99 protein-coding genes and 7 tRNA genes (1 of these 106 only partly in view) are annotated in these 112,272 nt (G+C 64.6%); 60 read left to right on the top strand and 46 right to left on the bottom strand.

The features are described 5' to 3' along the window. From LDJ84_RS22095 to LDJ84_RS22075, 5 genes are all read right to left on the bottom strand, one after another. Positions 1-413, bottom strand: the 5' end (the start) of a protein-coding gene (locus LDJ84_RS22095) for a virulence factor family protein (RefSeq protein ID WP_065086367.1). Its footprint begins 862 nt before the window's first position; 413 of the gene's 1,275 nt are visible here — the first part of the coding sequence; it begins with the start codon at positions 411-413; its stop codon lies beyond the left edge, outside the window. Between the two features lies 1 nt (position 414). After that, positions 415-3,048, bottom strand: coding sequence for a bifunctional lysylphosphatidylglycerol flippase/synthetase MprF (gene mprF / locus LDJ84_RS22090; protein WP_226045405.1), 2,634 nt, complete (start codon positions 3,046-3,048; stop codon positions 415-417). Between the two features lie 161 nt (positions 3,049-3,209). Continuing rightward, positions 3,210-3,286: transfer RNA gene (locus LDJ84_RS22085), tRNA-Met, on the bottom strand. Positions 3,287-3,401: 115 nt separating this feature from the next. Beyond that, a tRNA-Met gene (locus tag LDJ84_RS22080) sits at positions 3,402-3,478 on the bottom strand. Positions 3,479-3,593: 115 nt separating this feature from the next. After that, a tRNA-Met gene (locus LDJ84_RS22075) sits at positions 3,594-3,670 on the bottom strand. A gap of 279 nt (positions 3,671-3,949) precedes the next feature. On the opposite strand from LDJ84_RS22075, the gene dinB reads away from it, so the two are divergent. Continuing rightward, positions 3,950-4,948, top strand: coding sequence for a DNA polymerase IV (gene dinB, locus LDJ84_RS22070; RefSeq protein ID WP_051445702.1), 999 nt, complete (start codon positions 3,950-3,952; stop codon positions 4,946-4,948). A gap of 17 nt (positions 4,949-4,965) precedes the next feature. Here dinB and LDJ84_RS22065 read toward each other — a convergent pair whose 3' ends face one another. The 4 genes from LDJ84_RS22065 to LDJ84_RS22050 form a co-directional block, all read right to left on the bottom strand. Beyond that, positions 4,966-5,364 (bottom strand): META domain-containing protein, encoded by a 399-nt coding sequence (locus LDJ84_RS22065; protein ID WP_226045404.1) that lies wholly within the window; start codon positions 5,362-5,364, stop codon positions 4,966-4,968. After that, positions 5,361-5,801, bottom strand: a complete 441-nt coding sequence (locus tag LDJ84_RS22060) for a hypothetical protein (protein ID WP_024766433.1) — start codon at positions 5,799-5,801, stop codon at positions 5,361-5,363. Before LDJ84_RS22060 ends, LDJ84_RS22065 begins: the two co-directional genes overlap by 4 nt. Before the next feature lie 62 nt (positions 5,802-5,863). Next, entirely contained in the window at positions 5,864-6,853 is a 990-nt protein-coding gene (locus tag LDJ84_RS22055) for a 2-hydroxyacid dehydrogenase (RefSeq protein WP_084357495.1), read from the bottom strand. Between the two features lie 16 nt (positions 6,854-6,869). Beyond that, positions 6,870-9,641 carry a response regulator gene (locus LDJ84_RS22050; RefSeq protein WP_084357494.1) on the bottom strand — a complete coding sequence of 924 codons (2,772 nt, stop codon included), beginning with the start codon at positions 9,639-9,641 and terminating at the stop codon, positions 6,870-6,872. Between the two features lie 127 nt (positions 9,642-9,768). Between LDJ84_RS22050 and LDJ84_RS22045 the strand changes: the two genes are divergently transcribed. The 6 genes from LDJ84_RS22045 (at position 9,769) to mazG (ending at position 17,378) form a co-directional block, all read left to right on the top strand. Next, positions 9,769-10,479 (top strand): response regulator transcription factor, encoded by a 711-nt coding sequence (locus LDJ84_RS22045; RefSeq protein ID WP_024766436.1) that lies wholly within the window; start codon positions 9,769-9,771, stop codon positions 10,477-10,479. Between the two features lies 1 nt (position 10,480). Continuing rightward, complete coding sequence (locus LDJ84_RS22040; RefSeq protein WP_226045403.1) at positions 10,481-11,827, top strand: sensor histidine kinase; 1,347 nt, start codon at positions 10,481-10,483, stop codon at positions 11,825-11,827. Positions 11,828-11,929: 102 nt separating this feature from the next. Beyond that, positions 11,930-12,829 carry a cysteine synthase CysM gene (gene cysM / locus LDJ84_RS22035; protein ID WP_024766438.1) on the top strand — a complete coding sequence of 300 codons (900 nt, stop codon included), beginning with the start codon at positions 11,930-11,932 and terminating at the stop codon, positions 12,827-12,829. A gap of 1 nt (position 12,830) precedes the next feature. Then, on the top strand, positions 12,831-14,201 hold the full coding sequence (gene rlmD / locus LDJ84_RS22030) for a 23S rRNA (uracil(1939)-C(5))-methyltransferase RlmD (protein WP_024766439.1): 1,371 nt from the start codon (positions 12,831-12,833) through the stop codon (positions 14,199-14,201). A gap of 92 nt (positions 14,202-14,293) precedes the next feature. Next, a complete protein-coding gene (gene relA / locus LDJ84_RS22025; RefSeq protein WP_024766440.1) occupies positions 14,294-16,552 on the top strand; it encodes a GTP diphosphokinase in 2,259 nt (752 codons plus the stop codon). Further along, complete coding sequence (mazG, locus tag LDJ84_RS22020) at positions 16,545-17,378, top strand: nucleoside triphosphate pyrophosphohydrolase (RefSeq protein WP_024766441.1); 834 nt, start codon at positions 16,545-16,547, stop codon at positions 17,376-17,378. Before relA ends, mazG begins: the two co-directional genes overlap by 8 nt. Before the next feature lie 102 nt (positions 17,379-17,480). On the opposite strand, the gene LDJ84_RS22015 is transcribed toward mazG, so the two are convergent. Continuing rightward, entirely contained in the window at positions 17,481-18,413 is a 933-nt protein-coding gene (locus LDJ84_RS22015) for an aspartyl/asparaginyl beta-hydroxylase domain-containing protein (protein ID WP_169889869.1), read from the bottom strand. 161 nt (positions 18,414-18,574) lie between these two features. On the opposite strand from LDJ84_RS22015, the gene LDJ84_RS22010 reads away from it, so the two are divergent. After that, the gene (locus LDJ84_RS22010) at positions 18,575-19,114 is read left to right on the top strand and encodes a DUF2058 domain-containing protein (RefSeq protein ID WP_024766442.1); all 540 of its coding nucleotides are present in this window, start codon (positions 18,575-18,577) and stop codon (positions 19,112-19,114) included. An 18-nt stretch (positions 19,115-19,132) separates the two neighbouring features. On the opposite strand, the gene LDJ84_RS22005 is transcribed toward LDJ84_RS22010, so the two are convergent. Both LDJ84_RS22005 and LDJ84_RS22000 read right to left on the bottom strand, forming a co-directional pair. Beyond that, a complete protein-coding gene (locus LDJ84_RS22005) occupies positions 19,133-19,411 on the bottom strand; it encodes a Rho-binding antiterminator (protein WP_226045402.1) in 279 nt (92 codons plus the stop codon). A gap of 11 nt (positions 19,412-19,422) precedes the next feature. Continuing rightward, positions 19,423-19,644: a glutaredoxin family protein gene (locus tag LDJ84_RS22000; RefSeq protein ID WP_024766444.1), complete on the bottom strand. Its 222-nt coding sequence runs from the start codon at positions 19,642-19,644 to the stop codon at positions 19,423-19,425. A 114-nt stretch (positions 19,645-19,758) separates the two neighbouring features. Between LDJ84_RS22000 and LDJ84_RS21995 the strand changes: the two genes are divergently transcribed. Beyond that, the gene (locus LDJ84_RS21995) at positions 19,759-20,328 is read left to right on the top strand and encodes a MarR family winged helix-turn-helix transcriptional regulator (protein ID WP_024766445.1); all 570 of its coding nucleotides are present in this window, start codon (positions 19,759-19,761) and stop codon (positions 20,326-20,328) included. A gap of 72 nt (positions 20,329-20,400) precedes the next feature. Here the strand turns inward: LDJ84_RS21995 and LDJ84_RS21990 are convergent, their stop codons facing one another. The 4 genes from LDJ84_RS21990 to LDJ84_RS21975 all read right to left on the bottom strand — a co-directional run bounded on the left by LDJ84_RS21990 (position 20,401) and on the right by LDJ84_RS21975 (position 24,162). Then, positions 20,401-21,690 carry an outer membrane protein transport protein gene (locus LDJ84_RS21990; RefSeq protein ID WP_024766446.1) on the bottom strand — a complete coding sequence of 430 codons (1,290 nt, stop codon included), beginning with the start codon at positions 21,688-21,690 and terminating at the stop codon, positions 20,401-20,403. A 185-nt stretch (positions 21,691-21,875) separates the two neighbouring features. Then, entirely contained in the window at positions 21,876-22,355 is a 480-nt protein-coding gene (locus LDJ84_RS21985; protein ID WP_024766447.1) for a hypothetical protein, read from the bottom strand. Between the two features lie 182 nt (positions 22,356-22,537). Beyond that, on the bottom strand, positions 22,538-23,191 hold the full coding sequence (locus LDJ84_RS21980) for a tetratricopeptide repeat protein (RefSeq protein WP_024766448.1): 654 nt from the start codon (positions 23,189-23,191) through the stop codon (positions 22,538-22,540). A gap of 116 nt (positions 23,192-23,307) precedes the next feature. Continuing rightward, a complete protein-coding gene (locus tag LDJ84_RS21975) occupies positions 23,308-24,162 on the bottom strand; it encodes a sulfurtransferase (RefSeq protein ID WP_024766449.1) in 855 nt (284 codons plus the stop codon). Between the two features lie 80 nt (positions 24,163-24,242). On the opposite strand from LDJ84_RS21975, the gene LDJ84_RS21970 reads away from it, so the two are divergent. Continuing rightward, the gene (locus LDJ84_RS21970; protein WP_024766450.1) at positions 24,243-25,037 is read left to right on the top strand and encodes a lysophospholipid acyltransferase family protein; all 795 of its coding nucleotides are present in this window, start codon (positions 24,243-24,245) and stop codon (positions 25,035-25,037) included. A 22-nt stretch (positions 25,038-25,059) separates the two neighbouring features. Here LDJ84_RS21970 and LDJ84_RS21965 read toward each other — a convergent pair whose 3' ends face one another. Continuing rightward, entirely contained in the window at positions 25,060-26,121 is a 1,062-nt protein-coding gene (locus tag LDJ84_RS21965) for an SMP-30/gluconolactonase/LRE family protein (protein ID WP_226045401.1), read from the bottom strand. A gap of 133 nt (positions 26,122-26,254) precedes the next feature. Here LDJ84_RS21965 and rnd point away from each other — a divergent pair, with 133 nt between their 5' ends. The 3 genes from rnd (at position 26,255) to LDJ84_RS21950 (ending at position 28,903) form a co-directional block, all read left to right on the top strand. Beyond that, entirely contained in the window at positions 26,255-27,394 is a 1,140-nt protein-coding gene (rnd, locus tag LDJ84_RS21960) for a ribonuclease D (protein ID WP_037007563.1), read from the top strand. 33 nt (positions 27,395-27,427) lie between these two features. Further along, a complete protein-coding gene (locus tag LDJ84_RS21955) occupies positions 27,428-27,721 on the top strand; it encodes a YcgL domain-containing protein (protein WP_169889857.1) in 294 nt (97 codons plus the stop codon). Positions 27,722-27,970: 249 nt separating this feature from the next. After that, positions 27,971-28,903, top strand: a complete 933-nt coding sequence (locus tag LDJ84_RS21950) for a D-2-hydroxyacid dehydrogenase (protein WP_024766454.1) — start codon at positions 27,971-27,973, stop codon at positions 28,901-28,903. Between the two features lie 87 nt (positions 28,904-28,990). Here LDJ84_RS21950 and LDJ84_RS21945 read toward each other — a convergent pair whose 3' ends face one another. After that, positions 28,991-29,584, bottom strand: coding sequence for a nitroreductase family protein (locus tag LDJ84_RS21945; protein ID WP_024766455.1), 594 nt, complete (start codon positions 29,582-29,584; stop codon positions 28,991-28,993). Positions 29,585-29,842: 258 nt separating this feature from the next. Here LDJ84_RS21945 and LDJ84_RS21940 point away from each other — a divergent pair, with 258 nt between their 5' ends. After that, a complete protein-coding gene (locus LDJ84_RS21940; protein WP_024766456.1) occupies positions 29,843-30,292 on the top strand; it encodes a YcgN family cysteine cluster protein in 450 nt (149 codons plus the stop codon). A gap of 1 nt (position 30,293) precedes the next feature. Here the strand turns inward: LDJ84_RS21940 and LDJ84_RS30740 are convergent, their stop codons facing one another. Together LDJ84_RS30740 and LDJ84_RS21930 are read right to left on the bottom strand one after the other, a co-directional pair. Continuing rightward, complete coding sequence (locus tag LDJ84_RS30740; RefSeq protein WP_024766457.1) at positions 30,294-30,641, bottom strand: CPCC family cysteine-rich protein; 348 nt, start codon at positions 30,639-30,641, stop codon at positions 30,294-30,296. Next, positions 30,641-32,701 carry a S9 family peptidase gene (locus LDJ84_RS21930; protein WP_226045400.1) on the bottom strand — a complete coding sequence of 687 codons (2,061 nt, stop codon included), beginning with the start codon at positions 32,699-32,701 and terminating at the stop codon, positions 30,641-30,643. Before LDJ84_RS21930 ends, LDJ84_RS30740 begins: the two co-directional genes overlap by 1 nt. A gap of 98 nt (positions 32,702-32,799) precedes the next feature. Between LDJ84_RS21930 and LDJ84_RS21925 the strand changes: the two genes are divergently transcribed. The 4 genes from LDJ84_RS21925 to LDJ84_RS21910 all read left to right on the top strand — a co-directional run bounded on the left by LDJ84_RS21925 (position 32,800) and on the right by LDJ84_RS21910 (position 35,173). Next, a complete protein-coding gene (locus LDJ84_RS21925; protein WP_024766459.1) occupies positions 32,800-33,270 on the top strand; it encodes a hypothetical protein in 471 nt (156 codons plus the stop codon). Positions 33,271-33,334: 64 nt separating this feature from the next. Then, the gene (locus LDJ84_RS21920) at positions 33,335-33,781 is read left to right on the top strand and encodes an HIT family protein (protein ID WP_024766460.1); all 447 of its coding nucleotides are present in this window, start codon (positions 33,335-33,337) and stop codon (positions 33,779-33,781) included. A gap of 3 nt (positions 33,782-33,784) precedes the next feature. Beyond that, entirely contained in the window at positions 33,785-34,558 is a 774-nt protein-coding gene (locus LDJ84_RS21915; RefSeq protein WP_024766461.1) for a class II glutamine amidotransferase, read from the top strand. A 90-nt stretch (positions 34,559-34,648) separates the two neighbouring features. After that, positions 34,649-35,173: a DUF2937 family protein gene (locus LDJ84_RS21910; protein WP_024766462.1), complete on the top strand. Its 525-nt coding sequence runs from the start codon at positions 34,649-34,651 to the stop codon at positions 35,171-35,173. A 105-nt stretch (positions 35,174-35,278) separates the two neighbouring features. On the opposite strand, the gene LDJ84_RS21905 is transcribed toward LDJ84_RS21910, so the two are convergent. From LDJ84_RS21905 to LDJ84_RS21890, 4 genes are all read right to left on the bottom strand, one after another. Continuing rightward, positions 35,279-35,545, bottom strand: coding sequence for a DUF2790 domain-containing protein (locus LDJ84_RS21905; protein WP_024766463.1), 267 nt, complete (start codon positions 35,543-35,545; stop codon positions 35,279-35,281). Positions 35,546-35,804: 259 nt separating this feature from the next. Further along, complete coding sequence (locus tag LDJ84_RS21900) at positions 35,805-36,035, bottom strand: cbb3-type cytochrome c oxidase subunit 3 (protein WP_170858272.1); 231 nt, start codon at positions 36,033-36,035, stop codon at positions 35,805-35,807. 1 nt (position 36,036) lies between these two features. After that, a complete protein-coding gene (gene ccoN / locus LDJ84_RS21895; RefSeq protein WP_024766465.1) occupies positions 36,037-37,464 on the bottom strand; it encodes a cytochrome-c oxidase, cbb3-type subunit I in 1,428 nt (475 codons plus the stop codon). 150 nt (positions 37,465-37,614) lie between these two features. After that, positions 37,615-38,049, bottom strand: a complete 435-nt coding sequence (locus tag LDJ84_RS21890; RefSeq protein ID WP_024766466.1) for an NUDIX hydrolase — start codon at positions 38,047-38,049, stop codon at positions 37,615-37,617. A gap of 120 nt (positions 38,050-38,169) precedes the next feature. Between LDJ84_RS21890 and rluB the strand changes: the two genes are divergently transcribed. Continuing rightward, positions 38,170-39,594: a 23S rRNA pseudouridine(2605) synthase RluB gene (gene rluB / locus LDJ84_RS21885; RefSeq protein ID WP_413247434.1), complete on the top strand. Its 1,425-nt coding sequence runs from the start codon at positions 38,170-38,172 to the stop codon at positions 39,592-39,594. Between the two features lie 165 nt (positions 39,595-39,759). On the opposite strand, the gene LDJ84_RS21880 is transcribed toward rluB, so the two are convergent. The 5 genes from LDJ84_RS21880 to LDJ84_RS21860 all read right to left on the bottom strand — a co-directional run bounded on the left by LDJ84_RS21880 (position 39,760) and on the right by LDJ84_RS21860 (position 44,582). Further along, entirely contained in the window at positions 39,760-40,686 is a 927-nt protein-coding gene (locus tag LDJ84_RS21880) for a GGDEF domain-containing protein (RefSeq protein WP_024767040.1), read from the bottom strand. 267 nt (positions 40,687-40,953) lie between these two features. After that, on the bottom strand, positions 40,954-41,697 hold the full coding sequence (locus LDJ84_RS21875; protein WP_065327882.1) for a YciK family oxidoreductase: 744 nt from the start codon (positions 41,695-41,697) through the stop codon (positions 40,954-40,956). A 53-nt stretch (positions 41,698-41,750) separates the two neighbouring features. Continuing rightward, positions 41,751-42,428 carry an N-acetylmuramic acid 6-phosphate phosphatase MupP gene (gene mupP, locus LDJ84_RS21870; protein WP_024767042.1) on the bottom strand — a complete coding sequence of 226 codons (678 nt, stop codon included), beginning with the start codon at positions 42,426-42,428 and terminating at the stop codon, positions 41,751-41,753. Next, the gene (gene ubiG, locus LDJ84_RS21865; protein WP_024767043.1) at positions 42,425-43,123 is read right to left on the bottom strand and encodes a bifunctional 2-polyprenyl-6-hydroxyphenol methylase/3-demethylubiquinol 3-O-methyltransferase UbiG; all 699 of its coding nucleotides are present in this window, start codon (positions 43,121-43,123) and stop codon (positions 42,425-42,427) included. Before ubiG ends, mupP begins: the two co-directional genes overlap by 4 nt. Before the next feature lie 133 nt (positions 43,124-43,256). Beyond that, positions 43,257-44,582 carry a TRZ/ATZ family hydrolase gene (locus LDJ84_RS21860; protein WP_038803316.1) on the bottom strand — a complete coding sequence of 442 codons (1,326 nt, stop codon included), beginning with the start codon at positions 44,580-44,582 and terminating at the stop codon, positions 43,257-43,259. Between the two features lie 153 nt (positions 44,583-44,735). Between LDJ84_RS21860 and mtnA the strand changes: the two genes are divergently transcribed. The 11 genes from mtnA to rarD all read left to right on the top strand — a co-directional run bounded on the left by mtnA (position 44,736) and on the right by rarD (position 59,653). Continuing rightward, positions 44,736-45,812, top strand: a complete 1,077-nt coding sequence (gene mtnA, locus LDJ84_RS21855; protein ID WP_024767044.1) for an S-methyl-5-thioribose-1-phosphate isomerase — start codon at positions 44,736-44,738, stop codon at positions 45,810-45,812. A gap of 233 nt (positions 45,813-46,045) precedes the next feature. Continuing rightward, positions 46,046-48,835, top strand: a complete 2,790-nt coding sequence (gene gyrA / locus LDJ84_RS21850; protein WP_024767045.1) for a DNA gyrase subunit A — start codon at positions 46,046-46,048, stop codon at positions 48,833-48,835. Positions 48,836-48,849: 14 nt separating this feature from the next. Then, on the top strand, positions 48,850-49,935 hold the full coding sequence (serC, locus tag LDJ84_RS21845; protein ID WP_024767046.1) for a 3-phosphoserine/phosphohydroxythreonine transaminase: 1,086 nt from the start codon (positions 48,850-48,852) through the stop codon (positions 49,933-49,935). Further along, entirely contained in the window at positions 49,935-51,032 is a 1,098-nt protein-coding gene (gene pheA, locus LDJ84_RS21840; RefSeq protein ID WP_024767047.1) for a prephenate dehydratase, read from the top strand. The genes serC and pheA overlap by 1 nt, the downstream gene beginning before the upstream one ends. A 1-nt stretch (position 51,033) precedes the next feature. Next, positions 51,034-51,669: an adenylyl-sulfate kinase gene (cysC, locus tag LDJ84_RS21835; protein ID WP_024767048.1), complete on the top strand. Its 636-nt coding sequence runs from the start codon at positions 51,034-51,036 to the stop codon at positions 51,667-51,669. Then, positions 51,659-52,771: a histidinol-phosphate transaminase gene (gene hisC, locus LDJ84_RS21830; protein ID WP_024767049.1), complete on the top strand. Its 1,113-nt coding sequence runs from the start codon at positions 51,659-51,661 to the stop codon at positions 52,769-52,771. Before cysC ends, hisC begins: the two co-directional genes overlap by 11 nt. Next, positions 52,764-54,983, top strand: coding sequence for a bifunctional prephenate dehydrogenase/3-phosphoshikimate 1-carboxyvinyltransferase (locus LDJ84_RS21825; protein ID WP_024767050.1), 2,220 nt, complete (start codon positions 52,764-52,766; stop codon positions 54,981-54,983). Before hisC ends, LDJ84_RS21825 begins: the two co-directional genes overlap by 8 nt. After that, positions 54,983-55,672 (top strand): (d)CMP kinase, encoded by a 690-nt coding sequence (gene cmk / locus LDJ84_RS21820; protein WP_024767051.1) that lies wholly within the window; start codon positions 54,983-54,985, stop codon positions 55,670-55,672. The genes LDJ84_RS21825 and cmk overlap by 1 nt, the downstream gene beginning before the upstream one ends. Positions 55,673-56,068: 396 nt before the next feature. After that, the gene (gene rpsA, locus LDJ84_RS21815) at positions 56,069-57,751 is read left to right on the top strand and encodes a 30S ribosomal protein S1 (RefSeq protein ID WP_038803317.1); all 1,683 of its coding nucleotides are present in this window, start codon (positions 56,069-56,071) and stop codon (positions 57,749-57,751) included. Positions 57,752-57,890: 139 nt separating this feature from the next. Beyond that, on the top strand, positions 57,891-58,760 hold the full coding sequence (locus tag LDJ84_RS21810; RefSeq protein WP_024766316.1) for a carboxylate/amino acid/amine transporter: 870 nt from the start codon (positions 57,891-57,893) through the stop codon (positions 58,758-58,760). Next, the gene (gene rarD / locus LDJ84_RS21805; RefSeq protein WP_024766317.1) at positions 58,757-59,653 is read left to right on the top strand and encodes an EamA family transporter RarD; all 897 of its coding nucleotides are present in this window, start codon (positions 58,757-58,759) and stop codon (positions 59,651-59,653) included. The genes LDJ84_RS21810 and rarD overlap by 4 nt, the downstream gene beginning before the upstream one ends. 42 nt (positions 59,654-59,695) lie before the next feature. Here the strand turns inward: rarD and LDJ84_RS21800 are convergent, their stop codons facing one another. The 3 genes from LDJ84_RS21800 to LDJ84_RS21790 form a co-directional block, all read right to left on the bottom strand. After that, positions 59,696-60,253, bottom strand: coding sequence for a C40 family peptidase (locus LDJ84_RS21800; RefSeq protein ID WP_413247433.1), 558 nt, complete (start codon positions 60,251-60,253; stop codon positions 59,696-59,698). Between the two features lie 391 nt (positions 60,254-60,644). Then, on the bottom strand, positions 60,645-61,049 hold the full coding sequence (locus LDJ84_RS21795) for an NUDIX hydrolase (RefSeq protein WP_170858278.1): 405 nt from the start codon (positions 61,047-61,049) through the stop codon (positions 60,645-60,647). Continuing rightward, the gene (locus LDJ84_RS21790) at positions 61,046-61,588 is read right to left on the bottom strand and encodes a dihydrofolate reductase family protein (protein ID WP_024766320.1); all 543 of its coding nucleotides are present in this window, start codon (positions 61,586-61,588) and stop codon (positions 61,046-61,048) included. Before LDJ84_RS21790 ends, LDJ84_RS21795 begins: the two co-directional genes overlap by 4 nt. A 171-nt stretch (positions 61,589-61,759) precedes the next feature. On the opposite strand from LDJ84_RS21790, the gene LDJ84_RS21785 reads away from it, so the two are divergent. Beyond that, positions 61,760-63,097 (top strand): DEAD/DEAH box helicase, encoded by a 1,338-nt coding sequence (locus tag LDJ84_RS21785; RefSeq protein WP_226046612.1) that lies wholly within the window; start codon positions 61,760-61,762, stop codon positions 63,095-63,097. 59 nt (positions 63,098-63,156) lie between these two features. On the opposite strand, the gene LDJ84_RS21780 is transcribed toward LDJ84_RS21785, so the two are convergent. After that, the gene (locus LDJ84_RS21780; protein ID WP_024766322.1) at positions 63,157-64,821 is read right to left on the bottom strand and encodes an MFS transporter; all 1,665 of its coding nucleotides are present in this window, start codon (positions 64,819-64,821) and stop codon (positions 63,157-63,159) included. A 221-nt stretch (positions 64,822-65,042) separates the two neighbouring features. Between LDJ84_RS21780 and LDJ84_RS21775 the strand changes: the two genes are divergently transcribed. After that, positions 65,043-66,338 carry a phospholipase gene (locus LDJ84_RS21775; protein ID WP_024766323.1) on the top strand — a complete coding sequence of 432 codons (1,296 nt, stop codon included), beginning with the start codon at positions 65,043-65,045 and terminating at the stop codon, positions 66,336-66,338. A 58-nt stretch (positions 66,339-66,396) separates the two neighbouring features. Here the strand turns inward: LDJ84_RS21775 and LDJ84_RS21770 are convergent, their stop codons facing one another. Continuing rightward, on the bottom strand, positions 66,397-66,660 hold the full coding sequence (locus LDJ84_RS21770) for a DUF2790 domain-containing protein (RefSeq protein WP_024766324.1): 264 nt from the start codon (positions 66,658-66,660) through the stop codon (positions 66,397-66,399). 492 nt (positions 66,661-67,152) lie between these two features. Next, positions 67,153-69,300, bottom strand: a complete 2,148-nt coding sequence (locus tag LDJ84_RS21765) for an FUSC family protein (protein ID WP_226045399.1) — start codon at positions 69,298-69,300, stop codon at positions 67,153-67,155. 349 nt (positions 69,301-69,649) lie between these two features. Between LDJ84_RS21765 and LDJ84_RS21760 the strand changes: the two genes are divergently transcribed. The 11 genes from LDJ84_RS21760 to argR all read left to right on the top strand — a co-directional run bounded on the left by LDJ84_RS21760 (position 69,650) and on the right by argR (position 81,987). Further along, positions 69,650-70,597, top strand: coding sequence for a LysR family transcriptional regulator (locus LDJ84_RS21760; protein ID WP_024766326.1), 948 nt, complete (start codon positions 69,650-69,652; stop codon positions 70,595-70,597). Positions 70,598-70,801: 204 nt separating this feature from the next. After that, complete coding sequence (locus LDJ84_RS21755; RefSeq protein WP_024766327.1) at positions 70,802-71,833, top strand: TRAP transporter substrate-binding protein; 1,032 nt, start codon at positions 70,802-70,804, stop codon at positions 71,831-71,833. A gap of 45 nt (positions 71,834-71,878) precedes the next feature. Beyond that, the gene (locus LDJ84_RS21750) at positions 71,879-72,517 is read left to right on the top strand and encodes a TRAP transporter small permease (RefSeq protein ID WP_065327876.1); all 639 of its coding nucleotides are present in this window, start codon (positions 71,879-71,881) and stop codon (positions 72,515-72,517) included. Further along, complete coding sequence (gene dctM, locus LDJ84_RS21745; protein ID WP_038803318.1) at positions 72,514-73,794, top strand: C4-dicarboxylate TRAP transporter large permease protein DctM; 1,281 nt, start codon at positions 72,514-72,516, stop codon at positions 73,792-73,794. The genes LDJ84_RS21750 and dctM overlap by 4 nt, the downstream gene beginning before the upstream one ends. Before the next feature lie 150 nt (positions 73,795-73,944). Next, the gene (acs, locus tag LDJ84_RS21740; RefSeq protein ID WP_226045398.1) at positions 73,945-75,900 is read left to right on the top strand and encodes an acetate--CoA ligase; all 1,956 of its coding nucleotides are present in this window, start codon (positions 73,945-73,947) and stop codon (positions 75,898-75,900) included. A 572-nt stretch (positions 75,901-76,472) separates the two neighbouring features. After that, positions 76,473-77,252 carry an ABC transporter substrate-binding protein gene (locus LDJ84_RS21735; protein ID WP_024766330.1) on the top strand — a complete coding sequence of 260 codons (780 nt, stop codon included), beginning with the start codon at positions 76,473-76,475 and terminating at the stop codon, positions 77,250-77,252. Positions 77,253-77,392: 140 nt separating this feature from the next. Further along, positions 77,393-78,082 (top strand): ABC transporter permease, encoded by a 690-nt coding sequence (locus LDJ84_RS21730; protein ID WP_169889832.1) that lies wholly within the window; start codon positions 77,393-77,395, stop codon positions 78,080-78,082. Between the two features lie 280 nt (positions 78,083-78,362). Continuing rightward, entirely contained in the window at positions 78,363-79,061 is a 699-nt protein-coding gene (locus LDJ84_RS21725) for an ABC transporter permease (protein WP_037017106.1), read from the top strand. Between the two features lie 10 nt (positions 79,062-79,071). Beyond that, positions 79,072-80,184 carry a succinylglutamate desuccinylase/aspartoacylase family protein gene (locus LDJ84_RS21720; RefSeq protein WP_226045397.1) on the top strand — a complete coding sequence of 371 codons (1,113 nt, stop codon included), beginning with the start codon at positions 79,072-79,074 and terminating at the stop codon, positions 80,182-80,184. Between the two features lie 17 nt (positions 80,185-80,201). Further along, the gene (aotP, locus tag LDJ84_RS21715; RefSeq protein WP_024766334.1) at positions 80,202-80,966 is read left to right on the top strand and encodes an arginine/ornithine transport ATP-binding protein AotP; all 765 of its coding nucleotides are present in this window, start codon (positions 80,202-80,204) and stop codon (positions 80,964-80,966) included. 37 nt (positions 80,967-81,003) lie between these two features. After that, positions 81,004-81,987 carry a transcriptional regulator ArgR gene (gene argR, locus LDJ84_RS21710; protein ID WP_038803320.1) on the top strand — a complete coding sequence of 328 codons (984 nt, stop codon included), beginning with the start codon at positions 81,004-81,006 and terminating at the stop codon, positions 81,985-81,987. 93 nt (positions 81,988-82,080) lie between these two features. Here argR and LDJ84_RS21705 read toward each other — a convergent pair whose 3' ends face one another. Beyond that, positions 82,081-82,308, bottom strand: coding sequence for a hypothetical protein (locus tag LDJ84_RS21705; protein WP_226045396.1), 228 nt, complete (start codon positions 82,306-82,308; stop codon positions 82,081-82,083). Positions 82,309-82,741: 433 nt separating this feature from the next. Here LDJ84_RS21705 and LDJ84_RS21700 point away from each other — a divergent pair, with 433 nt between their 5' ends. The 14 genes from LDJ84_RS21700 to LDJ84_RS21635 all read left to right on the top strand — a co-directional run bounded on the left by LDJ84_RS21700 (position 82,742) and on the right by LDJ84_RS21635 (position 96,398). Next, positions 82,742-83,962, top strand: a complete 1,221-nt coding sequence (locus LDJ84_RS21700; RefSeq protein WP_045210109.1) for an aspartate aminotransferase family protein — start codon at positions 82,742-82,744, stop codon at positions 83,960-83,962. Between the two features lie 152 nt (positions 83,963-84,114). After that, positions 84,115-85,131 (top strand): arginine/ornithine succinyltransferase subunit alpha, encoded by a 1,017-nt coding sequence (gene aruF, locus LDJ84_RS21695; RefSeq protein ID WP_170858281.1) that lies wholly within the window; start codon positions 84,115-84,117, stop codon positions 85,129-85,131. An 11-nt stretch (positions 85,132-85,142) separates the two neighbouring features. Beyond that, positions 85,143-86,162, top strand: coding sequence for an arginine N-succinyltransferase (astA, locus tag LDJ84_RS21690; protein WP_170858282.1), 1,020 nt, complete (start codon positions 85,143-85,145; stop codon positions 86,160-86,162). 25 nt (positions 86,163-86,187) lie between these two features. After that, positions 86,188-87,654 carry a succinylglutamate-semialdehyde dehydrogenase gene (gene astD, locus LDJ84_RS21685; protein WP_139092958.1) on the top strand — a complete coding sequence of 489 codons (1,467 nt, stop codon included), beginning with the start codon at positions 86,188-86,190 and terminating at the stop codon, positions 87,652-87,654. Beyond that, positions 87,654-89,000, top strand: coding sequence for an N-succinylarginine dihydrolase (gene astB / locus LDJ84_RS21680; protein WP_226045395.1), 1,347 nt, complete (start codon positions 87,654-87,656; stop codon positions 88,998-89,000). Before astD ends, astB begins: the two co-directional genes overlap by 1 nt. A gap of 9 nt (positions 89,001-89,009) precedes the next feature. Beyond that, positions 89,010-89,291 (top strand): GTPase, encoded by a 282-nt coding sequence (locus LDJ84_RS21675; protein WP_024766339.1) that lies wholly within the window; start codon positions 89,010-89,012, stop codon positions 89,289-89,291. Between the two features lie 50 nt (positions 89,292-89,341). After that, positions 89,342-90,334, top strand: coding sequence for a succinylglutamate desuccinylase (astE, locus tag LDJ84_RS21670; protein WP_024766340.1), 993 nt, complete (start codon positions 89,342-89,344; stop codon positions 90,332-90,334). Between the two features lie 92 nt (positions 90,335-90,426). Further along, a complete protein-coding gene (gene ltaE / locus LDJ84_RS21665) occupies positions 90,427-91,431 on the top strand; it encodes a low-specificity L-threonine aldolase (protein ID WP_024766341.1) in 1,005 nt (334 codons plus the stop codon). 121 nt (positions 91,432-91,552) lie between these two features. Beyond that, positions 91,553-94,177 (top strand): alanine--tRNA ligase, encoded by a 2,625-nt coding sequence (gene alaS / locus LDJ84_RS21660; RefSeq protein ID WP_065327873.1) that lies wholly within the window; start codon positions 91,553-91,555, stop codon positions 94,175-94,177. Between the two features lie 101 nt (positions 94,178-94,278). Then, positions 94,279-95,514: an aspartate kinase gene (locus tag LDJ84_RS21655; protein ID WP_037011532.1), complete on the top strand. Its 1,236-nt coding sequence runs from the start codon at positions 94,279-94,281 to the stop codon at positions 95,512-95,514. Between the two features lie 186 nt (positions 95,515-95,700). Continuing rightward, the gene (gene csrA, locus LDJ84_RS21650) at positions 95,701-95,886 is read left to right on the top strand and encodes a carbon storage regulator CsrA (protein ID WP_003085981.1); all 186 of its coding nucleotides are present in this window, start codon (positions 95,701-95,703) and stop codon (positions 95,884-95,886) included. Between the two features lie 60 nt (positions 95,887-95,946). Next, positions 95,947-96,037: transfer RNA gene (locus LDJ84_RS21645), tRNA-Ser, on the top strand. Positions 96,038-96,146: 109 nt separating this feature from the next. Then, a tRNA-Arg gene (locus tag LDJ84_RS21640) sits at positions 96,147-96,223 on the top strand. Between the two features lie 98 nt (positions 96,224-96,321). Beyond that, positions 96,322-96,398: transfer RNA gene (locus tag LDJ84_RS21635), tRNA-Arg, on the top strand. Between the two features lie 68 nt (positions 96,399-96,466). Here the strand turns inward: LDJ84_RS21635 and bamE are convergent. After that, entirely contained in the window at positions 96,467-96,991 is a 525-nt protein-coding gene (bamE, locus tag LDJ84_RS21630; RefSeq protein WP_065327872.1) for an outer membrane protein assembly factor BamE, read from the bottom strand. A 321-nt stretch (positions 96,992-97,312) separates the two neighbouring features. On the opposite strand from bamE, the gene mgtE reads away from it, so the two are divergent. After that, positions 97,313-98,755: a magnesium transporter gene (gene mgtE / locus LDJ84_RS21625; RefSeq protein WP_038803637.1), complete on the top strand. Its 1,443-nt coding sequence runs from the start codon at positions 97,313-97,315 to the stop codon at positions 98,753-98,755. A gap of 129 nt (positions 98,756-98,884) precedes the next feature. Here the strand turns inward: mgtE and amrZ are convergent, their stop codons facing one another. Beyond that, the gene (gene amrZ / locus LDJ84_RS21620) at positions 98,885-99,217 is read right to left on the bottom strand and encodes a transcriptional regulator AmrZ (RefSeq protein WP_024764908.1); all 333 of its coding nucleotides are present in this window, start codon (positions 99,215-99,217) and stop codon (positions 98,885-98,887) included. Positions 99,218-99,730: 513 nt separating this feature from the next. On the opposite strand from amrZ, the gene phnN reads away from it, so the two are divergent. Then, positions 99,731-100,267 (top strand): phosphonate metabolism protein/1,5-bisphosphokinase (PRPP-forming) PhnN, encoded by a 537-nt coding sequence (gene phnN, locus LDJ84_RS21615; protein WP_263987022.1) that lies wholly within the window; start codon positions 99,731-99,733, stop codon positions 100,265-100,267. A 2-nt stretch (positions 100,268-100,269) separates the two neighbouring features. On the opposite strand, the gene LDJ84_RS21610 is transcribed toward phnN, so the two are convergent. After that, positions 100,270-100,746 (bottom strand): GNAT family N-acetyltransferase, encoded by a 477-nt coding sequence (locus LDJ84_RS21610; protein ID WP_054907252.1) that lies wholly within the window; start codon positions 100,744-100,746, stop codon positions 100,270-100,272. A 92-nt stretch (positions 100,747-100,838) separates the two neighbouring features. Here LDJ84_RS21610 and LDJ84_RS21605 point away from each other — a divergent pair. After that, positions 100,839-100,915, top strand: a tRNA-Arg gene (locus tag LDJ84_RS21605). A gap of 207 nt (positions 100,916-101,122) precedes the next feature. Here LDJ84_RS21605 and LDJ84_RS21600 read toward each other — a convergent pair. The 7 genes from LDJ84_RS21600 to wecB form a co-directional block, all read right to left on the bottom strand. Next, positions 101,123-102,229: an acyltransferase family protein gene (locus LDJ84_RS21600; RefSeq protein ID WP_226045394.1), complete on the bottom strand. Its 1,107-nt coding sequence runs from the start codon at positions 102,227-102,229 to the stop codon at positions 101,123-101,125. An 11-nt stretch (positions 102,230-102,240) separates the two neighbouring features. Beyond that, a complete protein-coding gene (locus LDJ84_RS21595) occupies positions 102,241-103,344 on the bottom strand; it encodes an acyltransferase family protein (protein WP_065085002.1) in 1,104 nt (367 codons plus the stop codon). A 153-nt stretch (positions 103,345-103,497) separates the two neighbouring features. Further along, positions 103,498-104,565: a sensor domain-containing diguanylate cyclase gene (locus LDJ84_RS21590; protein WP_065085001.1), complete on the bottom strand. Its 1,068-nt coding sequence runs from the start codon at positions 104,563-104,565 to the stop codon at positions 103,498-103,500. A 96-nt stretch (positions 104,566-104,661) separates the two neighbouring features. Further along, positions 104,662-105,537, bottom strand: a complete 876-nt coding sequence (locus tag LDJ84_RS21585) for a DUF4434 family protein (protein WP_226045393.1) — start codon at positions 105,535-105,537, stop codon at positions 104,662-104,664. Then, the gene (locus LDJ84_RS21580; protein ID WP_226045392.1) at positions 105,537-108,722 is read right to left on the bottom strand and encodes an NfrA family protein; all 3,186 of its coding nucleotides are present in this window, start codon (positions 108,720-108,722) and stop codon (positions 105,537-105,539) included. The genes LDJ84_RS21585 and LDJ84_RS21580 overlap by 1 nt, the downstream gene beginning before the upstream one ends. Further along, a complete protein-coding gene (gene nrfB, locus LDJ84_RS21575) occupies positions 108,719-110,893 on the bottom strand; it encodes a cyclic di-3',5'-guanylate-activated glycosyltransferase NrfB (protein WP_084357460.1) in 2,175 nt (724 codons plus the stop codon). The genes LDJ84_RS21580 and nrfB overlap by 4 nt, the downstream gene beginning before the upstream one ends. Continuing rightward, positions 110,890-112,044 (bottom strand): non-hydrolyzing UDP-N-acetylglucosamine 2-epimerase, encoded by a 1,155-nt coding sequence (gene wecB / locus LDJ84_RS21570; RefSeq protein WP_024764911.1) that lies wholly within the window; start codon positions 112,042-112,044, stop codon positions 110,890-110,892. Before wecB ends, nrfB begins: the two co-directional genes overlap by 4 nt. Positions 112,045-112,272 lie beyond the last annotated feature (228 nt).

Raw genomic sequence — 112,272 nt, 5'->3', positions numbered from 1 at the left:
TTGGCCTTGTCGTCGGTCTGCCCGGCGAGCCAGCGGAAGGCCCAGGCGCTGCCGGGGCCGATGCCGGCGACCAGGGTCGGCTGGCCGTCGAGCAGCTCACCAGCGGCCTGGATGCGAGCCTGCTGGGCCTTGCAGTCGTTCTCTGGGAAGACGAACTGCACCACACGGGCGCCGCTGTCGTGGGCCAGGGCTAGCAACTGGGCGTCGTCCAGTTTCTGGTCGGCCTGCACGGCCAGCAGCACGCGTGCATTGGGCTGCTTGCCGGGGTTGGCCAGGCTGGCGGCGCTGCCGTCGGGCAACTGGCGGTGGTCCAGGGAGGCCTGCGGGGCCGGGCGGCTCCATAGCAGCAGGCCGACGGCAATGACGATCAGCAGGAGAAGGGCGAGCAGGTGTCGCCAGCGTCGTTTCAACATATCAGCGTTTTACCAATCCACTCAGGCCGCCCGCGATGAGGGCGGCTGTGTCGGCCAGGGCCACCAGCGGATCCAGTCCGGCGGGCACGGCCAGGTAACGGGGTTCCCAGTCGGGCTGGAACTTGTCCTTGAAGCGACGCAGCCCCTGGAAGTTGTAGAACTGCTCACCCCGGCGAAAGACCAGCGCGCCGAGACGTTGGGTCAGCGGGGCGCCGCGGCGCGGCTGCAAGCCGGCCAGGGGCACCATGCCGAGGCTGAAGCGGGTATGCCCGCTCTCCTTGTAATGCAGGATCAGGCCGAGCATGAGGAACTCCATGGTCAGCTTGGGCGCATCGGGGACGACGCGCATCAGGTCGATGCTCGCCAGTTCCTTGCCGGACGTTTCCAGCAGGTTGGCGAAAGCCACGGCGCGGCCCTGGAAACGGACCACGACGATGCGGAAATAGTGCAGGTATTCAGGGGTGAAGCGGCCGAGGGAGAAGCCTTTCTCGCGGACGTTCTTGCCGCCCAGCCAGGCATCGGAGATGGCGCGCAGCTCCTCCATCGGCGCCTGGCCGGCGTCGTGGAACTCCAGGCTGAGGCCGTCGCGCTGGCCGCGGTTCCAGGTGTAGCGCAGGTCTTTCATCTCCTTGCCCTTGCTCTCCAGGTCGAAGCGGCGTAGGTCGACCCGTGCTTCTTCGCCGAGCTTGAGCGCGGTCAGGCCGATATCCATGTACAGCGGCAGGTTCTCCGCTCGCACCTGGTAGAACACCGGGCGGGCGTGGTGCAGGTCGCAAAGGTCGCGGAATTGCCAGATCAGCTCCGCGCGGGCCTGTGCCGGGCCGATCGGATCGAACAGCGCCACCAGGCTGCGGCCGCGGCGGGCATACATCAGGAAGGCGTCGTTGCCCTCATGGAACAGCAGCGCCTTGTCGCCGGACAGGGCCAGGCCGCCGTCGGGCTGGGCGGAGTTGGACAGGATGCCGGCTGCGCTGTCCAGCTCCTCGCGTGTGGGCGCGTGGATCGCCGGCGGCGCGGTGCGCAGCAGCCAGTACAGCGCCAGGGCGGCCAGCAGCAGGCAACTGCCCAGGGCGGCGCGCAGGCCGCGCGGGGCATCGGCGTCCAGGGCGAACTGCCACCAGAGCTCATGGCTGTAAGGTACGTCCTGGTAGGCGAACAGCAGCAGCCAGATGGAAGCGGCGATGACGCACGCGGCTGCGCCCAGGTACAGCGGCGAGAAGGGCAGGTCCATCAGGCGGCTGCGACGATAGAAGGCGCTGCGGAAGATCACCAGCAGGGCGGCGGTGAAGCTGAGGATCAGGGCTTCTTCCCAGTCGAAGCCTTTAAGGAGCGACAAGGCAGCGCCGGCGATCAGCAGGCCGAGGGTCAGCGCCCAGGCAGCGGAGAGGCGACGGCGCAGACCATAGGCGAGCAGCAGGCAGAGCACACCGATCAGGCTGGCGGCCAGGTGTGAGGCGTCGATCAGGCGGTGCGGGACGAGGAAGCCGACTTCGTCGAGGCGGGTATCGATGGACGGTGTAGCGCCGGAGAACAGCAGCACGATGCCGGAGATGAACACCAGCAGCGAGAGGATCTGCGCGGCAAAGCCGGAGGTGATCCGTACCGCCTGCTTGGCCACCAGGATGCGGCGTGCCTCGAGGAACAGCAGCAGCAGGCAGGCGACGATCAGCGGCAGTACGACATAGATCAGGCGATAGAGCAGCAGCGCCGCGGCGAGCGGTGCGGCACCCAGTTGCCCGGCGAAGGCGGCCAGCAGTACGGCCTCGAATACGCCGACGCCACCGGGGACGTGGCTGAGCACGCCAGCCGCCAGGGCGATCAGGTAGACCAGCAGGAAGGCGCCGAAGGGCGGGGCCTCGGGCAGCAGCAGATAGAGCACGGTGGCGGCAGCGGCAACGTCCAGCGCGGTGATCAGCAGTTGCAGCAGCGACAGCCGCAGGCCGGGCAGGCGCAGCGTGCGGCGGCCGACGCGAACCAGATGGCTGTCCGGCGAGGGTTGCTCCGGCAGGCGGCGACGTTCGATAGCCACTACCAGCAGCAGGCAGAAGGCGATGATGCCCAGCGCGAGGACAGCCACCAGCCACTGTGGCAGGTGCAGGGCCAGCGATGCGTCCGCGAGGTCGCTCAGCGCGGCCACGGCTGCCAGCACTGGCAAGGCGCAGCCCAGCGAGAGGCTGGCAAACAGGGTCATCAGCGCGACGTCGCCGGCGCCCAGTCCCAGCCGGGCATAGAGGCGATAGCGCACCGAACCGCCGGACAGCATCGACAGCCCCACGGCATTACCGATGGCAAAGGCGGAGAAGCCGCCGGTCAGCAGTGCCGGGGTGGGTAGTTTCACACCGGCGAAGCGGCTGGCCGACCATTCATAGCCGAGCAGGAAGATGAAGCCTACGACGGTGGCCGCGAACGCGCCGGCCAGCGCGGTGGTCGGCACATCGAGCAGGGCGTCGTGCAGGGAATAGGCGTCGATGTCGCGCAGCAGGTGGTAGCAGGCGATCAACGCCAGGCTGAACAGCACCAGGGTTACGCCCAGGCCGAGTGCCTGGCGGTTGGCGTTGATCCAGTCGAGCCATGCCGCTCGTGGCGTGGCTTCGTCGGGGGCAGGTGTATCGGGTGTGGCAGGGTTGGCGCTCATCGGGCACCTCTAACGATCCTGCGCGACAGAGTAGGGGCACTGTCGCGAATTCCCAAGTCCTTGGAGAGTATTTTCGTCATTCGGCTGGCGCCACCCGTACGTGGTTTTTTCTGCGCACAACGAAAAAAGCCACTCCTAAGAGTGGCTTTCTTCTTGATGTCTGGTTGCGGGAGCAGGATTTGAACCTACGACCTTCGGGTTATGAGCCCGACGAGCTACCAGACTGCTCCATCCCGCGGCGGCAATTCTACGGATATGAAGCCTCGTGTCAAACGATATTTCGTTTTCGATCAATAATTTAAATCGCGCGCAAACGAAAAAGGCCACTCCGAAGAGTGGCCTTTTCCTGTGTCTGGTTGCGGGAGCAGGATTTGAACCTACGACCTTCGGGTTATGAGCCCGACGAGCTACCAGACTGCTCCATCCCGCGCCGGCCATTCTACGTAAACGAAAGTCTCTGTCAATCGATATTTGTTCTGCGATCAAAAATTTAAATGACGCGCAAACGAAAAAGGCCACTCCGAAGAGTGGCCTTTTCCTGTATCTGGTTGCGGGAGCAGGATTTGAACCTACGACCTTCGGGTTATGAGCCCGACGAGCTACCAGACTGCTCCATCCCGCGACGCCCATTCTACGCCGATACGCCCGGGTGTCAATGAAAAAAGGGAAAAAGTGATTTTCTATCAGATATTTAGCCGCCAGGAATGGAATCGTCGCAGGGATCGACAAGGGTGATTTCCGCGGCTGTGGATAACCGGGACGGCAGGTTTTTGCATTACCATGGGCGGGTTTTCCGTCTTCTATAAAGGCGGTTTCCGTTGGTGATGCAGGCGCCTCCTTCGTGACTCGGCAGAGAAAGATCATCCACATCGATTGCGACTGCTTCTATGCCGCCATCGAGATGCGCGACGACCCCAGCCTCGCGGGCAAGCCGCTGGCCGTGGGCGGGTCGCCGGACAAGCGTGGTGTGGTCGCGACCTGCAATTACGAGGCGCGTGCCTACGGCCTGCATTCGGCCATGGCCATGCGTACCGCCGTGAAACTCTGCCCGGACCTGACCATCGTCCGCCCGCGCATGGACGTCTATCGCGAGACCTCGCGGGACATCCACGCGATCTTCCGCGACTACACCGACCAGATCGAGCCGCTGTCCCTGGACGAGGCCTACCTCGACGTCAGCGACAGCGAGCGTTGCGGCGGCAGCGCCACACGTATTGCTCGAGAGATTCGCCAGCGCGTCTGGGAGACGCTGCACATCACGGTGTCCGCCGGGGTGGCGCCGAACAAGTTCATTGCCAAGATCGCCAGCGATTGGCGCAAGCCCAACGGCCTGTTCGTGGTCACCCCCGATGAGGTCGACGGTTTCGTCGCCGAACTGCCGGTGAAGAAGCTGCATGGCGTGGGCAAGGTCACCGCCGAGAAGCTGGCGCGCTTGGGCATCCGTACCTGCGCGGACCTGCGCGACTGGTCGCGGATCCAGTTGGCCAAGGAGTTCGGAAGTTTCGGCGAGCGGCTCTGGGGACTGTCGCGTGGCATCGACGAGCGCCCGGTGCAGGTGGACAGCCGGCGGCAATCGATCAGCGTGGAGAACACTTTCGACCAGGACCTGCCGGACCTGGCAGCCTGCCAGGAAGAATTGCCGTCACTGCTGGGTGAACTGGAGCGGCGCATGACGCGCCTGGACGCCAGCTATCGGCCGGGCAAGCCGTTCATCAAGCTGAAGTTCCACGACTTCACCCAGACTACCCTGGAGCAGGCCGGCGCCGCGCGGGATCTGGAAAGCTATCGGCTGCTGCTGGGGCAGGCCTTCCAGCGCGGCAACAAGGCGGTTCGACTGATCGGCGTAGGCGTGCGCCTCGTCGATCTGCGCGGCGCCCACGAGCAATTGACGCTCTTCTAACCCTGCCCGGAAGAGCCTCAGCCTTCCGGCCACAGGCGCATGGCGCGGCCGCTGGCCGGCCACAGGCGCAGTTCGCCTTCTTCGGTGATGTCCCAGCGCTGCACCTGGCCGAGCATCTTGAGGAACTGTTGTTCCTGCTCCATCACCAGATCGGCGCAGAGCTTGCGGGTGGCGCCCGGCTGGCCGAAGGTCAACTGGTCGCCCTCGAGCTTGTAGCTGGCGAACCAGTGGTTGCAGCCGGCGCTGCCATAGGCGCGGCCGTTGCCGTCCAGGGTCAGGCTGATGTGGGTGTAGTCGATCAGCGGGCGCTCACCGACCCATTCCACGCGGTAGTTCTGCTCGGCTTCGGGCACCGGCTTGCTGGCGCAGCCGGCCAGGGCCAGCGCAGCGCAAGCGCTGGCAATCAGGGTTTTCATGCGGTCTCCTTGCTCTGGCAATCCGGACAAAGGTGGCGCTTGCCGGCCTTGGCCCATCCGAGTTCGGCGATGCGCGCTTCGGCGGCCGGCTGTTGGGCGGCCTTGCCGAGGGTGGCATCGACGGCGAATTCGAAGTCCAGTGTAGCCGCGCAACCGTCGCACTTGACCGTCCACTCGTGGATACCCAGTTCACGGAATGCCGGCCCCCTGGCCACGGCCATCCACTGCCCCGGCGGGTTGATCAGGTGGCGGACCTTTTCCACTTCCAGGGTCATGCTCAGGCTTTTGCTGCCCTTGAGGCTGACCAGCAGGGTGTCGCCGGCCTTGATCGAACCGCCGATGCCGGTGACCTGGTAGCGGCCCGGGGTCAGCGCGCGGCACTCGTTAAGGGTGAATTGCGGGTTGAGCAGGGTGTAGCGGAAATCGTGCTGAGCCATGGGTCCTCCGGGAAAGCGCGGCATTCTAGGCGGCGCAGCGCCGGGATGCGAGGGGCAACTGATCAGCCTTCGACCCGATTGACCGGCCGGCCCGCCTGCCAGGCAGCGATGTTGGACAGGGTGGTCTGGGCGATCCCGGCCAGGGCTTCACGGGTCAGGAAAGCCTGGTGCGCAGTGATGATCACGTTGGGGAAGGTCAGCAGGCGCGCCAGCACATCGTCCTGCAGCGGCTGGTCGGAGCGGTCGGCGAAGAAGATGTCGGCTTCCTCTTCATAGACGTCCAGGCCGAGGTAGCCGAGCTGGCCGCTTTTCAGTGCCTCGATCAGCGCCGGGGTGTCCACCAGCGCGCCGCGGCCGGTGTTGATCAGCATCGAGCCGCGCTTCATGCGCGCGAGGCTCTGGGCATTGATCAGGTGTTTGGTGGCCTCGTTGAGCGGGCAGTGCAGGCTGATGATGTCGGACTGCGCGAGCAGTTCGTCCAGCTCGACGAAGCGCCCGCCCAGGGCCTCGATGGCGCGATTGGGATAGGGGTCGTAGGCCAGGATGTGGCAGCCGAAACCGCTCATGATGCGGGCGAAGACCTCGCCGATCTGCCCGCTGCCGATCACGCCCACGGTGCGCCCGTGCAGGTCGAAGCCGGTCAGGCCATGCAGAGAGAAGTCGCCTTCGCGGGTACGGTTGTAGGCGCGGTGCAGGTGCCGACATAGCGCCAGGACCAATCCCACGCCATGTTCAGCCACGGCGTGGGGCGAATAGGCCGGTACGCGCACCACGGCCAGCCCCAGCGCGTGGGCAGCGGCCAGGTCGACATGGTTGTAGCCGGCCGAGCGCAGGGCGATCAGTTTCGTGCCGCCGGCGGCCAGGTGCTCCAGCACCGGGCGTGACAGGTCGTCGTTGACGAAGGGGCAGACCACCTCGAAGCCCATGGCCAGGGCGACGGTGTCCAGGCGCAGCTGGGTCTGCTGGAAGTGCAGCTCGAAGCCGTGGCCGTGGTTGGCGGCGAGGAAGCTGTCGCGGTCGTAGGTCTGGTTGCTGAACAGGATGATGCGCATCGCTTGGATTCCGTCCTCAGTGCGGCTGGCCGGCCTCTGCTTCCAGCTGGCCCTCGGTCGCTTGTGCCAGTTCGGCTATGGCCATGTCGAGTTCATCCAGCGCGGCGGGGGCGTCCGGTTCGTTCTGCTTGAGCAGGGTTTCGGCGCGCTGGCAGGCGGCGCGCAGCATCGGCACGCCGCAGTAGCGGGTGGCGCCGTGCAGGCGGTGGATGCGCTCGAGCAGGGTGTTGCGGTCGTTGCGCTCGCGGGCCTGGCGAATCACCTGGCGGTCGGCGGACAGCGAGGCGAGCAGCATGCCGAGCATGTCGGCGGCCAGTTCCGGTTTGCCGGCGGCCAGGCGCAGGCCTTCCTCCGGGTCCAGGACGCTGAGCCCGTCGAGTTTTGATTCGGAGTGGCGCGGGCGTTCGTCACGCGGCTCGCCCAGCGCCAGGCCGGTCCACTTGAGGATCACCTGGACCAACTGGCGCTCGTCGATCGGCTTGGTCAGGTAATCGTCCATGCCGCCCTGCAGCAGGGCGCGCTTCTCGTTGGCCAGCGCGTGGGCGGTGAGGGCGATGATCGGCACGGGACTGACCTCGCGGTCGGCCTCCCAGTGGCGGATCGCCTCGGTGGCCTGGCGGCCGTCCATGATCGGCATCTGCACGTCCATGAAGACCAGGTCGAAGCGCTCGCGCTGCACGGCCTCGACGGCGGCGAGGCCGCTGTCCACGGCAGTCACTTGCGCGCCCATGTCGGTCAGCAGGGTCTTCACCAGCAACAGGTTGGCCGGATTGTCATCGACGCAGAGCAGGTGCGGCGTGCGCTCGAGCCGGCCGTTGGCCGATTTGTCCTTGCGCAGGGGGCGCAGGTGCAGCAGTTCGTTCATCGCCTGTTGCAGCTTGCGCGTGCAGGCGGGTTTGCTCTGCACCTGGGCGTCGGGCAGCACGTCGTTGTAGTGCGCCTGCTCGATGGTCGGGCACAGCACCAGGCTCTTGCAGCCATGTTGTTCCAGCTCGCGGATGGACTGGCGCAGCGCCTCGGGCGGGTGTTCGGCGGCGGTCACGCCCAGCAGCGCCAGGGTGATCGGGGCCTTGTCCGACGGCCCGGCCAGCAGCGCCTTTTCCAGCGTGGCGAGGTCGGGGAACTCGGTGACTTCCAGGCCGCAGTCCTCCAACTGGTGGTGCAGCGCGGTGCGGGTCAGTTCATGGGGCTCGTACAGCGCCACGCGCAGGCCGCCGGCCATGGCGGGCGGCAGGTCGTCGCCGTCGTCGCGGGCCTTGGGCAGGTTGAGGCTGATCCAGAATTCCGAACCGTCGCCGGCGCTGCTTTCCACGCCGATCTCGCCACCCATCTGCTCGATCAGGCGCTTGGAGATCACCAGCCCCAGGCCAGTGCCGCCGGCCTGGCGCGAGAGCGAGTTGTCGGCCTGGCTGAAGGCCTGGAACAGGGCGCGCAGGTCGGCGTCGGTCAGCCCCACGCCGGTGTCCTGCACGCTGATGCGCAGTTGCGCGCGGTCGTCGCTTTCGTCCTCGAGCATGGCGCGTACGGCGATGCTGCCGTCGTGGGTGAACTTGATGGCGTTGCTCACCAGGTTGGTCAGCACCTGCTTCAGGCGCTGCGGGTCGCCCACCAGCTGCAGCGGGGTGTCGCGGTAGATCAGGCTGACCAGCTCCAGGTGCTTCTCGTGGGCGGCGGGGGCGAGGATGGTCAGGGTGTCCTGGATCAGTTCGCGCAGGTTGAACGGGATGTTCTCCAGCACCAGCTTGCCGGCCTCGATCTTCGAGAAGTCGAGGATTTCGTTGATGATCCCCAGCAGGCTTTCGGCGGACTTGTGGATGGTGCCCAGGTAGTCCTGCTGGCGCGTGGTCATCTCGCTCTTCTGCAGCAGGTTGGTGAAACCGAGGATGCCGTTGAGCGGGGTGCGGATCTCGTGGCTCATGTTGGCGAGGAACTCGGATTTGATCCGGCTCGCCTCCAGGGCTTCCTTGCGCGCCAGGTCCAGTTCGATGTTCTGGATCTCGATGGTCTCCAGGTTCTGCCGGACGTCCTCGGTGGCCTGGTCGATGTTGTGCTGCATTTCTTCCTGGGCGCTCTGCAGCGCCTCGGCCATGCGGTTGATGCCGCCGGCCAGCTCATCCAGTTCGTGGCTGCCCAATGCCGGCAGGCGGGTTTCCAGGCGGCCTTCCTTGAGCTGGGCTACGCCCTGGGCAATCTGCCCCAGCGGCGCATTGATCGCGCGGCTCATGCGCAGGGCGAGCAGGGCGGTGACGGCAAGCCCGGCGCCGATCAGCAGCAGGCTGGTGAACAGGCTGCGGTAGCCGCGCAGCAGGGTGCCGTGGTGGGACAGCTCCAGCTCGACCCAGCCCAGCAGCTTCTCGGCGTCATCGTCGGGGTCGCCGGAGAGGCTGCGGTGCTTGCCCAGCACCGGCAGGAGGAAGTGCGTGGTGTCCAGGTTGCTGGACATGCTCAGGTGCGAGCCGTCGCCGGAAGGAATGGGGGTGAGGATGCTGGGGCCGGCGTGGACCAGTTTCTCCCGGTCCGGGTTGAGGAAGGTCACGGCGCGTACGTCGGGTTGGTCCAGCGCTTCGTTGGCGATGCGTTCGAGCAGCTCTTTGTCGTGGTGGGCCATGGCCGGGGCTGACAGCGGCGCCAGTTGTTCGGCGATCAGCTGCCCACGCTCGATCAACTGGGCGTGCATGTCCGCCAGCTGCACCCAGGTGAAATAGCCGCCCAGCACCAGCGCCAGCAGGCTGGTGGGCAGCAGGGTGAGCAGCAGTACCCGACCCTTGATGCCGAGATCCTTGAACACGCGTTTCCTCCGATGCGTTTATCCCCGGCAGTGTAGCGGTTCGGACCTGGGGCGGGAGCCCTTTGCCTTGCCGAGACGACGCGGAATCGTGAATACTTCGCGCAATTGCTAATCACTCTTATTTGATATGAATGCCATCGCTTCGTCCGGCCTGCGCCTGCTGACCATCGAGGACGACCCAACCCTGGGCGCCCACCTGTCGTCCCACCTGATCGAACGCGGTTTCGACGTCACCTGGTGCCAGGACGGCGACGAAGGCCTGGCCCAGGCTCGCCGCGGCGATTACGACCTGGTGCTGATGGATATCATGCTGCCCGGCACTGGCGGCCTGGATATCCTCCGCACCCTGCGTCGCGAGCGTGCGGTGCCGGTGATCCTGATGTCGGCCCTGGGCGCCGAGCAGGACCGTATCGCCGGCTTCTCCCAGGGCGCCGACGACTACCTGCCCAAGCCCTTCAGCCTCGCCGAGCTGAGCGTGCGGGTGGATGCAGTGCTGCGCCGCGTCGCGCTGGAACGCGGCAGCCAGTCCCTCGGCAGTACGGTCACCGGCCTGCAGATGGACCCGCAGAAGGACGACGTCGGGCTGGATGGCCAGTGGGCCGGTCTGACTGGCACCGAGTACCGCCTGCTGGAGACTTTCCTGGGTAGCCAGGGCGAGACTCTCAGCAAACCCTTCCTTTATCAGCACGTACTGCACCGCGCCTTCACCGCCCACGACCGCAGCCTGGACATGCACGTCAGCCACCTGCGCCGCAAGCTTCAGGCTATAGGCTACGCGCGCCACCAGTTGCACACCGTGTGGGGCAAAGGCTACGTCTTTGCAGAGGCCGAGGACTGACATGCCCGGCCGCCACTCGCTGTTCTGGAAGCTCGCCTTTGCCCTGGTGGTGCTGTGCCTGTCGGTGATCTGGCTGTCCTGGAACTGGGGCAAGCAGATGGAGCGCGACAGTTACAACCTCTCCGAGGATGCGCGGCGTGTCCTGGGTGGCTATGCCGAAGAGGCGCAGCAGGCCTGGCGTAGCGGCGGGGCGGCGGGCGTCGACAGCTGGCTGGCGGGGATGAGGCAGCGCGAGCCGGTGTGGATGGTGGTGGTGGACGGTCGCCTGCAGTCGCTGGGCACGCAGCCGCTGCCCATGGCTGAGGTGGCGCACCTGACCTTCCAGCGCGGACTGGACTGGCCGGTAAGCTCGCGCTCGGTCAACCTGCCCTACATCGGCATCCCGTTTCCCGACGACCCGGCTGCCGGCCGCCTGGTGCTGCAGCTGCCGCAGCGCTTCCTCCCCGGTGGCCTGAGTTTCCTGCGCCAGTCCATCAGCCATGCACTGGTGCCGGCGATCCTCGCGCTGCTGCTCTGTGGGCTGATCTACCGGCATCTGGTACGCCCGCTGGGGCGTCTGCGCGAGCACGCCAATTCCTTGCAGGCGGATAACCTGGGCTCGGTCGCCGGCCCCGAACTGGTCACCCGCCGCGATGAACTGGGCGAGCTGGGCCGCGCGCTGGACCACATGGCCGAGCGCCTGCGCGGCCATGTCAGCCTGCAGCGCCAACTGTTGCGCGACCTGTCTCACGAACTGCGTACGCCACTGAGCCGCCTGCGCGTGGCAGGGGACAGTCCGATCAGCGAAACCGCGCTGCGTCAGCGCGTGGAGCGTGAGGTGGACGTGATGCAGCGACTGGTCGCCGATACGTTGGAACTGGCCTGGCTGGATACAGAGCGCCCGCGCATGGAGCTGGAAGAGATCGACCTGCGTTCGCTGTGGGATCTGCTGGTGGACGACGCGCGCTTCGAGGCTGGCTGGAGTTCGGAGCGCTTCCTTTATCAGGTGCCGGCGGACTGCCGCGTGCGCGGTCATCTGAATGGGCTGGCCCAGGCGCTGGAAAATCTGTTGCGCAATGCCATCCGCCACTCCCCGGAGGAGGGGCGTATCCGCTTGAGTGGCCGGCGCGAACCGAGCGGCTGGCACCTGTGGCTGGAGGACGATGGCCCGGGTGTGGCGGAAAGCGACCTGGAGCGTATCTTCCTGCCCTTCACCCGGCTCTCCGATGCCCGCACCGGCGAAGGTTTCGGCCTGGGCCTGAGCATCGCCCGCAGCTCGCTGCGCATGCAGGGTGGCGAACTCTGGGCGGATTGCGCCGACGCTGGTCTGCGCGTTCACCTGCGCCTGGCGGATGCGGCGGCGGCCTGAGGCGTGCCCCGGACCCTGAACACGGCTTGTTAGGAAGTTTCGTATGGCAGGGCGTCTTTTGCCGGTATCATAGGGCGCCCTGTTCCAGATCCGAGTGCCTCCATGACCGTGCAGTACCCGACTATCGCCGATTGCGTCGGCAATACCCCGCTGGTGCGCCTGCAGCGCCTGGCCGGGGAAACCTCCAACACCCTGCTGGTGAAACTCGAGGGTAACAACCCCGCGGGTTCGGTGAAGGATCGCCCGGCGCTGTCGATGATCACCCGTGCCGAACTGCGCGGCGACATCAAGCCCGGCGACACGCTGATCGAGGCCACCTCCGGCAACACCGGCATCGCCCTGGCGATGGCCGCGGCGATCAAGGGTTACCGCATGATCCTGATCATGCCCGACAACTCCACCGCCGAGCGCAAGGCCGCGATGACCGCCTACGGCGCCGAGCTGATCCTGGTGAGCAAGGAGCAGGGCATGGAAGGCGCCCGCGACCTCGCCGACCAGATGGCGCGCGAAGGGCAGGGGAAGGTGCTCGACCAGTTCGCCAACGGCGACAACCCGATCGCCCACTACCATTCCACTGGCCCGGAAATCTGGCAGCAGACTGGCGGTGAGATCACCCATTTCGTCAGCTCCATGGGCACCACCGGCACCATCATGGGCGTGTCGCGCTACCTCAAGGAGCAGAACCCCAACGTGCAGATCGTCGGCCTGCAGCCGATGGAAGGCTCGGCCATCCCCGGCATCCGCCGCTGGCCGCAGGAATACCTGCCGAAGATCTTCGACGCCACCCGCGTCGACCGCGTCGTCGACATGCAGCAAACCGAAGCCGAGGACGTGATGCGCCGCCTGGCGCGCGAAGAAGGCATTTTCTGCGGCGTGTCTTCCGGCGGTGCGGTGGCGGCCATGCTGCGTCTCTCGCGCGAACTGGAAAACGCGACCCTGGTGGCGATCATCTGCGACCGTGGCGACCGTTACCTGTCCTCGGGCGTGTTCGACGCCAACTGACATGGCCAAACAACGATCCGGCCTGCGCTTCCAGCCCAGCGGTGGCGCCCGCAGCCCCGCGGTACCCGTGGGCAAGAAGCAGCGCCTGAACATCGAGCGCCTGGCCCATGACGGCCGCGGCATTGCCCACGCCGACGGGCGCACCTGGTTCGTCGCCGGCGCCTTGCCGGGCGAAGCGGTGGAAGCCCGTGTGCTGTCGGCACGCGCGCAGATCGTCGACGCCCGCAGCGAACGCCTCTTCAGCACCGCCGCCAACCGTCGCACCGAGCCTTGCCCGGTAGCCGGCACCTGCGGCGGCTGCAGCCTGCAGCACCTGCCCCACGCCGATCAGCTGGCGCTCAAGCAGCGCACCCTGGCCGAGCAGCTGGAGCGTTTCTCCGGCCTGGTTCCGCAAGAGTGGGCCGCGCCGCTGGTCGGCCCCGAATTCGGCTACCGGCGCCGTGCTCGTCTCGCCGTGCGCTGGGACGTCAAGGCCAAGCGCCTGGACGTCGGCTTCCGCGCGGCTGCCAGCCAGGCCATCGTCGCCTTCGACGACTGCCTGGTGCTGGTGCCCGAGCTGCAGGTTCTCGCCCGCGAGTTGCCGGCGCTGCTGCGCGGCTTCGCCAAGCCGCAGTCGCTGGGCCATGTCGAGCTGTTCCACGGCACCTCCAGCGCGCTGCTGCTACGGCATATCGAACCTTTGTCCGATAGCGATCGCGCGCGACTGCTGGAATTCTGTTCGGCACGGGATGTGCAACTGTGGTTGCAGGGCGACGGCGAGCCGACACTCTGTTCCAGCGGCGCAGAAAACGGCGGGAACCGGGAGCTCGGCTTCCGGCTCGAAGCCTGGAATCTGACCCTGGCCTACCGGCCCGGCGACTTCGTGCAGGTGAACGAGCCGGTGAACGAGGCGATGGTCGCCCAGGCGCTGGACTGGCTGAAGCCCGGCAGCGACGAGCGCGTGCTGGACCTGTTCTGTGGCCTGGGCAACTTCGCCCTGCCGCTGGCGCGCCAGGTGCGCGAAGTAGTGGGCGTGGAAGGTGTGCAGACCATGGTCGAGCGTGCTGCTGCCAATGCCCATGCCAACGGGCTGGCCAACACCCGGTTCCATCAGGCGGACCTGACGAAACCGCTTGCCGAAGCCCCCTGGGCGGCGGAGGATTTCACCGCCGTGCTGCTCGATCCTCCGCGTGACGGAGCCTTCGAGCCGGCGCGGCAGATGCGTTCACTGGGCGCGGAGCGGGTACTCTATGTGTCCTGCAACCCGGCGACCCTGGCGCGCGACGCTGGCGAACTGGCCCGACAGGGCTATCGCCTGAAGCGCGCCGGCATCCTCGACATGTTCCCGCAGACGGCCCATGTCGAGGCCATGGCTTTGTTCGAGGCAGGCTAGGAAGGCCTGCGCAATCCGACCGGCTCAAGCAAGAAGAAAGGCCGGCGCAGTGAGCGGTGTGTTGTGGCGCACCGTGGGGAAGGGTAGACACGATGGTACAGGTGAGAGCGCATCAGCCGGTCAACACGGACGGCAGCATCAACCTCGAGGCCTGGCTGGACCATGTCCAGACCCTGGTCCCGGGCCTGGATCGCCAGGTCCTGCTGGAAGCCTGCGAGTTCGCTCGCGAGGTGGAAGACAGGGCTGTCAGCACGGCTGACAACTCCTGGGCGGATGGCACCTCCAGCTTCCAGACGGGACTGGAGATCGCCGAGATCCTGGCGGACCTGAAGCTCGACCAGGAGTCCCTGGTCGCCGCGGTGATCTACCGTGGCGTGCGCGAGGGCAAGGTCAAGCTCGAGGACGTGGCGCAGCGCTTCGGCCCTGTCGTCGCCAAGCTGATCGAAGGCGTGCTGCGCATGGCTGCGATCAGTACCAGCCTCAGCCCTCGGCAGTCGCTGGTGCTCGGCACCCAGGCGCAGATCGAGAACCTGCGCAAGATGCTGGTGGCCATGGTCGACGACGTCCGCGTCGCGCTGATCAAGCTGGCCGAGCGGACCTGCGCGATCCGTGCGGTGAAGAACGGCGACGAAGAGAAGCGCATGCGCGTCGCCCGAGAAGTCTTCGACATCTACGCCCCGCTGGCCCACCGCCTCGGCATCGGCCACATCAAGTGGGAGCTGGAGGATCTGTCCTTCCGCTACCTGGAACCCGACCAATACAAGCAGATCGCCAAACTGCTGCACGAGCGCCGGCTGGACCGCGAGCAGTACATCGCTACTGTTATGCAGCAGCTCAAGGATGCCCTGGCCGCCACCGGCATCAAGGCCGACCTGTCCGGACGCGCCAAGCACATCTATTCCATCTGGCGGAAGATGCAGCGCAAGGGCCTGGACTTCAGCCAGATCTATGACGTGCGCGCCGTGCGCGTGCTGGTGCCGGAAATGCGCGACTGCTACACCGCGCTGGGCATCGTGCACACCCTGTGGCGCCACATCCCCAAGGAATTCGACGACTACATCGCCAACCCCAAGGAAAACGGCTACCGCTCGCTGCACACCGCGGTGATCGGCCCCGAGGGCAAGGTGCTGGAAGTGCAGATCCGCACCCACGCGATGCACGAGGAAGCCGAACTGGGCGTCTGCGCGCACTGGCGCTACAAGGGCACCGACGTCAAGGCCAGCTCCAACCACTACGAAGAGAAGATTTCCTGGCTGCGCCAGGTGCTCGAATGGCACGAGGAACTGGGCGACATCGGCGGCCTGGCCGAGCAGTTGCGGGTGGATATCGAGCCCGACCGGGTCTACGTCTTCACTCCCGACGGCCACGCCATCGACCTGCCCAAGGGCTCCACGCCGCTGGACTTCGCCTACCGCGTGCACACCGAGGTCGGTCACAACTGCCGTGGCGCCAAGATCAACGGCCGCATCGTGCCGCTGAACTACAGCCTACAGACCGGCGAGCAGGTGGAAATCATCACCGGCAAGCAGAGTGGGCCGAGCCGCGACTGGCTGAACCAGAACCTGGGCTACGTCACCACATCGCGGGCGCGAGCCAAGATCGTCCACTGGTTCAAGCTGCAGGCGCGCGACCAGAACGTCGCCGCCGGCAAGGCCATGCTCGAGCGCGAACTCGGCCGCCTGGCTCTGCCGCCGGTGGACTTCGAAAAGCTCGCCGAGAAGGCCAACTACAAGACCGGCGAAGACCTGTTCGCCGCCCTGGGCGCCGGCGATCTGCGCCTGGCCCACGTGGTCAACTACGCGCAGCAACTGGTCGAGCCCGAGCGCGGGAACGAGCAGCTCGAACTCATCCCGCGCAAGCCGAGCAAGATCGGCCATGGCAAGCGCGGCGACATCCAGATCCAGGGCGTCGGCAACCTGCTCACGCAGATGGCCGGCTGCTGCCAGCCGCTGCCGGGCGACCCGATCGTCGGCTACATCACCCTCGGCCGCGGCGTGACCATCCACCGGCAGGACTGCGCCACCGCACTGCAACTGGCCGGGCGCGAGCCGGAGCGGATCATCCAGGTCAGCTGGGGCCCGGTGCCGGTCAGCACCTACCCGGTGGATATCGTCATCCGCGCCTACGACCGTTCCGGCCTGTTGCGCGACGTCTCGCAGATGCTGCTCAACGAGCGCATCAACGTGCTGGCGGTGAATACCCGCTCGGACAAGGAAGACAACACCGCGATCATGCGCCTGACCATCGAGATTCCAGGTCTCGATTCGCTGGGCCGCCTGCTGGCGCGCATCTCCCAGTTGCCCAACATCATCGAGGCGCGGCGTGATCGCGCGGGTGCCAAGGATGCATAAGCTCGAAGACCTGCTGTACCTCATGGCCCGCCTGCGTGACCCGCAGAACGGTTGCCCCTGGGACCTCAAGCAGAGCTATGCGACCATCGTCCCCTACACCCTCGAGGAAGCCTATGAGGTCGCTGATGCCATCGAGCGCGGCGACTTCGACCACCTGCGCGAGGAGTTGGGCGACCTGCTCTTCCAGGTCGTCTACTACGCGCAGCTGGCTCGGGAAGAGGGCCGCTTCGAGTTCGACGCAGTGGTCGACGGCATTACCACCAAGCTGATTCGCCGCCATCCCCATGTCTTCCCTGACGGCGACCTCTACGGCGAGCCGGACCCAGCGAAGCTGGAGGAAGCGGCGGTCAAGCAGCGTTGGGAAGAGTTGAAAGCCGAGGAGCGCGCCGCCAAGGCCGCGGAGCCGGTGCAGTTGTCGCTGCTGGACGATGTGCCCAACGCGCTGCCAGCGTTGAGCCGCGCTGCCAAGCTGCAGAAGCGCGCCTCCCAGGTCGGCTTCGACTGGGCCGACGCGCTGCCGGTGGTGGACAAGGTTCGCGAGGAGCTGGATGAAGTGCTCGAAGCGATGGCCGGCGGCGACACCGAAGCCCAGGCTGAGGAAGTGGGCGATCTGTTGTTCGTGGTGGTCAACCTGGCGCGCAAGCTCAAGGTCGATCCGGAAACCGCCCTGCGCGCCGCCAATGCCAAGTTCGAGCGTCGGTTCCGCTATATCGAGACGGCCTTGCGCGATCAGGGACGTACGCTGGAAGACAGCAACCTGGAAGAGATGGACGAACTGTGGGGCGCTGCCAAGCGTGACGAGAAGAATCCGCTCAGCTGTGGATAAGTGCTGCCTCCGTTGAATTGGCGCCCATGAAAAAGCCCCGCGATTGCGGGGCTTTTTATTTCTCTTCGTAGGAGCGAGCTGTTGGCGCGTGGTGTCTGCTCGTCAGCCGAACAGCCAGCGCAGGATCAGCACCAGCAGCACCACTGCCAGTACCGGGCGGCCAATACGGTAGGCCCTGGGATAGGCGCGCTTGAACACCTTCACCTTGCTGCCCACGGCGTCGCCGAGGCGAATCAGTACCGAGTAGGCCTGGTTGATCCCGCCGACGCGCTCGCCCTCGACGTTCTGCGGCGCCGTGGCGCGGCCGAGGAAGGCACTGACGCGGCGGTTGACGCGGGTCAGCAGCGGCGACTTGAGCGGTCGCTCGATGTCGCAGAAAAGGATCAGGCGCGACTCGTCCGTCTCGTTCTTCACCCAGTGAACGAAGGTCTCGTCGAACATCACGTCCTGGCCATCGCGCCAGGCGTAGGGCTGCCCGTCGACGAAGATGCGGCAGTCGTCGGAGTTCGGTGTGGCCAGGCCCAAGTGATAGCGCAGCGATCCGCCGTAGGGGTCGCGGTGCTTGTTCAGGTGGCTGCGTGGCGGCAGGCGGGTGAACATCGCACCCTTGACGTTGGGGATGCTGCTCACCAGTTCCACGGTCTTCGGGCACAGCTGCTGCGCCGAGGGCAGGGGGCCGTCGTACCAGGTCAGATAGAAGCGGGTCCAGCCCTTCTTGAAGAAGGAGCCGAAACCGGCTTCGTTGTTGTTCAGGGCGTCGCGGATGTAGCCCTCATCGAAGAGTTTCTCGGCTTCCTCGCGGATCGTCTGCCAGTTGTCGCGCAGCTTGTCGAGCTCGGGGAAGCGCTCGCGGTCCAGGTACGGCTTGGACGGTACGCTGGAGTTCAGGTACATCAGCGAGTTGTAGGGGGCGAACCACGCCGAGTGGTTCACCACCTGGCGGAGGAAGGGCAGGCGCACCTTGCCGCGCAGGTGCACGTAGAGAATGGCGATGAGGAAAATGGCCAGTATCGCGAGAACGATGAGCTTCAGCATGGAGGTAACGAGTCCGCTCCAGATGAGTGAATTCGAGCCAGGCACTTGCGCTGCGCTGGCACAGGCCCGAGGATTATACCCCCTGAGGACAGTCCCGCAGCACCCATGCGTTGGTCTGGGAGTTGTCCTGCATCAATTGGGCTGTTGGAGAGCCTTGATTCATGAGCATGTCATTGCGTGATCAGTTGCTGAAAGCCGGGCTGGTCAACGAGAAGCAGGCCAAGCAGGCCGGCAAGCAGAAGCAGAAACAGCAGCGCCTGGAGCACAAGAACCAGGTGGCCAAGGACGACAGTCAGCGTCAGGCTGCCCTGCAGGCCCAGGCCGAGAAGCAGGCTCGCGACGCCGAACTGAACCGCCAGCAGCAGGAAAAGGCCGAGAAGAAGGCCAAGGCCGCGCAGATCAAGCAACTGATCGAGGGCACGCGCCTGCCCAAGCTGGAGTCGGACGACTACTACAACTTCGTCGACAACAAGAAGGTCAAGCGCATCGCGGTCAACGACCTGATCCGCGATAAGCTCAGTCGCGGCAGCCTGGCCATCGTCAGCTACGACGGCCGCTACGAGATCGTCCCGCGTGATGCCGCACTGCGCATCCAGGAACGCGACGAGCGCCGTATCATCCTGCTCAGCGAGCCCAGCGGCGAACCGGACGAGGACGATCCGTACAAGGATTACGTGGTGCCCGACGATCTCATGTGGTGAGGTTGCGGTGGTCCGGTTTCAGGCGGGGCCCAGCTGCACCCTGCCGAACTGCGCCGTCGCCGACAGCGGCGTGATGGCGCTTAGGCGGTCCAGCCGGAGCTCCCGGCTGGCGTCGTCCACTCGTACTTCGAGATATTCCTCCAGCGGTCCGTCTTCGGTTCGCTGAGTGCGCGTGGTGAAGGCCTGGGCATCGAACGCCAGGCCGTCACGCAACTCGATACGCAGCCAGTAGCGGTAGAGGCAGGCGATTTCCAGGTAGTCATGGAGATCGCAATGCAACGGCTGGTAGTCGCTCATCTCGCCAAGCCTTATTTCAGGTCAGCCAATGCCGCGCCGAAGTTCAGGTGCAGCACCTGCCCATCGACCACCAGCGCCGGTACGGATTTCACCCCGGCGGCCTCGGCTTCGGCCACACGCGGCTGCTCGCCCAGGTGCACCACTTCGACTTCGCGGTTCAGCAGCGGCAGCAGTGCCCGCTCTGCTTCGATGCAGACAGGGCAACCGGCATGATAGTAAACGGCTTTGTTCATGTTCCTTCTCCTGATCAATTATGTATCGATTCGATACCTTTTCAGTCTGCGAGCGAGATGGGCCTTCTGTCAAACTGGTTTTTGATCGATACTATCTATCGGGAGGATTAGCCCATGACCGATACGACCCTGTACGACTACCTCGAACGCATTGCCAGCCTGATGCGCGCCTGGGCTCGTGAGCAGCCGCTGATGGCGGATCTGCAGCCGATCCAATTGAGCGCGCTCAATTACCTGGCGCGCTGCAACCGCTATTCGAATACGCCGCTGGGGGTGACGGATTTCCTCGGGCTGACCAAGGGCACGGTCTCCCAGTCGCTCAAGGCATTGGAGGCCAAGGGGCTGATCGAGAAACGCCCGGATGCCCAGGACCGCCGTAGCGTGCACCTCGAGCTGACTCGGGAGGGCAGGGGGCTGATCGATGCACTGGTGCCGCCGGATTTCCTGCGTCGCGCAGAGGAAGCGCTGGGGGAGCGTAGCGAACTGCTGGTCTCGCTGTTGCGGGAATTACTGGCAACCGTGCAGCGTCAGGAAGACGTGCCGGGCTTCGGTCTTTGCCGTACTTGCCGCTTCCACCAGAAACTGGACGGCGGTGGATTGTGCGGTCTGACCGGGGAGCGGCTGGAGAGCGGCGAGGGCGAGCAGATCTGCCGCGAGCATGCCGAGCCCGATCAAGTGGCCTGATGTCCACTGAGCCGATTCGCGGGCAAGAAAAAGCCGGGCATGAGCCCGGCTTTTCGTTACGCCGCGGCGCTATCAGAAGCGATAGGTCATCTGCGCGGTCAGGCCGTGGGCGCTGTTGTCATACTTGGCGCTGTAGGCCGGCTGCAGTTGCAGGCCTGCCAGTTCCTGGCCGTCCGGCTGGTTTACGCCGGCGGTGGATTCCCACAGGTAGGCGTAGGCGACATCGATGGTCATGTCGGCATTGGGCGAGTAACCGGCGCCCAGGGTGAAGATCTTGCGATCGCCCACCGGGATGCGCACGTTGCGGTGCTCGTTGGTGGTCGGCGACGGATCGTAGGCGAAGCCGGTACGCAGCACCCACTGGTCGTTCCACTGATAGGAGGTACCGATGGCGGCCGACCAGGTGTCGTGCCAGCTCAGGTCTTCGCCGATGGTGTCGAAGGAAGAGATCGGGGCGCCGGTGTTCTGCACTTCGATGGACTTCAGACGGCTCCAGCGCGTCCAGGTGGTGCCACCGTAGACAGTCCAACGGTCATCCAGCTTCTGGGTGAGGGACAGGTCCAGGGACTCGGGCAGGGTGATGTCCAGGCTGGCATCCATGCGCGAATCGAACAGGCCGGCCGGCGAGTTGGAGACGGTGGTGTGGCCCTTGAGCTCGTACTTCACCTTGGAGTGGTAGGTGGCGCCGATGGAGGTGCTCTCGGTCGGGGTGACCAGTACGCCGACGTTGAAGCCGGCGGCGGTGTCGTCGCCCTTGATGCTGATCTTGGTGTCGTCGCCGTTACCGCCCAGGGCGCCGTTCAGCGCGCCGGTGTTCAGGTAGTTTTCCAGCTTGCCGTCGATGCGGTTGATGGTCGGGCCGAAGCCGACGGATACCACGTCGTTGAACTTGTAGCTGATGGTCGGCTGGACGGTGATGACCTGGACCTTGCTGTAGGAACCGTGGGAGCGGCCCTGGAAGCCACTTTCGTAGTCGTTGATGATGCCGTACGGCACATAGATGCCGAGGCCGACGCTGACCTTGTCATCCAGCGGAGTGGCGAAGTAGCCGAAGGGCACGGCGGCCAGAGGGACGGAGTCGCCCTTGTTGGAGCCGGAGGCAGTGCTGTGTGCGTCACTGATGTCGTCCTTGGCGGAAACAACGGCGAGACCGCCGCTGACTTCAGTACGCTTGAGCTTGGACAGGCCGGCCGGGTTGCCGTAGATGGTGCTGGCGTCCAATGCCGAAGAAGCACGGCCCGCGTAAGCGGTGCCGGCGCCGCTGGCGCTCTGCTCGTTGATGGCGATGCCGTTGGCCAGGGCCTGGGCAGAGGCAGCGCTAATGGTCAGGGCTAGGGTGGTCTTGAGCCATGTTGTTTTCATTGTAAGAGCAACTCCTGTGTTTATCGGCGCGCAAGCTACCAAGATTCCCGGGTCTTGGGTAGTGGTTGGCAGGCGCTCTACCTTGGGCTTCAGGGCTCAAACGAGCGTTCCATCTGAATGATGTCCGTTCGTCGCTGTATGTAAATAATTTCTGACCGATCGGTCACGCTTCGGGTACGGAAGTACTAGGCGACTCGACTTAAATTGCCGACATAGCTGTGCCAGGCGTCGACGAAGTCGTGGAGGCGCCCGTGAGGGTGGAACACCTGGCGCCAGATGCGGGCCAGTTCCATGGGGTCGTCCGCCAGTGGCAGGGACAGGTGTTCCGCCTCGACCAGCATCCAGGCAATGGCCGTGCTGTAACGCAGGTTGACCGTCAGTTCGAGATGCGGTGCGTCGAGGAAAGCATGCTGGCTGGCCAGCCCCCGGACGCGGCTGGCCAGCTCGGGGTCCAGCGCCAGGAATCCATCCCAGAGCGTCTGGTGCCGCTGCTCACCGATGCGATACAACCCGTGGCCATGGCTGTCATCGAGGGCGCTCCCCAGCGCCGACTGACAGGCTGCTGCCCCCAGCAGCAGCGATTCGGCCGCGATACTGTGGCGCCCCAGGTAGTGCAGGGTGGGGCGGATCACATACTGGCAGAGATCGTTCGCGGCGATTCCCATGACATCCTCGTCATCAATGACCGGCGGGGCTGGGCGTCTTGGCAGCTTCTGATGATTATCCTCGGCCCCGCCGGAAGCGGACTTAGCCGCTCGAATTGAAGTGTAGTGCGATGAATGTGATGTAAAGGACTGTTTTTAAATTGTTTAGTCGGCGCCGCTTTGCTTCATATTCCTTCTGGCGATTAGATGCTCGGCGGTAACTCCGGCATCGCAGCGAGCTTTTCCGCTGCCTCTTCGTGGCCCTGTTCCGCCGCCTTCTGGTACCAGGAGCGCGCCTGCGCCGGGTTCTTCGCCACGCCGCGGCCCTTGGCGTAGCTCTCCGCTACCTGGAACTCGGCGTCCACATCCCCTTGCTCGGCCGACTGCAGGTAGAGGGCGAAAGCCTTCTTGTAGCTGCGGGTCACGCCGGTGCCGTTCTCGTACATGATTGCCAGGTTGAACTGGGCGTCCTTGTCGCCCTGGTCGACGGCTTTCTGATACCAGTACACCGCCTTGGCCGAGTCCTGCTCGACGCCGTCGCCGTTGTCGTAGGCGTTACCCAGGTTGTACTGGGCACAGGCATGGCCCTGCCTGGCGGCCTTTTCGTACCAGTAGGCGGCCTTCTCGTAGTCCTGGTCGTACTCGTCGCTACCGGAGTCGTATTCCAGGCCGAGCGTGTACTGCGCACTGGCGTGGCCAGCCTTGGCGGCTTTCACCAGGTCGTCGCCATAGAGGTCGGACCACTGGTCCTGGATTTCACAGGGGGTGGCTTCGAGCTCGGTGGCGTAGGCCGGGGCAGTGCTGCACAGGCCAAGCAGCAGGCTGGCGAGCAGGGTCTGGTGGATGCGCGAGGGCATGGGGATCACTCCTTTGAAGATTGGGCACGAGTCTGACGGATGCCCTTACACCTATCCATGAGAACGGAAGACGCTGGTGTGACGCGTCTTCCGCTTTTATTGCCGGAAGTGGGCAATCAGTCGCCTGTGGCCACCGGGCGCCGCGCATCGGTGATCCATTCACTCCAGGAGCCCGCATACAAGCGGCCCAACGGGTAGCCAGCCAGGCTCAGGGCGAAGAGGTTGTGGCAGGCGGTGACGCCGGAGCCGCAGTAGGCCACCAGATCCTCGGCCGGGCGGCCGCGCAGCAGCCCGGCGAAGCGCTGGTGCAGGTGCTCGGGGCGCAGGAAACGGCCGTCATTGCCCAGGTTGTCGGTGAAGGCCGCGCACTGGGCGCCGGGAATGTGCCCGGCCACCGGATCGATGGGCTCCACCTCGCCACGGAAGCGCGGCAGGCCACGGGCGTCGATCAGCGGCAGCTCGGCGTCGCCGAGTTTGCTGGCCAGTTCGCTGGCACTGATCAACAGGCTGTTGTCCGGCTGGCCCTTGAAGTCGCCGGGTCGCACCGGCGTTTCGGCGGTAGTCAGGCGCTGGCCGGCGTTGCGCCAGGCACTCAGGCCGCCATCGAGCAGATAGACGCCCTCGCTCTTGCCCAGCCACAGCAATAGCCACCAGGCGCGGGCGGCGAAGGCGCCGGGGCCATCGTCATACAGCACCACTTCGCTGTCGGCATTCAGCCCCCAGCCACGCAGCTTCTCCAGCAGGTGCTGCGGGTCAGGCAACGGATGGCGGCCCGTTACACCCGGCCGCACCGGGGCGGAGAGATCGCGGTTGAGATCGGCGAAATGCGCGCCGGGAATATGATTCTCCTGGTAGCTGCGTGCGCCGTAGGCCGGGTCTTCGAGGGCGAAGCGGCAGTCGAGGAGGACGAGGTTCGGGTCATCGAGGCGGGCGGCCAGTTGCTCGGGCGTGAGCAGGCGGGCTTGGGTCATGGGCGCGTTCCTGTGTCGTGACGGGGCCGAAACGCATCATAAGGCTTGTATGAAGAAAAGTTGGTGGGGAGTTGGCGAACATGCTCAACCTGCAATCGGCGCCGCGCAAGGCCGGCCCGCTGCGAGTCGCCCTGGTGGGCCTGGCGACCGTTCTGATCACCCTGGGCTACAGCGTCCGGGTCCTGCTGCTGGGGGCCATCGGCCGGCTTCGCCGCGCCAAGGTCGACGGCTTCACACGCGACTGGTCCGCCAGCCTGTTGAGCCTGACCGGTGCACGCCTGAGCCGCCACGGTGAGGTACCGGACTTCGGCGATGGCCGTCGTTACATGATCCTCTGCACCCATTCCAGCTTCTACGACATCCCGGCGATCTTCGTGACCATGCCCGGTTCGATCCGCATGCTGGCCAAGCGTGAGCTGTTTGCCGTGCCGGTATGGGGCGCGGCCATGCGGGCGGCGGAGTTTCCCTCCATCGACCGGCACAACCGCCACCAGGCCGTGGCGGACCTCGCCAGGGCGCGCGCGATGATGGAGAGCGGTATCGTTCTCTGGGCTGCGCCGGAGGGCACGCGTTCCAAGGATGGCAAGCTGCAGCCATTCAAGAAAGGCTGCTTCCGCCTGGCGCAGCAGACCGACGCGATCATTGTTCCGGTGGCGATTCGCGGCATTCAGCAATTGCTCCCGGCTGGCGGCCTGAAGCTGAATCTTGGCATGCCGGTGGAAGTGCATGTCGGCGCACCGATCGACTCCACCCGGTTCACCGAGCATGGCGTCGATGCGCTGATGAGCGAGGTGCGCGAGCGAATGCTGGAGTTGCTGGAGCCCTCCACCGTGCCCGTACCGGCGCCTGCCCTTAAGGAGCAGACGCCGGCCTGAGGCGTCAGTGAGTCTGGAGCCTTCAGCGGATGGGCAGCCGTCCGATACGATCGTTCTCCAGGCTGCCCAGGTACAGCACACCGTTCACCGGCTTGGCCGAGGTCACCATGCGCAGGTGCTGGCCGCTGGTGTCATGCAGGCTGCGCAGGATCTCGCCCTTCTCGTTCACCTGGATCACCAGGCCATAGGGCACCGGCTTGGGCAGGACCGCGCGCGGCAGCTTGGTGAGCTGGCGTTTCAGCCAGGGCATCTGCTGGATCACATCGGCGTCTGCCTTGCGCGGCGAGGGCAGTGCAACCCAGAAGGTGCCGCTGCGGTCGCTGGCGAGGTTGTCCGGCAGGCCCGGCAGGTTGTCGATGAACACGTCGTGTTGTCCGGCCTTTTCGCCCTTGAGCCAGTAACGCGTGATGCGGTAGCGGTAGGTCTCGTTGACCAGGACGAAGTCTTCGTGCTGCGACAGCGCCACGCCGTTGGCGAAGTACAGGTCCTTGAGCAGCGTTTCGGTCTTGCCGGTGGCCGGGTCGTAGCGCAGCAGGCGGCCATGGGGGCGGGCTTCGAGCAGGTCGAGGATGTAGTCGGGCTGATGGAAGCGGCTGGAGGCGTCGCTGAAATAGATGCGCCCGTCGCTGGCGATGTCCAGGTCATCGGTAAAGGCGAAGGGCACGCCGTCGGCCGAGTCGGTCAGTACGCGGATCTTGCCCTGCGGATCGATCTGAAGCAGGCCTTTCCAGGCATCGGCGACGATCAGGTTTCCGGCCTGGTCGAATGCCAGCCCGAGCGGGCGTCCGCCGGTTTCGACGAAGGTTTGCGCCTTGCCGTCGGCGCCGATGCGCACGATGCGCCCGTCGTCCAGCCCGGCAAACACCTGGCCCCGGCTGTCCACGGCGGTGTCTTCGGGGCCGACGATCTGGCCCTGGGCAAGCAGTTCGGCCTTCATCAGCGTGTCGTTGGGTTCCATCACGCCGGTCATCGGCGGCGCCTTGGGCGGCGTCCAGGCCAGCGGATCGATGGGGCTGGGCGTGAAGGCCAGGTAAACGGCGAGGGCGGCGACCAGCAGGACGACCAACCCGAGAAGCTTCTTCATGTAAAGCTGCCTTATTGTTGTTGTGGGCGGGGCAAAGCGTAGAGACCGCTGGCCGATCGTCACACACCGATGGCCGAGTGGAATGCTCGCACATCATGCATCTCTATATACTGCGCGCACCGAAACGAAGGAGATGTTCGTGACCGCCCTCGATATACAGTGGATTCGCGACGATACCACCCTGGAACGCAAGTGCCAGGACTGGAAAGAACTGCCTTACCTCGCGCTCGATACCGAGTTCATGCGTGTCGATACCTTCTACCCGGAAGCCGGGCTGGTGCAGGTGGGTGACGGCAGCGGCGTGTGGCTGATCGACCCGCTGCTGATCCGCGACTGGTCGCCGTTTGCCGCGTTGCTCGAATCGCCGCTGGTGGTCAAGGTGTTCCATGCCTGCGGCGAAGACCTGGAAGTATTCCAGCGCCTGACCGGCAGCCTGCCGCAGCCGCTGTTCGATACCCAGTTGGCCGCCGCCTACCTGGGCATGCCGCACTCCATGGGCTACTCCAAACTGGTGCTGGAAATCCTCGGCCTCGACCTGCCCAAGGATGAAACCCGCTCCGACTGGTTGCAGCGCCCGTTGACCGACATGCAGGTGCGTTACGCCGCCGAGGACGTGCAGCACCTGGCCGAGGTCTACGTGAAACTGGCGCCGCGCCTGAGCGACGAGAAGTTGCAGTGGCTGCTGGCCGATGGTGCCGACCTCACTCAGAACCAGAGCCGCGTCAGCGATCCGCAGCAGGCTTACCTCGACGTCAAGCTGGCCTGGAAGCTCAATCCCCAGCAACTGGCCGTGCTGCGCGAACTGTGTGTCTGGCGCGAGGAGCAGGCGCGGTTGCGCAACAAGCCGCGCAACCATGTGCTGCGCGAGCATACCCTGTGGCCGCTGTCGCGCTTCCAGCCTGGCGACAAGGTTGCACTGGCACGCATCGATGACATGCACCCACGTACGGTGCGCCAGGACGGCGACACCCTGATTGCCTTGATCGCCCATGCAGCGAAGCTGCCAGAGGCAGAACGCCCGCAGCCCCTGCCCGAGCCGCTGCCGCGCGAGATCGCCCCGGTGCTGAAGAAGCTGCGCGAAGTCGGCCAGAAGGAAGCCGAGCGCCTGGACATGGCGCCCGAGCTGATGCTGCGCAAGAAGATTCTCGAGGCCCTGCTCAAGACCGGTTGGCCCAATGGCCCCTATCAACTGCCCGATTCGCTGCAAGGCTGGCGCCGCGAGCTGATGGGGCAGGCCCTGCTGGACAGCCTGGCTGCCCCGACTGCCGAATAACGCGGCCCACCCCATCACGCAGAAAGAACCGACATGAAACGCATCTGCTCCATCTACAAGAGTCCGCGCAAGAACGAGATGTACCTGTACGTCGACAAGCGCGAAGCCCTCAGCCGCGTTCCCGAGGCGCTGCTCGCGGCCTTTGGCGTGCCGAAGCACACCTTCGACCTGGTCCTGAGTCCCGAGCGCCAGCTGGCTCGCGAAGACATCAACGTGGTGCTGGAAAACATCGAGAAACAAGGTTTCCACCTGCAGATGCCACCGGCCGAAGACGAGTACATCGAGCACCTGCCCGAAGAGCTGCTGCGGCGAAACGATCCAGTCTGATCCCGACTGGCTCGTCACTGCGCTCAGGCCGCGGATTTGCCCAGTGCCGGCACTGTGCAAGTTCGCGGCTTGAGCGCATTATGCGCGGAGAATAGGGTTCAACGGAGCGGAACGCTTGGTCTTTGGCTGTGTCTATAGCCGCCTGACTTCCCTAGAACTGACCACGTTTTATCCCAGGGAAGCTCCCTTGAAGCGAGTCCAGATGCGCCAGCCGGAAATGCACCACCGCTCGAAGCGAAAGGCCTGACCATGCGCCTGCTCGTACTCGATCGCGAACACTCCCTCTACGCCGCCCTGCTGATGGCGGCCGAACCCCGGTTGACGGTGATCTCCGGCAACAATCCCGATGCCCTGGTGGAAGCGGCGGCGGAGTGCCCGGTTTGGCTCGGCGAGCCGACCCTGGCCGCGCAGCTGTTGCGCCATGGCGTGCACCCGGTGTGGATCCAGTCCAGCTGGGCGGGCATCACCCCGCTGCTGGCCGACGACTTGCCCAAGGACTACGCGCTGACCCGCGCCGTCGGCATCTTCGGCCAGGTCATGACCGAATACCTGCTCACCTACATGCTTGCCCACGAGCGCCAGTTCCTTGGTCGCCTGGCCAGCCAGGTCGGCGTGCAGTGGGACGACCGCTCGCCGGGCAGCCTGAGCGGCCGGCAGATCCTCATCGTCGGCACGGGCGAGATCGGCCAGGCCGTAGCGCACATGCTCGCGCCGTTCGGCGTCGAACTGGTCGGCGTGGCGAAGAACCCGCGCGCGCTGGTGCCCTTTGGCCGCATGGGCGGGCTGGATGACCTGCCGCGTCTGGCCGAGACCGCCGACTACGTGATCAACCTGTTGCCCGATACGCCGGAAACCGCCGATATCTACAACCTGGCGCTGTTCCAGCGGATGAAGCCCACCGCGCTGTTCCTCAACGCCGGGCGCGGCACTTCGGTGGTGGACGAGGACCTTGTCGCGGCGCTGGAAGCCAACCAACTGGCCGGCGCAGTGATCGATGTCTGCCGCCAGGAACCGTTGCCGACGTCGCACCCGTTCTGGCACACGCCGCGCCTGTTGCTGACTGGCCATACGGCGGCGCCGACCCTACCGGGCCTGCTCATCGAGCTGTTCCGCGACAACCTGACCCGCTTCTGGGCGGGACAGGCCATGCGTGGCGAGGTGGATTTCTCCCGCGGTTACTGATCGCTGTCGCACCGATTACATAAAAAAGGCCCCGATCGGGGCCTTTTCTTTTGTTCTGCTGTAGGGCGGAAAGTCCGGCGCTGGGCGTCAGAGCGAGAAATCGCCCTCGGCCACGATCTCCGCCAGCGGGCGGCGAGCATTGGGCACTTCGCGGGCCTGCAGGCTCTCGGAGAGGATCGACTTGTCGCCGAGCTTGCCGATGGCGATCACTGCGTGGATCTCATGATCCGCCGGGACTTTCAATTCGGTGCGCGCCAGCTCGCGGTCGAAGCCGGCCATGCCGTGGGTGTGCCAGCCAGCCAGGCTCGCCTGCAGGGCGAGGAAGCCCCAGGCGGAGCCGGTGTCGAAGCTGTGCCACAGGGCCGGTTTTTCTTCGCTGGAGCCGGGCGGAGCGAAGGTGGTCTTGGACAGAACGACGACCAGCGCCGAGGCGTGCTGCGCCCAGCCACGATTGAACTCGCCCAGCAGGTTCAGGTAGCGCTGCCAGTTCGGCGTGTCGCGCCGGGCGAAGAGGAAGCGCCAGGGCTGCGAGTTGAAGGAAGACGGTGCCCAGCGCGCGGCCTCGATGAAGCTCAGCAGGGTCTCCTGGGGAATGGCTTCGCCGTTGAAGGCGCGGGGCGACCAGCGATTGATGAACTGCGGGTCGATGGGGTGCTCGGAAACGCGAGGGTTGGCGCTCATGGTGGCTCCTTGAAGGGCGTGGAATCTGCCGATGGTGCCGTGGTCGGCCGGGCATCGCGGTGGGATCGGGCGGCGCGGCTGCGGGAAGCGGCTGGCGAGTCCTGCCTGATGTGTCGGCGGACCGGGCCCGTGGGGCGATCAAACTAACCAGCACGGCCCACTCTGGCAAGTCTCGCGCGGTCAATGGTCGCCTGCGCTTGGCCTGCGAGCGCGGCGGGCTTAGACTTTGCGCCCCGTGAAATTGCCCCTGTACAAAAAATGGCCGCCAAAGTAGAGCCCTTCTGGAAACGCAAGACCCTTGACCAGCTCGACCAGGAAGAGTGGGAGTCGCTGTGCGACGGCTGCGGCCTGTGCTGCCTGCAGAAACTGGAGGACGAGGACGACGGCACCGTCTACTACACGCGCATCGCCTGCAAGCTGCTGGACCTGAAGACCTGCCGCTGCACCGACTACGCCAATCGCCGTGCCAGCGTGCCCGACTGCATCCAGCTCACCCCGGCCCAGGCTGATGAGTTCCAGTGGCTGCCGCCGACCTGCGGCTACCGCCTGGTGGCCGAGGGCAAGGACCTGCCGCTGTGGCACCACCTTGTCTGCGGTGATCCGGAGGCGGTGCACCATGAGCGCATCTCGCAGTCCGGCCGCATGCTTGCGGAGGGTTCGGTGCCCGAGGACGACTGGGAAGAACACCTGATCTTCCGCGCCGGCTGAGTCAGCCCGGCGTGGGTGTGCGCAACCAGTAGCAGGCTTCCTCACCGGTCAGTGGAGCCTCGCCATCCGGCAGGTCCACGCGCTTTTCCCAGAGCGGAAACCAGCGCTCGTCCTTCTCGTCGTCGATGGTCGCCGGGCGCACCTGCGCGCGGAAGCGCCGCTCGCATGCGCCCCATTGCACGAAGTTGACCTGCGCCTCGATCAGGCTGACGGCATTGGCGCCGCCGCGTGCGTCGGGGAAGCAGAGTTGCAGGTGATCGTCTTCCCAGAAGCAGATCTCGCAGATTTCGTACGACCCAGGAGGGTCGCCGAAACTGAAGTAGCCGCAGCACGGGCAGGTGTAGAGCATCAGGCGTTGCCTTCGATGCCCAGCACCTTGAACAGGAAGGCGTATTCCAGCGCTACGTCCTTCAGGCCCTGATAGCGTCCGCTCATGCCGCCGTGGCCGGCGCCCAGGTCGGTCTTGAGGAGCAGCAGGCGGTCGTCGGTCTTGCTGACGCGCAGCTTGGCTACCCACTTGGCGGCTTCCCAGTACTGCACGCGGCTGTCGTTGTAGCCGGCCACCACCAGCAGGGCGGGGTAGTCCTGGGCGCTGACGTTCTCGTAGGGCGCGTAGGCCTTGATCCGTGCGTAGACCTCCGGCTCCTGCGGGTTGCCCCATTCGTCGTACTCGGTGACGGTCAGCGGCAGGTCGGGGTTGAGCATGCTGTTGAGCACATCGACGAAGGGCACTTCGGCGATGGCCGCGGCGAACAGCTGTGGGCGCTGGTTGAGTACCGCGCCGATCAGCAGGCCGCCGGCACTGCCGCCGCTGATGGCCAGTTGCGCTGGGGTGCTGTAGCCGTGGTCCAGCAGATGTTCGGCGCAGGCGATGAAGTCGCTGAAGGTGTTCTGCTTGTGCGCCAGCTTGCCGGCGCGGTACCAGGCTTCGCCCAGCTCGCCGCCGCCGCGAACGTGGGCGATGGCGAAGACGAAGCCACGCTCCAGCAGGCTCAGGCGGGCGTGGGAGAACCAGGGGTCGAGGCTCTCGCCATAGGCGCCGTAGCCATAGAGATAGAGCGGGGCGGGCTTGCTGCGGGCGACGTCTTCCAGCACGTCGCGGCGGCCGACCAGGCTGATCGGCACCTGTACGCCGTCAGCGGCATCGGCCCAGAGGCGGCGGCTTTCGTAGGCGTCGGCATCGAACGGGCCTTCTACCGGCGTTTCCTTCAGAACCTTTTGTTCTCCGCTTGAAAGATTCAACTGACGGATCTGCGCCGGTCGGTTGAGGGCCTCGTAGCGCAGGCGGATCGTGGCGCTGTCGAACTCCAGGCTGTCCTGCACGTACAGGTTATAGGCGGCGTCCGGCAGGTCCACCCGGTGCGCCGGTTGTCCATGGGGATGGACTTCGACGATCGGCAGGCCGCCTTCGCGCAGGCTCAGGGTGAGTGCGCTGGCGTTCAGGGTGAGGCCTTCCAGCATCACGTCGTCACGGTGCGCCACCAGCTCCTGCCAGTGGGCGCGGGTGGGTTGCGTCTCGCTGGCGTGGTAGAGGGCGAAGTTGATGCCGGCCTGGTTGCTGCGGATCATCCAGGCCCAGTCGCCGTTCAGGCGACCGTGGTCCGGGTAGTACTCGTGGTCTTCCTCCCGTGGTGCCAGGCAGACGAACTCGCCCTCGGGCGTATTGGCATCCAGTACCCAGGCTTCACTGGTGGTCTTGCTGTTGAGCAGCAGGATCAGCTGGCGTTCGGAACTGGCGCGGTAGCAGTTGAGGAAGAAGCGCCCGTCGGGCTCCTCGAAGATCAGCTGCGCGCCGCTCTCGCCCAGGCTGTGGCGGTAGAGCTTGTGCGGGCGGTGGGTGTCGTCCAGCTCACCGAAGAACAGGGTGCGGTTGTCGTTGGCCCAGGTCAGGCTGCCATCGCAGTCCTCGAAGGGCAGGGTGGTGACGCTGCCGTCAGCCAGTTCCTTCACGTACAGGGTGTAGATCTCGTCGCCGCTGGTATCCAGGCTGTAGGCCAGCTTCGAATGATCGGGGCTGATGCTGAAGGCGCCCACGGACAGGAAGCCATCGCCGGCCAGGGCGTTGGGGTCCAGCAGCAGCTCTTCGGCGCTCGCGTCGACGGTGAGCGAGCCGTCGGCCGGGCGGGGGCTGCGGTAGTGGCGCGGGTACTCGTCGCCGGCAGTGGTGCGCTGGTAGTAGAGCCAGGGGCCCCAGGGCGTGGGCAGCGACAGGTCGGTTTCGCGGATGCGGCCCTTGATCTCCTGGAACAGGGTTTCGCGCAGTTTCGTCTGAGGAAGAAGCTGATCTTCCAGGTAGGCATTTTCTGCTTTCAGGTAGTCGAGGACGTCCTCGGCGTCACGGTTTTCCAGCCAGGCATACGGATCGGCGGCGGCTTCGCGGCGGGCGATGGGGGGCTGGCGGTCGGTCATGGTGGCTCCTCGGGACGGCATGGGGGACGCCCGGATGCGCACCCATGGGGAAAAGCGGCTATCATACGCACCCCTCTGTCGACACCGCACGCACGCGCATGAACGAACACGATTACACGCTTGCCTGGGGCGCCTATATCGCCGCCGGCCTTGGCCTGACCCTGGTCTGGTTCCTGATGACCGGCTGGATGTGGCGCTGGCTGCGCGAGCCGCTGCGGGTGATCGTCATCGTCCTGCTGTTCACCCCGACCCCGGTGGACCCGGCGAACAACCTGTACGCTCCGGCTATCGCGATCACCGCGCTGGACGTGGTGTTCAAGGTTGGCAACAACGCCTGGCGCGCCGTCTCCGACCTTGCCCTGGTGCTGCTGGCGGCATTCGGTGTGTACCTGCTGTTCGTGCTCATCCGCTGGCCGCTGGAACGCTCGCTGAAGAAGCGCCGCCAGGAAAAGGTCGACGAAGACGAGCCGACCCTGCGCCAGCTGATGCAACCGCAGCTGATGCCCGACGTTGACAGCCGCACCGACGATCACGGCGAGCGCCGCATGCGGATCGAACCGCGCCTGTAGTCCGGCCTTGCGTACTGCCCCGCACGCGTCCAGCATGAACTGAACGGCCTTTCGAGGAGTTCCCATGGACTGCGTGTTCTGCGCCATCGCGGCCGGTCGCGTGCCGGCCCGTACCCTCTACGAAGACGACCATTTCATCGTGCTGCTGGACATCTATCCGCTGCGCCCCGCGCACCTGCTGCTGGTCGCCCGCGAGCACGCGGCCTTCCTGCACCAGCTCTCCGAGGCTGCGCAGCAGGACCTGATCCCGTTGGCCGAACGCATGGAGCGGGTGCTGCGTCGCGCCGGCTACGGGCGAGTCGGCATCAACCTGCTGGTCAACGACGGCCCCGCGGCCAACCAGCACGTCGCACATTTTCATCTGCACCTTATCCCGCGTGAGTTGAACGACCTGCCAGCCCTGCTGCTGCGCGCGCTGACGCGGTTCCTGCCACTGGGGCGGAAAAGGATGCAGAATCGCCTGGAACGCGAGCTGCATCAGCTGCGCGAGGCACTGATGGAGGAGAACTGATTCATGTGCGAGTTGCTCGGCATGAGCGCCAACGTCCCGACGGACATCGTCTTCAGCTTCACCGGGCTGATGCAGCGCGGCGGCGGCACCGGCCCGCACCGTGACGGCTGGGGCATCGCCTTTTATGAGGGGCGCGGTGTGCGGCTGTTCCAGGACCCGTCCGCCAGCGTCGACTCGGAAGTCGCGCGGCTGGTGCAGCGCTACCCGATCAAGAGCGAAGCGGTGATCGGCCACATCCGCCAGGCCAACGTCGGCAAGGTCTGCCTGGCCAACACCCATCCGTTCGTGCGCGAGATGGGCGGCCGCTACTGGACCTTTGCCCACAACGGCCAGCTCGCCGACTTCCATCCCGAACCCGGTCTCTACCGCGCGGTGGGCGACACCGACAGCGAAGCGGCCTTCTGCGACCTGCTCAACCGCGTGCGGCGTGCCTTTCCCGAGCCCGTACCGGTGGAGGTGCTGCTGCCCACGCTGGTGACTGCCTGCGCGTCCTATCGCGAGAAGGGGGTGTTCAACTGCCTGCTCAGCGACGGTGACTGGCTGTTCACCTTCTGTTCCACCAAGCTGGCGTGGATCACCCGCCGTGCGCCCTTCGGGCCTGCGCGCCTGAAGGACGCCGATGTCACCGTGGACTTCCAGTCGGAAACCACACCCAACGACGTGGTCACGGTGATCGCCACCGAGCCGCTGACCGACAACGAGAACTGGACCCTGATGCAGGGCGGCGAGTGGATGCTCTGGTGGCGTGGCGAGATCGTCACCCAGGGGCGCATCTGAGCGGGACGTGAAGCATTCCCGGAACGTGAACGCGGCAAGCGGGAGAATCCCGCGTTGCCTTGCACATCATAAGAACGAAAGGGGGAAAGAATGCTGCGCAGCTATGTACGCATGGTGCTGTTCGCACTGGGTCTGATGGTCGCGGTCCAGATTCCGGGTTTCATCAAGGACTACGCGCAACGCGTCGATGCCCACCGCATCGAGGCAACGCAGGCGCTGCAAGGCTTCAAGGATACCTCGGGGCAGTTCTTCAAGGGCGACCTGAGCGCCCTGGTGGCGCATTACCGCGGCAGCGCCGACCCGGTATTCCAGCGCGACGCCGACAATATCGAGCGGTTGATGCGTCGCGCCCAGTTGTTCGACAACGAGTGGCAGGCGTTGCAGGGCACCTGGTACCAGCGCGCACTGCACATGCTCACCTCGCCGAATCACGAACTGCTGCAGGAAACCTACGAGAACTACCGCTACCAGGTGATGCTGGAGCCCGAGGCAATTGGCTGGGCGCTGGCCGGTGGTCTGTTGCTGGCATGGATCGCCGAGGTACTGATGGCCTCGGTGGCGGCGCTGGTCGGCCTGGGGGACAACCGGCGCGCTTCGCGGCGGCATTGGAACTGAGCGACATCACCTGGCGGCGGGCCACTCATCAGGATCGCCCCCCGGTCGCCACCACTGGCTCGCGGGGTTTGGCCAAGACGGCCGGAGGGCGATGCTAGGCAAGGCTCAGCCCTGGCTGGTGCTGCCGCCCCATTCGAGGAAGCGGACCTTGTGGGTCTGGCCTTCGTGATCCTGGTAGACCATGTACGCCGGCACGATGCCGACCTTGCCGGAGTTGTCGGTGCGGTGCAGGACCTTGTCGACGTCCAGGGACATGCCGTAGTGGTATTCGGTGACCGGCAGGTCGGCGCCGGGGTTCTTGATTGCGTCCTGGGCAAAAGCCATCGGGGCGAGGCTGGAGATGACAGCCGACACGACAGAGGCAAGCTTCATTCTTTATTTCCTCGGTGAAGGACCCGGTCAGGGATCCTTGAGTGGGATGGAAAGCCCCACCGGGGAGCACTGGCATCGATGATGTCTGTCCTGGGGTCCAGACAGGACAGGGGACGATGCTGCAGGCGTCCATCAGGTGGCGGGGCACGGGAGTGATATTCCGCCTCCGCACGCCCGCCGGGAAATTGATGTGCTTGCTAATGAAAATTGATGAAGGTGATGTGGCGCTCTGTCGCAGGCCTGCCCGCAAACTGGCGCGCTAGGGCTGCCAGTCGCTCCAGTGCTCGCAGTCGCCGCGGCACTGGCCGGGGCAGGCGCAACCGGTGCGGCTGCGCCCGGTGGCTTTTTCCATGCGCCGGGCCACTTCCTCGTCATCGGCGAAGGGCAGCATGCTGGCCTCCTCGATACCGCGCTGGCGGTGCGCCCGCAGGCTCCAGCCGACGCCGAAATACAGTGCCAGCAGGCCGCCCAGCCCCAGCCAAAGTGTCATCTCAGGCCATCCGCTCGGCGACACGCATCGCCTCGGGGCGCGCCTGGCGCACGGTGACCCAGGTATTCCAGGCCATCAGCAGCATGCCGCTGAGGAACATCAGCCCGCCGGTCATGCGCACCACGAAGCCGGGGTGGCTGGCCTGCAGCGCTTCGACGAAGGAGTAGGTGAGCGTGCCGTCGGCGTTCACCGCCCGCCACATCAGGCCCTGGGTGATGCCGTTGACCCACATCGAGGCGATGTAGAGCACCGTGCCGATGGTGGCCAGCCAGAAGTGAGCGTTGATCAGACCGATGCTGTGCATCTGTTCGCGACCGAAGACCTTGGGAATCAGGTGATAGAGCGAGCCGATGGAAATCATCGCTACCCAGCCCAGCGCGCCGGCATGGACGTGGCCGATGGTCCAGTCAGTGTAGTGAGACAGGGCGTTGACGGTCTTGATCGCCATCATGGGGCCCTCGAAGGTCGACATCCCATAGAACGCCAGGGAAACCACGAGGAAGCGCAGGATCGGGTCGGTGCGCAACTTATGCCAGGCGCCGGAGAGGGTCATCATGCCGTTGATCATCCCGCCCCAGCTCGGCGCCAGGAGGATCAGCGACATCACCATGCCCAGGCTCTGCGCCCAGTCGGGCAGGGCGGTGTAGTGCAGGTGGTGCGGGCCGGCCCAGATATAGAGAGTGATCAGCGCCCAGAAGTGCACGATGGACAGTCGGTAGGAATACACCGGGCGTCCGGCCTGCTTGGGCACGAAGTAGTACATCATCCCGAGGAAGCCGGTGGTGAGGAAGAAGCCCACCGCGTTGTGCCCGTACCACCACTGCACCATGGCGTCGGTGGCGCCGGAGTAGACCGGGTAGGACTTGAACCAGTCCACCGGAATGGCCAGGTGGTTGACGATGTGCAGCATCGCCGTGACCAGGATGAAGGCGGCGAAGAACCAGTTGCCCACATAGATGTGCGGCGTCTTGCGCTTCATCAGCGTGCCGAAGAACACCACCGCGTAGGCGACCCAGACGATGGCCATCCACACGGCGCCGGTGAATTCGATCTCGGCGTATTCCTTGGTGGTGGTGTAGCCCAGCGGCAGGCTGATCATCATCACCACGATCAGCGCCTGCCAGCCCCAGAAGGTAAAGGCCGCGAGGCTGTCGGAAAACAGCCGCGTCTGGCAGGTGCGCTGCACCGTGTAGTAGCTGGTGGCGAACAGCGCGCAACCGCCGAAGGCGAAGATCACCAGGCTGGTGTGCAGCGGGCGCAGGCGCCCGAAACTGGTCCACGGCAGGTCCAGGTTCAGTTGCGGCCAGACCAGTTGGGAGGCGATCAGTACCCCCATGGCCATGCCGACGACGCCCCAGACCACCGTCATGATGGCGAATTGGCGAACCACCTTGTAGTTGTACGCCTGCTCCGTGCTTCTCGAGTTCATGCTGGATTCCCGCTTGTGACAGAACGTCCGGGCGCACCCCTGGAGGAAAACCAGGGCGCTCCGGTGAGCGGGCAATCTAGAAAAATGCGGGCGGGGGAAACAGATTCAGATGGGCCGCTCAAATGCGTATCAGCGGCCCGGCGCGCGGATTCAGGCGATGTCCATGCGCCCTGCGAGGAAATGCCGCAGGCGTTCCTGCAGGTAACCCACCGCCTGTTCCTCGGCGAGATATTCGCTGACGCGCATCAGCCGCCAGTACTGGCCTTCATCGCCGAAACGGATGGCCTCGAACTCGTTCTGTTGCAGCCGCGCCACCAGGAACCAGGCCCAGGGCGCGGGGCCGTGCGTAGCAGGGTAGCGGCGCTGCCATTCGATGCGTTGCTCGCCCAGGCGTAGGCCAAACTCTTCTTCCAACTCGCGCAGCGCGCATTGCGCCGGGGTCTCGTCGCCTTCGCGGCCGCCGCCAGGAAAGTCCCAGCAACCGGGGTAGGGGATTCCCGGCTTGTCGTCGCGCTTGTAGACCACCAGTTGGCCCCCATGGAACAGCGCCAGCTTGGCCCCGGTGAAGTCGTCTTCGCGCTGTATGGCTTCATTCCCCTGTAAGTCGACTAGTCTTTCCCGACTGCGGGCGGTGCTTTGCCGCGCACAAGCGCGTATGATGCGCGACCTTTTTCTTCGTTGCACGACACACCGGGAGGTGCCGAGATGAACGACCAGCACGAAAACACCGAACTGACCCCCGCTCCGGAAGGCGAAAAGCTGCAGAAGGTCCTGGCCCGCATGGGCGTGGGCTCGCGCCGCGACGTCGAGGCCTGGATCGAGGAAGGCCGGGTCAAGGTCAATGGCGCCGTCGCCACCCTTGGCCAGCGCGTGGGTGACCGCGATGCCATCGCCGTCGATGACCGCCTGCTCAAGCGCGAGAAGATCGAAGAGCATGTGCGCCGCGTCCTGATCTACAACAAGCCCGAAGGCGAAGTCTGCACCCGCGACGATCCGGAAGGCCGTCCGACCGTGTTCGACCGCCTGCCGCGCCTGCGCAGCGGCCGCTGGATCAACGTCGGCCGTCTGGACATCAACACCACCGGCCTGCTGATGTTCACCACCGACGGCGAGCTGGCCAACCGCCTGATGCACCCGTCCTACGAGATGGACCGCGAGTACGCCGTACGCGTGCGCGGTGAAGTCGACGAAGAGATGATCGAACGCCTGAAAGCCGGCGTGATGCTCGAAGACGGCCCCGCCAAGTTCAGCGACATCCAGGAAGCGCCTGGCGGCGAAGGCTTCAACCACTGGTACCACGTGGTGGTGATGGAAGGCCGTAACCGCGAAGTTCGTCGTCTGTGGGAATCCCAGGGCGTGATCGTCAGCCGCCTGAAGCGCGTGCGCTTCGGACCGGTGTTCCTGACCTCCGAACTGACCATGGGCCGCTACCGCGAAATGGGCCAGCGCGAGCTGGACATCCTCAGCGAGGAGGTCGGCCTGACCCCGGTCGCCCTGCCGGCCGTTTCCACCAAGACCAAGGAAAAGGTCGAGCGCCAGGAGCGCAAGCTCGGCAAGAAGCTCGCGCCCAGCGAGCGTCCGGGCCGTGGTTCGCGCACCCGCACCGAGCGCGCCGAAGGCGAGCGTCCGCAGCGTGCTCCGCGCCCGGCGGCTGGCGAGCGTCCGGCTCGTGGTCCGCGCGATTCCGACGAGCGTCCGTCTCGTGCCCCGCGCGATGCCGGTGATCGTCCTGCCCGTAGCCCGCGTGGCGATTCCGCTGACAGCCGCGCTCCGCGCAAGCCGCGTGACGGCGGCAGTGATCGTCCTGCCCGCGCTCCTCGCGATGCCGGTGATCGTCCTGCCCGTGGCCCGCGTAGCGACGCTGGTGAAGGCCGCGCTCCGCGCAAGCCGCGTGATGCTGGCAGTGATCGTCCTGCTCGCGCTCCTCGCGATGCCGGTGATCGTCCGGCCCGTGGCCCGCGTAGCGATGCCGGTGAGAACCGTGCGCCGCGCAAGGCTCCGAGCGACCGTCCGGCGCGCGAAAAAGGCGCCCCGCTGGCCGAGCGTCCCGGCAAGCCGGTGCGCAAGCCGATCGCCAAGCGCCGTCCGCAGGCTGCCGGTGACGGCATGCGTCCGGGCTTCAAGCGCTAAGCGTCAGCGGTAAATGGAAAAGGGCTCCTCGGAGCCCTTTTTCTTGCCTGCGATTTAGCGGAAGTCTTCTGTAGGAGCGAGCTTGCTCGCAAACCCGCTTGACGCCAGAGCTACCGGGAAGTCCGTTCGCGAGCAAGCTCGCTCCTACAGGGGGCTCTCGCTGGGTCAGCTGGCGCAGGCCAGGCGGTTGCGTCCGTCGCGCTTGGCTTCGTAAAGCGCGCTGTCGGCGCGGCGCAGCAGATCATCCACCGACTCGCCGCCATTGAGGGTGGCGCAGCCCAGGCTGATGGACAGCGGCAAGCGTTTGCCGCCGGCGGCCAGGTTCAGCTCCTCCACGGCAGCCCGCAGCCGTTCGCCTACCTGCACGGCGGCGACGCCGGGGGTGTTGGACAGCAGCACGAGGAATTCCTCGCCGCCAAAGCGGAACACCATGTCGACATTGCGCAGGCTGTTCTTCAGCGCCGTTGCCACGGCGCGCAAGGCATCGTCGCCGACGCTGTGGCCGTGCTCGTCGTTGATCTGCTTGAAGTGGTCCAGGTCGAGCATGAGGATCGACAGCGGCAGCAGGTGGCGCCGGGCTACCTCGACCTCGCGCCCCAGGGTCTGGTCCATGGCAATGCGGTTGCCGGTGCCGGTCAGCGCATCGCGGAGCGCCGATTGCACGGCGGCGCGGTAGAGCAGGGCGTTGCGCAGGGGATAGAGCAGGCAGGCCATCAGCGATTCCAGCTGCGAAAGCTCCACCTCGGAGAAGCGCCGGGCACGACGGAAGCTGATCTCGCCGAGGTATTCGCTGGCGTGGGTCAGGCGGTAGTCGGCACTGTGCCTGGCCGCTTCGCCGAACTCCAGGCGCAGGTCGGCGCCGGCGTGGTAGTACGCCAGGTAGGCCACTGGCAGCAACTGCTGGATCTCGCGGAAGAACACCGCGAGGATGCGGTCAGCCTCCAGGCTCACCTGCAATTGCAGGTTCAGCTGCTGGCGCAGTTCCAGCAGCTCCAGCGGACGCCGCGAGGGTGTGCGGATGTCCTGGCTGGCCGCGCGCTGGAGCTTGGCAGCATCGAAATCGATGGTATTGGAGTGCTTGGGAGGAACCATGGCGGCGACCATTTTTACGGCGTTTGCAGGGACAGAGCGATTTCCGTGCCAGGGCGCGGAAAGGCCTGAAAAGACGCCGTATTGACCGATCGGTGGTGGTCAGGGTTCCCAGTCGGGGAAAGGTTTCGCCAGAAGTCTGGCGAAATAGTGGCACTTTGCCGGAGGGGAGAGCGGGGCGGAGCCAGAAAAATGGCGGGAGGCGGCGTGGTTGCTGGGCTGCAGGTCGACGCCGCTGGTACGCCAGTACCGATTGTGCAGGGCCGGACCTCAGTCCTGGGCGTTGAAGGCCTGACCGTTCACGCCCTTGCTGTCCGGACCCATCAGGTACAGGTAGACCGGCATGATGTCTTCGGGCGCCGGGTTGTTGTAAGCGTTCTCGCCCGGGTAGGCATGAGCGCGCATCGCAGTGCGGGTGGCGCCCGGGTTGACGCTGTTGGCGCGCACGCGGGTGATGTCCTCGCACTCGTCTGCCAGAACCTGCATCAGACCCTCGGTGGCGAACTTCGACACCGCGTAGGCGCCCCAGTAGGCGCGGCCCTTGCGGCCGACGCTGCTGGAGGTGAAGACCACCGAGGCGTCCTCGGAGAGCTTGAGCAGCGGCAGCAGGGTGTGGGTGAGGCTGAACATGGCGTTGACGTTCACCTGCATGACACGGGTGAAGTTGTCGGTGGAAATCTGCTCGATGGGCGAGCGCAGGCCGAGGATCGAGGCGTTGTGCAGCAGACCGTCGAGCTTGCCGAACTCTTTCTCGATCATGGCCGCCAACTCGTCGTACTGGTGCGGCAGGGTGGTTTCCAGGTTCAGCGGGATGACCACCGGTTCCGGGTGGCCGGCGGCAACGATCAGGTCATAGACCTCGTTGAGGTAGTCCTCGGTCTTGCCCAGCAGCAGCACGGTCGCACCGTGGGCGGCGAAGGCGAGCGAGGCGGCCCGGCCGATGCCGCGGCCGGCGCCGGTCACGAGGATCACGCGGCCCTTGAGCAGGTCGGGGCGGGCGGAATAGTCGAACATGGTTTCTCCTTGGCGGAGCCCGTCAGCGCGCTGGCGGGCTCGCGAGGTTCGGTTCAGCAGGAGCAGAGGGCGCGGTCGAGAACCGCCAGCAGGTCGCGGGGATGGTCGACGATGACGTCGGCGCCCCAGTGCGCGGGGTTGTCGTCCGGGTGGATGTAGCCGTAGCGCACGGCGGCGGTCTTGGTCCCGGCGGCGCGGCCGGACTCGATGTCGCGCAGGTCGTCACCGATGAACAGCACCTGCGACGGGTCGATGTTCAGCTGGCTGCAGGCCAGCAGGAGCATTTCCGGGTCCGGCTTGCTGTTCTTCACGTGGTCCGGGCAGACCAGCACCGCGGAGCGCTCGGCCAGGCCCAGCTGCTGCATGATCGGCGCGGCGAAGCGCACCGGCTTGTTGGTCACCACGCCCCAGATCAGGCGGGAGCGGTCGATGCTCTCCAGCAGTTCCGCCATGCCCTCGTACGGACGGGTGAAGACGGCGCAATGCTCCTGGTAGCGGTCGAGGAATTCCTGGCGCAGGGTCTCGAAGCCAGGCGCTTCCGGGTCCATGTCGAAGGTCGCGGCAACCATGGCGCGGGCGCCACCTGACACCACGTCCTGGATGCGCTGGTCGTCGATCGGCGCGCGGCCATGGGCGGCGAGCATCGCCTGGCACACGGCGACGAAGTCCGGCGCGGTGTCCAGCAGGGTGCCGTCCATGTCGAAGAGAACCGCTTTGAGCATGCGATTCACTCCTCCCGCAGGGTCTGGATCATGTAGTTGACGTCGACATCGTTGGCCAGCTTGTAGTGCTTGGTCAGCGGGTTGTAGGTCAGGCCGATGATGTCCTTGACCGCCAGGCCGGCGTCGCGCGACCAGGCACCCAGCTCGGAGGGGCGGATGAACTTCTTGAAGTCATGGGTGCCGCGCGGCAGCAGGCGCATCACGTATTCCGCACCGACGATGGCGAACAGGTAGGCCTTCGGGTTGCGGTTGATGGTGGAGAAGAACACCTGGCCGCCGGGCTTGACCATCTTGTGGCAGGCGCGGATCACCGAGGCCGGGTCGGGCACGTGCTCGAGCATTTCCAGGCAGGTCACTACGTCGAACTGCTCGGGCATTTCCTCGGCCAGCTCTTCGGCGGTGATGCGGCGGTATTCCACCGGCACGCCGGACTCCAGCTGGTGCAGCTGGGCGACTGCCAGGGGCGCTTCGCCCATGTCGATGCCGGTGACGGTAGCGCCGCGCTGGGCCATGGCCTCGCTGAGGATGCCGCCGCCGCAGCCGACGTCGAGGACCTTCTTGCCGGCGAGGCTGACGCGCTCGTCGATCCAGTTGACCCGCAGCGGGTTGATGTCGTGCAGGGGCTTGAACTCGCTTTCGCGGTCCCACCAGCGGTGGGCGAGGGCCTCGAATTTGGCGATCTCGGCGTGGTCGACGTTGCTCATGGTGTCCCTATTGATCAAAAAGCTGGAAACGAAGACTGGCTATGATGCCAGCTTCGTCGAATGGATGGGGCGCGGCATGACAGATTGTCGCAGCGCTGGACCGAGGCAGGCGCTGCGACAGGACGGCAGGGGCTCAGGCACCAGCGATCTTGCGTCCCCACTCGCCTGCTACGGCGATCAGGCGCTCTTCGTCCAGGCGGGTGAGCTTGCCGTCATCCAGCAACTGCTTGCCGCCGACCCAGACGTGGCGCACGCAGTCGCGGCCGCTGGCGTAGATCAGCTGGGAAACCGGCTCGTACACCGGCTGCTGGGCCAGTCCGGAAAGGTCGAAGGCTGTGATATCGGCAGCCTTGCCCAGTTCCAGGCTGCCGGTTTCCTGTTCCATGCCCAGCGCGCGGGCGCCATTCAGGGTGGCCATGCGCAGGGCACGGTGGGCGTCCAGCGCGGTGGCCTGGCCGGCCACGGCCTTGGCCAGCAGGGCGGCCGTACGGGTTTCGCCGAGCAGGTCGAGGTCATTGTTGCTGGCCGCGCCGTCGGTGCCGATGGCCACGTTGACTCCGGCCTGCCACAGGCGCTCCACCGGGCAGAAGCCGCTGGCCAGCTTGAGGTTGGATTCGGGGCAGTGCACCACCGAACTGTTGGTCTCCACCAGCATGGCCAGGTCTTCGTCGTTCACCTGGGTCATGTGCACGGCCTGGAAGCGCGGGCCGAGCAGCCCCAGGCGATGCAGGCGGGCCAGCGGGCGTTCGCCGTGCTTCTCCAGCGCCTGCTGGACCTCGAAGGCAGTCTCATGGACGTGCATATGAATGCCGGCGTCCAGTTCCTCTGCAAGCATCAGGATGTTTTCCAGCTTGTCGTCGCTGACCGTGTAGGGCGCGTGCGGGCCGAAGGCGACCTTGATGCGCGGGTGATGCTTGAGGTCGTCGCGCAGTGCCAGGCCCTGGCGGATGGCGTCGTCGGCGTCGCGGGCGCCGGGGACCGGGAAATCCAGTACCGGCACGCTGATCTGCGCGCGAACGCCGGCCTTGTGCACCACCTCGCAGGCCACCTGCGGCAGGAAATACATGTCGGAGAAGCAGGTGATGCCGCCCTTGAGCTGCTCGGCGATGGCCAGTTCCGTGCCATCACGGACGAAGTCCTCGCTGACCCACTTGGCTTCTGCCGGCCAGATGTGCTCCTGCAGCCAGGTCATCAGTGCCAGGTCGTCCGCCAGGCCGCGGAACAGGCTCATCGCCGCATGGCCGTGGGCGTTGATCAGGCCGGGGGAGAGCAGCATGCCCGGCAGTTCGCGGGTTTCCGCCGCCGGATGGCGCAGCGCTTCGGCGCGCGGGGCGAGCAGGGCGATGCGACCGTCGCGGATGCCCAGGCCATGGTCACGCAGGACGATGCCGGCGGGCTCCACGGGGACAATCCAGGTGGGGAAGAGCAGCAGGTCGAGCGGGACTTTGGTGGTGGGCATATGGCGCATCCTGGGCGCGATAATAAAGCGCCCGAGTATAGCCGAGCGCCACCGCCGCAGGCTCGGTATACTCGGCGCTTTTACCCGCCTGCGCGGGAAGATTCCTGGGGGCCGGGAAAGGCCCGCGATTCCATTGAATTGAAGAGGTGTTCCATGCGTGAGCGACTGTTGGCGGCCGAACGGGTCACGGCCATTGATTGGCGCAAGGGCACACTCCGACTGCTGGACCAGCGCCTGCTGCCGCTGGAGGAAACCTGGCTGTCCTTTGAGACCGCCGAAGGCGTGGCCGAGGCCATCCGCCAGATGGTCGTGCGTGGCGCACCCGCCATCGGCATTGCCGCCGCCTATGGCCTGGCGCTGGGCCTGCGCGCCCGCCTGGCCGCCGGCGGCGACTGGCGTACGGCGCTGGAAGAAGATTTCACCGTGCTCGCCGAATCGCGTCCCACCGCGGTCAACCTGTTCTGGGCGCTGAACCGCATGCGTGACCGTCTGGAGCGCCTGAAGCCGGGTGAGGACCCGCTGGCGCTGCTCGAAGCCGAGGCGGTGGCGATCCACGAAAGCGACCGCGAGGCGAACCTGACCATGGCCCAATTGGGCGTGGAGCTGATCCGCAAGCACCACGGCGGCCCGCAGAAGATACTCACTCACTGCAATACCGGCGCCCTGGCCACCGGCGGCTTCGGCACCGCGCTGGGCGTGCTGCGCGCGGCGCACCTGGAAGGGTTGATCGAGCGCGTCTACGCCGACGAAACCCGCCCCTGGCTGCAGGGCGCGCGTCTGACCGCCTGGGAGCTGGCGAACGAAGGTGTGCCGGTCACCCTGAACGCGGACGCGGCCGCCGCGCACCTGATGAAGACCGAAAGCATCACCTGGGTCATCGTCGGTGCCGACCGCATCACGGCCAACGGCGATGTTGCCAACAAGATCGGGACTTATCAGCTCGCAGTCAACGCTATGCACCACGGCGTGCGCTTCATGGTGGTGGCGCCCAGTTCGACCATCGACATGGGGCTGGAAAGTGGCGAGGACATCCCGATCGAGGAGCGCGACGGTCGCGAACTCCTGGAAATCGGCGGCAAACGTGTCGCCGCTGACGTGGATGCCTACAACCCGGTGTTCGATGTAACCCCGGCGGACCTGATCGACGCCATCGTGACCGAGCGCGGCGTCGTCGAGCGTCCGGACGCCGAGCGGATGGCCCAGTTGATGAGCCGCAAGCGCCTGCATTGACGGGGCCTGCGGCAATTCATCGAGGGGCTTGGGCGAGGGTAGGGTTTGACCCTGGCTTGTGGTAAGCTCCGACGGTTCTTGATGGGGCATTTTTACGGCCCCCACAGCATCGCGGATCAACGGCCAAGTCGTTGATTTGTAGAGAGTCGGTGGCGCTTTGATAGCGCACCGCGCTCCGCCAGGCCCGGGACGGGCATGACGGAGACCCATTTGAAAAAGGAACCAGGCTTCTCATGGGCGAACTGGCCAAAGAAATCCTCCCGGTCAACATCGAAGACGAACTCCGACAGTCCTACCTCGATTACGCCATGAGCGTGATCGTCGGTCGTGCCCTGCCCGATGCGCGCGATGGCTTGAAGCCCGTGCACCGTCGCGTCCTGTACGCCATGAGCGAACTGGGCAACGACTGGAACAAGCCCTACAAGAAATCCGCCCGTGTGGTCGGTGACGTGATCGGTAAGTACCACCCGCACGGCGACACCGCGGTGTACGACACCATCGTGCGCATGGCCCAGCCCTTCTCGCTGCGCTACATGCTGGTGGACGGCCAGGGCAACTTCGGTTCGGTGGACGGCGACAACGCCGCGGCCATGCGATACACCGAAGTGCGCATGTCCAAGCTGGCCCACGAGTTGCTGGCGGACCTCGACAAGGAAACCGTCGACTGGGTGCCCAACTACGACGGCACCGAGCAGATCCCGGCGGTCATGCCGACCAAGATCCCGAACCTGCTGGTCAACGGTTCCAGCGGTATTGCCGTGGGCATGGCGACCAACATCCCGCCGCACAACCTCACCGAGGTGATCGACGGCTGCCTGGCGCTGATGGACAACCCCGAGCTGTCCGTCGACGACCTGATGCAGTACATCCCCGGCCCGGACTTCCCGACCGCCGGCATCATCAACGGTCGTGCGGGCATCATCGAGGCCTACCGCACCGGCCGTGGCCGCATCTATATCCGTGCCCGCGCCACCATCGAGGACATGGAAAAGGGCGGCAACCGCCAGCAGATCATCATCACCGAGCTGCCCTACCAGCTGAACAAGGCTCGCCTGATCGAGAAGATCGCCGAGCTGGTGAAAGAGAAGAAGATCGAAGGCATCACCGAACTGCGCGACGAGTCCGACAAGGACGGCATGCGCGTCGTGATCGAGCTGCGCCGCGGCGAAGTGGGCGAGGTCGTGCTGAACAACCTCTACGCCCAGACCCAGTTGCAGAGCGTGTTCGGCATCAACGTGGTGGCCCTGGTCGATGGTCAGCCGCGCACGATGAACCTCAAGGACATGCTCGAGGTCTTCATTCGCCACCGCCGTGAAGTGGTGACCCGCCGGACCGTCTACGAACTGCGCAAGGCCCGCGAGCGCGGCCACATCCTCGAAGGCCAGGCGGTCGCCCTGTCGAACATCGACCCGGTGATCGAGCTGATCAAGACCTCGCCGACCCCGGCCGAGGCCAAGGAACGCCTGATCGCCACGGCCTGGGAATCCAGCGCCGTGGAAGCCATGGTCGAGCGCGCCGGCGCCGATTCCTGCCGTCCGGAAGACCTGGATGAGCAGTACGGTCTGCGCGAAGGCAAGTACTACCTGTCGCCGGAACAGGCCCAGGCCATCCTGGAACTGCGCCTGCACCGCCTGACCGGCCTGGAGCACGAGAAGCTCCTGTCCGAGTACCAGGAAATCCTCACCCTGATCGGCGAGTTGATCCGCATCCTGACCAACCCCGAGCGCCTGATGGAAGTCATCCGCGAGGAGCTGGAGAAGGTCAAGGCGGAGTTCGGCGATGCCCGCCGCACCGAGATCGTCGCGTCGCAGATGGACCTGACCATCGCCGACCTGATCACCGAAGAAGAGCGCGTGGTCACCATCTCCCACGGCGGCTACGCCAAGTCCCAGCCGCTGGCCGCCTACGAGGCCCAGCGTCGCGGTGGCAAGGGCAAGTCGGCCAGTGGCGTGAAGGACGAGGACTACATCGAACACCTGCTGGTCGCCAACAGCCACGCCACCCTGCTGCTGTTCTCCAGCAAGGGCAAGGTCTACTGGCTGCGCACCTTCGAGATCCCGGAAGCCTCGCGTACCGCCCGTGGCCGTCCGCTGGTGAACCTGCTGCCGCTGGACGAAGGCGAGCGCATCACCGCGATGCTGCAGATCGACCTGGAAGCTGTGCGCGCCCAGTTCGCCGGTGACGAGAACGACGATGACGACGTGGTCGCCGAGCAGGTCGCCGAAGTGGTGGAAGCCGAAGAAGGCGAAGAGGGCGACGACGCCGACTTCAGCCAGGACGAGCCGACCGGCGCGTACATCTTCATGGCCACCATGAAAGGCACCGTGAAGAAGACCCCGCTGATCCAGTTCACCAAGCCCCGCTCCAACGGCCTGATCGCGCTGAAACTGGAGGAGGGCGATTCGCTGATCGCCGCCGCCATCACCGACGGCTCGAAGGACGTGATGATGTTCTCCGACGCCGGCAAGGTGATCCGCTTCAAGGAAAGCAAGGTGCGCATCATGGGCCGTAACGCCCGTGGCGTGCGCGGCATGCGCCTGGGCGAAGGCCAGCGGATCATTTCCATGCTGATCCCCGAGTGCCGCGAAGCGCAGATCCTCAGCGCCTCCGAGCGCGGGTACGGCAAGCGCACCCCGCTGGCCGACTACCCGCGTCGCGGTCGTGGCGGCCAGGGCGTGATCGCCATGGTGATCAACGAGCGTAACGGCAACCTGGTAGGCGCCGTGCAGGTGCTGGACGGCGAGGAGATCATGCTGATCTCCGACCAGGGCACCCTGGTGCGTACCCGCGTCGACGAAGTCCGTGGCGCTGGCCGTAACACCCAGGGCGTGATCCTCATCAAGCTGGCTGCCGACGAGACCGTCGTAGGCCTGGAGCGGGTGCAGGAGCCGACCGTCGTCGAAGGCGAAGAGATCGAAGGCGAGATCGTCGACGGCGAGACCGTCGAGGGTGAAGTAGCGGACGAGAACCAAGAAGCAGGCGAAGTCGCGGCTGAAGAAGCCCCGCAAGCCAGCGAAGACTGATAGCGAGAGTGGATGTGAGCAAGCGAGCCTTTAACTTCTGCGCCGGTCCCGCGGCGCTTCCCACCGAGGTGCTGGAGCGCGCCCGCGCCGAGCTGCTGGATTGGCAGGGCAAGGGCCTGTCGGTCATGGAGATGAGCCACCGTAGCGACGACTACGTGGCCATCGCCGAGAAGGCCGAGCAGGACCTGCGCGACCTGATGGCGATCCCGTCGAACTACAAGGTGCTGTTCCTGCAGGGCGGCGCCAGCCAGCAGTTCGCCGAGATTCCGCTGAACCTGCTGCCCGAAGACGGCGTGGCCGACTACGTGGAAACCGGCATCTGGTCGAAGAAGGCCATCGAAGAGGCTCGCCGTTACGGCAACGTCAACGTCGTCGCCAGCGCATCCAAGTACGACTACTTCGCGATCCCCGGCCAGAACGAGTGGAACCTGTCCAAGGACGCGGCCTACCTGCACTACGCGTCCAACGAGACCATCGGTGGCCTGGAATTCGACTGGATTCCGGAAGTCGGCGATGTTCCGCTGGTGGTGGACATGTCCTCGGACATCCTCTCCCGCCCGATCGACGTATCGAAGTTCGGCCTGATCTACGCCGGCGCGCAAAAGAACATCGGCCCGTCCGGCCTGGTGGTGGTCATCGTTCGCGAAGACCTGCTGGGCCGCGCCCGCAGCATCTGCCCGACCATGCTCAACTACAAGGTCGCTGCCGATAACGGCTCCATGTACAACACCCCGGCCACCTACTCCTGGTACCTCTCCGGCCTGGTCTTCCAGTGGCTGAAGGAGCAGGGCGGTGTCGACGCCATGGAACAGCGCAACCGCGCGAAGAAGGACATGCTGTACGGCTTCATCGACAGCAGCGACTTCTACACCAACCCGATCCAGCCCAGCGCCCGCTCCTGGATGAACGTGCCGTTCCGCCTGGCCGACGAGAAGCTCGACAAGGCCTTCCTCGCCGGTGCCGACGCGCGCGGTCTGCTCAACCTCAAGGGTCACCGTTCGGTGGGCGGCATGCGTGCCTCCATCTATAACGCCCTGGGCCTGGATGCCATCGAAGCCCTGGTCGGCTACATGGCCGAGTTCGAGAAGGAGCACGGCTGATGAGCGACGCTGACCAGCTCAAGGCTTTGCGCGTACGCATCGACAGCCTCGACGAGAAGATCCTCGAGCTGATCAGCGAACGCGCCCGCTGCGCCACCGACGTGGCGCGCGTGAAAATGGCCGCCCTGCCCGCAGGCGAAAAGCCGGTGTTCTACCGGCCCGAGCGCGAGGCGTGGGTGCTCAAGCACATCATGGAGCTGAACAAGGGCCCGCTGGACAACGAGGAAGTCGCTCGTCTTTTCCGCGAGATCATGTCCTCCTGCCTGGCCCTGGAGCAGCCGCTGAAAGTGGCCTACCTCGGCCCGGAAGGCACCTTCACCCAGGCCGCGGCGCTCAAGCACTTCGGCCATGCGGTGATCAGCACGCCGATGGCGGCCATCGACGAAGTGTTCCGCGAAGTTGCTGCCGGCGCGGTGAACTTCGGCGTGGTGCCGGTGGAAAACTCCACCGAGGGTGCGGTCAACCACACCCTCGACAGCTTCCTCGAACACGACCTGGTGATCTGCGGCGAGGTGGAACTGCGCATCCACCACCACCTGCTGGTGGGCGAGAACACCAAGACCAACAACATCACCCGCATCTACTCCCACGCCCAGTCCCTGGCCCAGTGCCGCAAGTGGCTGGACGCGCACTACCCGAACGTCGAGCGCGTGGCGGTCTCCAGCAATGCCGACGCCGCCAAGCGCGTGAAGAGCGAGTGGAACAGCGCGGCGATTGCCGGCGACATGGCGGCCAGCCTGTACGGCCTGGATAAGCTGCACGAGAAGATCGAGGACCGCCCGGACAACTCCACGCGCTTCCTCATGATCGGCAACCAGGAAGTGCCGCCCACGGGCGATGACAAGACTTCCATCATCGTCTCCATGCGCAACAAGCCGGGCGCGCTGCACGAGCTGCTGGTGCCGTTCCACAGCAACGGTGTCGACCTGACTCGCATCGAGACCCGCCCGTCGCGCAGCGGCAAGTGGACCTACGTGTTCTTCATCGACTTCGTCGGCCACCACAAGGACCCGCTGATCAAGGACGTGCTGGAAAAGATCAACAGCGAAGCCGTTGCCCTTAAGGTGCTGGGTTCGTACCCCAAGGCCGTGCTTTGACATGGGGCGAAATGCCCATTGGCCGTCGCAGACGGTCGATTGTGCAGGGCGCGCCGGCCTCAAGGCCCAGCGCCCCTGCCTGGTCTGGCTGACTGGGCTGAGCGGTTCCGGCAAGTCGACGCTGGCCGATGCCCTCGAGCAGCGACTGCATGCGTCCGGGCGGCACACCTACCTGCTCGATGGCGATCATCTCCGTCAGGGCTTGAATCGGGACCTCGGCTTCAGCGCTGAAGACCGCTGTGAAAATATTCGCCGCGTTGGGGAGGTGGGGGCGCTGATGGTGGATGCTGGCCTGATCACCATCGCCGCGTTCATTTCGCCCTTTCGTGCGGATCGCGACAGGGTTCGCAAGCTGTTACCCGAGCGTTTCGTAGAAGTGCATGTCTCCACGCCGCTGAAAGTGTGCGAGGAGCGCGATCCCAAAGGGCTCTACCGCAAAGCGCGAGCCGGCGAACTCAAGGAGTTCACCGGCATCGACTCTCCGTTCGAGGCGCCGCTGGCCGCCCAGGTCAGCATCGATACGTCCGTGCTGTCGGTAGAGGAATCTGTTGACCGTATCTGCGATTACATGGCTGCCGCCGGCTATATCGAGTCAGTCTGTGCGGCCCCCGTCGAGAGAGATGTCCATGAGCTGTGATTTCCTTGCCCTGGCCCAGCCGGGCGTGCAGAAACTTTCTCCCTACGTTCCCGGCAAGCCGGTCGATGAACTGGCCCGCGAGCTGAAGCTCGACCCCGCTGGCATCGTCAAGCTGGCCAGCAACGAGAACCCGCTGGGCCCGAGCCCCAAGGTCCTCGACGCCATTCGCGCCGAACTGGCCGAGCTGACCCGCTACCCCGACGGCAACGGCTTCGAGCTGAAGTCCCGCCTGGCCGCCCGCTGCGGCGTCGATACCGCGCAGGTCACCCTGGGCAACGGCTCCAACGACATTCTCGACCTGGTTGCCCGCGCCTACCTGGCGCCTGGCCTGAACGCCGTGTTCAGCCAGTACGCCTTCGCCGTCTACCCGATCTCTACCCAGGCCGTCGGCGCCCAGGGCAAGGTCGTGCCGGCGAAAGACTGGGGCCACGACCTGGAAGCCATGCTGGAGGCCATCGACGCCAACACCCGCGTGGTCTTCATCGCCAACCCGAACAACCCCACCGGTACCTGGTTCGGCCCGGACGCGCTGGAGCGCTTCCTCTCGCAGGTGCCGGGGAGCGTCCTCGTGGTGCTCGACGAGGCCTACATCGAGTATGCCGAAGGCGAGGAGCTGCCGGACGGCTTGAAGTACCTGGCCCGCTACCCGAACCTGCTGGTCTCCCGCACCTTCTCCAAGGCCTACGGCCTGGCCTCGCTGCGCGTCGGTTACGCGATCTCCTCGGCGCAGGTCGCCGATGTGCTCAACCGCGTTCGCCAGCCGTTCAACGTCAACAGCCTGGCCCTGGCCGCCGCCTGTGCGGCGCTGGACGATGCCGACTACCTGGCCCAAGGCAAGCGCATCAACGACGAAGGCATGGCGCAGCTGGAAAACGGCCTGCGCGCCCTGGACCTGCACTGGATTCCCTCCAAGGGCAACTTCATCGCCGTGGACCTCAAGCGTGACGCCGGCCCGGTCTACCAGGCGCTGCTCGCCGAAGGCGTGATCGTCCGTCCGGTGGGTGGCTACGGCATGCCGCAGCACCTGCGCATCTCCATCGGCCTGCCGGCCGAGAACGCCCGCTTCCTCGAAGCGCTGGCCAAGGTGCTCGCTCGTGCCTGATGTTGTTCAGCGCAAGCGCCTGGTGGTGGTGGGGCTCGGCCTGATCGGCGGCTCCTTCGCCAAGGGCATCCGCGAAAAGGGCCTGTTCGAGGAAGTGGTCGGCGTCGACCGTGACCCGCAAACCCGCCGCCTGGCGGTGGAGCTGGGAGTGGTCGACCGCTGCGAGGAAAGCCTCGCCGCCGGTTGCCGCGAGGCTGACGTGATCCAGCTTGCGGTGCCGATCCTGGCCATGGAGAAGGTCCTCGGGGAACTCGCCACTCTCGACATCGGCAATGCCATCCTCACCGACGTGGGCAGCGCCAAGGGCAATGTGGTGCGCGCTGCGAAAGCCGTGTTCGGTGGCATGCCGGCGCGCTTCGTTCCCGGCCATCCCATCGCCGGTTCCGAGCAGAGCGGGGTGGAAGCGGCCAACGCGAAATTGTTCCGCCGTCATAAAGTCATCCTCACCCCGCTGGATAATGCCGAAGCGGACGCGATCCAGTGCGTCGAGAGCCTCTGGCGCGAGCTGGGCGCGGATGTCGAGCAGATGGCCGTCGAACACCACGACGAAGTTCTCGCCGCCACCAGCCACCTGCCGCACCTGCTGGCCTTCACGCTGGTCGACTCGCTGGCCAAACGCAGCGAGAATCTGGAAATCTTCCGTTATGCCGCTGGCGGCTTCCGCGACTTCACGCGGATTGCCGGCAGCGACCCGGTGATGTGGCACGACATCTTCCTCGCCAACCGCGAGGCGGTGCTGCGCATCCTCGATGTATTCCGTGACGACCTCGACGACTTGCGCGAGGCCGTCGATCAAGGGGACGGGCAACAACTGATGGGCGTCTTCACCCGCGCCCGGGTTGCCCGCGAGCATTTCAGCAAAATCCTGGCCCGCCGGGCCTATGTGGACGCCATGCACAACAATGACCTGATTTTCCTGGCCCAGCCGGGTGGCCGCCTCTCCGGGCGCGTTCGCGTACCGGGCGACAAGTCCATTTCCCACCGCTCGATCATGCTCGGCTCGTTGGCCGAAGGCACGACCGAGGTACAAGGTTTCCTCGAGGGTGAAGATGCCCTCGCCACCATCCAGGCCTTCCGCGACATGGGCGTGGTCATCGAAGGCCCGCACCACGGCCGCGTGACCGTGCACGGCGTGGGCCTGCATGGCTTGAAGACGCCGCCCGGCCCGATCTACCTGGGCAACTCCGGCACCTCCATGCGCCTGCTCAGTGGCCTGCTCGCCGCCCAGCCGTTCGACACCACCCTGACCGGCGATGCGTCGCTGTCCAAGCGCCCGATGAACCGCGTCGCCAAGCCGCTGCGCGAGATGGGCGCAGTGATCGAGACTGGCCCCGAAGGCCGTCCGCCGCTGACCATCCGTGGTGGCCAGAAGCTCACCGGCATGCACTACGACATGCCCATGGCCAGCGCCCAGGTGAAATCCTGCCTGCTGCTTGCCGGCCTCTACGCTGCCGGTGAAACCTCCACCACCGAGCCGGCCCCGACCCGCGATCATACCGAGCGCATGCTGCGCGGCTTCGGCTACCCGGTCGACGTCGAAGGCGCCACCGCTCGCGTCGAGTCCGGCCACAAGCTCACCGCCACCTCGATCGAAGTCCCGGCCGACATTTCCTCCGCCGCCTTCTTCCTGGTTGCCGCGAGCATCGCCGAAGGCTCCGACCTGACTCTGGAGCACGTCGGCATCAACCCGACCCGTACCGGCGTCATCGACATCCTCAAGCTCATGGGCGCCGACATCACCCTGGAAAACCAGCGTGAAGTGGGCGGCGAGCCGGTTGCCGACATTCGCGTGCGCTCGGCGCAGCTCAAAGGCATCGACATCCCCGAAGACCTGGTGCCGCTGGCCATCGACGAGTTCCCCGTGCTCTTCGTTGCCGCCGCCTCTGCCTCCGGCCGCACTGTGCTGCGCGGCGCGGAAGAACTGCGGGTGAAGGAATCCGACCGCATCCAGGTCATGGCCGACGGCCTGCTGGCCCTGGGCGTGAAGTGCGAGCCGACCCCGGACGGCATCATCATCGACGGCGGCAGCTATGGCGGCGGCGAAGTCTGGAGCCACGGCGACCACCGTATCGCCATGTCCTTCAGCGTGGCTTCCCTGCGTGCCGGTGCGCCTATCCGCATCCACGACTGCGCCAACGTCGCGACCTCCTTCCCGAACTTCCTCGGGCTGGCGTCCGGCGCGGGCATCCGCGTCGCCGAGGAGAAAAACTGATGAACGGCGAATGGCCGGTCCTCGCCATCGATGGCCCCAGCGGCTCGGGCAAGGGCACCGTCGCCGGCCTGCTGGCCAAGCGCCTGGGCTGGAACCTGCTGGACTCCGGCGCGTTGTATCGCCTGCTGGCGTTCGCTGCCGGTAACCACGGTATCGACCTGACCAACGAGGAAGCCCTCAAGGTTCTGGCCGCACACCTGGACGTGCAGTTCACCCATGCCAAGGGCGGACAGGGTCAGCACATCATCCTCGAAGGCGAGGATGTCACCGATACCATCCGCACGGAGCAGGTCGGCGCCGGCGCCTCGCAAGTCGCCGCGCTGCCGGCGGTGCGCGATGCGCTGCTGCAACGCCAGCGCGCCTTCCTCGAAGCCCCCGGCCTTGTCGCCGACGGCCGCGACATGGGCACCGTGGTCTTCCCCAGCGCGCCGCTGAAGATATTCCTGACAGCGTCGGCCGAAGAGCGCGCCCGTCGCCGTTACCTGCAGCTCAAGGGCAAGGGTATCGACAGCGATCAGGCGCAGCTGGCGGAAGAAATCAGCGCCCGCGACGAGCGTGACAGCCAGCGTGCCGTGGCTCCGCTCAAGCCCGCCGAAGGCGCCATCCTGGTGGACTCCACCTCGATGAGCATCGAAGAGGTCGTGGACAGTATCCTCGCCGAGGTTTCTCGTCGCGGCCTGGCGGACTAGTCGAACGGCTCATGAAAATCCCCGGCCAGCCGGGGATTTTTCTTTCCCGAGGCGGGTGCGTTGCAGGACGGATCTGACAGGCGGTCCTCCCGTCCTCCGAGGCTGGGCGAAAATGAAGGAATGAAGCTGGAGTCGTGAAGGACATCGGAAACCAGGGGCGCCGATTGACGCAACCGACGTCCGTTGCTACCATTCCAGACCTTGTATCGGGAGGGTTTCGCCCATATTGAGCGAAGCGTTCCCTTAAAATCTGAATGTGGAGCATCCGTTTCGGCGGGTGCAACAGGGGGCCGGCAGGATACCAGTCTTGATCCTGCTGGCTTCTTTTTCATCACTTGACCGTGTTCGCTGGTGGCGCGGAATCGGGCTTACAAGCCTTTGACTACAGGTATAGACATGAGCGAAAGCTTCGCAGAACTCTTTGAAGAAAGTCTTAAATCCCTCGACATGCAGCCGGGTGCAATCATCACCGGCATCGTGGTCGACATCGATGGTGACTGGGTCACCGTCCATGCCGGTCTGAAATCCGAGGGCGTCATCCCGGTCGAGCAGTTCTACAACGAACAGGGCGAGCTGACCATCAATGTGGGTGACGAAGTCCACGTTGCGCTTGACGCGGTAGAAGACGGCTTTGGTGAAACCAAGCTGTCCCGCGAAAAAGCCAAGCGTGCCGAGAGCTGGATCGTTCTGGAAGCTGCTTTCTCTGCCGACGAAGTGGTCAAAGGCGTCATCAACGGCAAGGTCAAGGGTGGCTTCACCGTCGACGTCAACGGCATCCGTGCGTTCCTGCCGGGTTCGCTGGTCGACGTGCGTCCGGTGCGCGACACCACTCACCTGGAAGGCAAAGAGCTCGAGTTCAAGGTCATCAAGCTGGACCAGAAGCGCAACAACGTTGTCGTTTCCCGCCGCAGCGTGCTGGAAGCCGAGAACAGCGCCGAGCGCGAAGCTCTGCTGGAATCCCTGCAGGAAGGCCAGCAGGTCAAAGGTATCGTCAAGAACCTCACCGACTACGGTGCGTTCGTTGACCTGGGCGGCGTCGATGGTCTGCTGCACATCACCGACATGGCCTGGAAGCGTATCAAGCATCCGTCGGAAATCGTCAACGTTGGCGACGAGATCGATGTCAAGGTTCTGAAGTTCGACCGCGAGCGCAACCGCGTATCCCTGGGCCTGAAGCAACTGGGCGAAGACCCATGGGTTGCCATCAAAGCCCGTTACCCGGAAGGCACCCGCGTTACCGCGCGCGTCACCAACCTCACCGACTACGGCTGCTTCGCCGAGCTGGAAGAGGGCGTGGAAGGCCTGGTACACGTCTCCGAAATGGACTGGACCAACAAGAACATCCACCCGTCGAAAGTCGTTCAGGTTGGCGACGAAGTGGAAGTTCAGGTTCTGGACATCGACGAAGAGCGTCGTCGTATCTCCCTGGGCATCAAGCAGTGCAAGTCCAACCCGTGGGAAGACTTCTCCAGCCGCTTCAACAAGGGCGACAAGATCTCCGGCACCATCAAGTCGATCACCGATTTCGGTATCTTCATCGGCCTGGAAGGCGGCATCGACGGTCTGGTTCACCTGTCCGACATCTCCTGGAACGAAGTTGGCGAAGAAGCCGTTCGCCGCTTCAAGAAGGGCGACGAGCTGGAAACCGTCATCCTCTCCGTTGATCCGGAGCGTGAGCGCATCTCCCTGGGCATCAAGCAGCTGGAAGACGATCCGTTCTCCAACTACGCCTCGCTCAACGAGAAAGGCACCATCGTTCGCGGCACCGTGAAAGAAGTGGACGCCAAAGGCGCTGTCATCAGCCTGGGCGGCGAAATCGAAGGCATCCTGAAAGCCTCCGAAATCAGCCGTGACCGCGTTGAAGACGCTCGCAACGTTCTGAAAGAAGGCGAAGAAGTCGAAGCCAAGATCATCAGCATCGACCGTAAGAGCCGCGTCATCTCCCTCTCCATCAAGTCGAAAGACGTTGATGACGAGAAAGATGCGATGAAAGAACTGCGTCACAAGCAAGACGTAGAAGCCACTGGTCCGACCACCATCGGTGATCTGATCCGTGCTCAGATGGAGAACCAGGGCTAATCCCTGATTCACCATCCAAGGAAAAGGGCGACTTCGGTCGCCCTTTTTCGTTTCTGCCTATCGCTGGCGCGGGCGCGCAGCGCTTTCTCCAAGCCGAGACTGGCGCTATGGTGCCCGCCCCGTTCCGGTCGCTATCTCCATGCCATATCTGCTTTTCGTCACCGTCCTCTGGGCGTTCTCCTTCAGCCTGATTGGCGAATACCTCGCCGGGCAGGTCGACAGCTATTTCGCCGTGCTGACCCGCGTGGTGCTCGCCGGCCTGGTGTTCCTGCCACTGACCCGCTGGCGCGGCGTCGAGCCACGCTTCATCGGCGGGGTGATGCTGGCAGGCGCGCTGCAGTTCGGCATTACCTACGTCTGTCTCTACCAGAGCTTCCGCGTGCTGACGGTCCCGGAGGTGCTGCTGTTCACGGTGCTGACGCCGTTGCACGTGGCGCTGATCGATGACGCGTTGAACCGGCGCTTCAATGCCTGGGCGCTGCTGGCGGCCGCGGTGGCGGTGCTGGGCGCCGGGATCATCCGCTACGACGGCGTTAGCGGCGACTACATACAGGGCTTCCTCCTGCTGCAGGTGGCCAACGCGACCTTCGCGGCGGGGCAGGTGTTCTACAAACACCTGGTACGACGCTATCCCTCGGACATCCCGCAGTACCGCCGCTTCGGCTACTTCTTCGTCGGTGCGCTGCTGGTCGCCCTGCCGGGCTGGTTGCTGTTCGGCAATCCGCAGAAGCTGCCGACCACCGACCTGCAATGGGGTGTGCTGATCTGGATGGGGCTGCTGGCCACCGCGCTCGGGCAGTTCTGGTGGAACAAGGGGGGCACCATGGTGGATGCCGGCACCCTGGCGGTGATGAACAACCTGCACGTGCCGGTGGGCCTGCTGATCAACCTGCTGATCTGGAACGAGGCCGCCGACTTGCCGCGCCTGGCGCTGGGCGGTGCGGTGATCGTTGCGTCGCTAGGCGTCAATCGCCTTGGCCTGCGTCGTCGCAAGGAGCGCTGCGCATGAATATCTCCGGACGTGGCGTAGCGCTGTCCCTGGCGTCTTCCGTGCTGTTCGTGACCCTGCCGGGTTACATCCATTCGCTGGCGCCGCTGACCAGCATCCAGGTGATCGCCCACCGGGTGGTCTGGTCGATTCCCATGGTCCTGCTGCTGGTGCTCTTCACCCGTCAGGGCGGTGTGCTGCGCGATGCGGGTCGGAGGCTGCTGCGCGAGCCATGGCTGCTGGCGTGCTTCCCGCTGACGGCGGCGATGATGCTGATCCAGTGGGGCGTGTTCATCTGGGCGCCCATGGTTGGGCGCACGCTGGAGCTGTCGCTGGGCTACTTCCTGCTGCCGCTGACCATGGTGCTCTGCGGCCGGGTGTTCTATGGCGAGCGTCTGACCACGTTGCAGGGCATTGCCGTCGCCTTCGCGCTGGCGGGTGTGCTGCACGAGTTGTGGCTCACTCGCGCGTTCTCGTGGTTCACCCTGATTACCGCGCTGGGCTATCCGCCGTACTTCATGCTGCGCCGCAAGATGGCGGTGGATTCGTTGTCCGGCTTCGTCTTCGAGATGATCGTGCTGCTGCCGTTCGCCCTGGCCGCCTTGTGGATAACTGATAGCGCCGGGGTGCTGGAAGAGGTGCCGCGCCTGTGGGCGCTGCTGCCGCTGCTGGGCCTGATCAGCGCGCTGGCGTTCGGCGCCATGATGGCGGCCAGCCGGCTGTTGCCCATGGGACTGTTCGGGATTCTGAGTTACGTCGAACCGGTGCTGCTGTTCGCCATCGCCGTGCTGTTTCTGGGCGAGGCATTCAACCCGGCGCAGATCTGGACCTACGGGCCGATCTGGATCGCTGTACTGCTGACCGGTTGGGATAGCGCGCGACTGTTGCGCCGGCAGGCGCGTCGCGGCTTGTAGATGAGGGGCAGGCGCTCTCCCGCAAGGGGAGAGCGCTCAGTATCAGTCGTAGCGACCGCCGACGTCAGCCTTGGCCAGGGTTTCCGGCAGGATGCGGCGGGCAGCGGTGTAGTGCTTCTTCCAGTAGTCGCCACTGAGGTCGGAGACACGGACCTTCTGGCCGCGGCGCGGCGCATGGACGAACTGGTTGTCACCGACGTAGATGCCGACATGGTCGACATTGCGGCGATTGTGGATGCGGAAGAACACCAGGTCGCCGGGCTGCAGATCGCCACGCGCCACTTTCGAGTTGCCGCGCATGCTGTACATCTGCTGCGCGGTACGCGGCAGGTCGACTTCGTCGACGTTCTGGAACACGTAGTTCACCAGGCCGCTGCAATCGAAGCCGCGCTTGGGCGAAGTGCCGCCCCAGCGGTATGGCGTGCCGATCATGCTGTAGGCACGCTGGGTGACCTGGTGCGCCTCGCTCTTGGTCGGCTTGACCGACTTGGCATTGAAGGTCAGTAGGGCACTGCCCTGGACCGGGACTCGCAGATCAACCGGTGCAGGTTGATAGGTGCGCGTGATCTTGGAGGAGGCGGTTGCCTCGGTGGCGGCCAAGAGGGTCGCCAAGCCTATGGAAAGGCATGTCAAAAGGGTACTTCGCATTCGGCATGTCTTCTTGCTGGTTGATATCGCCCAGACTCCGCTGGATCGCCATTGTTGTCGGCGTGGTTTCCTTTGGTCCGCTCAAAAATTCCACGCATTCTGAACGACTTTTCATGACAGTTCGTACCGTCTGTCGATTCTCACAATTCCCCTGTGACTTGTAGGACGCTGCGTGACATGTGTTCAGACGCATCAGTCACGGCTTGACCTTATAGCCGGAAGCCCTATAAAACGGGACTTTCGGCCACGCGACGGAAAGCTGGCGGGCTAGTAGCCAAAAGCCAGACACTTAAGGCTTCTTAAGGAAAAACCCGACGAAATGCAGGTAATTGAGCTGAAAGAATCAGCCCAGATGGGCGAGTAACGCGGGAATGACCTGTTCGCGGAGCAGCGGGGCAAGGTTTTGCGGGTAGACGCCGGCGGTGTCCAGCCAGGCGAGCTCTTCCAGCTCGGCGGCGGGTTGGACGGCATGGGGTAGGGTGGCAATGAAGACATGCGCGTCCACCCGCATATCCGGCTCGTTGGCGGCCTTGGCCTGGAAGTGGCCGAGCGGTGTCAGTGCGGAGCTTGCAAGGCGAAGGTCGAGTTCTTCGTGCAACTCGCGCAACAGGGCCTGCACGGATGTCTCGCCGGGTTCGTGCTTGCCGCCGGGCAGCATGAGGGCGCGGGTGCCACGCTTGCGTACCAGTAGCAAGCGTCCTGTGTCATCGAGCAGGCAGGCGGCGGCGATACGAATCGTGGAGCTCATGGCGAGGGCGTTTCCTTCAGAACCTGGTAGCGCATCTGTACGATGCCGCTGGGAAAGCTGCGCTGCTCCAGCAGCTGCAGGCGTTGCTCGAGCCCGATGCTGAACAGGGGAATACCGGCGCCGAGCAAGTGCGGAATGATGCTGACGATCACTTCGTCGAGCAAGCCTGCGGCGAGGAAATTGCCTGCCAGGCTACCGCCGCCTACCAGCCAGATACGCTGGCAGCCGCGTGCCTCCAGAGAGGCGAGGGCGTCTACCGGTGCATAGTGCTCAAGCTCCACCTGCGGTGCGGCCTTGGGCAGGTGGTTGGAGCGGGTCATGACCAGCGCGGGTTTGTCGGGGTACGGCCATTCGCCCTGGTTCAGGCAGAACAAGTAGGTGGCGCGCCCCATGATCAGGCCGTCGATACTGGAATAGAAGGCATGGTAGCCATGGTCATCGGTTTCGCCGCCATAGCCTTCGAGCCAATCCACGCTGCCGTCGGGGCGAGCGATGTAGCCGTCAAGGCTGGCCGCAACGTAGTAAATGAGAGATGGCACCTGTGTGCTCCTTTTTGTCAGGCTCATCAGAGCATGGCATCGCCCTTTGTAGAGCGTCGGTGCGTTTGTCGGATTATTGACGCGGCAGTGCGTCCCTGGTGGTCGGCGGCAATATTTCCAGCGAACAGGCTCGGCAAACATTAAGCTATGCAGCTATTTGGTCTTTACGTGATATCGAGGTCTGCCTTGTTCTCCCAATTCGCCCTCCACGAACGCCTGCTCAAGGCGCTCGATTCGTTGTCCTTCACCGAGCCGACTCCGGTCCAGGCCGCGGCCATCCCGAAGGCCCTGGAGGGACGCGACCTGCGGGTGACGGCGCAGACCGGCAGCGGCAAGACCGCCGCCTTCGTGTTGCCGCTGCTGCACCGTCTGCTCGCTGAGGAGAAGCCCAAGAGCGGCGCCCGCGCACTGATCCTGCTGCCCACCCGCGAGTTGGCCCAGCAGACGCTCAAGGAAGTCGAGCGTTTCGCCCAGTTCACCTTCATCAAGGCCTGCCTGATCACTGGTGGCGAAGACTTCAAGGTGCAGGGTGCGCGGCTGCGCAAAAATCCGGAAATCATCATCGGTACACCCGGCCGCCTGAGCGAGCAGTTCAACGCCGGCAACCTGCCGCTGGGCGACGTGGAAGTGCTGATCCTCGACGAAGCCGACCGCATGCTCGACATGGGCTTCTCCGAGGACGTGCTCAAGCTCGCCGGGCAGTGCCCGGCCGAGCGCCAGACCCTGCTGTTCTCCGCCACCAGCGGCAACGGCCTGCACGAGATGGTCGAAAAGGTCCTGCGCGAACCGGAGAACTTGCAGCTCAACCGCGTCAGCGAGCTGAACGAGGATGTCAGCCAGCAGGTGATCCTGACCGACCACGTCGGCCACAAGGAAGAGCTGCTGCAGTGGCTGCTAGCCAACGAGACCTATGAGAAGGCCATCGTCTTCACCAACACCCGCGTCGCCGCCGACCGCCTGACCGGCCGCCTGATCGCTGCCGGGCACAAGGTCTTCGTGCTGCACGGCGAGAAGGACCAGAAGGACCGCAAGCTGGCCATCGAGCGCCTGAAGCAGGGCGCGGTGAAGATTCTCGTCGCCACTGACGTGGCTGCCCGTGGCCTGGACGTCGACGGCCTGGACCTGGTGATCAACTTCGACATCCCGCGTCGCGGTGATGAGTACGTGCACCGTATCGGCCGCACCGGCCGCGCAGGCGCCGGCGGCACCGCTATCTCGCTGGTCGGCCATGGTGACTGGAACCTGATGTCGAGCATCGAGCGCTACCTCAAGCTGCGCTTCGAGCTGCGCACCATCAAGGAACTCAAGGGCACCTACAAGGGGCCGAAGAAGGTCAAGGCATCCGGCAAGGCCGCCGGTACCAAGAAGAAAAAGGATGATGCGAAGAAGACCGGCAGCAAGTCACCGGCGAAGAAGAAGCCCGCAGCCAAGCCCAGGTCTGGCCCATCCAAGGTCGTGAGCCAGGATGGCCTGGCGCCGCTCAAACGCAAGAAGCCGGCGGCGGAGTAAGCCTTCCGCGTCACTGGAAACGCCTCTCCTGACCGAGAGGCGTTTTTGTTCGTGCGCCGCTAGCCCAGCGTTTCCGGCGGCGCCTCGTAGCTGCCGGATTCGTAGCTCACCCCGTGGCGAATCACCGGTGGCGTATCGCCGGCGTGCAGGCTAGTGACGTTGTCGATGATGGTCTTGTCCTCGAGGGTGAGGCGGTCGAGCATGCGCAGGTGGCCGATCCAGTTGTCCACCAGGAACAGTTCCTGCCAGATTTCCGGGTTGCTCACGTCGCGATACAGTGCCCAGCGTTCCGCGCCGTTGCGCAACCGCAGGCGGCGCAACGGCTTGGCGGCGCGGACGAAGTCGCGGGTGCGCTCGGCGGGAATCCGGTACTCGATGGACACCAGGACCGAGCCGCGCTCGGGGTTGAACACGAAGGTCGGCTGGCCCGGCACGCCGCCCGGTGCACGGGCGATGCTGGCGGAGTTCAGCTCCGGCAGGCGCGAGTTGTAGAGCAGTGCCACGGAGATCAGCAGCAGGCAGCCGGCGGCGATCAATGCGCCTTGTACGCCCATGGTTTCGGCAAAGTGGCCCCAGAGGAAGGAGCCCGCCGCCAGCCCGCCATAGATCGCGGTCTGGTAGAGCGCCAGGGCCCGCGCCTTGACCCAGTCGGGCACAAGGATCTGCACGGCCGAGTTGTAGGTGGCCACCGCGGCGATCCAGCAGGCGCCGCCCAGCACCAGCGCGGGGAAGATCACCCAGAGGTTGTCGACCCAGCCCAGGGTCAGCATGACCAGCGCCAGGGTGGCGGCGGCGAAGCTGATCAACCGACTGCTGCCGAGCCACTGGCGAGCCTTGCTCACCACGGTGCTGGCGACGATGGCGCCTAGCCCGAGTGCCCCCAGCATGTAGCCGTAGACCGAGGCGCTACCGTCCGGGTTGCGGTGCGCCAGCAGCGGCAGCAGGGCCCAGATGGCGCTGGCCGATAGGCCGAACACTGCCGAGCGCAGCATCACCAGCCGGGTGACACTGGAGTATTGGGTGAAACGCAGCGCGGCGATCACGCCTTCGAAGATGTGTTCTGGCGGCAAGGTGCGCTTGGGTACGTCGCGGCGCCATTGCCAGATCGCCCAGATCAGCGAGGCGTAGCAGATGCAGTTGAACAGGAATACCCAGGAAGCGCCGGTGGCCGACAGCAGCAGACCACCAATGGCCGGCCCGACGGCGCGGGCGACGTTGTAGTTGACGCTGTTGAGCAGCACTGCATCGCCGAGCATGCGCGGTGGTACCTGCTCGTTGACCGCCGCCTGCCAGGCGGGAATGGTGATCGAACTGCCCAGGGACAGCCAGAGGATCGACACGATCAGCATCAGCGGGTCGAGATAGCCCATGAAGGCCAGCACCGTCACCAGTGCGGCACCGGAAAGTTCGACGCTCAAGCCCACCAGCATGATCTTGCGGCGGTCGTGGTTGTCGGCCAGCACGCCGGACATGATCGACAGCAGCACCAGCGGCAATGCCGAGGCGACCTGGATCATCGCAACCATCAGTGGGCTGGCGTGGGCCTCGGTGACCACCCAGGCAGCGGCGACCGACTGCGCCCAGGTGCCCAGGTTGGCGAACAGGTTGCAGATCCAGATGATGCGGAACGCGGCGATGCTGAAGGGGGCGAGTACGCCACTGCGAGGTTCGGCTGGATCGGGCTTGAGGGGGAGGTCGTGCTTGGGTGAAACGGACTGCAGCATGGGGACGCCCTTATTTCAAGTGGTCGGCACGCGTGTGGAACCGGTGCCTGTCCATGCCGGGCAAGTGTAGTGGCTGGGGCCGTATGCGCCATTGATGATGGTCAGGCGTGGCGTTATCGGTGACTTGTGCTGGCAAGCTTCGACAGTGCCGGCAGGGCTTTGTGTTGTTAGTCTGCGTCGGAATTTTCCGCATTGCATTGCCAAATAAGAGCGAAAAGCCGATGAAGCGTCTTTCCACCTGCCTGCTGGCTGGCCTGCTGGTCCTGCCGCAAAGTCTCTGGGCCTGGTCCAATCACACCCTGGGCAGCTACATCGCCCTGCAGCAGTTGCCAGCCGTCGTCCACGCGCCGGACGTCGAGGTCGAGCCGTTGGAGAGCTTCATCAGCCAGCAGCGTGCCGGCCTGGTGAAGCTGCTGGACGAGCAGGAAGCCTATGCGCGCGAACATTTCCGCGAGTATCCGCCGCGTCCGGATGACCTGCGCTTCACCGAAGATGGCCGCGACGATCTGCGCCAGGCCTTCCTCATGGCGCTGCGCCTGAATCCGGAGATCAAACTGGCCACCGCCGTGCAGCCTCCGCCTGGTGGTGAGTTGCCGAATCATGTGGCGTTGCAGCCGGCCGAGGTGCTGGTGTTCCGCAACCTGTCCGGCTGGAACCAGTGGCGCTTCGTGCAGTTGCAGGCTGGCGAAAAGATTCCGGCCATCGACGTGCTGGCCAGCGCCGCCGACGAGCCGGACTTCGGTCACGACATCAACCTGTTCAGCGACAACCCTGGCGAAGCCGGCCAGCGCTACGGCTTCGGCACCCAGCCGTTCGGCGACCCGCGCTACGAGTTCAGCTCCCAGGCGCCGTTCCACATGGGCTTCTACCACGAGGACGCGATCATCTTCACCGGCGCACCGTACCTGGAGCGCAACTGGCCGGAGTGGCGCGCGTACCAGTTCTTCGGCCTGGCCCGTTTTGCCTTCGACAAGGGGCACCCGTACTGGGGCTACCGCTTCCTTGGCTGGGCGATGCACTACATCCAGGACATGACCCAGCCCTATCACTCGACGCCGCTGCCGGGCGAGACCACCGCCAGCATGCTGTGGACGGCGGGCAAGTCCATGGCGGGCTTTGACGCCGACAAGCAGGCGGCGATCCAGCGCGTGGCGGACCGGCATACGGGCGTGGAGCGTTATCAGGTGGACTGGCTGCGCGAGACGCTGCGCCTGGGCGGGCAGTCGCCGTTGCTGAAGGCCTATGCGGATATCAGTACCGACGGCACCTATCCACCGTACTCGACGGAGTACCTGCGTGAGGTGGTAGCGAGTGAATCCCATGCCCATGCGGCGGCGTTCGATGCAGCGATCGGCCATTGGCTGGAAAACGAGAAGGCGCCGGCGGGGGATTTCAGCGCGGGGAACTCACCGGAGCCGTTCCGGCACGATGAGGCGTTGGATGAGCAGATTCTGCAATTGATCCGGCACTTCGGCGCACACAGTCGCAACATTGCGAAGGCGGCCCTGCAGCCGTAAAAGAGGGCTGGCCGTTGCGCCGGGGCTGCGTGGGCCCCGGCGCAACGGCACAAGTCGCTTAGCCGCCGGAGCAGCCGTTGCCCCACACCTGGTATTCGACGGTGTGGCGCTGACCCTGGGTATCTTCGTAGGTCATGCGCGCCGGCACGATGCCGCACTCGTTGGACACGTCGGTGGTCGAGATCACGTGGGCGACGTCCAGTTTCATGTCGTAGGTGTACTGCTCCACGGCCGCGCTTGGCGCCTGGTCGGCGGCGTTCACCTGCTCGGCGAGGGCGAGCGAAGAGAAGCCCAGCATGGCCAGGATGACTACAGCTTTCATGAATTTACCTGCCTTGTTCCCGGTGTCCGGACGTGACGGGTCCGTGACGTTCAGCGGATGGCTGCGTCGGGAATCGTTGGGGTTGATTACGGGTCTTGGGTGGTGTTGCGGCGCGCGCTGTAACAGCACGGAAATAATAGGATTTGCCTGACCTGAGTCATATATCCAGGCGCCAACAAGACTTCGTACTCAGAGGCAACAATCCAGGATTGACGCAGGTTGCAGGGGTGTTCTTGCGGCGGGTCGTCGCAGTTTCGGTCAAGTTTGGGACGTGGTTGCAGGGCGGGTAGGAGCAACTGTCTTAGCCAGGTGAGTCCGGTGCCTGCGCATTCCCCTCACCCCAGCCCTCTCCCCAGGGAGAGGGAGCCGTACGTGCCGGCGGACACCAGGGTTTCATCCTGAACGAATGGTCCCCTCTCCCGCTTGCGGGAGAGGGTTAGGGTGAGGGGCTCTTGATCTTGTTAGGGTGGGCTTCGGTGCGATGGCGACGACTCAATCGCGCAGCGGCGACTGCGGATCGAGCAGTGACGTGCGGATGAAGTGCAGGTAGCTGCACACGCGGCGCAAGGGTGAGGAGTCGAAGTGCGGCGGGCGGCGGTCATCGGTGTTGCGGGTTGCGTGGATCGCGTGTTCCACCGCGGCCAGCGCGCGTTGGCGGTTGCTCTCGCTGGGCTGGATGAACAGCCGGATCAGCGCGCGGCCCAGGGCGCGAATGGCCCGGCGCCAGGGCATGCGCTCGGCGTACCAGGGCTCTTTCGGCAGGGCCTCCTGCTCGCGGCGCAACTCGATGATCGACAGGCCGATCTCCTGCACCTGGAAGGTCCAGCGCAGTAGCCGGCGCTGTACGTCCGGGCGGCCTGTGGATAACCCATACGCCTGGTTCAACAGGTCGCGGGTGCCGCTCTCGAAGCTGGACGACAGGCCCTTCAGCGGATCGCTGATCACCCGTACCACGCGCAGGCGCAGCTCGGCTTCCAGGCGCTCCCACAACCATGGCCGGTTGGGTGGCAGGATGACGATCGCCGCGACCACCGCCATGCCCATGGACAGCAGCATCGCCAGGTATTCGTTGATGAAGGTGTAAGCGTCGTAGTGCGCCAGGTTCGCCGGCAGCGAGGCGATGCAGAACCACACCAGCAGGCCGACGCCGTAGCCGCTCCACTTCGGCCGGGTGATCAGGAAGGCGCCGAGGGCGAACACCGGGGCGAGCACGAAGCACAGCAGCGGAAAGCCGTCGATATGCGGCAGCACGTGGAAGGTCAGGATGAAGCCCAGCGTGGCGCCCAGCAGCGTGCCGAGGGTCAGTTGCAGCGACAGGCGCTTGGGATTGGGTGAGGCGGAGGAGAGCGCTGCGATCAGTACCGAGGTCAGCGCGAAGGTGGCGCCGCTGAGCCAGGATGTTTCGATCCAGAACACACCGCCGACTATCACCAGCAGCGCGCAACGGAAGCCCGCGACGGCGGCGGCAAGCGCATTCGCCTTGGGCGTGAAGCGCTCCTTCCACTGCTCGCGCTCGTGCTTGTGCGCGGCGAGCGAGGCGTGGGTCTGCGCATAGTTGTGCATGTCGTCGACGAAGCGGAAGAGCAGCTCGGCGGCGGTCTCGAAATCCAACTGGTCGGCCTCCCGCGGGCAGGTGTGGCCGAGGCTGGCGCGTGCTTCGCGGATGCGCGGCATGAGGTGATGCTTGCACAGTTCGAGCTGCACGCTCAGGCGCTCGGCATCCGCTTCGGCGAGTGGCCGGCCGTGCCAGCTGGCGAGCAGTTCGCTGACATCGATCAGGCAGGGCATCAGCACTTCCAGTACATTGCTGGCCTGCCGCTCGCGCAGGCGGTCGAGCAGGCGCTGCAAGGCGTGGAAGCGTGTCGTCAGCTGCATGAACTCGCTGTTCAGCCGCGCCAGGCGGCCACTGCGCAGACGCATGTGCGGGTCTTCGAAGGCAGTGACGTTGCGCAGGCTTTCCAGGCCCACCACTTCGGCGGCAATGCGCGCGCTGGCCTGCTCGAAACGCTCGCGCTCCAGCGTTCCATTGAGGCCGGCGCTGGCAAGACCGGCGAAGTCACCGAAGCGGGTGTTCAGCGCATTGCGCAGGGCGGCGGTACTGGTCTGCGGCAGGACGATGGCGCTGACCACGCCGGTGCAGAGAATCCCCAGAGTGATCTCGATCACCCGCCACAGCGCCTGCATGAAGGCGCCTTCGGGATGCAGCGTAGCGGGGATGCCGATCATCACCGCCGTATAGCCGGCCAGCAGACAGGCGTAGGCGCGAAAATCTCGATAACGCGCGGCGCCCGCGGTGCACAGGCCGACCCAGATCGCCACGCAGAGCAGGAACAGCACGCGCTCCTGGGCGAACAGGGCGATGAAGGTGACCATCACCGTGAGCCCGGCCAGGGTGCCGAGGATGCGGTAGAAACTCTTCGCCAGTACTTGGCCGCTCTGCGGCTGCAGCACGATGAAGGCGCTCACCAGCACGGTGTTGGGCTGCGGCAGTTCCAGGCGATAGGCCAGCCACAAGGCCGTGAAGGCGGTGATCAGCGTCTTGAGGATGAACATCCAGGTGACGCCGTCGGTGTGCGCCCAGTCGGACAGGGCGAAGCGCACCGCGGCGGCCTTGGGCAGGCGCACGGACAGACTGCTCATCAGGCTTATCTCGGCAGGCGGTGGTCGGGCTGGGCCGGGTTTTCAGAACCCTGTAGTTCGAAGGCGGAGCGAAGGGCTGGAAGCACGTTGCACGAAAGGCGGAGCACGGGTGCGAATCCTGGGGTGTCGCGGCAGGCCGCGTTGGGGAGGGCGATTCTAGAAGTGCGCCGGGGGGAGGATAAGCTGACGGATGGGCGAATTATTGTTACCTGAAAGTACAATAATCCCTGCGCCGCACCTGTGCGACAATTCGCCGCCTGTCATGAATCTGTAACAAGGCGTTGCTCGGTCGAGCGCCGTTGCAGAGGCCGCCCGCCGTGGCGCCGGGACAGGCTCTTCAGGAGAAATGATGGACCTGCTGCACAACATGCGTGCTTTCGTCTGTGTCGCCGAGACCGGCAGCTTCACTGCCGCCGCCCAGCGCATGGACCTCACCACCGCCTACGTTTCGCGGACGGTGGCCAAACTCGAAGCGCACCTGCGCACCCGACTGTTGCACCGCACCACCCGCCGCATCGCGCTCACCGAAGCCGGCCAGCGCTATCTGCAGCGCTGCCAGCAGATCCTCGGTTACATCGAGGAGGCCGAGGCCGAGGCGGGCGACGCCCACGCCCGGCCCCACGGCAAGGTGAAGGTGCATGCCATGACCGGTATCGGCCAGCACTACCTGATCCGCGCAATCTCGCAGTACTGCGAGATCTATCCGGAGGTCACCTTCGACCTGACGCTGGCCAACCGTATCACCGACATCCTCGACGAGGGCTACGACATCTCCGTGGTCATCGCCCAGGAGCTGCCGGATTCGGGCTTCGTTTCCAAGCGCATCGGCAAGACCTACAGCGTGCTCTGCGCATCCCCCGAGTACGTGGCGCGGCACGGCATGCCCAAGAAGCTCGCAGAGCTCACCGATCACCGCTGCCTGCGCCTGGTGAACTCGGTGATGTCGCTGGACAAGTGGCTGTTCGATGGTCCCGACGGCCAGGAAATGGTCGGCATCAACCATAGCCACTTCCAGGTCAACACCGCTGACGCGATGACCGAAGCAGTACGCGCCGGCATGGGCATCGGTGCGCTGCCGGTGTACTCCGCCGTGCAGGGCCTGAAGGACGGCAGCCTGGTGCGCGTGCTGCCGGACTACAGCCTGTTCCACCTCAACGTCTACGCGCTGTATCCGTCGCGTCAGTACCTCGATGCGAAAATCCGTACCTGGGTGGAGTTCCTCCGTGACTGCGTGCCGGGCATGCTCGAAGAGCACGAGCGGATGATGCTCGACCACCGGACGCGGGTAACCGGCTGACGCGTCATCTCGCAGACTTGAGCTTCTGAATCTTTTCGCGCCCGGCATCTGCCGGGCGCCTCTTTTTGCTTTTTGCGTTCCGCTCTGGCGAACGCTGCTTTGGGAAAAGATGAATTCTCCGAACGCCAACATTTACGTCAGTCTCCCTGCGAGCCTGCCGCCAGGCTCACCTCGCAAGCACAAGAACAAATTGAGGGTGACGCGATGTTTGGAACCATGGGGCGGGCGATGCTCGCCGTCCTGGCGTTGGCCTGCGCTACTGCCACGCAGGCTGCCGATGAACCGCAGACTGCCAATGATCCGACTATCCATGAACCCATAGTGATCAAGTTCGCCCACGTGGTCGCGGAGAACACGCCCAAGGGGCAGGGTGCGCTGATGTTCAAGCGCCTGGCCGAAGAGCGCCTGCCCGGCCGGGTGCGCGTGGAGGTCTACCCGAACTCCTCGCTGTTCGGCGACGGCAAGGAGATGGAAGCACTGCTGCTGGGTGACGTGCAGATGCTTGCGCCGTCTCTGGCCAAGTTCGAGCAGTACACCAAGAAGGTGCAGATATTCGACCTGCCATTCCTCTTCGACGACATCCAGGCTGTCGACAATTTCCAGCGCAGCCCGCAGGGCCAGAGCCTGCTGACCAGCATGCAGGGCAAGGGCATCCTTGGCCTGGCCTACTGGCACAACGGGATGAAGCAGCTGTCGGCCAACCGCTTGTTGCTGGAGCCGGGCGATGCGCGGGGGCTGAAGTTCCGCGTGCAGGCCTCGGATGTGCTCAACGAGCAGTTCCGCACGCTACGCGCCATCTCCCGCAAGATGTCCTTCGCCGAGGTCTACCAGGGCCTGCAGACCGGTGTGGTGAATGGCACCGAGAACACCTGGTCGAACTACGAGAGCCAGAAGGTCAACGAGGTGCAGAAGTACTTCACCGAGTCCAACCATGGGCTGGTGGATTACATGGTGATCACCAACGCGACCTTCTGGAATGGCCTGCCGCGGGACATCCGCGCCCAGCTGCAGAAGATCATGGCCGAGGTCACCGTGCAGGTGAACCTGGAAGCCGAGCGCCTGAACCGTGACGCCCGCCAGCGCATCCTCGCCAGCGGCGGCAGCGAGATCCACACGCTTACCGCGCAGCAGCGCGCCGATTGGCGCGAGGCGATGCAGCCGGTGTGGCAGAAATTCCGCGACAACGTCGGCGCCGATTTTCTCCAGGCCGCCGAAGCCTCCAACCGCCCCCATTGATCCGTCCGGCTCCGCCGGATGGCGGGGCTTTCTGGAGCCTTTTCCATGAATCGACTCGTGCGCGTCTGGAACCACTTCGAGGAAGGCGCCATCGCCTTCCTGCTGGCGGCCATGACGCTGGTGACCTTCGTCTACGTGGTGATGACCAACGTCTTCACCCTGTTCTATGACCTGGGCGACCGCGTGCCCTCGCTGCAAGGAGTGTTTTACGCCATCGGTGACGCCATCCTCGGCGTCGCCCAGGACATGTCCTGGAGCAACGCGTTGACCAAGGCCCTGTTCGGCTGGCTGATCTTCTTCGGCATCGCCTACGGCGTGCGTACTGCCGGCCACCTGGGCGTGGATGCGCTGGTGAAGCTGGCGCCGCGTCCGCTGCAGCGGTTCATCGGTGTGCTCGCCTGCCTCTGCTGCCTGGGTTATGCCGGGCTGTTCATGGTCGCGAGCTTCGACTGGGTTAAGACGTTGTTCATCGCCGGCATCGGCGCCGAAGACCTCGACCACTTCGGCATCCTCCAGGCCTACATCGCGGTGATCGTGCCCGTCGGCTTCGGCCTGGTGCTCCTGCGTTACCTGGAAATCCTCGTCAACCTGTTGCGCGGCCGCCAGCTCGGCCTGGGCCTTGCCGACGAGGCTGCGGAGGCCTCGAAACTGGCTGGCGAAGAAGCCGCGGAGAATCGTCCATGACCGTGATGATGCTGTTCCTCCTGCTGTTCGTCTTCATGTTCATCGGCGTGCCCATAGCCATTTCCCTGGGGCTTTCCGGGGCGCTGACGATCCTGCTGTTCAGCCCGGACTCGGTGCGCTCGCTGGCGATCAAGCTGTTCGAGACCTCCGAGGCCTACACGCTGCTGGCGATTCCGTTCTTCCTGCTCTCCGGCGCCTTCATGACCACCGGTGGCGTGGCGCGCCGGCTGATCGATTTCGCCAACGCCTGCGTCGGCCACATCCGTGGCGGCCTGGCGATTGCCGCAGTGCTGGCGTGCATGCTGTTCGCCGCGTTGTCTGGTTCGTCGCCGGCAACGGTGGCGGCGGTGGGTTCGATTGCCGTGGCTGGGATGGTGCGCTCGGGCTACCCGCGCGAGTTCGGCGCCGGGATCATCTGCAATGCCGGGACCCTGGGCATCCTGATCCCGCCGTCGATCGTCATGGTGGTGTACTCCGCCGCCACCGAGACTTCGGTGGGCAAGCTGTTCGTCGCCGGCGTGGTGCCGGGCCTGCTGCTGGGCGTGATCCTGATGGTGGTGATCTACATCGTCGCGCGGGTGAAGAATCTCCCGGCACAACCGCGCGCCAGCCTGCGCGAATGGCTGGCCGCTGCACGCCGTGCCGGCTGGGGGTTGCTGCTGCTGGTGATCATCCTCGGCGGCATCTACTCCGGCCTGTTCACGCCGACCGAGGCGGCGGCGGTGGCGGCGGTCTACTCGGCCTTCGTCGCGCTGTTCGTCTACAAGGACATGCGCCTGCGCGACTGCCCCAAGGTGCTGGTGGAGTCGGGGCGGCTGAGCATCATGCTGATGTTCATCATCGCCAACGCCATGCTCTTCGCCCACGTGCTGACCACCGAGCAGATTCCCCAGCAGATCACCGAGTGGGTGATGCAGGAGGGGCTGACGCCAATCGGCTTCCTGCTGATGGTCAACATCGTGCTGCTGGTAGCCGGCAGCTTCATGGAGCCGTCGGCCATCGTGCTGATCCTGGCGCCGATCTTCTTCCCCATCGCCATGCGCCTGGGGATCGACCCGATCCACCTGGGAATAGTCATGGTGGTGAACATGGAGATCGGCCTGGTGCACCCGCCAGTGGGGCTCAACCTGTTCGTCACCTCGGCGGTCACCGGCCTGCCGCTGGGCTCGACCATCCGCGCCGCGCTGCCGTGGCTGATGATCCTGCTGCTGTTCCTGATCCTGGTGACCTACGTGCCCTACATCTCGCTGGCGCTGCCGCACGCGCTGGGCATGTGACAGGTTGTCGCGGCCCCATGGCAGTAGGAGTTATGGGGTCCATCACTACGACTAAGGATTGGTAAGACCATGGTCGTATGGTTCGGGGAAGGGTGTCGCCGTTACAACTTAGGGCAACAAAAACAACACTCTTCACCGAGGTAAAACGCCATGACAGCGGCATCCGTGTACCCCGTGCGTCCCGAAGTGGCCGCGACCACTCTGACCGACGAGGCCACCTACAAGAAGCTGTACCAGCAGTCGGTGGTCAACCCCGACGGCTTCTGGCGCGAACAGGCCCAGCGCATCGACTGGATCAAGTCGTTCACCAAGGTCAAGCAGACCTCGTTCGACGACCATCACGTCGACATCAAGTGGTTTGCCGACGGCACCCTGAACCTCTCCTACAACTGCCTCGACCGTCACCTGGCCGAGCGCGGCGACCAACTCGCCATCATCTGGGAAGGCGACGATCCTTCCGAGCACAAGGAAATCACCTACCGCGAACTGCACGAGCAGGTCTGCAAGTTCGCCAACGCCCTGCGTGGCCAGGACGTGCACCGTGGCGACGTGGTGACCATCTACATGCCGATGATCCCGGAAGCCGTGGTCGCCATGCTGGCCTGCGCCCGCATCGGTGCGATCCACTCCGTGGTATTCGGCGGCTTCTCCCCCGAAGCACTGGCCGGGCGCATCATCGACTGCCGTTCCAAGGTAGTGATCACCGCCGACGAAGGTCTGCGCGGCGGCAAGAAGACCCCGCTCAAGGCCAACGTCGACGACGCGCTGACCAACCCGGAAACCAACAGCGTGCAGAAGATCATCGTCTGCAAGCGCACCGGTTCGAACATCAAGTGGAACCAGCACCGCGACGTGTGGTTCGAGGACCTGATGAAGGTCGCCGGCACCACCTGCGCGCCGAAGGAAATGGGCGCCGAGGATCCGCTGTTCATCCTCTACACCTCCGGCTCCACCGGCAAACCCAAGGGCGTGCTGCACACCACCGGCGGCTATCTGGTCTACGCCTCGCTGACCCATGAGCGCGTGTTCGACTACCGTCCGGGCGAGGTCTTCTGGTGCACCGCCGACATCGGCTGGGTCACCGGCCACACCTATGTTGTCTACGGCCCGCTGGCCAACGGCGCGACCACCGTGCTGTTCGAGGGTGTGCCGAACTACCCGGACATCTCCCGCGTGGCGAAGATCGTCGACAAGCACAAGGTCAACATCCTCTACACCGCACCGACCGCCATCCGCGCCATGATGGCCGAGGGAAAGGCGGCAGTCGAAGGCGCCGACGGCTCCAGCCTGCGCCTGCTGGGGTCGGTCGGCGAACCGATCAACCCGGAAGCCTGGCAGTGGTACTACGAGACTGTCGGCCAGTCGCGCTGCCCGATCGTCGACACCTGGTGGCAGACCGAAACGGGTGCCTGCCTGATGACCCCGTTGCCGGGCGCCCACGGCCTGAAACCGGGCTCCGCCGCCAAGCCGTTCTTCGGCGTGGTGCCGGCGCTGGTGGACAACCTGGGCAACATCCTGGAAGGGGCCACCGAGGGCAACCTGGTGATCCTCGATTCCTGGCCGGGTCAGGCGCGTACCCTCTACGGCGACCACGACCGCTACGTGGACACCTACTTCAAGACCTTCAAGGGCATGTACTTCACAGGCGACGGTGCTCGTCGCGACGAGGACGGCTATTACTGGATCACCGGTCGCGTCGATGACGTGCTGAACGTCTCCGGCCACCGCATGGGCACCGCCGAGATCGAGAGCGCGCTGGTCGCCCACCCGAAAGTCGCCGAAGCCGCGGTGGTTGGCGTACCGCACGACATCAAGGGACAAGGCATCTATGTCTACGTCACCCTGAATGCCGGCGAGGAATCCAGCGAGCAATTGCGCCAGGAGCTCAAGGCCTGGGTACGCAAGGAGATCGGCCCGATCGCTACCCCGGACGTGATCCAGTGGGCGCCCGGCCTGCCGAAGACCCGCTCGGGCAAGATCATGCGCCGCATACTGCGCAAGATCGCCACGGCCGAGTACGACACCCTGGGAGATATCTCCACCCTGGCCGATCCTGGTGTGGTACAGCACCTGATCGACACGCACCAGGCCATGCGCGCGGCCTGATCTGCGGCTCCATGAAAGACGCCCCGCTTGCCGGGGCGTTTTCATTTCTGCGTTTTGGCTTTTCGTAGGAGCGAGCTTGCTCGCGAACGCATGACGCCGAGCCAATCCGGTTCGCGCGCCAGCTCGCTCCTACAGTGTGCTTCCTGCCCACCGGTAACATTTCCCTGCGACAAAATGAGGCGTCAGGAAACAATTCGCACAGCTTGGGAGTGTCTTTTCTGTCAGTGCGGAATGAGTCAATATCGCGCACCCCGCGCAGTGTCAGGGTATGGGTGTTTATGGCCCAATAACTGCAAGTAAATTAGGTTTTACTCCCCGCTTTAAGATCACGTAAAATCCGCGCCGTCAAGCCGCCGGGGCTCTGTCTCCGGCGCTTCTATAATTAGTTGTCGCATTGAAGAAATAACCGCTTCGGGGCTGTCGCTAGAATGCCGCTCACCCCGGTAGGCGCGCTTTTCACAAGAATCGCGCCGGCAATGCGCAGACGAACAATAACCTTCACTTCTGCACGGGCAGCCTGGGCCAACCCCTTTCTCCTGCCAATCGAAGTCCTACCCTCGAAGGAGTTACTGATGAAGAAGTTTGCACTTCTCGGTGCGCTGGCCCTGTCCGCGCTTTCCCTGGTTGCCCACGCTGACGACAAGCCGGTCCGCATCGGCATCGAAGCCGGTTATCCGCCTTTCTCCTTCAAGACGCCCGATGGCAAGCTCGCCGGTTTCGACGTGGATATCGGCAACGCCCTGTGCGAAGAGATGAAGGTCAAGTGCACCTGGGTCGAGCAGGAGTTCGATGGCCTGATCCCGGCGCTGAAGGTTCGCAAGATCGACGCCATCCTCTCGTCGATGACCATCACCGACGAGCGCAAGAAGTCCGTCGACTTCACCAACAAGTACTACCACACCCCTGCGCGCTTCGTGATGAAGGCAGGCGTGACCCTGAATGACCCGCTGGTCGACCTGAAGGGCAAGAAGGTCGGTGTGCTGCGCGCCTCCACCCACGACCGCTACGCCACCGACGTCCTGGCCCCGGCGGGTATCGAAGTGGTGCGCTACAACTCGCAGAACGAAGCCAACATGGACCTGGTCTCCGGCCGCATCGACGCGACCATGGCCGACTCGGTCAACCTCGACGACGGTTTCCTGAAAACCGACGCCGGCAAGGGCTACGCCTTCGTAGGTCCGGAATACAACGATCCGAAGTACTTCGGTGGTGGCGCCGGCATCGCCGTGCGCAAGGGCGATACCGCCCTGGCCGAGAAATTCAACGCGGCCATCGCCGGCATCCGTGCCAACGGCAAGTACAAGGAAGTACAGGACAAGTACTTCAAGTTCGACGTTTACGGCGAGAACTGATCCACGTCCGGAAGTGGCGCAAACCCAGGCCTGACCCTGAAGTTTGTGCCACTTTTTTATTGGGGGTGAGCCTGCAATGGCGCTCGCCCTGAGCGTCCGTGTCGTTGCGGGCGGCGTCCGGTTTCATGAGGTAGGAAATTATGCTCAATGGCTACGGAGCCACCATCGTCGATGGTGCCTGGCTGACGCTTCAGCTCTCCCTGCTGTCGATGGCGCTGGCGATCGCGCTGGGTCTGCTCGGTGCGGCCATCCGCCTGTCGCCGGTGAAGTGGCTGGCCTGGTGCGGCGACCTCTATTCCACCGTGATCCGCGGCGTACCGGACCTGGTGCTGATCCTGCTGATCTTCTACGGCGGCCAGGCCGCGGTGAACTGGGTCGCGCCGATGGTCGGCTATGACGACTACATCGACCTCAACCCGTTCGCCTCCGGTGTCGGCACCCTGGGCTTCATCTTCGGCGCGTACCTCTCCGAGACCTTCCGTGGCGCCTTCATGGCCATCCCGAAAGGGCAGGGCGAGGCCGGCTTCGCCTACGGCATGAGCGGGCTTCAGGTGTTCTTCCGCATTCAGGTACCGCAGATGATCCGCCTGGCCATTCCGGGCTTCACCAACAACTGGCTGGTGCTGGTCAAGGCCACCGCGCTGATCTCCGTGGTCGGCCTGCAGGACATGATGTTCAAGGCGAAGCAGGCCTCGGACGCCACCCGCGAACCCTTCACCTACTTCCTCGCCGTGGCGGCGTTGTACCTGGTGGTCACCACCGTCTCCCTGGTACTGCTGCGCATGCTCGAACGCCGCTATTCGGTCGGCGTGAAAGTCGCCGAGCTGTAGGAGGACCTGTTGATGTTTGGCAATGACCGCGACGGAGCCGCATTTTGCGCAGGGCAAGGCGCGAGGAGAGAGATTTGGTGATTCCAAATGACCGACGAGTAACGCAGCACTGCGCAAAATGCGGCCCGTCCCTTCGGGTTGCGCGGCAAATCACGCCATGCGTCGTTGCGGGACTTGCCAAGGGAGCGACCATTGCCGGCGTCCCGCGTCTAGCCTGGCGTGATTTGTCGCGGCAACGCGGCTCATTGCCAAACATCAACAGGTCCTCGGGAGCCTGATCATGATCTTCGACTTCTCCGTCATCTGGGACAGCCTGCCGCTCTACTTCAGCGGCCTGCTGGTGACCCTCAAGCTGCTGGCCATCTCGCTGTTCTTCGGCCTGCTCGCGGCGGTGCCGCTGGCGCTGATGCGCTGTTCGAAGAACCCGGCGGTGAACCTGCCCGCCTGGCTCTACACCTACGTGATCCGCGGCACCCCGATGCTGGTGCAGCTGTTCCTCATCTATTACGGCCTGGCGCAGTTCGCCGTGGTGCGCGAAAGCTTCCTCTGGCCGTGGCTGTCCAACGCCACCTTCTGCGCCTGCGCCGCGTTCGCCATCAACACCAGCGCCTACACCGCCGAGATCCTCGCCGGCAGCATTCGCGCCACGCCGCATGGCGAAATCGAAGCGGCCAAGGCCATGGGCATGTCGCGCCTGAAGATGTATCGCCGCATCCTGCTGCCCTCGGCCCTGCGCCGCGCGCTGCCGCAGTACAGCAACGAAGTGATCATGATGCTGCAGACCACCAGCCTGGCGTCCATCGTCACCCTGGTGGATATCACCGGCGCCGCGCGCACCGTGTACTCGCAGTACTACCTGCCGTTCGAGGCGTTCATTACCGCCGGCATTTTCTACCTGATCATGACTTTCACCCTGGTGCGCCTGTTCAAGCTGGCCGAACGCCGCTGGCTGGCCTATCTCGCGCCGCGCAAGCACTGAGGAAAAGACCGTGGAACGTATCGATCATCTGCTGCCGTGGAGCAGCCTGGGCAGCGAACGTCGCCTGAGCGTGTTCCGCTACGGCAAGGGCCCGCGCAAGGTCTATATCCAGTCCAGCCTGCACGCCGACGAGTTGCCGGGCATGCGCACCGCCTGGGAGCTCAAGCAGCGCCTGGCCGACCTCGAGTCGCGCGGGCAACTGAACTGCGTTGTCGAACTGGTGCCGGTGGCCAACCCCATCGGCCTGGGTCAGACCCTCCAGGCCAGCCACCTGGGCCGTTTCGAGTTCGCCAGCGGGAAGAACTTCAACCGCGATTTCGTCGAGCTGAGCGCTCTGGTTGCCGAGCGTGTCGGCGAAAAGCTGGGCGCTGACGAAGCCGCCAACGTCGAGCTGATCCGCCAGGCCATGCGCGACGGCCTCGACGCGCTGCCGCCGGCCTCGTCCGAGCTGCAGGGCATGCAGCGCATCCTGCTGCGCCACGCCTGTGATGCCGAGGTCGTACTCGACCTGCACTGCGACTTCGATGCCGCCATCCATGTCTACGCGATCCCGCAACACTGGCCGCGCTGGAAGTCCCTGGCCGCGCGCCTGAAGGCTGGCGTGGCGCTGCTCGCCGAAGACTCCGGCGGCAGCTCCTTCGATGAATCCTGCTCGCTGCCCTGGCTGCGCCTGGCGCAGGCATTCCCGCAGGCAGCGATTCCGCTGGCGTGCCTGGCGACCACCGTCGAGCTGGGCGGCGTAGGCGATACCCGCGTCGACCAGGCGCAGGACAATTGCGAAGCCATCCTCGGCTTCCTGGCCGAGCAGGGCCTGATCGCCGGCGACTGGCCGGCGGCCCCGGCCGAGTGCTGCGAAGGCATGCCCTTCGAAGGTACCGAATACCTCTACGCGCCCCACGTCGGTGTCGTGAGCTTCCTGCGCAAGGCGGGGGAGTGGGTGGAGAAGGGCGACGCGCTGTTCGAAGTGGTCGACCCGCTGAACGACAAGGTCAGCACCGTACGCGCCGGGACCTCCGGCGTGCTGTTCGCCATCGAGCGTGGGCGCTACGCCCAGCCAGGGCTTTGGCTGGCCAAGGTGGCCGGGCGTGAGCCGTTCCGCAAGGGCCGGCTGATCAACGACTGAATTCGAGAACCGACACCATGTACAAACTTGAAATCCAGGACCTGCACAAGCGCTACGGCACCCATGAGGTGCTCAAGGGCGTCTCCATGGCGGCCAAGGCAGGCGACGTGATCAGCATCATCGGCTCCTCCGGCTCGGGCAAGAGCACCTTCCTGCGCTGCATCAACCTGCTGGAGCAGCCCCACGCCGGCAAGATCCTGCTCAACGGCGAAGAGCTCAAGCTCACCCCGAACAAGGACGGTGCGCTCAAGGCCGCCGACGCCAAGCAGCTGCAGCGCATGCGCTCGCGCCTGTCGATGGTGTTCCAGCACTTCAACCTGTGGTCGCACATGAGCGCCCTGGAGAACGTCATCGAAGCGCCGGTCCATGTGCTCGGCGTGTCGAAGAAAGAGGCGCTGGAGAAGGCCGAGCACTACCTGGCGAAAGTCGGCGTGGCGCACCGCAAGGATGCCTATCCCGCACACATGTCCGGCGGCGAGCAGCAGCGCGTGGCGATTGCCCGTGCCCTTGCGGTCGAGCCGGAAGTGATGCTGTTCGACGAGCCGACCTCGGCGCTCGACCCCGAGCTGGTTGGCGAAGTGCTGAAGGTCATGCAGGACCTGGCGCAGGAAGGCCGCACCATGGTGGTGGTGACCCATGAAATGGGCTTCGCCCGCGAGGTCTCCAACCAGCTGGTGTTCCTGCACAAGGGCCTGGTGGAAGAGACGGGCTGCCCGAGGGAAGTCCTCGCCAATCCGCAATCGGAACGGCTCAAGCAGTTCCTTTCCGGCAGCTTGAAGTAAGCTGTCTGTCATTCGCACCGTTGGGTGAACCTGCCGCATGACCGCACAACGCATCGGATTCCTGCTCTGGCCGCACACGCGGGCGCTGACCCTCGCGCTGGCCGAGGAGGCCCTGCGGGTCGCCCGCCGGCTGCACCCTGAAGCGCTCTACGAACCAGTGTTCATGAGTGCCGAACCGGTGGCCGAAGCGGACGGCTGGCGCCTGCCGGGGCAGTCCTGGAACGGTGTGCTGGAACAGTGCCAGCGTATTTTCCTGGTCGCTGACGAGATTCCCCAGACGGTCTCCGCGCCGCTGGGCGCCGTGCTCAAGCAGCTGTCGCGCAGTGGCGTGAGCATCGGCGCGCTGTCCGCCGGCATCTACCCGCTGGCGCAGCTCGGGCTGCTCGATGGTTACCGCGCCGCCGTGCACTGGCGCTGGCACGACGACTTCACCGAGCGTTACCCGAAGGTCATCGCCACCAACCACCTGTTCGAGTGGGATCGCGACCGCCTGAGCGCCTGCGGCGGCATGGCGGTGCTCGACCTGCTGCTGGCCGTGCTGTCCCGCGACCACGGTGCGGAACTGGCGGGCGCGGTTTCCGAAGAGCTGGTGGTGGAGCGCATCCGCGAAGGCTCCGAGCGCCAGCGTATCCCGCTGAAGAACCGCCTCGGCTCCAGCCACCCGAAGCTCACCCAGGCGGTGCTGCTGATGGAGGCGAACATCGAGGAGCCGCTAACTACCGACGAGATCGCCCAGCACGTGTGCGTCTCGCGCCGCCAGCTGGAGCGCATCTTCAAGCAGTACCTGACCCGCGTGCCCAGCCAGTACTACCTGGAGCTGCGCCTGAACCGTGCGCGGCAGATGCTCATGCAGACCAGCAAGTCGATCATCCAGATCGGCTTGTCCTGCGGCTTCTCCAGCGGCCCGCACTTCTCCAGCGCCTACCGCAACTTCTTCGGCGTGACCCCGCGCGAAGACCGCAACCAGCGCCGCGGCCAGGGCGCCGCCGAAGCCGCTCCGGTGGTCGCCGAGCGAGGCTGACTTTCTTACGCCTGTAGGGCGAGTAACCTGGAACAGGTTATCCCCCGTTCTTGGCACGGCGGATAACGCTGGCGCGTCATGCGCCCTACAGACCTACGGTAGGAAATCGCCCAATTCTGCCCGTGCCGTGGGGATGAGGGCTTCGAGGACTTCCAGCGGAACATCTTGCTGAAACAGGTTCACGACGTATCGTTTGTTTTCGTCGTCCCGGAATATTTCCAGAATCGGCACATTGTTGATGCAGCACTCCAGTCCCAGCCCGTCTCGTGGGTTTATGTCGGAGGCGAATTGAATCCTGTATTCGATTCCATTGATCAGCATGGTTCTTCCATCCATTGGTAGTGAGCGCTAACGCCGTGGGGCAGATAGCCTGGGGTAGGTTAGCTGCCGTTCGCTGCGCGGTTTATAGCTGTTATGCGCTTTTTATGTAGGAGCGAGCTTGCTCGCGAACCGTCCGACGCCGATGTGGCCGGTAAGAGCGTTCGCGAGCAAGCTCGCTCCTACAGTGAATACCCTCCTGCCTTATTCCTTTTCCCTCCGTTCGCCGAGCGAACAAATTCCACGTTGGTTTGTACCCGCAGCACGCCGCAGGCCTTACACTGCGCCTTCCCGACGCTTTCTGTCGCATTTCCGTAAGCCTCGGCAATTCGCGGGTTGGCGCTATAACAAGTTGTCGCATGGCGGCAATGCCGGCCCGCTGATCGTCCCTACAATCCATTCATCGATAGCCGCCTTACCAGGCAGGAGAACACCGATGTCCGCTCCGCAAGCTCAGGTCCAACGCTCCGACTTCGACCAGGTCATGGTTCCCAACTATTCGCCGGCTGCCTTCATTCCGGTGCGTGGCGAAGGCTCGCGAGTCTGGGATCAGAGCGGCCGAGAGCTGGTGGACTTCGCGGGCGGTATCGCGGTGAGCTCGCTGGGTCACACCCACCCGGCGCTGATGCAGGCGCTGACCGAGCAGGCTGGCAAGATCTGGCACGTCTCCAACGTGTTCACCAACGAGCCGGCCCTGCGCCTGGCCAAGAAGCTGATCGACGCCACCTTCGCCGAGCGCGTGTTCTTCGCCAACTCCGGCGCCGAGGCCAACGAGGCCGCGCTGAAACTGGCACGCCGCTATGCCCATGACGTATATGGCCCCGAGAAGTACGAGATCATCTCGATGGTCAACAGCTTCCATGGGCGCACCCTGTTCACCGTCAACGTCGGCGGCCAGGCCAAGTATTCCGACGGTTTCGGCCCGAAGGTCGAAGGCATCACCCACATTCCGTTCAACGACCTGGAAGCCCTCAAGGCAGCCATCTCCGACAAGACCTGCGCCGTGATCATCGAGCCGGTGCAGGGCGAGAGCGGCGTGCTGCCGGCCGACAAGGCGTACCTGGAAGGCGTGCGCAAGCTGTGCGACGAGAACAACGCGCTGCTGATCTTCGATGAAGTGCAGAGCGGCTTCGGTCGTATCGGCTACCTCTACGCCCACCAGTACTACGGCGTGAACCCGGACATCCTCTCCAGCGCCAAGGGCCTGGGCGGCGGCTTCCCGATCGGCGCCATGCTGACCACCGCGAAGATCGCCGAGCACCTAGTCGTCGGCACCCACGGCACCACCTACGGCGGCAACCCGCTGGCGTGTGCGGTCGCTGGCGCCGCCTTCGACGTGATCAACACCCCGGAAGTGCTCGAAGGCGTGAAAGCCAAGCACGAACGCTTCAAGGTCCGCCTGGAGAAGATCGCCGCCGAGTACGGCATCTTCACCCAGGTGCGCGGCATGGGCATGCTGATCGGCGCGGTGCTCAACGACGCCTTCAAGGGCAAGGCCAAGGACGTGCTCAACGCCGCCGAGAAGGAAGGCGTGATGGTCCTGCAGGCCGGCCCGGACGTGGTGCGTTTCGCGCCCAGCCTGGTGATCCCGGACGCCGACATCGACGAAGGCCTGGATCGCCTCGAGCGCGCCATCGCCAAGCTGACCCGCGGCTGATCCCCCGGCTACGCTGAAGCGGCGGGGCACGCGCCTCGCCGCCTGACCGGCCGGGTCGTCCCGGCTGGTGCTTTCGAATGCCCTGATGAGTGCGGCACGGGTTGTGTCGCGCCTGCCAATCACGAATTTTGTCTGGTTAGAGGAGTGACGCCATGCTGGTGATGCGCCCCGCCCAAGTGGCCGACCTGCAGCAAGTGCAGCGTCTCGCCGCGGACAGCCCGGTCGGCGTCACGTCGCTGCCGGACGACGCGGAACGCCTGCGCGAGAAGATCCTTGCCTCGGAGGCCTCGTTCGCCGCCGAAGTGAGCTTCAACGGTGAAGAGAGCTATTTCTTCGTGCTCGAGGACACCGACACCGGCCGCCTGGTCGGCTGCTCGGCCATCGTCGCCTCGGCCGGTTTCTCCGAACCGTTCTACAGCTTCCGCAACGAGACCTTCGTGCACGCCTCCCGCGAGCTGAAGATCCACAACAAGATCCACGTCCTCTCGCTGTGCCACGACCTCACCGGCAACAGCCTGCTGACCAGCTTCTACGTCGAGCGCGAACTGGTGAACACGCCGATCGCCGAGCTCAACTCCCGTGGCCGCCTGCTGTTCATGGCCAGCCACCCGGAGCGCTTCGCCGACGCGGTGGTGGTGGAGATCGTCGGCTACAGCGACGAGCAGGGCCAGTCGCCGTTCTGGAACGCCATCGGGCGCAACTTCTTCGACCTCGACTACACCGAGGCCGAGAAGCTCTCGGGGCTGAAGAGCCGCACCTTCCTCGCCGAACTGATGCCGCATTACCCGATCTACGTGCCGCTGCTGCCGGATGACGCGCAGGAGGCCATGGGCCAGGTGCATCCGCGCGCGCAGATCACCTTCGACATCCTGATGCGCGACGGCTTCGAATCCGACAACTACGTCGACATCTTCGACGGCGGCCCGGCGCTGCACGCGCGCACCTCGGGCGTCCGTTCCATCGCCCAGAGTCGCCAGGTGCCGGTGCGCATCGGCGAGGGCGGCAAGGGCAATCGCGGTTACCTGGTGACCAACGGCCAGTTGCAGGATTTCCGCGCCATCGTCGTCGAACTCGACTGGGTACCGGGCAAGCCCGTGACTCTGAACCAGCAAGCCGCCGAAGCCCTGGGCATCGGCGAGGGCGCCAGCGTGCGCCTGGTTGCGATCTGAGGGGAGAGAGCATGATCGTCCGTCCCGTAACCAGCGCCGACCTGCCGGCTCTTTTCGATCTGGCGCGCAGCACCGGCACCGGCCTGACCACACTGCCGGCCAATGAACAGCGTCTGCAGCACCGCGTGAACTGGGCCGAAAAAGCCTTCCGCGGTGAGGCCGAGCGCGCCGATGCCGACTACCTGTTCGTCCTCGAAAACGATGACGGCAAGGTGGTGGGGATTTCCGCCGTCGCCGGTGCTGTCGGCCTGCGCGAGCCCTGGTACAACTACCGCGTCGGCCTGACCGTCAGCGCTTCGCAAGAGCTGGGTATCCACCGCGAAATTCCCACGCTGTTTCTAGCCAACGACCTCACCGGCCAGTCCGAGCTGTGCTCGCTGTTCCTGCATGCCGACCACCGCGCCGGCCTGAACGGTCGTCTGCTGTCCAAGGCGCGCTTCCTGTTCATCGCCGAGTTCCGCGAGCTGTTCGGCGACAAGGTGATTGCCGAGATGCGCGGCATGTCCGACGCGACTGGCCGTTCGCCGTTCTGGGAAAGCCTGGGCCGGCACTTCTTCAAGATGGAGTTCAGCCAGGCCGATTACCTGACCGGCGTGGGCAACAAGGCCTTCATCGCCGAGCTGATGCCCAAGTTCCCGCTCTACAGCTGCTTCCTCTCCGAGGATGCGCGTGAAGTGATCGGCCGTGTCCACCCGGACACCGAGCCGGCGCTGGCCATGCTCAAGGCCGAGGGCTTCAGCTACCAGGGCTACGTCGACATCTTCGATGCCGGCCCCGCCATCGAGGCGCCGACTGAGAAGATCCGCGCCATCGCCGACAGCCAGAACCTGGTGCTGGCCATCGGCACGCCGGGCGATGACGCCGAGCCCTTCCTGATCCACAACCGCAAGCGCGAGGAGTGTCGCATCACCGCCGCGCCCGCGCGCCTGGCCGCCGGTTCGCTGGTGGTCGATGCGCAGACTGCCAAGCGCCTGCGCCTGTCCGCCGGGGCCTCGGTCCGCGCGGTGCCTCTCTCCGGAAAACGCAACTGACGCCGCCTGGCGTCAGGGGAGCCTGATGATGAATACCCACTACATTGCCGGCCAGTGGCTGGCAGGCGAAGGCGAGCCGCTGGAATCGCTCTGCCCGGTCAGCCAGGCCGTTGTCTGGTCCGGCCGTGCCGCCTCCGAGCAGCAGGTCGCCGCTGCTGTCGCTGCCGCACGCAACGCCTTCCCGGCCTGGGCGCGCCGCCCGGTGGAAGAGCGCATCGCCGTGCTGGAGCGCTTCGCTGCTGCGCTGAAAGGCCGTTCCGAGGAACTGGCCCGCGCCATCGGCGAGGAAACCGGCAAGCCGTTGTGGGAAGCTGCCACCGAAGTGACCAGCATGGTCAACAAGGTCGCCATCTCGGTCCAGGCCTTCCGTGAGCGCACCGGCGAGAAAAGCGGCCCGCTGGCCGACGCGACCGCCGTGCTGCGCCACAAGCCGCACGGCGTGGTTGCCGTATTCGGCCCGTACAACTTCCCCGGCCACCTGCCCAACGGCCATATCGTGCCGGCGCTGCTGGCAGGCAACGCCGTGGTGTTCAAGCCCAGTGAGTTGACTCCGAAAGTGGCCGAGCTGACCCTGCAGGCCTGGGTCGAGGCGGGCATTCCCGCAGGCGTGATCAACCTGGTCCAGGGCGCCCGCGATACCGGCGTGGCGCTGGCAAGCAACGACGACATCGACGGCCTGTTCTTCACCGGCTCCAGCCGCACCGGCAACCTGCTGCACAGCCAGTTCGGCGGTCGCCCGCAGAAGATCCTCGCGCTGGAGATGGGCGGCAACAACCCGCTGGTGGTCGACGAAGTGAAGGACGTCGACGCCGCCGTCTACACCATCATCCAGTCCGCCTTCATTTCCGCCGGCCAGCGCTGCACCTGTGCCCGCCGCCTGCTGGTGCCGCAGGGGGCCTGGGGCGACGCGCTGCTGGAGCGCCTGGTCGCCGTGGCCTCGACCATCAAGGTCGGCCGCTTCGACGAGCAGCCGGCGCCCTTCATGGGTTCGGTGATTTCCCTTGCCGCCGCCGAGCATCTGATCAAGGCCCAGGACAATCTGCTGGCCAAGGGCGCCAAGCCGCTGCTGGCGATGACCCAGCCGCTGGCTACCGCCGCGCTGCTGACCCCCGGCATCCTCGATGTGACTGCCGTGGCCGAGCGCCCGGACGAGGAGTTCTTCGGCCCGCTGCTGCAGGTGATCCGCTACGCCGACTTCGACGCCGCCGTGCGCGAAGCCAACGCCACCCAGTACGGTCTGGCTGCCGGCTTGCTGTCGGACTCGCGCGAGCGCTACGAGGACTTCCTCATCGAGAGTCGCGCCGGCATCGTCAACTGGAACAAACAGCTGACCGGCGCGGCCAGCAGCGCGCCATTCGGCGGCATCGGCGCCTCCGGTAACCACCGCCCGAGCGCCTACTACGCAGCCGACTACTGCGCGTACCCGGTCGCCTCGCTGGAGAGCGACAGCCTGAGCCTGCCTGCAACCCTGACTCCGGGAGTGAGCCTGTGATGACCGCCTATGAAATGAACTTTGACGGTCTGGTCGGACCGACGCACAACTACGGCGGCCTGTCCTACGGCAACGTCGCTTCGCAGAGCAACAGCCAGGCGGCGTCCAACCCGCGCGAAGCGGCGAAACAGGGCCTGTCGAAAATGAAGGCGCTGATGGAGCTGGGCTTTAAGCAGGGCGTGTTCGCCCCGCAGGAACGTCCGGCTGTCGCCTCGATGCGCGCCCTGGGCTTCTCCGGCACTGACGCCGAAGTCATCGCCAGGGCTGCCAAGGAGGCCATGCCGCTGCTGGCCGCGGTCAGCTCGGCGTCCTGCATGTGGACCGCAAACGCCGCCACCGTCAGCCCCAGTGCCGACACCGCCGATGGCCGCGTGCACTTCACTGCGGCCAACCTGAACTGCAAGTTCCATCGTTCCATCGAGCATCCGCAGACCAGCCGCATCCTCGCGGCGATGTTCAACGACGAGCAGCGCTTCGCCCACCACGCCGCGTTGCCGGCGGTCGCCCAGTTCGGCGACGAGGGCGCGGCCAACCACACGCGCTTCTGCAAGTCCTACGGCGAAGCCGGGGTGGAGTTCTTCGTGTTCGGCCGCAGCGCCTTCGACAGCCGCTTCCCGGCGCCGCAACGCTACCCGGCGCGGCAGACCCTGGAAGCCTGCCAGGCGGTGGCCCGCCTGCATGGCCTGAGCGACGACGGCGTGGTGTACGCCCAGCAGAACCCGGCAGTGATCGACCAGGGCGTGTTCCATAACGATGTGATTGCCGTGGGCAACGGCGAAGTGCTGTTCCACCACGAAGACGCCTTCCTCGACACCGAGCGCGTCCTCGCCGAACTGCACGACAAGCTGGGCCGCCGTGGCGGCCGCTTCCGCGCCGTGTGCGTGCCGCGCGACCAGGTCACGGTCGAGGACGCGGTGAAGTCCTACCTGTTCAACAGCCAGCTGCTCACCCGCGCCGACGGCAACATGTTGCTGATCGTCCCGGAGGAGTGCCGCAAGAACGAGCGCGTGTGGAACTACCTGTCGCGCCTGACGGCCGAGGACGGCCCGATCCGCGAGGTGAAGGTGTTCGACCTCAAGCAGAGCATGCAGAACGGCGGCGGCCCCGCTTGCCTGCGCCTGCGCGTGGCGCTGAACGACACCGAACTGGCGGCGGTCAATCCCGGCGTGATCATGACCCCGACCCTGCACGACACCCTGGTCACCTGGGTCGACAAGCACTACCGCGATCGCCTGGCCGAGTCTGATCTGGCCGACCCGCAACTGCTGGTCGAGTGCCGGACGGCGTTGGATGAATTGAGCCAGATCCTTAAACTGGGCTCGGTTTATCCCTTCCAGCAGATCTGAGTAACTGACATGACCGAAAGCCTCCCGCTGATTCTCGAAGACAACCAGGGCGAACGCCGCGAGACCCACACCGCGCGCCTGGCCATCCGCCTGGAAGGGCGCGAGCTGTGGCTGGAAGCCGACGGCAAGGGCGGCCTGGTGATCTACGCCGACTCCCATGAGGACGATGCCGAGATCCCGCTGCTGGTGGTGCGCCCGCAGGCGGTGAACCAGTTGGGCCTGAGCCTGGAGCTGGAAGCCGCCGAAGTCCACGAACATGGTCCAGACTGTGGATGTGACCACCACCACTGACCGCGGAGTCCACGGCCGGCCAGGCCGCAGGACATGATGGAGGCGTCCGCATGCTAGCCCTGGGCAAACTGCTCGAACTGACCCTCGCCGGCCGTGAGCCGACGGAAAAGATTCAGCTCACCGCAGACGGCACCCGTTTGCACTGGCTGGCCGAAGGCGCCCTTGAAATTACTCCGCCGGTGGCGCGGGACAATGGCCGCGACCTGCTGCTCTCGGCCGGTATCCATGGCAACGAGACCGCGCCCATCGAGCTGCTCGACCGCCTGGTGCACCGCATCGCCCGCGGCGAGCTGAAGCCGTCGGCGCGAGTGCTGTTCCTGCTCGGCAACCCCGAGGCCATGCGCCGTGGCGAGCGCTACCTAGAACAGGACATCAACCGCCTGTTCTGCGGTCGCCATGAAGAGGGCAGCGGCAACGAGGCCTTGCGCGCAGCCGAGCTCGAGCGCCTGGCCGCCGCGTTCTTCGCCCGCGAAGGCCGCCCGCGCCTGCACTACGACCTGCACACCGCGATCCGCGGCTCGAAGATCGAGCAGTTCGCGCTCTACCCCTGGGCCAGCGGCCGCGAACATTCCCGCGAGGAGCTGGCGCGCCTGCGCAGCGCCGGCATCGACGCCGTGCTGTTGCAGAGCAAACCGGGCATCACCTTCAGCGCCTACACCTACAGCCACCTGGGCGCCGAGGCCTTTACCCTGGAGCTGGGCAAGGCGCGGCCGTTCGGGCAGAACCAGGCGGTGAACCTGGATCGCCTGGAAGCTATGCTCGAAGCCGTGATCAGCGGCCAGGAGGCAGACGGTGCGCAGATCGACGGCCTGCAGCTGTTCGCCGTTTCCCGCGAAGTGATCAAGCACAGCGACCACTTCCGCCTGCACCTGGACGACGCGGTGGACAACTTCACCGAGCTGGACCATGGCTTCCTGTTGGCCGAGGACATCGGCGGAACGCGCTGGATCGTGGAAGAGCAGGGTGCACGAATCATCTTCCCCAATCCGCGGGTGAAGAACGGCCTGCGCGCCGGCATCCTGGTCGTTCCCACCGAGCTCTGATCTCCCCGGCGCGCGCCCATCGCGCGCCTTGTTTCCCCACTGGCGAGCGCTTAGCATCGGCTCTTTGTGCCTGATGCCCGAGGAGCCTTGCCATGTCCATCATCGACCTTCGCAGCGACACCGTGACCCTGCCCACCGCCGGCATGCGCGAGGCGATGGCACGGGCCGAGCTGGGCGATGACGTCTACGGCGAAGACCCGACGGTCAATCGCCTGGAAGCGACCCTGGCCGAGCGCCTGGGATTCGCTGCCGCGCTGTTCGTCCCCACCGGCACCATGAGCAACCTGCTCGGCCTGATGGCCCATTGCGGCCGCGGCGACGAATACATCGTCGGCCAGCAAGCGCACACCTATAAATATGAAGGTGGCGGCGCCGCCGTGCTGGGCTCGATCCAGCCGCAGCCCATCGATGGCGAAGCCGATGGTTCGCTGGATCTGACCAAGGTCGAGGCAGCGATCAAGCAGGACGATTTCCACTTCGCCCGCACCCGCCTGCTGGCGCTGGAAAACACCATGCAGGGCAAGGTCCTGCCGCTGACCTACCTGGCGGCTGCGCGCGAAATGACCCGCCGTCGCGGCCTGGCGCTGCACCTCGACGGCGCGCGCCTGTACAACGCGGCGGTGAAGCTGGGCGTGGACGCCCGTGAGATCACCCGCCACTTCGACTCCGTTTCGGTCTGCCTGTCCAAGGGCCTGGGTGCGCCGGTGGGCTCGGTGCTCTGCGGCGATGCCGAGCTGATCGGCCGCGCGCGCCGCCTGCGCAAGATGGTCGGTGGTGGCATGCGCCAGGCCGGCGGCCTGGCAGCGGCTGCGATTTACGCGCTGGACCATCAGGTCGAGCGCCTGGCCGATGACCATGCCAATGCCGAAGCGCTGGGCCGTGGCCTCGCTGAGCTGGGCTACAGCATCGAGCCGGTACAGACCAACATGGTCTACGTTGGCATCGGCGAGCAGGCCGGCGTGCTGGGCGAGCACCTGGCCGAGCGCGGCATCCGCGTCAGCCCGGCGGCGCGCCTGCGCCTGGTCACCCACCTCGATGTGAAAAGCACCGATATCCCGCGTATCGTCGAAGCTTTTGCCGCCTTTCGTCGTTCCTGACAGAAATTATTGCGCGATAGGGGTTAACTATCGCGCAAAGACACTACAACCTTGATGCGGGGCCGATATAATGCGGCCCTTTGCCGGCGATTCGTGGCCGCATTTTTCCGTGGAAGAACCTATGAAAAGCGCTGAAATCCGTGAAGCCTTCCTCCGCTTCTTCGAAGAGAAGGGGCACACCCGCGTAGCGTCCAGTTCGCTGATCCCCGCGAATGACCCGACCCTGCTGTTCACCAACGCAGGCATGAACCAGTTCAAGGACTGCTTCCTGGGCCTGGAAAAGCGCGCCTACACCCGCGCCACCACCAGCCAGAAGTGCGTGCGTGCCGGCGGCAAGCACAACGACCTGGAAAACGTCGGCTACACCGCGCGCCACCACACCTTCTTCGAAATGCTGGGCAACTTCAGCTTCGGCGACTATTTCAAGCGCGATGCCATTACCTATGCCTGGGAATTCCTCACCTCGGACAAGTGGCTGAACCTGCCCAAGGACAAGCTCTGGGTCACCGTCTACGCCACCGATGACGAGGCCTACGATATCTGGACCAAGGAAGTCGGCATTCCGGCCGAGCGCATGGTCCGTATCGGCGACAACAAGGGCGCGCCATACGCCTCCGACAACTTCTGGGCGATGGGCGACACCGGTCCGTGCGGCCCCTGCACCGAGATCTTCTTCGACCACGGCGCCGACATCTGGGGCGGCCCGCCCGGCTCGCCGGAAGAAGATGGCGACCGCTACATCGAGATCTGGAACAACGTCTTCATGCAGTTCAACCGCACCGCGGACGGCGTCATGCACGCGCTGCCGGCGCCGAGCGTGGACACTGGCATGGGCCTGGAACGCATCAGCGCCGTGCTGCAGCACGTCCACTCGAACTACGAGATCGACCTGTTCCAGAGCCTGCTGAAGGCGTCGGCCGACGCCATCGGCTGCGCCAACGACGACGCCCCGTCGCTGAAAGTGGTGGCCGACCACATCCGTTCCTGCGGCTTCCTGATCGCCGACGGCGTACTGCCGTCCAACGAAGGCCGTGGCTATGTGCTGCGCCGCATCATCCGTCGCGCCTGCCGCCACGGTAACAAGCTGGGCGCCAAGGGCACCTTCTTCCACAAGATCGTGGCCGCGCTGGTCGGCGAGATGGGCGAAGCCTTCCCCGAGCTCAAGCAGCAGCAGGCGCACATCGAGCGCGTGCTGAAGACCGAGGAAGAACAGTTCGCCAAGACTCTGGAGCAGGGCCTGAAGATCCTCGAGCAGGACCTGTCCGAGCTCAAGGGCAGCGTCATCCCCGGTAACGTGGTGTTCAAGCTGTACGACACTTACGGCTTCCCGGTGGACCTGACCAACGACATCGCCCGCGAGCGCAGCCTGACCCTCGACGAGGAAGGCTTCGAGCGCGAGATGGAGGCCCAGCGCGAGCGTGCCCGCTCCGCCAGCGCCTTCGGCATGGACTACAACAGCCTGGTGAAAGTCGACGGCGACACCCGCTTCCTCGGCTACCAGGGCGTTTCCGGTGCCGGCCAGATCATCGCCCTGTTCAAGGACGGCAAGGCCGTCGAGCAACTGAACGAAGGCGAGGAGGGCGTCGTCGTCCTCGACCAGACCCCGTTCTACGCCGAGTCCGGCGGCCAGGTCGGTGACAGCGGCTACCTGCAGGGTGCCGGCGTGCGCTTCGACGTGCGCGACACCACCAAGGCCGGCGGCGCGCACCTGCACCACGGTGTGGTTGCCCAGGGCAGCCTGAGCGTTGGCGCGGCTGTCAAAGCCGAAGTCGACGCCTCCGTGCGCCAGGCCACTGCGCTGAATCACTCCGCTACCCACCTGCTGCACGCCGCGCTGCGCCAGGTGCTGGGCGATCACGTCCAGCAGAAAGGCTCGCTGGTCGACAGCCAGCGCCTGCGCTTCGACTTCAGCCACTTCGAGGCGATCAAGCCCGAGCAGCTGAAACAGCTGGAAGACATCGTCAACACCGAGATCCGCAAGAACTCCGAGGTGGAGACCGAAGAGACCGACATCGAATCCGCCAAGAACAAGGGCGCCATGGCGCTGTTCGGCGAGAAGTACGGTGATCAGGTGCGCGTGCTGAGCATGGGTGGCAGCTTCTCCGTCGAACTGTGCGGCGGCACCCACGTGTCCCGTACCGGCGACATCGGCCTGTTCAAGATCACCAGCGAAGGCGGTGTGGCCTCCGGCGTGCGCCGTATCGAAGCGGTCACCGGCGCTGCTGCGCTGGCTTACCTGAATGGCGCCGAAGAGCAACTCAAGGAAGCGGCCGGCCTGGTCAAGGGCAGCCGCGACAACCTGCTGGACAAGCTGTCCGGCCTGATCGAGCGCAACCGTCAGCTGGAAAAGGAGCTGGAGCAGCTCAAGGCCAAGGCCGCCAGCGCAGCCGGTGACGACCTGGCGGGTTCCGCCGTGGACGTCGGTGGCGTGAAGGTGCTGTCCTCGCGTCTCGACGGCCTCGATGGCAAGGCGCTGCTGGCGCTGGTCGACCAACTGAAGAACAAGCTGGGCAGCGGTGTGATCCTGCTGGGCGGCGTGTTCGAAGAGAAGGTCGTACTGGTCGCCGGCGTGACCCAGGACCTGACCGCCAAGCTCAAGGCTGGCGATCTGATGAAGCAGGCCGCTGCGGCCGTGGGCGGGAAGGGCGGTGGTCGCCCGGACATGGCCCAGGGCGGTGGCGTGGATGCCGGCAAGCTGGACGAAGCGCTGGCGCTGGCAGTGACATTTGTCGAACAGGGCCTCTAAAGGCCCTGAAATACGGGGCCCGCAGCGCGTCCGGCGGGCCTTGGCAGCATGCGGTGATGCATGTTTAATGGGCGCCCTTCAGGAATCAGGCGGCTTTTGAAATGGCTTTGATCGTACAGAAGTTTGGAGGGACCTCCGTCGGCACCGTCGAGAGAATCGAGCAGGTAGCCGAGAAGGTGAAGAAATTCCGTGAAGCGGGCGACGACATCGTCGTAGTGGTGTCCGCCATGAGCGGCGAGACCAACCGCCTGATTGGTCTGGCCAAACAGATCATGGATCAGCCGATCCCGCGCGAGCTGGACGTCATGGTCTCCACCGGCGAGCAGGTGACCATCGCCCTGCTGAGCATGGCGCTGATGAAGCGTGGCGTGCCGGCGGTGTCCTACACCGGTAACCAGGTTCGTATCCTGACCGACAGTTCCCACACCAAGGCGCGTATCCTGAGCATCGACGATGCGAACATTCGCGCAGATCTGAAGGCTGGCCGCGTGGTCGTGGTCGCCGGCTTCCAGGGTGTGGACGAGCACGGCAATATCACCACCCTCGGCCGTGGCGGTTCCGACACCACGGGCGTGGCCCTGGCGGCGGCGCTGAAGGCCGATGAGTGCCAGATCTACACCGACGTCGATGGCGTCTACACCACCGACCCGCGCGTCGTGCCGCAGGCCCGCCGCCTGGACAAGATCACCTTCGAAGAGATGCTGGAAATGGCCAGCCTCGGTTCCAAGGTGCTGCAGATCCGTTCGGTGGAATTCGCCGGCAAGTACAACGTCCCGCTGCGCGTGCTGCACAGCTTCCAGGAGGGTCCGGGCACCCTCATTACCCTTGATGAAGAGGAATCCATGGAACAGCCGATCATCTCCGGCATCGCCTTCAACCGCGACGAAGCCAAGCTGACCATCCGTGGCGTACCGGATACCCCCGGCGTTGCTTTCAAGATTCTCGGCCCGATCAGTGCCGCCAATGTAGAAGTCGACATGATCGTGCAGAATGTCGCGCACGATAACACCACCGACTTCACCTTCACCGTGCACCGCAACGACTACCAGGCCGCTCTGGAAATCCTCAAGCAGACCGCCGCCAGCATCGGTGCGCGCGAAGCCACCGGCGACACCAACATCGCCAAGGTTTCCATCGTCGGCGTCGGCATGCGTTCCCACGCCGGTGTGGCCAGCCGCATGTTCGAAGCCCTGGCCAAGGAGACCATTAATATCCAGATGATCTCCACCTCGGAAATCAAGGTTTCCGTGGTCATCGAAGAGAAGTACCTCGAGTTGGCGGTCCGTGCCCTGCACACCGCTTTCGAACTCGACGCCCCGGCCCGACAGGGCGAGTAAGGCGAGAACTACCGAAAGGCGCGGCTACCCCGCGCCTTTTGTCGTTTTTGACTGTCTGACAGGAACTTTCTTTCCGGCAGGACTGGTCAATACTTGGGTGAAGGATTCGTGCACTTGATCTATACGAATCTGCCACCATTTCTTTTTTTGCAGACTGCTTATCCCGTAACACGTAAGGAGAAAGGAATGCTGATTCTGACTCGCCGGGTCGGAGAGACCCTGATGGTCGGTGATGACGTCACCGTGACTGTACTGGGCGTCAAAGGAAATCAGGTGCGTATCGGTGTGAATGCGCCGAAGGAAGTTGCTGTGCACCGTGAGGAAATCTACCAGCGCATCCAGAAAGAGAAAGACCAAGAACCAAACCATTAATTTTTCTAAAATTTTTCTTTGCAAACGGGGAAAACATGGATATCATGCGCCCCGTGTTGCGGAGAGGTGGCCGAGTGGCCGAAGGCGCTCCCCTGCTAAGGGAGTACACCTCAAAAGGGTGTCGGGGGTTCGAATCCCCCCCTCTCCGCCATTGCATCCTCTGGTGCGATGGTTTGTCAGGTAACGTAAGTTACTGAAAAGATTGAAAAATCTTGTTGACGAATCAGAAAAATCGCTCTAGAATTTGCGCCCTCATCAGCGCACTCATAGCTCAGCTGGATAGAGTACTCGGCTACGAACCGAGCGGTCGGAGGTTCGAATCCTCCTGAGTGCGCCATATACGAGGCAACGCGAAAGCGGGGCTTCAGTGGCGAAAGGGCTGAAAGGCCATTAGCTGCAACCAGTTGGTGAATCTGGTTAAACTTTACCAACGACGCACTCATAGCTCAGCTGGATAGAGTACTCGGCTACGAACCGAGCGGTCGGAGGTTCGAATCCTCCTGAGTGCGCCATATACCGGAAGGGCCTGCAGAAATGCAGGCCCTTTTTCTTTGCTCTCGAAAAAGTCTTCGCAGCGTGCTCAGCGCTTTGCCTTGCCCGTCACGCAGCCGTCCTCGTCGAATGTCACGGTACGCGCGCCGTGCCTCTTGTTCGCGTCATAGTGATAGCGCAGCGTCTCGTTGTGCTGGCTGACCTTATCCGGCTTTCCGAACGCGCTCTCGACGTCGCTGCGGGTCATGCCTGTCTTGATCCTGCCTTCGATGATCGCCTTGCGCCGCGCGCTGCCAGTAACGCGGTTGCCGCAACCGTTCTGCTGCTCTCCCACGATAACCAGTGAGTGATCTTCGAGTTCCCCGCCTTTGCCCTTGCTGCGTGCAGGAGCCTTCTGTGGTGCCGGCGCCTTTACCGCGGCCATGGGAACTGGCTCGCCCGAGCCGGGTGTTTGATTACTGGCTTCCTGGATTTCCTGCTGCCGTTCGGTTGGGCAGCCATACTGACTGAACAGCACGCTGCCATCGGCTGCGGTGCAGCGGAACACAGAGGCCGCTTGGCTGGTCGGTACTTGTGAAATCAGGAGCAAATAGAGCAGGGCAGACAGGCGCATGGTTCCTCCATGATGGCGGGCCTGCCTGCAGACTAGGAGTGGAATTTGTCAGTCGGAGCCGGGTGTCCTGTGGGAGCTTTCGGGCGTCGAACCGGGCAGTGATTCGGCAGTGAACTTTCACCTGCAAGCGATTGTTCTAGCCGCCATTTTGTAACGCGCAATACACCCCGGAGTGTTATCATTTCCCGCATCTGCCCTCGATGGGCGCATGGGACACCACCATGGACTTACCCAGTAGTTACTCAGAACCCCGATTGCGTAAACACGACCTGATGTATTGATCCCCTCTGGCCCGTTCTGCCACTGGGGGTGGAGCGTGCTATGACCGAAGTAGAAGCCAAGAAGCCGCAGGAAAGCCTGCAGGACCGCCTCAACCAGGTGGTCGACCTGCTGCACAAGCACAAGCTGGTGGAAGACCTGACGCACCGTCAGGAAGGCCAGCATCAAGACCTCGTCGAAAACCTCGTGCACCGCCAGAACCTTGCCGAATTGCAGCGCAAGATGGACGAGTTGCACCCGGCCGACATCGCGCACATCCTCGAATCGCTGCCGCTGGATGACCGTCTGACGGTCTGGCAACTGGTCAAGGCCGAGCGCGACGGCGACATCCTCCTCGAAGTATCCGACTCCGTGCGGGAAACCCTGATCGCCGACATGGACGATCACGAGATTCTCGCCGCGGCTCGGGACATGGACGCCGACGAACTCGCCGACCTTGCGCCGGAATTGCCGCGCGATGTGGTCCACGAGCTGATGGAAACCCTCGATGCGCAGCAGCGCGAGCGCGTGCGCTCGGCACTGTCCTACGAGGAAGACCAGGTCGGCGCGCTGATGGACTTCGAGATGGTCACCATCCGCGACGATGTCAGCCTGGAAGTGGTATTGCGCTACCTGCGCCGCCTGAAGGAGCTGCCGGGCCATACCGACAAGCTCTTCGTGGTCGATTATGACGGCGTGCTCAAGGGCGTGCTGCCGATCAAGCGCCTGCTGGTGAACGATCCGGACAAGGACGTGGCGGAAGTCATGGCCACCGACCCTGTGACTTTCAGCCCTGATGAGGACGGCTATGACGCCGCCCAGGCGTTCGAGCGTTACGACCTGATTTCCGCCCCCGTGGTGGACAAGAACGGCAAGCTCATCGGCCGTCTGACCATCGACGAGATGGTCGACCTGATCCGTGAGGAAAGCGAAAGCGAAGTCCTGAACATGGCCGGTCTGCGTGAAGAGGAAGATATCTTCGCCTCGGTCTGGAAGTCGGTCGGTAACCGCTGGGCCTGGCTGGCCACCAATCTGGTCACCGCCTTCATCGCCTCGCGGGTGATCGGCCTCTTCGAAGGCTCAATCGAGAAGCTGGTGGCACTCGCGGCGCTGATGCCCATCGTGGCCGGCATCGGCGGCAACTCGGGCAACCAGACCATCACCATGATCGTCCGCGCCATGGCTCTGGACCAGATCCAGACCAGCAGCGCCAACCGCCTGCTGCGCAAGGAGCTGGGCGTAGCGTTGGTGAACGGCCTGGTGTGGGGTGGGGTGATCGGCCTGGTCGCCTTCTACCTCTACGGCAACTGGGAGCTGGGCGCCGTCATGACCGGCGCCATGACGCTGAACCTGTTGCTTGCTGCATTGATGGGGGTGCTGATTCCGATGACGCTGCTGCGCCTGGGGCGCGATCCCGCGATGGGCTCCAGCGTGATGATTACCGCCATGACCGACAGCGGCGGCTTCTTCATCTTCCTCGGGTTGGCCACGCTGTTCCTGATGTAGTGCCCGCCCCGCCGAAAAGGCCGCCCGCGAGGCGGCTTTTTTGTGTCCGTCATGCGGATTTGGAGGGCACGAAAGCACGGGCATGAAAAAGCCGGCTCAAGGCCGGCTGTTTCGGTTATCGCGAACGAATCAGGCTTCGTTCTGCGCCATCTCGGCATCGTGCGCGATGAGGGCGATCAAAGCGTTCTGCTGACGATGGGTCAGCTGGCGGAAACGCTGCAGCAGTTCGCGTTCGTGCAGGCTGAGTTCCGGGCTGTCCAGGCGGATGCCCAGGTTGTCCTGCAGGGCACCTTCCTGCAGCAGGCTCTGTTCGAGACGCGCGATGATCTCGGAGTTCATGCTGCGGTGGTGGCTGCGGGCGACGTCGGCGATACGCTCACGCATGCCTTCGGGCAGGCGTACGACGAATTTGTCAGCGGTACGGCTGGAGTAGGTGGGGGTTGCCTGTTTCAATGGGCGCATACTTTAAACCTGTAAGTCAGGGAGGCCGATGCCATGGGTCAGCGTTCGTTCAGGCCCTTTGACAGCGATTTCCAATGGCCGTTCAGCGCGTCGTCAAAGCTTTTGTGAAAATATCCAATAACTTGACGTCAAACCTTCGGCATATTGTGTCTTGGGTGAAGGCTAAATGCCAGCACCAATCGTCCGAAATGAGACCGCCTAGGCAGACCCTTCTTTAGATGGGAGTTAAGGGGAAAGCTGGCGATGTGCCCATATCCGTCAGCGTAGTCGATATGTCGTCCGTGGCTGCCTGCCGTTGGGCGGCCCGATACTCCCGCTTCGACGCAGGCTTTCATGATGGCACAGCGCCCGGCGGCGAGTCAGCGGATGCCCGCTTCAGGGGGCTTTCATCACGAGTTTCACTGGTATCCCACAAGGCTCGGCGTATTATCCGGCCCGCGGATCAGAATTGAAGTAGCGCCGAGCCGCCGGTGCACCGAGAGTCTTATGAGCCCAGGTAGACTGATTTTCCTGATGGGCCCTTCGGGATCCGGCAAGGACAGCGTATTGCAGGCTGCCAGCGTTCCCCTGGCCGCAATGGATTGCCGGATCGTCCGGCGCGTCATCACGCGTTCCGCGGAAGCGCGTGGCGAGGAAGCGCTTTCGGTGAGCGTCGAGGAGTTCAGCCGCCTGGAGCGTTCCGGTGCTTTCGCCATGAGCTGGCGTGCCAATGGCCTGCACTACGGAATTCCCCGCGAGATCGATGACTGGCTTGCCGCCGGTCACGACGTGCTGGTCAATGGTTCACGCAAATACCTGCCCGAAGCCCGCCGTCGCTATCCACAGCTGATCGCGGTGCTGCTGAAGGTCGACACCGGTGTGCTGCGCCAGCGCCTGCTCAAGCGTGGGCGGGAGACGCCGACGGAAATCGAGGAGCGCCTGGCGCGCAATGCGCACTTCGCCGATGGCCTGCCGGGCCCGCTGGTGGAGTTGGACAACTCGGTGTCCCTGGAGGTGACGGTCGGCCATCTGCTGGACCTGCTCGCCCCGCCGGATGCCCAGGCCAGCTGAGGTCAGTCCAGGCTCAGCGACAGGCTGACACCGTGGGGCGCAAAGCCCATCGCTGCGTAGAAGCGGTGTGCCATTTCCCGGTCCTGGTGGCTGGAGAGCGCCAGCTTGTAGCACTTCCAGTCCCGCGCCCACTCCACGGCTCGGCCGATCAGCGCCTGGCCGATACCCTGGCCGCGCGCACGGCTGTCCACCACCATGTCTTCGAGAATTGCCGAGCGGGCGAAGCCATGGGCGATGTGTTCGATCAGGTGCAGGGTGCAGGTGCCCAGCAAGGCTCCATCACGCTCGGCGATGAGTGTCACTCGTGACGGTAGCTGGTTGCCCAGGGCCAGCGCGAGCAGCGCGGTGTCGGGCAGCGGGTCGCGGGTTCCCAGTTGCTGCAGTAGCGGAGCGAGGGCCGCAGCGTCCTCGACCGTGGCGACGCGTACATCGAAGGTGGCGAAGGGGGAGTCGGGCAGGGCGCCGTCTACTGAGGTCATGGTGATTCTCCGGCTGACGGCAAAATTATGGACCGCGCCGGTGGCGGTGGCATGACAAATCGCTTGTCGGTGGTTAACATGCCGACCCGATTGTCCCGGTAGCTCAATTGGATAGAGCGTCCCCCTCCTAAGGGGAAGGTTGGAGGTTCGACCCCTCTCCGGGACACCATTCAGATCGGCAGCGATTCTGTCATCCGCTAAGTACCTACGCAGCGAGCATGCCCGAGCGTCCTGCTCATCTCGCTGCGGTATGTATCGCCAGATAAGAGAGTGATCTCTAATCGCTGAGCGAATGCCGCCTGGCATCTGCAAGCTCGGCCAGCGGCACCCACGCAGCTTGGGTTTCCAGCAAACTGGTGGTGTGCCCAATCGCACTCTACTGCGCTACGTGTGTACGGCTGTTCTCGCTGAATTTCTTGTCGCGTAGTCTGAGTATTTTGGCTTCGAAGAACTTGTAGACCAAGGCTGAGACTAGGAAGGTGAGGAATATGAATGCCAAAAATAGGGCGATGCAGGACAGGCCATCTGTCGCCGGAACTTTGAATTTCATTAGCAACATCAGGACTGGCAGATTGGCCAGATAGGCGGAATAAGACCATCTGGATATCCTTTCGGTGACGAAGGAAATATCCCATCGTGTTTTACTGGCCATCCCCAGCAAGATGAATCCCACTCCCCCGAGCGATGCCATTGTGAAAATGCTCGAACGTATCGCATAGCTTTCATTCAGGCTGTTGTCTGGCCAAGAGGCTACGTAGCCGCATGCGAGAAACAGAACGGAAAGCCCCACTGCCAGCCGGAAAACCGCTGCCTGCTCCTTATAGCGTTTCATGAGAAGTGCCGCGAGTACGCCGAACATAATCGAGTCGAGTCGGAAGAAGGTGATCTTTCTCAGGCCTTCGTCCATTGTCGGATTGTTCAGGAATAGCGCAAGAAGCCGTAGTGACGTACTGGCGAGTATTACCAATACGGCAGTTCTCAGCATCGCCTTTTCTGCCGTGGCCCCGAAATACATGAAGACTGCGATCAGCAACGGGCTCAACAAATAAAATATTTCCTCGACAGCCAGGCTCCATGCCTCACCGAAAAAGGGTGGATGCTGCCAGGCCAGACTTTGGGTGAAAGTGAGGTAATAGAAAATGTTGGGTAGTTCGGCAGGGCGAATCGAATGCGCCAATGCAATGTTGATGATGAGAAAAAGCAGGTAGTTCGGTAGTGTTCTCAGCCATCGCCGCGTCCAGAATAGAGGTACCCAGGATGCGGCAGAGCGAGACTCTTCGGCCGAGCGCAGAATGATACCGCCTATCAGGAATCCAGATAGCACGAAGAATAGTTCAACACCGAGAAAGCCCCCGAACTTGAAGTTCTGAGCGGCAGGAAACGCAGGCGTGAGAAAATGCCGGCCATGCGACAATAGCACCAGGGAAATTGCCAGGCTGCGGCAGATATCCAGCCATTGGTTTCTTGTCGAAGCTGCTGCCATCTTTTTTCCAGTTAACGGTCCGGGGACTGTGCGGATGTCGATGCAGTCGACAACGCGTGCTTTTCTATCTTCGCTACTTTGACGAGCCAGGATTTTTTCAAGTCGAGGAATGGCTTTTCTACGAAATGCCAGGAAGCGGCGGCGGCGAGCATTGAGAGTGGAATAGCGATGATTGCTAGTTCAATAGCAGAGATTTCCGGTCGTGAATGGATGATGCATTGTTGGATGGGGAAGGAGTACAGGTAGATTCCGTATGAGTAGTCAGCAGTTCCGAAAGGGCTCGGGATCTTCTTCGAGTAGGCGAGAAGTATGGCCAAATATCCCACGGCGAAGTAGATAAGGACGCTGTTCTGCAGAGAGAAGTAGATCAGCAGGGCTAGTGTGGTTATCACGAGAGCTAGCCGCTTGCTGGCTGGGATTCGATGGCGAAGCAGAAAGAGCGCGCATCCACTGAAGAAGCAGATTGTCAGCTTTAGTGTTTCGGTGTTTTTTTCCAGTAGCGGAAGATGATCGAAGGCGAGGAGTCCCCAGAAAATGGTGAGTACGACGGTGAATAATTTCAGATTACGAAGCGCACCGACTAGATAGAAGACGGCTATGTAGAGATAGAGTCTGGCCTCGATAGGGATGGTCCATAGGCTTCCATTTATCCCGTATTTTCCGAGGTCAACATAGGGGAGTGAGAACTGCGCTGAAATCAGGAAGGAATTCTTCCACACGTAGTTCAAGAGTTCCGGGTGTTGGAGATACTCCAGAAGAGGGTGGCTGGAGAGAAAGATGCCTGCGAAAAGTGTGGTGCTGGCAATGCACGCCCATAGTGCCGGGAGTATCCTGCACAGCCTCGAAATGGAGTATTCCTTCAGACTATTGCGCTTGCAGATGCTACCGGTAACCAGGAATCCACTGATGCAGAAAAAAATAAGCACGCCAAGGCCGTGTGGCCGAATGCCGGCGTAGGTGATTTTTTCCAGGTTTTCCGGGGTCCCTTCGATTGACAGTCCCAGTGAATGACCAGCAACCACCATGAGGGCAGCGACAACCCTGATGAGCAGGAAGTTGTTGCTGTCCTCACGTGAGCGCGTGCTTTCGAGATTGCCTAGGGAGTTCCAGTACATAGTTCACTCAGTGCCCGATAGGCCGGCACGCAGATGCCGAACCAAAGGCGTGGATCGTACCAAATACCCGATTGAAACATCTCGACAGCTGGTCATTTGCCCTCAAACATCCGCTGTTCAGGGTGGCGGGGTAGTAAGGATGGCCACTGAGCTTCAGGGCGAATAGGTCGTTCGGTTGCGGCCATTGTGCTTGGAGCTGTAGAGCGCCTTGTCCGCCTTGATCAGTGCTTCGCTGAGGTTGCCCTCCAGGCTCAGGTGCGCGAGGCCAAGGCTGATGGTGACGCTGGGGTGGCCGGGAAGGTCGGCGGTGGCCTGGCGCAGTTGCTCGAGCCGTGCCTGCGCCTGGTCGGCGTCGAGGCCCCAGAGGTAGAGGCCGAACTCCTCGCCGCCCAGCCGGGCGAACTCGAAGTCGCCCATCTGTTGCTTGATCGCCAGTGCGACGCGGGTCAGCACTTCGTCGCCGATGTCGTGCCCGTAGGTGTCGTTGACTCGTTTGAAATGGTCGATGTCGATCATCGCCAGGTAGCGTTTCTCGCCGTCTTCCACCAGGCGCTTGCCTACCCGCGCCATGAAGGAACGACGATTGGGGATCCCGGTCAGGGTGTCGATGTAGGCCTGATCCAGCAGCAGGCGGGCCATGGCGTAGTTGTGCAGCTTGGCCTGGCTGAGGTGGTGGAAAATGTACACCGTGAGGGCGCTGATGAAGACCGGATAGCAGATCAGCATGCTGTGTCGCACGTTGAACTCCGGCACGTTGCCCAGGAACGGGTTGAGCAGCAACCAGCTGATGGCCAGCACCGCGAAGAAGGCCGGGCGGTTCAGTGGTAGCACCGTCGCGCTGTAGAGCACGGTGGAGGCGCAGATCACCAGCCAGGCCTGGCGGACGTCACTGGGAATACCTTCGATCAGCAGGCGCGCGCCCCAGGCGAAGGTCACGACGAAGGCGAAGTTGATCAGGTAGAAATGCACTGCGCGGCGGGCGACTGCGGTCAGGGCAAAAAGGATGACGAAGGCTGCGAGGAACAGCAGCGAGATGTAGCTGAAGCCCTGGCCGGTCTGGAAGCTGACGATCAGGTCGAAGAGAAGCCAGATGCCGATGCTGACGCCGAATACCAGCAGGCTGAAGCCTTTGAGCCGCTCGAAGTCATGCTGGAGAAACTCGGCGCGCAGTTCAGGTGAAACGTGTTGCTTCACGACTTCCGATTCGATGGTCTTGAACATGAACGGTCCTGTACGGGTGCGGGATCGCTCGCGCGAGAATAGACGAACTCGGTGGCCCCCGCGCGGTGTCCGGCAGGTCGCGCGCGGGGGTTGGTCTCAAGGGTGCAGGGCGGTGCCGGCTTGCGCCCGCTGGTTGTCCAGCAGGAGTTTGCCCCAGGGCCGATATCGCACTTCGAAGACGGCACTGGCGTGACAGCCCGTGGAGACGCTGGACGGTGCGGCAGGCTCGGCGCGGAAGGTCTGGCCGGTGGGACTGGTCTGGCGGAAGGCTTCGCGGACGATGCCAACCGAGCAGGGTAGAGCGGCAGCGTAGGCCTGGCGTACTCGCTCGGGCAGCGCGCCGGTGCCGGCGCCGTCCTGCCACCAGACCTGTACGCCGAGGCCGGCGATCTCGCCCAGCCAGTTGCCGTATACCTGTGGCGCGAGCTTGCCGCCGGAGAATGCGCTCAGTTGCAGCGGGGCCTTCATCTGGCCGGCGAAGTCCTTGAGCTGGCGTTGCAGGGCTTGTCTGCGTTCGGCGGCCTGGAAGTGCCAGTCATCCAGCTCCATCGGCAGATACCAGCCGGCGACAGGGAGTTTCCATTGCTCGCTCACTTGCCGTTGCTGCGCCAGGGAACGGCCGAGCTGGTGTTGCCAGTAGGCCTCCAGACCGGGTGTGTCCAGTTCGCTCTGGCGCTGGTAGTAGGCCGGGTCCATATACAGGCCGAGGACCAGTTGCAGGCCGTTGTCGTGGGCGCTTTGCAGGGCATGTGCGAGCCAGCCGGTGGCGCCGCCGAAGTCGGAGTCGCCATAGGCGGTCCATTGCACGATCAGCGTCTTCGCACCCTGGGCTGCACTGGCGCGCCAGATCTGTTGCCACTGCGCTTCGCTGAGTGCGGCATCGACATTCAGCGGTTGATAGAACAGTTGGTCGTCGGCGTGCGCTGCGACGGTGGAGAAGAGCAGGGCGAGGGCGTAAATCAGGCGGCGCATCAGAAGTTCACCTCGAGTCCCACCAGCCAGCCGTTGGCCTTTTCATAGAGATTGCCCGCCATGCCCAATTGGTACTCGGTGCGCACGGTGACGTGGGCGCGGTAGGCGTTGTAGCGGTCCTCGCCGTACCAGTACTGCCAGCGCAGGCCGACGCCGCTTCGCAGGTCCTGGCGCCAGTCGTTGCTGGGGTCCTGTGCGGAAAATTCGGCAAAGCCGTAGGGCATGATCGTCTGCGGCGAATCCACCGGCAGTTTCCAGGTGTGGCCCTGCTGGTAGCGCGAGACCCACTGGTGGTCGCCGGCGTGGGTCCACCAGGCGAAGTCGGTGTAGAGGAAGCGTTCGTCCCAGTCGCTCTCGTCCACGCGCCAGTCGTTGCGGTACTCGCCCTGGTCGAGGAAGGAAGCGGTGGCGCGCAGCAGGAAGTCGGTGCTGGTCTGACCGTACTTGTCGCGCTTGCGGATGTAGCGCTCGAACTTCTCCGGCGTGCCGATCTCGTGCCAGCGCAGACCGTCGAAGGCGTCCTCAGGATCGACGTCGTCGTTCACGGTGTTCTGCTTGTACAGCTCGCCGTAGAGGTTGAGGTTGTAGTCGCCGAAAGGCTTGTAGCGTAGGCCGAAGCCGGCCGCGAGGGTCTGGGTGTAGTTCTTGCGCCCTTCGTTGCCGGCGATCGCCCGGCCATATACCGAGAGGGTACTGCCGTTGCGTGTCGGTTCCTCGCCCAGTGCGTGGTCCCAGATGAAGGTCTGCAGGTTCTGCGATTGGGCGCGCCGGCGGTCACCGGTCTGGGTGTCGCCGTTGAGGATCGGCACTGTGGTGACGCCCGCCGGCGACCAGGTACTGGCGATGGTCAGGTTGTCACGCTGGGACAACGTCTGATGCGCGCGGCGCTGACGGAAGCGACGAGCTTCGAGGCTGCCGTATTCGTCGTCGGCGGCCACCGGGTCCTGCTCCAGGTCGATGACCCGGCGCAGCTCGCGGCGGGCGGCGAAACTGTCTTCGGCCTCGTCGTAGCGCCAGGCGAGGGTTTCGCCCAGGCGGAAGTCCTCGGGGTAGTTGCGGGTGGCGCGCTCCAGGTAGGGGATCGCGGTACGGCGTTCTTCCGGCGTCTCGGTGCCGGCCAGGCGCATGCCGTAGTCGGCGCGGAAGCGCGGGTTGTCCGGTGCGCGGCGTACCGCCTCGGCGAGCCAGAGTTTGCTCTGCTGCTTGTCGCCAGCCTTCTGGGCGCTGCCGGCGGCATTGTAGTAGTGCTGGCCGTTGGGCTCGTGTTGCAGGGCCTCGCGGTGCCGGGTAAGGGCCAGGGGATAGTCGCCACGGGCGTCGGCGATGTTGGCGCCCAGTGCCCAATCGTCCGCGCTGCCTTTCTTCGCCTGCTGCCAGTAGCGCTCGGCGCCGGCATTGTCGTTGGTGAGCAGGGCGGCGCGGCTGGCGGTGAGGCGGGCATTGTCGTTGAGTTCGCTGGCGGGCAGGGCATTGAAGATGCGCAGGGCGCCGACCGGGTCGCCGGCGGCCTCCAGTGCATAGGCCAGCGGCAGCTGGCTGTCCTTGTCGCCGTGGGCGATGGCGGCCTGGTAGTAGACCACCGCTTCGCCGGGGCGCGCGGGCATGGCGCAGCGGCCCAGGGCGCGCAGTTCGCCGGGGGTGTTGGAATCCGGGCTCAGGTAGCGTTGCAGGGCATCGCAGCGCCCGGCTTCGGCCAGGCGACCGAGCAGGTAGCCGCGCGAGACCGGGTCTGCCTTGGGCAGCAGGGCTTCGATGCGGGCGACGTCCAGCGGTGTATCACTGCGCGCATGGATGCCGGCCAGGCGCTGCAGCAACGTGGGCGGCAGGTTGCCGCCGCGTCGGTCGTAGGCGCTTTCCAGCAGCTGCTTGGCGCGCTCGGTGCGCCCGGCGTTGAGCGCAAGGTAGCTGGCCTGGTCCAGTGCCTTGAGATCGCCGGTCTGGCGGTAGCGCTGTTCCCACAGCGCCGCAGCCTCGCCGGTGCGGCCACGGGCTTGCAGCAGCTCGGCGCGCTGGCGAACGGTGTCGGGTGTCTGTGGCTGGCGCGACAGCCAGGCCAGCGCCAGGTCGGTGCGGCCCTGGCGTCGCCAGGAGTCCACCAGTTGGTCGCGGCGGGCGGTGTCCCAGGGCTCGGGCAGCCGGGTGTTTTCCAGCAGGTCGGTGGCCTCCAGGCGTTGGGCCAGGACCAGCCAGGTCTTCGGATCGTCAGTGGGCTTGCATTGCTGCAGCTTCGCCAGTGCCGCTGCCTGGTCGTGACGCGACAACCATTCGGTGGTTTCCAGGCAGGGGCGGTTCTGCGCGTCGCTGAGCTGTGTAACCAGCGCTGCGTCGCTGCTGTCGCGTGCGACTTCCAGCAGCTGTGCCTGGCGCGTCGGGTCGCGGCGGTCCTGCTCGGGCAGGGTGAGCAGCCAGCGCTTGGCCACTTCGGTCTGCTCGACGGCGATGGCGCGGTCGATGATCGCCAGCCGTGCCCTGCGCGCCGAGTCGGCGTCAGGTGCCTGCTGGATCAGTTGCTCCAGCGGCTTTTCTTCCAGGCGCTGGGCGTAGGCGTTGGCCAGGCGTCGCCAGTCGTCGGCCGAAAGCTGGTGCGCGGCAGCCAGCGGTGCCAGTTGGGCGATGGTGGTGTCCCAGTCGCGCAGCTGTTCGGCCCAGTTGGCACGGGCCTCGCGCAGCACGCGGCCGTCGTTGCCGGGCGGCAGCGTGCCGAGCCAGTCCAGTGCCTTGGCCGCTCCCTGGGTCTGGCCGAGCTTGAGGCTGTAGGCTTGCCACAGGCGCACGCGCTCGTTGGCGTTACTGGTGTGAGCCAGCCACTGGTTGACCTGGGCTTCGGGCGGTGGGCCGTTTTCGATCAGGTCCAGGCGCAGCTCGGTGAGCGCCTGCGCACCGGCGTCGGTCCCGGCCAGGGCCTGGGCCTCCCTCTCGGCGTCGGCGTAGCGCTGTTGCTTGGCCAGGGACTGGATCAGCAGGGCACGCGCCTCGGTGTTGCTCGGCACGCGGTCGAGCAGGTGGCGCATAAGGCGTTCGACTTCCGCCCAGTTGTTCTTCTTCGCTTCCTTGTAGCCCTTGTCGAGAAAGGGATAGCTGCGGAAGCGCTGGAATTCGCTGAGCTGGTCGTCGGCGGCCTGCGCCAGCGGCGCGGCGATGCTCGCCAGGATGAGCCCGTAAAGCAGGGTTTGTTGCGGTTTCACACGGCCTCCCGGGCAATGCGATAGGCCTCGTGCTGTTCGCTGGCCTGTTCCTTGAGCGCTTCCTCGAGCACCTGCTGGGTGATCATGCCGCGCTTGATCAGGTGTTCGCCGAGCGAGTCCTGTTCCGGGTCGAAGTCGATGAGGGCCTGGTTGAACAGGCTGGGCGGGACCATGCCGCGTACCTGCAGCAAGGCACCGAACATCACCACGTGACCACAGAGACGTTCCATGAGGGATTCGTCGCCCTGGCGTCGCCGGAGCACCTCGACGATGGCCCGGGTTTCATCGGTCTGGTGGCGCCCGCCGTACCAGTGGCGCAGGCCGAGGGTGACACGGCCTTGTGGGGCCAGTCGGCCGCGTACCGGGCGCTTGAGCTGCCGGCTGATGGCACCGAGGGAGACCTGGCTGATCTGCTGTTCGCTGGCCAGGACCAGGGTTTCGCCCTCGACGGCCACCGGCAGCACGGCGTAGCGCAGGGCCAGCTTGCGCGGCAGGGTTTCGATCAGTTTTTCATCGAGGGTGAAGGGGTTGAGCGGCGCCCATTCCTCGCCCAGTTCCTCCGCCAGGGTTTCCACCAGTTGCGTGCTGGTGATCAGTTTGCGCAGCAGTAGCTCGCGGCCCAGCCGTCGGCGCACCGGGCTGGTCAGTGCCGATTGCAGCTGTTCTTCGCTGATCAGGCCTTTTTCCTTGAGGCGCTGGCCCAGCGGCGTGCGCTGCGGGCCGGCGAGGGCGGGAAATTCGTGGGTGGTCTTGTCCCAGGCGACGCGGCGCGAATCGCCCATCTCCATTACCTGCTTGAGCGCGCGCAGGTTGGCGAAGAAGTTGACGAAGTTGCTCCACATCATCCGCGGCGCCGACAGCAGTCCCTCGAAGATGCCGTAGAAGCGGGTGACGAACCAGAAGCGCTGGAACAGCCGGTTGAGGAGCATCAGGCCGTTGAGGAACAGCAGCACCACCAGCAATTGGCTACCTTCGAGGATCGACGGGAAGCGCCAGGCGTTGGGCGACAGGGTGGTGATCAGCCACATGGTGATCAGCACCAGGAACAGCAGGTTGACCAGGAAACTCAGCAGGTAGGCGATCAGCCCGCGGCGATCACGCCAGAGGAAGTAGTTGAGCATGCCCTTGCTGCTCCAGCCCAGGTTGCGCGTGCCCTGGAAGACGATGCCGGTGATCCACCGAGACTTCTGCCGAATGGCGTGCTGCCAGGTGCGCGGGAAGTGTTCGCGTACGCAGATGACCTGTGAGAAGCGCCGGTCCATGCCCGGCACCCAGGTGCTTTTCAGCGCCAGCTGCGGATCGGTGATGGAGTAGCGGGCGAAGATGCACTTCATGCCCTTCTGCTTGAGGCGGAAGCCGATGTCGTAGTCCTCGGTGAGACTCTGCACATCGAAGGCGATGCCGTCGCCGTCCTCCAGCAGCGCGGCGATGGCGCGGCGGCTGAAGCAGGTGCCGACACCGGCGCTGGGCACCTGGCCGGTCAGCGCTTCGCGCACCGGCACATCCTTGCCGTGGTTCTCGGCGAATTCGTCGACATAGTGGCCGGCGGTGAAGCCGCTCCATTCCGGGGCGTAGGGGTAGACCGGGATCTGGATCAGGTCCTTGGCCGGCAGCAGGTAGTTGAACAGGCGCAACTCCAGCGGCGAGATCACGTCCTCGGCGTCATGCAGGATGAAGCCGGCGAACTCGATGCGGGCATCGGCCTCGAAGCGCAGGATGGCGTCGATGATGTTGTTCAGGCAGTCGGCCTTGCTGGTGGGGCCGGGGCGCGCGCAGACCACCTTGTGCACGTTGGGGTAATGCAGGCATACCGCGTCCACGTCCGCCTGGGTCTGTGGGTCGTTGGGGTAGGTGCCGACGAAGATCTGGTAGTTCTCGTAGTCCAGCGTCGAGGCCGCCAGGCGCGCCATTTCGCCCACCACGCCGACTTCGTTCCAGGCCGGGACCATGATCGCCAGCGGCTTTTCCGGCGCGGCGAACAGGCGTTCCTCGTCGGCCCGATCGAAGCGGTTGTAGATGCGGAAGCGCCGCACCAGCACCCGGCCCCAGTACACCAGGTCGATGAACAGGTCATCCAGACCGAGCAGGAACATCAGCGCGGCCAGGATGATCGCCAGGTACTTCAGGGCATAGAGAACGTAAGTGAGGATATCGACCAGTTCGAGGCTCATTCGAACTCGCTACGCGTGCGTGATTCACCGAACCAGGACAGCAGCCGGGCGACGATCTTCTCGCTGGCGTGGCCGTCGCCGTAAGGGCTGAACACCCGGCTCATCTGTTCATAGACGTCGTCGTCGCGCAGCAGGTGGCTGGCTTCGCTGACGATGCGGCCGGTGTTGGTCCCCACCAGCACCACGGTGCCCCCCTCCAGCACGGCAGGGCGCTCGGTGACGCGGCGCAGCACCAGCAGCGGTTTGCCCAGTGCCGGGGCTTCTTCCTGGATGCCGCCCGAGTCGGTGAGGATGATGTAGGCGCGGTCCATCAGCCAGACGAAGTGCTGGTAGTCCTGCGGGGCGATCAGGTGGATGTTCGGCTTGTCCGAGAGCAGGCCGTAGACGGCGTTCTGCACCTGCGGGTTGAGGTGCACCGGGTAGACGAAGTCCACGTCGGGGAAGCGCTGGCCGAGCTCGGCCAGGGCCAGGCAGATGCGCTCGAAGCCCTTGCCGAAGTTTTCCCGACGGTGGCCGGTGATCAAGACCAGACGACGGTCGCCGGTGAACTTGGCCAGGGGCGAATCGGCGGCGGGCTTCCAATCGGTCTCGTGCAGGTGCTCGCGCATCCACAGCAGGGCGTCGATCACCGTGTTGCCGGTGACCTCGATCTGGTCGATGTTCACCCCTTCGCGCAGCAGGTTGTCGCGCGCGGCCTTGGTCGGCGGGAAGTGCAGGTCGGCGATCACCGCGGTGAGGCGGCGGTTGGCCTCTTCCGGCCACGGCTGGTGGATATTGCCGGTGCGCAGCCCTGCCTCGACGTGGCCCACCGGGATCTGCCGGTGAAAGGCGGTGAGGGCGGCGATGAAACTGGTGGTGGTATCGCCGTGGACCAGCACGATGTCGGGGCGATGACGGTCATAGCTGTCATCCAGTTTGCCCATCATCTGCAGGGACAGGCTGTTCAGTGTCTGGCCCTGGGTCATGACGTCGAGGTCTTCGTCGACCTCCAGTTCGAAGGAGTTCAGCACTTGCTGTAGCATTTCGCGATGCTGGCCGGTGGAGCAGATGCGCAGTTCGATTTCCGGGGTACGGCGAAGGACGCGGGCGAGCGGGGCCATCTTGATGGCTTCCGGACGGGTGCCGAAAACCATGGTGACTTTGTACTTCATCTATTGCTCCTTGGGCGCACCCTTGTGAGGCCGCCTTCGGGTTCCAGGTGGGATTTTTCCAAGGGCAATGAAAGTCGCTCAACTCCGGGCTGTCCAGCGCCAACTGCTGATGCCAGTGATACAGGTCAGGTACATTGACCTTTTAAGGGCTTTTGTCGCTCGGCTGAAGGCCGCGTCGCCAGTGGGCTGGCGCCGGTTTGCCGGCAGCGTTGAGAAAAACTGTTGATG

Origin of the sequence: Pseudomonas sp. HS-18, from assembly GCF_020401845.1 — a bacterium.
GTDB classification, from domain to species: domain Bacteria; phylum Pseudomonadota; class Gammaproteobacteria; order Pseudomonadales; family Pseudomonadaceae; genus Pseudomonas; species Pseudomonas nitroreducens.
The sequence above is the reverse complement of the archived record's forward strand: the minus strand, read 5'-3'. Positions and strand labels throughout refer to the sequence as shown.

What these genes read in the sequence shown, in the direction of transcription:
- mprF (WP_226045405.1), bottom strand. Translation starts at nt 3,048, where the DNA reads ATGAGCGCCAACCCTGCCACACCCGATACACCTGCCCCCGACGAAGCC.
- dinB (WP_051445702.1), top strand. Translation starts at nt 3,950, where the DNA reads ATGCGCGACGACCCCAGCCTCGCGGGCAAGCCGCTGGCCGTGGGCGGG.
- LDJ84_RS22065 (WP_226045404.1), bottom strand. Translation starts at nt 5,364, where the DNA reads ATGAAAACCCTGATTGCCAGCGCTTGCGCTGCGCTGGCCCTGGCCGGC.
- LDJ84_RS22060 (WP_024766433.1), bottom strand. Translation starts at nt 5,801, where the DNA reads ATGGCTCAGCACGATTTCCGCTACACCCTGCTCAACCCGCAATTCACC.
- LDJ84_RS22055 (WP_084357495.1), bottom strand. Translation starts at nt 6,853, where the DNA reads ATGCGCATCATCCTGTTCAGCAACCAGACCTACGACCGCGACAGCTTC.
- LDJ84_RS22045 (WP_024766436.1), top strand. Translation starts at nt 9,769, where the DNA reads ATGAATGCCATCGCTTCGTCCGGCCTGCGCCTGCTGACCATCGAGGAC.
- LDJ84_RS22040 (WP_226045403.1), top strand. Translation starts at nt 10,481, where the DNA reads ATGCCCGGCCGCCACTCGCTGTTCTGGAAGCTCGCCTTTGCCCTGGTG.
- cysM (WP_024766438.1), top strand. Translation starts at nt 11,930, where the DNA reads ATGACCGTGCAGTACCCGACTATCGCCGATTGCGTCGGCAATACCCCG.
- rlmD (WP_024766439.1), top strand. Translation starts at nt 12,831, where the DNA reads ATGGCCAAACAACGATCCGGCCTGCGCTTCCAGCCCAGCGGTGGCGCC.
- relA (WP_024766440.1), top strand. Translation starts at nt 14,294, where the DNA reads ATGGTACAGGTGAGAGCGCATCAGCCGGTCAACACGGACGGCAGCATC.
- mazG (WP_024766441.1), top strand. Translation starts at nt 16,545, where the DNA reads ATGCATAAGCTCGAAGACCTGCTGTACCTCATGGCCCGCCTGCGTGAC.
- LDJ84_RS22015 (WP_169889869.1), bottom strand. Translation starts at nt 18,413, where the DNA reads ATGCTGAAGCTCATCGTTCTCGCGATACTGGCCATTTTCCTCATCGCC.
- LDJ84_RS22010 (WP_024766442.1), top strand. Translation starts at nt 18,575, where the DNA reads ATGAGCATGTCATTGCGTGATCAGTTGCTGAAAGCCGGGCTGGTCAAC.
- LDJ84_RS22005 (WP_226045402.1), bottom strand. Translation starts at nt 19,411, where the DNA reads ATGAGCGACTACCAGCCGTTGCATTGCGATCTCCATGACTACCTGGAA.
- LDJ84_RS22000 (WP_024766444.1), bottom strand. Translation starts at nt 19,644, where the DNA reads ATGAACAAAGCCGTTTACTATCATGCCGGTTGCCCTGTCTGCATCGAA.
- LDJ84_RS21995 (WP_024766445.1), top strand. Translation starts at nt 19,759, where the DNA reads ATGACCGATACGACCCTGTACGACTACCTCGAACGCATTGCCAGCCTG.
- LDJ84_RS21990 (WP_024766446.1), bottom strand. Translation starts at nt 21,690, where the DNA reads ATGAAAACAACATGGCTCAAGACCACCCTAGCCCTGACCATTAGCGCT.
- LDJ84_RS21985 (WP_024766447.1), bottom strand. Translation starts at nt 22,355, where the DNA reads ATGGGAATCGCCGCGAACGATCTCTGCCAGTATGTGATCCGCCCCACC.
- LDJ84_RS21980 (WP_024766448.1), bottom strand. Translation starts at nt 23,191, where the DNA reads ATGCCCTCGCGCATCCACCAGACCCTGCTCGCCAGCCTGCTGCTTGGC.
- LDJ84_RS21975 (WP_024766449.1), bottom strand. Translation starts at nt 24,162, where the DNA reads ATGACCCAAGCCCGCCTGCTCACGCCCGAGCAACTGGCCGCCCGCCTC.
- LDJ84_RS21970 (WP_024766450.1), top strand. Translation starts at nt 24,243, where the DNA reads ATGCTCAACCTGCAATCGGCGCCGCGCAAGGCCGGCCCGCTGCGAGTC.
- LDJ84_RS21965 (WP_226045401.1), bottom strand. Translation starts at nt 26,121, where the DNA reads ATGAAGAAGCTTCTCGGGTTGGTCGTCCTGCTGGTCGCCGCCCTCGCC.
- rnd (WP_037007563.1), top strand. Translation starts at nt 26,255, where the DNA reads ATGTTCGTGACCGCCCTCGATATACAGTGGATTCGCGACGATACCACC.
- LDJ84_RS21955 (WP_169889857.1), top strand. Translation starts at nt 27,428, where the DNA reads ATGAAACGCATCTGCTCCATCTACAAGAGTCCGCGCAAGAACGAGATG.
- LDJ84_RS21950 (WP_024766454.1), top strand. Translation starts at nt 27,971, where the DNA reads ATGCGCCTGCTCGTACTCGATCGCGAACACTCCCTCTACGCCGCCCTG.
- LDJ84_RS21945 (WP_024766455.1), bottom strand. Translation starts at nt 29,584, where the DNA reads ATGAGCGCCAACCCTCGCGTTTCCGAGCACCCCATCGACCCGCAGTTC.
- LDJ84_RS21940 (WP_024766456.1), top strand. Translation starts at nt 29,843, where the DNA reads ATGGCCGCCAAAGTAGAGCCCTTCTGGAAACGCAAGACCCTTGACCAG.
- LDJ84_RS30740 (WP_024766457.1), bottom strand. Translation starts at nt 30,641, where the DNA reads ATGCTCTACACCTGCCCGTGCTGCGGCTACTTCAGTTTCGGCGACCCT.
- LDJ84_RS21930 (WP_226045400.1), bottom strand. Translation starts at nt 32,701, where the DNA reads ATGACCGACCGCCAGCCCCCCATCGCCCGCCGCGAAGCCGCCGCCGAT.
- LDJ84_RS21925 (WP_024766459.1), top strand. Translation starts at nt 32,800, where the DNA reads ATGAACGAACACGATTACACGCTTGCCTGGGGCGCCTATATCGCCGCC.
- LDJ84_RS21920 (WP_024766460.1), top strand. Translation starts at nt 33,335, where the DNA reads ATGGACTGCGTGTTCTGCGCCATCGCGGCCGGTCGCGTGCCGGCCCGT.
- LDJ84_RS21915 (WP_024766461.1), top strand. Translation starts at nt 33,785, where the DNA reads ATGTGCGAGTTGCTCGGCATGAGCGCCAACGTCCCGACGGACATCGTC.
- LDJ84_RS21910 (WP_024766462.1), top strand. Translation starts at nt 34,649, where the DNA reads ATGCTGCGCAGCTATGTACGCATGGTGCTGTTCGCACTGGGTCTGATG.
- LDJ84_RS21905 (WP_024766463.1), bottom strand. Translation starts at nt 35,545, where the DNA reads ATGAAGCTTGCCTCTGTCGTGTCGGCTGTCATCTCCAGCCTCGCCCCG.
- LDJ84_RS21900 (WP_170858272.1), bottom strand. Translation starts at nt 36,035, where the DNA reads ATGACACTTTGGCTGGGGCTGGGCGGCCTGCTGGCACTGTATTTCGGC.
- ccoN (WP_024766465.1), bottom strand. Translation starts at nt 37,464, where the DNA reads ATGAACTCGAGAAGCACGGAGCAGGCGTACAACTACAAGGTGGTTCGC.
- rluB (WP_413247434.1), top strand. Translation starts at nt 38,170, where the DNA reads ATGAACGACCAGCACGAAAACACCGAACTGACCCCCGCTCCGGAAGGC.
- LDJ84_RS21880 (WP_024767040.1), bottom strand. Translation starts at nt 40,686, where the DNA reads ATGGTTCCTCCCAAGCACTCCAATACCATCGATTTCGATGCTGCCAAG.
- LDJ84_RS21875 (WP_065327882.1), bottom strand. Translation starts at nt 41,697, where the DNA reads ATGTTCGACTATTCCGCCCGCCCCGACCTGCTCAAGGGCCGCGTGATC.
- ubiG (WP_024767043.1), bottom strand. Translation starts at nt 43,123, where the DNA reads ATGAGCAACGTCGACCACGCCGAGATCGCCAAATTCGAGGCCCTCGCC.
- LDJ84_RS21860 (WP_038803316.1), bottom strand. Translation starts at nt 44,582, where the DNA reads ATGCCCACCACCAAAGTCCCGCTCGACCTGCTGCTCTTCCCCACCTGG.
- mtnA (WP_024767044.1), top strand. Translation starts at nt 44,736, where the DNA reads ATGCGTGAGCGACTGTTGGCGGCCGAACGGGTCACGGCCATTGATTGG.
- gyrA (WP_024767045.1), top strand. Translation starts at nt 46,046, where the DNA reads ATGGGCGAACTGGCCAAAGAAATCCTCCCGGTCAACATCGAAGACGAA.
- pheA (WP_024767047.1), top strand. Translation starts at nt 49,935, where the DNA reads ATGAGCGACGCTGACCAGCTCAAGGCTTTGCGCGTACGCATCGACAGC.
- cysC (WP_024767048.1), top strand. Translation starts at nt 51,034, where the DNA reads ATGGGGCGAAATGCCCATTGGCCGTCGCAGACGGTCGATTGTGCAGGG.
- hisC (WP_024767049.1), top strand. Translation starts at nt 51,659, where the DNA reads ATGAGCTGTGATTTCCTTGCCCTGGCCCAGCCGGGCGTGCAGAAACTT.
- cmk (WP_024767051.1), top strand. Translation starts at nt 54,983, where the DNA reads ATGAACGGCGAATGGCCGGTCCTCGCCATCGATGGCCCCAGCGGCTCG.
- rpsA (WP_038803317.1), top strand. Translation starts at nt 56,069, where the DNA reads ATGAGCGAAAGCTTCGCAGAACTCTTTGAAGAAAGTCTTAAATCCCTC.
- LDJ84_RS21810 (WP_024766316.1), top strand. Translation starts at nt 57,891, where the DNA reads ATGCCATATCTGCTTTTCGTCACCGTCCTCTGGGCGTTCTCCTTCAGC.
- rarD (WP_024766317.1), top strand. Translation starts at nt 58,757, where the DNA reads ATGAATATCTCCGGACGTGGCGTAGCGCTGTCCCTGGCGTCTTCCGTG.
- LDJ84_RS21795 (WP_170858278.1), bottom strand. Translation starts at nt 61,049, where the DNA reads ATGAGCTCCACGATTCGTATCGCCGCCGCCTGCCTGCTCGATGACACA.
- LDJ84_RS21780 (WP_024766322.1), bottom strand. Translation starts at nt 64,821, where the DNA reads ATGCTGCAGTCCGTTTCACCCAAGCACGACCTCCCCCTCAAGCCCGAT.
- LDJ84_RS21775 (WP_024766323.1), top strand. Translation starts at nt 65,043, where the DNA reads ATGAAGCGTCTTTCCACCTGCCTGCTGGCTGGCCTGCTGGTCCTGCCG.
- LDJ84_RS21770 (WP_024766324.1), bottom strand. Translation starts at nt 66,660, where the DNA reads ATGAAAGCTGTAGTCATCCTGGCCATGCTGGGCTTCTCTTCGCTCGCC.
- LDJ84_RS21765 (WP_226045399.1), bottom strand. Translation starts at nt 69,300, where the DNA reads ATGAGCAGTCTGTCCGTGCGCCTGCCCAAGGCCGCCGCGGTGCGCTTC.
- LDJ84_RS21760 (WP_024766326.1), top strand. Translation starts at nt 69,650, where the DNA reads ATGGACCTGCTGCACAACATGCGTGCTTTCGTCTGTGTCGCCGAGACC.
- LDJ84_RS21755 (WP_024766327.1), top strand. Translation starts at nt 70,802, where the DNA reads ATGTTTGGAACCATGGGGCGGGCGATGCTCGCCGTCCTGGCGTTGGCC.
- LDJ84_RS21750 (WP_065327876.1), top strand. Translation starts at nt 71,879, where the DNA reads ATGAATCGACTCGTGCGCGTCTGGAACCACTTCGAGGAAGGCGCCATC.
- dctM (WP_038803318.1), top strand. Translation starts at nt 72,514, where the DNA reads ATGACCGTGATGATGCTGTTCCTCCTGCTGTTCGTCTTCATGTTCATC.
- acs (WP_226045398.1), top strand. Translation starts at nt 73,945, where the DNA reads ATGACAGCGGCATCCGTGTACCCCGTGCGTCCCGAAGTGGCCGCGACC.
- LDJ84_RS21735 (WP_024766330.1), top strand. Translation starts at nt 76,473, where the DNA reads ATGAAGAAGTTTGCACTTCTCGGTGCGCTGGCCCTGTCCGCGCTTTCC.
- LDJ84_RS21730 (WP_169889832.1), top strand. Translation starts at nt 77,393, where the DNA reads ATGCTCAATGGCTACGGAGCCACCATCGTCGATGGTGCCTGGCTGACG.
- LDJ84_RS21725 (WP_037017106.1), top strand. Translation starts at nt 78,363, where the DNA reads ATGATCTTCGACTTCTCCGTCATCTGGGACAGCCTGCCGCTCTACTTC.
- aotP (WP_024766334.1), top strand. Translation starts at nt 80,202, where the DNA reads ATGTACAAACTTGAAATCCAGGACCTGCACAAGCGCTACGGCACCCAT.
- argR (WP_038803320.1), top strand. Translation starts at nt 81,004, where the DNA reads ATGACCGCACAACGCATCGGATTCCTGCTCTGGCCGCACACGCGGGCG.
- LDJ84_RS21705 (WP_226045396.1), bottom strand. Translation starts at nt 82,308, where the DNA reads ATGCTGATCAATGGAATCGAATACAGGATTCAATTCGCCTCCGACATA.
- LDJ84_RS21700 (WP_045210109.1), top strand. Translation starts at nt 82,742, where the DNA reads ATGTCCGCTCCGCAAGCTCAGGTCCAACGCTCCGACTTCGACCAGGTC.
- aruF (WP_170858281.1), top strand. Translation starts at nt 84,115, where the DNA reads ATGCTGGTGATGCGCCCCGCCCAAGTGGCCGACCTGCAGCAAGTGCAG.
- astA (WP_170858282.1), top strand. Translation starts at nt 85,143, where the DNA reads ATGATCGTCCGTCCCGTAACCAGCGCCGACCTGCCGGCTCTTTTCGAT.
- astD (WP_139092958.1), top strand. Translation starts at nt 86,188, where the DNA reads ATGATGAATACCCACTACATTGCCGGCCAGTGGCTGGCAGGCGAAGGC.
- astB (WP_226045395.1), top strand. Translation starts at nt 87,654, where the DNA reads ATGACCGCCTATGAAATGAACTTTGACGGTCTGGTCGGACCGACGCAC.
- LDJ84_RS21675 (WP_024766339.1), top strand. Translation starts at nt 89,010, where the DNA reads ATGACCGAAAGCCTCCCGCTGATTCTCGAAGACAACCAGGGCGAACGC.
- astE (WP_024766340.1), top strand. Translation starts at nt 89,342, where the DNA reads ATGCTAGCCCTGGGCAAACTGCTCGAACTGACCCTCGCCGGCCGTGAG.
- ltaE (WP_024766341.1), top strand. Translation starts at nt 90,427, where the DNA reads ATGTCCATCATCGACCTTCGCAGCGACACCGTGACCCTGCCCACCGCC.
- alaS (WP_065327873.1), top strand. Translation starts at nt 91,553, where the DNA reads ATGAAAAGCGCTGAAATCCGTGAAGCCTTCCTCCGCTTCTTCGAAGAG.
- LDJ84_RS21655 (WP_037011532.1), top strand. Translation starts at nt 94,279, where the DNA reads ATGGCTTTGATCGTACAGAAGTTTGGAGGGACCTCCGTCGGCACCGTC.
- csrA (WP_003085981.1), top strand. Translation starts at nt 95,701, where the DNA reads ATGCTGATTCTGACTCGCCGGGTCGGAGAGACCCTGATGGTCGGTGAT.
- bamE (WP_065327872.1), bottom strand. Translation starts at nt 96,991, where the DNA reads ATGCGCCTGTCTGCCCTGCTCTATTTGCTCCTGATTTCACAAGTACCG.
- mgtE (WP_038803637.1), top strand. Translation starts at nt 97,313, where the DNA reads ATGACCGAAGTAGAAGCCAAGAAGCCGCAGGAAAGCCTGCAGGACCGC.
- amrZ (WP_024764908.1), bottom strand. Translation starts at nt 99,217, where the DNA reads ATGCGCCCATTGAAACAGGCAACCCCCACCTACTCCAGCCGTACCGCT.
- phnN (WP_263987022.1), top strand. Translation starts at nt 99,731, where the DNA reads ATGGGCCCTTCGGGATCCGGCAAGGACAGCGTATTGCAGGCTGCCAGC.
- LDJ84_RS21610 (WP_054907252.1), bottom strand. Translation starts at nt 100,746, where the DNA reads ATGACCTCAGTAGACGGCGCCCTGCCCGACTCCCCCTTCGCCACCTTC.
- LDJ84_RS21600 (WP_226045394.1), bottom strand. Translation starts at nt 102,229, where the DNA reads ATGGCAGCAGCTTCGACAAGAAACCAATGGCTGGATATCTGCCGCAGC.
- LDJ84_RS21595 (WP_065085002.1), bottom strand. Translation starts at nt 103,344, where the DNA reads ATGTACTGGAACTCCCTAGGCAATCTCGAAAGCACGCGCTCACGTGAG.
- LDJ84_RS21590 (WP_065085001.1), bottom strand. Translation starts at nt 104,565, where the DNA reads ATGTTCAAGACCATCGAATCGGAAGTCGTGAAGCAACACGTTTCACCT.
- LDJ84_RS21585 (WP_226045393.1), bottom strand. Translation starts at nt 105,537, where the DNA reads ATGCGCCGCCTGATTTACGCCCTCGCCCTGCTCTTCTCCACCGTCGCA.
- nrfB (WP_084357460.1), bottom strand. Translation starts at nt 110,893, where the DNA reads ATGAGCCTCGAACTGGTCGATATCCTCACTTACGTTCTCTATGCCCTG.
- wecB (WP_024764911.1), bottom strand. Translation starts at nt 112,044, where the DNA reads ATGAAGTACAAAGTCACCATGGTTTTCGGCACCCGTCCGGAAGCCATC.